At 45.1% G+C, this 115,343-nt stretch carries 109 protein-coding genes, 4 tRNA genes and 1 pseudogene; 55 read left to right on the forward strand and 59 right to left on the reverse strand.

Translation table 11 applies throughout. The features are described from left to right. Positions 1-12 precede the first annotated feature (12 nt). Positions 13-89: transfer RNA gene (locus BUR09_RS11280), tRNA-Arg, on the forward strand. A 214-nt stretch (positions 90-303) separates the two neighbouring features. On the opposite strand, the gene BUR09_RS11285 is transcribed toward BUR09_RS11280, so the two are convergent. Next, complete coding sequence (locus tag BUR09_RS11285) at positions 304-756, reverse strand: type III secretion system chaperone (RefSeq protein ID WP_074217060.1); 453 nt, start codon at positions 754-756, stop codon at positions 304-306. 34 nt (positions 757-790) lie between these two features. Next, positions 791-2,539 (reverse strand): hypothetical protein, encoded by a 1,749-nt coding sequence (locus tag BUR09_RS11290; RefSeq protein ID WP_074217061.1) that lies wholly within the window; start codon positions 2,537-2,539, stop codon positions 791-793. 324 nt (positions 2,540-2,863) lie between these two features. On the opposite strand from BUR09_RS11290, the gene BUR09_RS11295 reads away from it, so the two are divergent. Together BUR09_RS11295 and BUR09_RS11300 are read left to right on the forward strand one after the other, a co-directional pair. Continuing rightward, positions 2,864-2,940, forward strand: a tRNA-Arg gene (locus BUR09_RS11295). 605 nt (positions 2,941-3,545) lie between these two features. Then, positions 3,546-3,622: transfer RNA gene (locus BUR09_RS11300), tRNA-Arg, on the forward strand. A gap of 188 nt (positions 3,623-3,810) precedes the next feature. On the opposite strand, the gene BUR09_RS11305 is transcribed toward BUR09_RS11300, so the two are convergent. From BUR09_RS11305 to rsmD, 8 genes are all read right to left on the reverse strand, one after another. Then, positions 3,811-4,701: a DMT family transporter gene (locus BUR09_RS11305; protein ID WP_074217062.1), complete on the reverse strand. Its 891-nt coding sequence runs from the start codon at positions 4,699-4,701 to the stop codon at positions 3,811-3,813. A 107-nt stretch (positions 4,702-4,808) separates the two neighbouring features. Next, complete coding sequence (glpX, locus tag BUR09_RS11310) at positions 4,809-5,780, reverse strand: class II fructose-bisphosphatase (protein ID WP_074217063.1); 972 nt, start codon at positions 5,778-5,780, stop codon at positions 4,809-4,811. 277 nt (positions 5,781-6,057) lie between these two features. Continuing rightward, entirely contained in the window at positions 6,058-6,729 is a 672-nt protein-coding gene (locus tag BUR09_RS11315; RefSeq protein WP_074217064.1) for an OmpH family outer membrane protein, read from the reverse strand. Between the two features lie 174 nt (positions 6,730-6,903). Continuing rightward, positions 6,904-7,899: a hypothetical protein gene (locus BUR09_RS11320; RefSeq protein WP_074217065.1), complete on the reverse strand. Its 996-nt coding sequence runs from the start codon at positions 7,897-7,899 to the stop codon at positions 6,904-6,906. Between the two features lie 44 nt (positions 7,900-7,943). Next, a complete protein-coding gene (locus BUR09_RS11325) occupies positions 7,944-8,867 on the reverse strand; it encodes a hypothetical protein (protein WP_074217066.1) in 924 nt (307 codons plus the stop codon). 256 nt (positions 8,868-9,123) lie between these two features. Then, on the reverse strand, positions 9,124-10,044 hold the full coding sequence (miaA, locus tag BUR09_RS11330; RefSeq protein ID WP_074217067.1) for a tRNA (adenosine(37)-N6)-dimethylallyltransferase MiaA: 921 nt from the start codon (positions 10,042-10,044) through the stop codon (positions 9,124-9,126). Positions 10,045-10,048: 4 nt separating this feature from the next. Further along, a complete protein-coding gene (gene coaD, locus BUR09_RS11335; RefSeq protein WP_074217068.1) occupies positions 10,049-10,558 on the reverse strand; it encodes a pantetheine-phosphate adenylyltransferase in 510 nt (169 codons plus the stop codon). Further along, on the reverse strand, positions 10,534-11,106 hold the full coding sequence (gene rsmD, locus BUR09_RS11340; RefSeq protein ID WP_074217069.1) for a 16S rRNA (guanine(966)-N(2))-methyltransferase RsmD: 573 nt from the start codon (positions 11,104-11,106) through the stop codon (positions 10,534-10,536). Before rsmD ends, coaD begins: the two co-directional genes overlap by 25 nt. Before the next feature lie 195 nt (positions 11,107-11,301). Here rsmD and BUR09_RS11345 point away from each other — a divergent pair, with 195 nt between their 5' ends. The 4 genes from BUR09_RS11345 (at position 11,302) to BUR09_RS11360 (ending at position 14,030) form a co-directional block, all read left to right on the forward strand. Further along, complete coding sequence (locus BUR09_RS11345) at positions 11,302-11,961, forward strand: LOG family protein (RefSeq protein ID WP_074217070.1); 660 nt, start codon at positions 11,302-11,304, stop codon at positions 11,959-11,961. 9 nt (positions 11,962-11,970) lie between these two features. Next, on the forward strand, positions 11,971-12,531 hold the full coding sequence (gene tadA / locus BUR09_RS11350; protein WP_084539455.1) for a tRNA adenosine(34) deaminase TadA: 561 nt from the start codon (positions 11,971-11,973) through the stop codon (positions 12,529-12,531). A gap of 63 nt (positions 12,532-12,594) precedes the next feature. Continuing rightward, positions 12,595-12,689 (forward strand) — tRNA-Ser (locus tag BUR09_RS11355). A 423-nt stretch (positions 12,690-13,112) separates the two neighbouring features. Next, complete coding sequence (locus BUR09_RS11360) at positions 13,113-14,030, forward strand: DMT family transporter (protein ID WP_217694183.1); 918 nt, start codon at positions 13,113-13,115, stop codon at positions 14,028-14,030. A gap of 218 nt (positions 14,031-14,248) precedes the next feature. On the opposite strand, the gene BUR09_RS11365 is transcribed toward BUR09_RS11360, so the two are convergent. From BUR09_RS11365 to BUR09_RS11375, 3 genes are all read right to left on the reverse strand, one after another. Continuing rightward, on the reverse strand, positions 14,249-15,262 hold the full coding sequence (locus BUR09_RS11365; protein ID WP_074217071.1) for a hypothetical protein: 1,014 nt from the start codon (positions 15,260-15,262) through the stop codon (positions 14,249-14,251). Positions 15,263-15,401: 139 nt separating this feature from the next. Continuing rightward, the gene (locus BUR09_RS11370) at positions 15,402-15,584 is read right to left on the reverse strand and encodes a hypothetical protein (RefSeq protein WP_074217072.1); all 183 of its coding nucleotides are present in this window, start codon (positions 15,582-15,584) and stop codon (positions 15,402-15,404) included. Between the two features lie 370 nt (positions 15,585-15,954). Beyond that, entirely contained in the window at positions 15,955-16,536 is a 582-nt protein-coding gene (locus BUR09_RS11375) for a hypothetical protein (RefSeq protein WP_074217073.1), read from the reverse strand. Between the two features lie 114 nt (positions 16,537-16,650). On the opposite strand from BUR09_RS11375, the gene BUR09_RS11380 reads away from it, so the two are divergent. Then, a complete protein-coding gene (locus BUR09_RS11380) occupies positions 16,651-17,373 on the forward strand; it encodes a hypothetical protein (protein ID WP_074217074.1) in 723 nt (240 codons plus the stop codon). Positions 17,374-17,673: 300 nt separating this feature from the next. Beyond that, complete coding sequence (locus tag BUR09_RS11385; RefSeq protein WP_074217075.1) at positions 17,674-17,892, forward strand: hypothetical protein; 219 nt, start codon at positions 17,674-17,676, stop codon at positions 17,890-17,892. A 268-nt stretch (positions 17,893-18,160) separates the two neighbouring features. Here the strand turns inward: BUR09_RS11385 and BUR09_RS17140 are convergent, their stop codons facing one another. Both BUR09_RS17140 and BUR09_RS16880 read right to left on the reverse strand, forming a co-directional pair. Continuing rightward, the gene (locus BUR09_RS17140; protein WP_281248146.1) at positions 18,161-18,283 is read right to left on the reverse strand and encodes a hypothetical protein; all 123 of its coding nucleotides are present in this window, start codon (positions 18,281-18,283) and stop codon (positions 18,161-18,163) included. Positions 18,284-19,029: 746 nt separating this feature from the next. Beyond that, positions 19,030-19,185 (reverse strand): hypothetical protein, encoded by a 156-nt coding sequence (locus BUR09_RS16880; protein ID WP_175566026.1) that lies wholly within the window; start codon positions 19,183-19,185, stop codon positions 19,030-19,032. 473 nt (positions 19,186-19,658) lie between these two features. Between BUR09_RS16880 and BUR09_RS11390 the strand changes: the two genes are divergently transcribed. Further along, positions 19,659-20,003, forward strand: a complete 345-nt coding sequence (locus BUR09_RS11390) for a hypothetical protein (protein ID WP_074217076.1) — start codon at positions 19,659-19,661, stop codon at positions 20,001-20,003. Between the two features lie 52 nt (positions 20,004-20,055). On the opposite strand, the pseudogene BUR09_RS16885 reads toward BUR09_RS11390, so the two are convergent. Next, a pseudogene (locus BUR09_RS16885) lies at positions 20,056-20,232 on the reverse strand (transposase); the annotation flags it as partial. Between the two features lie 254 nt (positions 20,233-20,486). Between BUR09_RS16885 and BUR09_RS11400 the strand changes: the two are divergent. The 5 genes from BUR09_RS11400 to BUR09_RS11420 all read left to right on the forward strand — a co-directional run bounded on the left by BUR09_RS11400 (position 20,487) and on the right by BUR09_RS11420 (position 26,776). Next, positions 20,487-22,304: a methyl-accepting chemotaxis protein gene (locus BUR09_RS11400; protein ID WP_074217078.1), complete on the forward strand. Its 1,818-nt coding sequence runs from the start codon at positions 20,487-20,489 to the stop codon at positions 22,302-22,304. A 466-nt stretch (positions 22,305-22,770) separates the two neighbouring features. Then, positions 22,771-23,931: a double-cubane-cluster-containing anaerobic reductase gene (locus tag BUR09_RS11405; RefSeq protein ID WP_074217079.1), complete on the forward strand. Its 1,161-nt coding sequence runs from the start codon at positions 22,771-22,773 to the stop codon at positions 23,929-23,931. A 22-nt stretch (positions 23,932-23,953) separates the two neighbouring features. Next, complete coding sequence (locus BUR09_RS11410) at positions 23,954-25,099, forward strand: CmpA/NrtA family ABC transporter substrate-binding protein (protein WP_074217080.1); 1,146 nt, start codon at positions 23,954-23,956, stop codon at positions 25,097-25,099. A 68-nt stretch (positions 25,100-25,167) separates the two neighbouring features. Further along, entirely contained in the window at positions 25,168-26,013 is an 846-nt protein-coding gene (locus tag BUR09_RS11415) for an ABC transporter permease (protein WP_074217081.1), read from the forward strand. Between the two features lies 1 nt (position 26,014). Beyond that, positions 26,015-26,776 (forward strand): ABC transporter ATP-binding protein, encoded by a 762-nt coding sequence (locus tag BUR09_RS11420; RefSeq protein WP_074217082.1) that lies wholly within the window; start codon positions 26,015-26,017, stop codon positions 26,774-26,776. A 1,395-nt stretch (positions 26,777-28,171) separates the two neighbouring features. Here the strand turns inward: BUR09_RS11420 and BUR09_RS11425 are convergent. Then, positions 28,172-28,531 (reverse strand): hypothetical protein, encoded by a 360-nt coding sequence (locus tag BUR09_RS11425; protein WP_074217083.1) that lies wholly within the window; start codon positions 28,529-28,531, stop codon positions 28,172-28,174. A 532-nt stretch (positions 28,532-29,063) separates the two neighbouring features. Between BUR09_RS11425 and BUR09_RS11430 the strand changes: the two genes are divergently transcribed. Next, complete coding sequence (locus BUR09_RS11430) at positions 29,064-29,966, forward strand: hypothetical protein (protein ID WP_074217084.1); 903 nt, start codon at positions 29,064-29,066, stop codon at positions 29,964-29,966. A gap of 386 nt (positions 29,967-30,352) precedes the next feature. Here BUR09_RS11430 and BUR09_RS11435 read toward each other — a convergent pair whose 3' ends face one another. The 3 genes from BUR09_RS11435 to BUR09_RS11445 form a co-directional block, all read right to left on the reverse strand. Continuing rightward, positions 30,353-30,805, reverse strand: coding sequence for a hypothetical protein (locus BUR09_RS11435; protein ID WP_139296834.1), 453 nt, complete (start codon positions 30,803-30,805; stop codon positions 30,353-30,355). Positions 30,806-31,026: 221 nt separating this feature from the next. Continuing rightward, positions 31,027-31,932 (reverse strand): hypothetical protein, encoded by a 906-nt coding sequence (locus tag BUR09_RS11440; protein ID WP_074217086.1) that lies wholly within the window; start codon positions 31,930-31,932, stop codon positions 31,027-31,029. Positions 31,933-32,419: 487 nt separating this feature from the next. After that, positions 32,420-32,617 carry a hypothetical protein gene (locus tag BUR09_RS11445; RefSeq protein WP_074217087.1) on the reverse strand — a complete coding sequence of 66 codons (198 nt, stop codon included), beginning with the start codon at positions 32,615-32,617 and terminating at the stop codon, positions 32,420-32,422. A gap of 431 nt (positions 32,618-33,048) precedes the next feature. Between BUR09_RS11445 and BUR09_RS11450 the strand changes: the two genes are divergently transcribed. The 4 genes from BUR09_RS11450 (at position 33,049) to BUR09_RS11470 (ending at position 39,763) form a co-directional block, all read left to right on the forward strand. After that, positions 33,049-34,191: a cobalamin B12-binding domain-containing protein gene (locus BUR09_RS11450; protein ID WP_074217088.1), complete on the forward strand. Its 1,143-nt coding sequence runs from the start codon at positions 33,049-33,051 to the stop codon at positions 34,189-34,191. A gap of 9 nt (positions 34,192-34,200) precedes the next feature. Then, on the forward strand, positions 34,201-35,214 hold the full coding sequence (locus BUR09_RS11455; RefSeq protein WP_074217089.1) for a GGDEF domain-containing protein: 1,014 nt from the start codon (positions 34,201-34,203) through the stop codon (positions 35,212-35,214). 1,592 nt (positions 35,215-36,806) lie between these two features. Beyond that, positions 36,807-38,504: a hypothetical protein gene (locus tag BUR09_RS11465; protein WP_074217091.1), complete on the forward strand. Its 1,698-nt coding sequence runs from the start codon at positions 36,807-36,809 to the stop codon at positions 38,502-38,504. 329 nt (positions 38,505-38,833) lie between these two features. Further along, positions 38,834-39,763: a sensor domain-containing diguanylate cyclase gene (locus BUR09_RS11470; protein ID WP_074217092.1), complete on the forward strand. Its 930-nt coding sequence runs from the start codon at positions 38,834-38,836 to the stop codon at positions 39,761-39,763. Positions 39,764-39,975: 212 nt separating this feature from the next. Here the strand turns inward: BUR09_RS11470 and BUR09_RS11475 are convergent, their stop codons facing one another. After that, positions 39,976-40,200 (reverse strand): hypothetical protein, encoded by a 225-nt coding sequence (locus BUR09_RS11475; protein WP_074217093.1) that lies wholly within the window; start codon positions 40,198-40,200, stop codon positions 39,976-39,978. A 611-nt stretch (positions 40,201-40,811) separates the two neighbouring features. Between BUR09_RS11475 and BUR09_RS11480 the strand changes: the two genes are divergently transcribed. Together BUR09_RS11480 and BUR09_RS11485 are read left to right on the forward strand one after the other, a co-directional pair. Beyond that, positions 40,812-41,468, forward strand: a complete 657-nt coding sequence (locus tag BUR09_RS11480; protein WP_074217094.1) for a DUF2959 domain-containing protein — start codon at positions 40,812-40,814, stop codon at positions 41,466-41,468. Between the two features lie 323 nt (positions 41,469-41,791). After that, on the forward strand, positions 41,792-42,187 hold the full coding sequence (locus tag BUR09_RS11485) for a hypothetical protein (RefSeq protein WP_074217095.1): 396 nt from the start codon (positions 41,792-41,794) through the stop codon (positions 42,185-42,187). An 83-nt stretch (positions 42,188-42,270) separates the two neighbouring features. Here the strand turns inward: BUR09_RS11485 and BUR09_RS11490 are convergent, their stop codons facing one another. Continuing rightward, positions 42,271-43,158 carry a hypothetical protein gene (locus BUR09_RS11490; RefSeq protein WP_074217096.1) on the reverse strand — a complete coding sequence of 296 codons (888 nt, stop codon included), beginning with the start codon at positions 43,156-43,158 and terminating at the stop codon, positions 42,271-42,273. 567 nt (positions 43,159-43,725) lie between these two features. On the opposite strand from BUR09_RS11490, the gene BUR09_RS11495 reads away from it, so the two are divergent. Together BUR09_RS11495 and BUR09_RS16890 are read left to right on the forward strand one after the other, a co-directional pair. Next, positions 43,726-44,370, forward strand: a complete 645-nt coding sequence (locus BUR09_RS11495) for a trimeric intracellular cation channel family protein (protein ID WP_074217097.1) — start codon at positions 43,726-43,728, stop codon at positions 44,368-44,370. Between the two features lie 789 nt (positions 44,371-45,159). Next, the gene (locus BUR09_RS16890; protein WP_084539456.1) at positions 45,160-45,624 is read left to right on the forward strand and encodes a hypothetical protein; all 465 of its coding nucleotides are present in this window, start codon (positions 45,160-45,162) and stop codon (positions 45,622-45,624) included. 1,374 nt (positions 45,625-46,998) lie between these two features. Here the strand turns inward: BUR09_RS16890 and BUR09_RS11500 are convergent. Both BUR09_RS11500 and BUR09_RS11505 read right to left on the reverse strand, forming a co-directional pair. Next, the gene (locus BUR09_RS11500; RefSeq protein ID WP_217694184.1) at positions 46,999-47,340 is read right to left on the reverse strand and encodes a hypothetical protein; all 342 of its coding nucleotides are present in this window, start codon (positions 47,338-47,340) and stop codon (positions 46,999-47,001) included. A 136-nt stretch (positions 47,341-47,476) separates the two neighbouring features. After that, entirely contained in the window at positions 47,477-47,701 is a 225-nt protein-coding gene (locus BUR09_RS11505) for a hypothetical protein (RefSeq protein WP_074217099.1), read from the reverse strand. Positions 47,702-48,160: 459 nt separating this feature from the next. Between BUR09_RS11505 and BUR09_RS11510 the strand changes: the two genes are divergently transcribed. After that, a complete protein-coding gene (locus BUR09_RS11510; protein ID WP_074217100.1) occupies positions 48,161-48,610 on the forward strand; it encodes a hypothetical protein in 450 nt (149 codons plus the stop codon). Between the two features lie 440 nt (positions 48,611-49,050). Here BUR09_RS11510 and BUR09_RS11515 read toward each other — a convergent pair whose 3' ends face one another. Together BUR09_RS11515 and BUR09_RS11520 are read right to left on the reverse strand one after the other, a co-directional pair. Then, entirely contained in the window at positions 49,051-49,623 is a 573-nt protein-coding gene (locus tag BUR09_RS11515) for a DNA-3-methyladenine glycosylase I (RefSeq protein WP_074217101.1), read from the reverse strand. Positions 49,624-49,774: 151 nt separating this feature from the next. After that, positions 49,775-50,524 carry a tetratricopeptide repeat protein gene (locus BUR09_RS11520; RefSeq protein ID WP_245796739.1) on the reverse strand — a complete coding sequence of 250 codons (750 nt, stop codon included), beginning with the start codon at positions 50,522-50,524 and terminating at the stop codon, positions 49,775-49,777. A 291-nt stretch (positions 50,525-50,815) separates the two neighbouring features. Here BUR09_RS11520 and BUR09_RS11525 point away from each other — a divergent pair, with 291 nt between their 5' ends. Then, on the forward strand, positions 50,816-51,298 hold the full coding sequence (locus BUR09_RS11525) for a C-GCAxxG-C-C family protein (protein ID WP_074217103.1): 483 nt from the start codon (positions 50,816-50,818) through the stop codon (positions 51,296-51,298). 236 nt (positions 51,299-51,534) lie between these two features. Continuing rightward, positions 51,535-52,122: a hypothetical protein gene (locus BUR09_RS11530; protein ID WP_074217104.1), complete on the forward strand. Its 588-nt coding sequence runs from the start codon at positions 51,535-51,537 to the stop codon at positions 52,120-52,122. A gap of 131 nt (positions 52,123-52,253) precedes the next feature. Here the strand turns inward: BUR09_RS11530 and BUR09_RS11535 are convergent, their stop codons facing one another. The 19 genes from BUR09_RS11535 to BUR09_RS11625 all read right to left on the reverse strand — a co-directional run bounded on the left by BUR09_RS11535 (position 52,254) and on the right by BUR09_RS11625 (position 66,396). Beyond that, positions 52,254-53,237 carry a contractile injection system protein, VgrG/Pvc8 family gene (locus BUR09_RS11535; protein ID WP_074217105.1) on the reverse strand — a complete coding sequence of 328 codons (984 nt, stop codon included), beginning with the start codon at positions 53,235-53,237 and terminating at the stop codon, positions 52,254-52,256. Beyond that, positions 53,231-53,437: a tail protein X gene (locus BUR09_RS11540; RefSeq protein ID WP_074217106.1), complete on the reverse strand. Its 207-nt coding sequence runs from the start codon at positions 53,435-53,437 to the stop codon at positions 53,231-53,233. Before BUR09_RS11540 ends, BUR09_RS11535 begins: the two co-directional genes overlap by 7 nt. After that, positions 53,434-53,853: a phage tail protein gene (locus BUR09_RS11545; RefSeq protein WP_084539458.1), complete on the reverse strand. Its 420-nt coding sequence runs from the start codon at positions 53,851-53,853 to the stop codon at positions 53,434-53,436. Before BUR09_RS11545 ends, BUR09_RS11540 begins: the two co-directional genes overlap by 4 nt. After that, positions 53,846-55,879, reverse strand: coding sequence for a hypothetical protein (locus BUR09_RS11550; protein ID WP_074217107.1), 2,034 nt, complete (start codon positions 55,877-55,879; stop codon positions 53,846-53,848). Before BUR09_RS11550 ends, BUR09_RS11545 begins: the two co-directional genes overlap by 8 nt. A 123-nt stretch (positions 55,880-56,002) precedes the next feature. After that, complete coding sequence (locus BUR09_RS11555; RefSeq protein WP_074217108.1) at positions 56,003-56,245, reverse strand: phage tail assembly protein; 243 nt, start codon at positions 56,243-56,245, stop codon at positions 56,003-56,005. A gap of 177 nt (positions 56,246-56,422) precedes the next feature. Further along, on the reverse strand, positions 56,423-56,932 hold the full coding sequence (locus tag BUR09_RS11560) for a phage major tail tube protein (protein WP_084539459.1): 510 nt from the start codon (positions 56,930-56,932) through the stop codon (positions 56,423-56,425). Continuing rightward, positions 56,932-58,134, reverse strand: a complete 1,203-nt coding sequence (locus BUR09_RS11565) for a phage tail sheath subtilisin-like domain-containing protein (RefSeq protein ID WP_074217109.1) — start codon at positions 58,132-58,134, stop codon at positions 56,932-56,934. Before BUR09_RS11565 ends, BUR09_RS11560 begins: the two co-directional genes overlap by 1 nt. Before the next feature lie 88 nt (positions 58,135-58,222). Continuing rightward, positions 58,223-58,564, reverse strand: coding sequence for a hypothetical protein (locus BUR09_RS11570; protein WP_074217110.1), 342 nt, complete (start codon positions 58,562-58,564; stop codon positions 58,223-58,225). Then, positions 58,564-58,950, reverse strand: coding sequence for a hypothetical protein (locus BUR09_RS11575; protein WP_074217111.1), 387 nt, complete (start codon positions 58,948-58,950; stop codon positions 58,564-58,566). Before BUR09_RS11575 ends, BUR09_RS11570 begins: the two co-directional genes overlap by 1 nt. A gap of 1 nt (position 58,951) precedes the next feature. Next, a complete protein-coding gene (locus BUR09_RS11580) occupies positions 58,952-60,478 on the reverse strand; it encodes a phage tail protein (RefSeq protein WP_074217112.1) in 1,527 nt (508 codons plus the stop codon). A 10-nt stretch (positions 60,479-60,488) separates the two neighbouring features. Beyond that, the gene (locus tag BUR09_RS11585; RefSeq protein WP_074217113.1) at positions 60,489-60,929 is read right to left on the reverse strand and encodes a hypothetical protein; all 441 of its coding nucleotides are present in this window, start codon (positions 60,927-60,929) and stop codon (positions 60,489-60,491) included. 8 nt (positions 60,930-60,937) lie between these two features. Beyond that, positions 60,938-61,951, reverse strand: coding sequence for a phage tail-collar fiber domain-containing protein (locus BUR09_RS11590; RefSeq protein ID WP_074217114.1), 1,014 nt, complete (start codon positions 61,949-61,951; stop codon positions 60,938-60,940). 8 nt (positions 61,952-61,959) lie between these two features. Further along, a complete protein-coding gene (locus tag BUR09_RS11595) occupies positions 61,960-62,559 on the reverse strand; it encodes a phage tail protein I (RefSeq protein ID WP_074217115.1) in 600 nt (199 codons plus the stop codon). Next, positions 62,556-63,443 (reverse strand): baseplate assembly protein, encoded by an 888-nt coding sequence (locus tag BUR09_RS11600; protein WP_074217116.1) that lies wholly within the window; start codon positions 63,441-63,443, stop codon positions 62,556-62,558. The genes BUR09_RS11595 and BUR09_RS11600 overlap by 4 nt, the downstream gene beginning before the upstream one ends. Continuing rightward, a complete protein-coding gene (locus tag BUR09_RS11605) occupies positions 63,440-63,778 on the reverse strand; it encodes a GPW/gp25 family protein (RefSeq protein WP_074217117.1) in 339 nt (112 codons plus the stop codon). The genes BUR09_RS11600 and BUR09_RS11605 overlap by 4 nt, the downstream gene beginning before the upstream one ends. Positions 63,779-64,088: 310 nt before the next feature. Continuing rightward, positions 64,089-64,769, reverse strand: a complete 681-nt coding sequence (locus tag BUR09_RS11610; protein WP_074217118.1) for a phage baseplate assembly protein V — start codon at positions 64,767-64,769, stop codon at positions 64,089-64,091. Beyond that, on the reverse strand, positions 64,766-65,350 hold the full coding sequence (locus BUR09_RS11615; RefSeq protein ID WP_074217119.1) for a hypothetical protein: 585 nt from the start codon (positions 65,348-65,350) through the stop codon (positions 64,766-64,768). The genes BUR09_RS11610 and BUR09_RS11615 overlap by 4 nt, the downstream gene beginning before the upstream one ends. A gap of 173 nt (positions 65,351-65,523) precedes the next feature. Then, positions 65,524-65,946 (reverse strand): Mor transcription activator family protein, encoded by a 423-nt coding sequence (locus tag BUR09_RS11620; RefSeq protein WP_074217120.1) that lies wholly within the window; start codon positions 65,944-65,946, stop codon positions 65,524-65,526. 240 nt (positions 65,947-66,186) lie between these two features. After that, positions 66,187-66,396 carry a hypothetical protein gene (locus BUR09_RS11625; RefSeq protein WP_074217121.1) on the reverse strand — a complete coding sequence of 70 codons (210 nt, stop codon included), beginning with the start codon at positions 66,394-66,396 and terminating at the stop codon, positions 66,187-66,189. Positions 66,397-66,967: 571 nt separating this feature from the next. On the opposite strand from BUR09_RS11625, the gene BUR09_RS11630 reads away from it, so the two are divergent. After that, on the forward strand, positions 66,968-67,345 hold the full coding sequence (locus BUR09_RS11630) for a PH domain-containing protein (protein ID WP_074217122.1): 378 nt from the start codon (positions 66,968-66,970) through the stop codon (positions 67,343-67,345). Positions 67,346-67,452: 107 nt separating this feature from the next. Here the strand turns inward: BUR09_RS11630 and BUR09_RS11635 are convergent, their stop codons facing one another. Continuing rightward, the gene (locus BUR09_RS11635) at positions 67,453-68,088 is read right to left on the reverse strand and encodes an HNH endonuclease family protein (protein ID WP_074217123.1); all 636 of its coding nucleotides are present in this window, start codon (positions 68,086-68,088) and stop codon (positions 67,453-67,455) included. Next, positions 68,085-69,437, reverse strand: a complete 1,353-nt coding sequence (locus BUR09_RS11640; protein WP_074217124.1) for an AAA family ATPase — start codon at positions 69,435-69,437, stop codon at positions 68,085-68,087. Before BUR09_RS11640 ends, BUR09_RS11635 begins: the two co-directional genes overlap by 4 nt. Before the next feature lie 362 nt (positions 69,438-69,799). On the opposite strand from BUR09_RS11640, the gene BUR09_RS11645 reads away from it, so the two are divergent. Together BUR09_RS11645 and BUR09_RS11650 are read left to right on the forward strand one after the other, a co-directional pair. Continuing rightward, positions 69,800-70,204, forward strand: coding sequence for a hypothetical protein (locus tag BUR09_RS11645; RefSeq protein WP_074217125.1), 405 nt, complete (start codon positions 69,800-69,802; stop codon positions 70,202-70,204). 114 nt (positions 70,205-70,318) lie between these two features. Then, positions 70,319-70,513: a hypothetical protein gene (locus BUR09_RS11650; RefSeq protein ID WP_074217126.1), complete on the forward strand. Its 195-nt coding sequence runs from the start codon at positions 70,319-70,321 to the stop codon at positions 70,511-70,513. 85 nt (positions 70,514-70,598) lie between these two features. Here the strand turns inward: BUR09_RS11650 and BUR09_RS11655 are convergent, their stop codons facing one another. The 3 genes from BUR09_RS11655 to BUR09_RS11665 are packed head-to-tail and all read right to left on the reverse strand — an operon-like array spanning position 70,599 to position 72,961. Then, on the reverse strand, positions 70,599-71,141 hold the full coding sequence (locus BUR09_RS11655) for a hypothetical protein (RefSeq protein WP_074217127.1): 543 nt from the start codon (positions 71,139-71,141) through the stop codon (positions 70,599-70,601). Next, positions 71,134-71,781, reverse strand: a complete 648-nt coding sequence (locus tag BUR09_RS11660) for a DUF6475 domain-containing protein (protein ID WP_074217128.1) — start codon at positions 71,779-71,781, stop codon at positions 71,134-71,136. The genes BUR09_RS11655 and BUR09_RS11660 overlap by 8 nt, the downstream gene beginning before the upstream one ends. After that, positions 71,768-72,961: a hypothetical protein gene (locus BUR09_RS11665; RefSeq protein ID WP_074217129.1), complete on the reverse strand. Its 1,194-nt coding sequence runs from the start codon at positions 72,959-72,961 to the stop codon at positions 71,768-71,770. The genes BUR09_RS11660 and BUR09_RS11665 overlap by 14 nt, the downstream gene beginning before the upstream one ends. A gap of 587 nt (positions 72,962-73,548) precedes the next feature. Here BUR09_RS11665 and BUR09_RS11670 point away from each other — a divergent pair. Then, positions 73,549-74,469 carry a hypothetical protein gene (locus tag BUR09_RS11670; protein WP_074217130.1) on the forward strand — a complete coding sequence of 307 codons (921 nt, stop codon included), beginning with the start codon at positions 73,549-73,551 and terminating at the stop codon, positions 74,467-74,469. A gap of 980 nt (positions 74,470-75,449) precedes the next feature. Next, positions 75,450-75,722: an RNA recognition motif domain-containing protein gene (locus tag BUR09_RS11675; protein ID WP_074217574.1), complete on the forward strand. Its 273-nt coding sequence runs from the start codon at positions 75,450-75,452 to the stop codon at positions 75,720-75,722. A gap of 757 nt (positions 75,723-76,479) precedes the next feature. On the opposite strand, the gene BUR09_RS11680 is transcribed toward BUR09_RS11675, so the two are convergent. Then, positions 76,480-79,101 (reverse strand): cation-translocating P-type ATPase, encoded by a 2,622-nt coding sequence (locus BUR09_RS11680; RefSeq protein WP_074217131.1) that lies wholly within the window; start codon positions 79,099-79,101, stop codon positions 76,480-76,482. A 340-nt stretch (positions 79,102-79,441) separates the two neighbouring features. Between BUR09_RS11680 and BUR09_RS11685 the strand changes: the two genes are divergently transcribed. After that, complete coding sequence (locus BUR09_RS11685; RefSeq protein WP_074217132.1) at positions 79,442-80,557, forward strand: phosphatase PAP2 family protein; 1,116 nt, start codon at positions 79,442-79,444, stop codon at positions 80,555-80,557. 917 nt (positions 80,558-81,474) lie between these two features. Continuing rightward, positions 81,475-81,795, forward strand: a complete 321-nt coding sequence (locus tag BUR09_RS11690) for a hypothetical protein (RefSeq protein WP_074217133.1) — start codon at positions 81,475-81,477, stop codon at positions 81,793-81,795. 73 nt (positions 81,796-81,868) lie between these two features. Here BUR09_RS11690 and BUR09_RS11695 read toward each other — a convergent pair whose 3' ends face one another. Next, positions 81,869-82,339: a hypothetical protein gene (locus BUR09_RS11695; protein WP_074217134.1), complete on the reverse strand. Its 471-nt coding sequence runs from the start codon at positions 82,337-82,339 to the stop codon at positions 81,869-81,871. A gap of 194 nt (positions 82,340-82,533) precedes the next feature. Between BUR09_RS11695 and BUR09_RS11700 the strand changes: the two genes are divergently transcribed. Beyond that, on the forward strand, positions 82,534-82,803 hold the full coding sequence (locus tag BUR09_RS11700) for a hypothetical protein (RefSeq protein WP_074217135.1): 270 nt from the start codon (positions 82,534-82,536) through the stop codon (positions 82,801-82,803). Positions 82,804-83,269: 466 nt separating this feature from the next. On the opposite strand, the gene BUR09_RS11705 is transcribed toward BUR09_RS11700, so the two are convergent. From BUR09_RS11705 to BUR09_RS11715, 3 genes are all read right to left on the reverse strand, one after another. Then, entirely contained in the window at positions 83,270-84,346 is a 1,077-nt protein-coding gene (locus BUR09_RS11705) for a hypothetical protein (protein WP_139296836.1), read from the reverse strand. A gap of 495 nt (positions 84,347-84,841) precedes the next feature. Then, positions 84,842-85,069, reverse strand: coding sequence for a hypothetical protein (locus BUR09_RS11710; RefSeq protein ID WP_074217137.1), 228 nt, complete (start codon positions 85,067-85,069; stop codon positions 84,842-84,844). Between the two features lie 152 nt (positions 85,070-85,221). Then, positions 85,222-85,419 (reverse strand): hypothetical protein, encoded by a 198-nt coding sequence (locus BUR09_RS11715; RefSeq protein ID WP_074217138.1) that lies wholly within the window; start codon positions 85,417-85,419, stop codon positions 85,222-85,224. Positions 85,420-85,963: 544 nt separating this feature from the next. Between BUR09_RS11715 and BUR09_RS11720 the strand changes: the two genes are divergently transcribed. The 4 genes from BUR09_RS11720 (at position 85,964) to BUR09_RS11735 (ending at position 89,830) form a co-directional block, all read left to right on the forward strand. Continuing rightward, positions 85,964-86,494 (forward strand): helix-turn-helix domain-containing protein, encoded by a 531-nt coding sequence (locus BUR09_RS11720; protein WP_074217139.1) that lies wholly within the window; start codon positions 85,964-85,966, stop codon positions 86,492-86,494. Between the two features lie 281 nt (positions 86,495-86,775). Further along, positions 86,776-87,219: a hypothetical protein gene (locus tag BUR09_RS11725; protein WP_074217140.1), complete on the forward strand. Its 444-nt coding sequence runs from the start codon at positions 86,776-86,778 to the stop codon at positions 87,217-87,219. Positions 87,220-87,314: 95 nt separating this feature from the next. After that, positions 87,315-87,893 (forward strand): class I SAM-dependent methyltransferase, encoded by a 579-nt coding sequence (locus BUR09_RS11730; RefSeq protein ID WP_074217141.1) that lies wholly within the window; start codon positions 87,315-87,317, stop codon positions 87,891-87,893. Between the two features lie 665 nt (positions 87,894-88,558). Then, positions 88,559-89,830, forward strand: coding sequence for an outer membrane homotrimeric porin (locus BUR09_RS11735; RefSeq protein WP_074217142.1), 1,272 nt, complete (start codon positions 88,559-88,561; stop codon positions 89,828-89,830). Positions 89,831-90,015: 185 nt separating this feature from the next. On the opposite strand, the gene msrB is transcribed toward BUR09_RS11735, so the two are convergent. After that, a complete protein-coding gene (gene msrB, locus BUR09_RS11740; RefSeq protein WP_084539461.1) occupies positions 90,016-90,483 on the reverse strand; it encodes a peptide-methionine (R)-S-oxide reductase MsrB in 468 nt (155 codons plus the stop codon). A 379-nt stretch (positions 90,484-90,862) separates the two neighbouring features. Between msrB and BUR09_RS11745 the strand changes: the two genes are divergently transcribed. From BUR09_RS11745 to BUR09_RS11760, 4 genes are all read left to right on the forward strand, one after another. After that, positions 90,863-92,290, forward strand: coding sequence for a COG3014 family protein (locus BUR09_RS11745; protein ID WP_074217144.1), 1,428 nt, complete (start codon positions 90,863-90,865; stop codon positions 92,288-92,290). Between the two features lie 44 nt (positions 92,291-92,334). Continuing rightward, entirely contained in the window at positions 92,335-92,949 is a 615-nt protein-coding gene (gene lpoB / locus BUR09_RS11750) for a penicillin-binding protein activator LpoB (protein WP_074217145.1), read from the forward strand. A 67-nt stretch (positions 92,950-93,016) separates the two neighbouring features. Further along, positions 93,017-94,450: a DUF6844 domain-containing protein gene (locus BUR09_RS11755; protein WP_074217146.1), complete on the forward strand. Its 1,434-nt coding sequence runs from the start codon at positions 93,017-93,019 to the stop codon at positions 94,448-94,450. Then, complete coding sequence (locus BUR09_RS11760; RefSeq protein WP_074217147.1) at positions 94,434-95,711, forward strand: CsgG/HfaB family protein; 1,278 nt, start codon at positions 94,434-94,436, stop codon at positions 95,709-95,711. Before BUR09_RS11755 ends, BUR09_RS11760 begins: the two co-directional genes overlap by 17 nt. A 259-nt stretch (positions 95,712-95,970) precedes the next feature. Here BUR09_RS11760 and BUR09_RS11765 read toward each other — a convergent pair whose 3' ends face one another. Continuing rightward, positions 95,971-96,705 (reverse strand): DUF169 domain-containing protein, encoded by a 735-nt coding sequence (locus tag BUR09_RS11765; RefSeq protein ID WP_074217148.1) that lies wholly within the window; start codon positions 96,703-96,705, stop codon positions 95,971-95,973. A gap of 195 nt (positions 96,706-96,900) precedes the next feature. On the opposite strand from BUR09_RS11765, the gene BUR09_RS11770 reads away from it, so the two are divergent. Further along, a complete protein-coding gene (locus BUR09_RS11770; protein WP_074217149.1) occupies positions 96,901-98,361 on the forward strand; it encodes a DUF438 domain-containing protein in 1,461 nt (486 codons plus the stop codon). Positions 98,362-98,794: 433 nt separating this feature from the next. Here BUR09_RS11770 and BUR09_RS11775 read toward each other — a convergent pair whose 3' ends face one another. Then, positions 98,795-99,073, reverse strand: a complete 279-nt coding sequence (locus BUR09_RS11775) for a hypothetical protein (RefSeq protein WP_139296837.1) — start codon at positions 99,071-99,073, stop codon at positions 98,795-98,797. A gap of 349 nt (positions 99,074-99,422) precedes the next feature. On the opposite strand from BUR09_RS11775, the gene BUR09_RS11780 reads away from it, so the two are divergent. Further along, on the forward strand, positions 99,423-99,698 hold the full coding sequence (locus BUR09_RS11780) for a hypothetical protein (RefSeq protein WP_074217151.1): 276 nt from the start codon (positions 99,423-99,425) through the stop codon (positions 99,696-99,698). A 371-nt stretch (positions 99,699-100,069) separates the two neighbouring features. On the opposite strand, the gene BUR09_RS11785 is transcribed toward BUR09_RS11780, so the two are convergent. Further along, positions 100,070-100,633, reverse strand: coding sequence for a rhodanese-like domain-containing protein (locus BUR09_RS11785; protein WP_084539463.1), 564 nt, complete (start codon positions 100,631-100,633; stop codon positions 100,070-100,072). A 248-nt stretch (positions 100,634-100,881) separates the two neighbouring features. Here BUR09_RS11785 and BUR09_RS11790 point away from each other — a divergent pair, with 248 nt between their 5' ends. The 10 genes from BUR09_RS11790 to BUR09_RS11835 all read left to right on the forward strand — a co-directional run bounded on the left by BUR09_RS11790 (position 100,882) and on the right by BUR09_RS11835 (position 115,289). After that, the gene (locus tag BUR09_RS11790) at positions 100,882-101,967 is read left to right on the forward strand and encodes an RtcB family protein (protein WP_074217152.1); all 1,086 of its coding nucleotides are present in this window, start codon (positions 100,882-100,884) and stop codon (positions 101,965-101,967) included. A 434-nt stretch (positions 101,968-102,401) separates the two neighbouring features. Next, complete coding sequence (gene ychF, locus BUR09_RS11795) at positions 102,402-103,502, forward strand: redox-regulated ATPase YchF (protein ID WP_074217153.1); 1,101 nt, start codon at positions 102,402-102,404, stop codon at positions 103,500-103,502. Between the two features lie 64 nt (positions 103,503-103,566). Next, positions 103,567-104,457, forward strand: a complete 891-nt coding sequence (locus BUR09_RS11800) for a transporter substrate-binding domain-containing protein (protein WP_074217154.1) — start codon at positions 103,567-103,569, stop codon at positions 104,455-104,457. After that, a complete protein-coding gene (locus BUR09_RS11805; RefSeq protein WP_074217155.1) occupies positions 104,457-107,981 on the forward strand; it encodes a PAS domain-containing hybrid sensor histidine kinase/response regulator in 3,525 nt (1,174 codons plus the stop codon). The genes BUR09_RS11800 and BUR09_RS11805 overlap by 1 nt, the downstream gene beginning before the upstream one ends. 386 nt (positions 107,982-108,367) lie before the next feature. Next, entirely contained in the window at positions 108,368-110,014 is a 1,647-nt protein-coding gene (pgm, locus tag BUR09_RS11810) for a phosphoglucomutase (alpha-D-glucose-1,6-bisphosphate-dependent) (RefSeq protein ID WP_074217156.1), read from the forward strand. 147 nt (positions 110,015-110,161) lie between these two features. After that, positions 110,162-110,566 carry a response regulator gene (locus BUR09_RS11815; RefSeq protein WP_074217157.1) on the forward strand — a complete coding sequence of 135 codons (405 nt, stop codon included), beginning with the start codon at positions 110,162-110,164 and terminating at the stop codon, positions 110,564-110,566. Positions 110,567-110,754: 188 nt separating this feature from the next. Then, positions 110,755-111,138 (forward strand): glycine cleavage system protein GcvH, encoded by a 384-nt coding sequence (gene gcvH, locus BUR09_RS11820; protein WP_074217158.1) that lies wholly within the window; start codon positions 110,755-110,757, stop codon positions 111,136-111,138. A 17-nt stretch (positions 111,139-111,155) separates the two neighbouring features. Further along, a complete protein-coding gene (gene gcvPA / locus BUR09_RS11825) occupies positions 111,156-112,490 on the forward strand; it encodes an aminomethyl-transferring glycine dehydrogenase subunit GcvPA (protein WP_074217159.1) in 1,335 nt (444 codons plus the stop codon). Next, positions 112,490-113,938: an aminomethyl-transferring glycine dehydrogenase subunit GcvPB gene (gene gcvPB / locus BUR09_RS11830; protein WP_074217160.1), complete on the forward strand. Its 1,449-nt coding sequence runs from the start codon at positions 112,490-112,492 to the stop codon at positions 113,936-113,938. Before gcvPA ends, gcvPB begins: the two co-directional genes overlap by 1 nt. Next, positions 113,928-115,289 carry a dihydrolipoyl dehydrogenase family protein gene (locus tag BUR09_RS11835; RefSeq protein WP_074217161.1) on the forward strand — a complete coding sequence of 454 codons (1,362 nt, stop codon included), beginning with the start codon at positions 113,928-113,930 and terminating at the stop codon, positions 115,287-115,289. Before gcvPB ends, BUR09_RS11835 begins: the two co-directional genes overlap by 11 nt. Positions 115,290-115,343: the final 54 nt, after the last annotated feature.

Genomic DNA, 115,343 nt, shown 5'->3' on the forward strand with positions numbered 1-115,343 from the left:
CATGATCGACGCGGGGATGTAGCTCAGTTGGATAGAGTACCTGGCTACGAACCAGTTGGTCGGGAGTTCGAATCTTCCCATCCCCGCCATTGTCTATAAAGGCTGCTAGTTTTTTTAACTAGCAGCCTTTTTTTATTCCCTCTTCTTCATCCCCGTTCTTTCCTTTACACTTTCTGATCTATCTATCATCCCCTGCATTGCGCAATGTACCACCCAATTTATCAGTCCCCCCTCGCACACATCACATACAAAAAAAGACCTGACAATTGCCAGGTCCTTTTAAAAACATAAAAAACGGTGTGCTTAAATTCGAATATTGTGGGCACCTAAATGCATCGTTTGATCCGCCATCCCAAGGGATTGATCATCACTATCCAGTTGCTTTTTCCAATATTCCGCCGCACCCAAAATATCTGAAAGTGCCTCTTCAATGTCGGCAATTTCTTCAAAAGGTAACTCGAATACTCTATGCAAACAGAGCTGCAACGTAGACTCATCAATAGACAGCGTTGCCCCGCCTGTATATGCCCACATGTAATTAGCCTTCAACACTTGAAAAAAAAGATCAGTATCGTCTTCAGAAACGCAACCAAGATAACAAGCGACTACGAGCAATTTTTCTTCTTCTAGTAAAGAAAACGCGACATGAATGTCTTGAATAACACAACCTGCCTGCAAAGTATCATCAAGGGTAAGGTCTGCCTGTATAATATCACCGACAGAATTCAATACGTCTTGTGTATGTTCTACGATCATAAAAAACTCCCAACGTTAACTGATCTACGACAACCTAAGCCGACTCTCTATTTAAACGCTCAGAAACATTCACTAGATCACGAATAATCAGTACAGAATCTAAATTAGAATTTGGAGCAGTTCGTTCAAGAACGTCCAAAATATTAAGCCCGACTCCATCAGCCAACGTGCTGATTCCCCCAAGTAACTCCATACACACACCAGCCTCAGCATCAGTCTTCGCCATTGTTAAAGTATCCCCGACCGTTTTACTGAACTCGAGCATCTGCGGTGTTTGCAGCAGATCAACTATGTCCTTTCGTTGTTCATCGCTAAGAGTTTGTAGTTCTTTGCTAAGAGACTGCGCAAGCGGTCCCTCGCTATCATCTTCAACTTCCTGATCGTCCGGCAAGACATTAGTTAAACGAGTAAGCAACACAGCAAATTTCTGAACAAAATTAGCGGTAGGAGTGGCACCCTGCGGAAGAGAAAGGCTATGCTTGCAAAGTGCGCGAGTTAACCCCTCAATTGAAGTCGAACGACTCTCATCCACATTTGTAAGCTCTGCATTAGTAAAAACAATTTCATCACCTACACGAAGCGAAATATTATCATAACGAAGCTTCATAGTATCGCTGAACTGCTGAAGTTGTTCCTTACAGTCACTCACTATCTGCGAATCCAGCCCCAGTCTCTGGGCAATGCGAGAAAGAGCCGCCTGCGCATTTTGGCAATTACGCATCATACGAGCCACACCAAGGCCGGAGTTACTGCCAGCAGGATTGCCTTCATTCAAGATATTTGCGAATTCTGGATCTACCTTTTTAAAATCGGCAATCAAATTGGTAAAACCCTTTTTAATATCGGTACTTACTCGTTCCTTTCTTGAGCCGCCTTCCTTCGGTCTGAAAATTGTCGTTTTAATATGACGAAGGAAATGTCCGATATCAGCCCATTTAAACCTTCTGCTTGCTGCTTCCACACCAGAATTTCTTCCGAACAGCTTTGACAACGCAGCACCATGCGGTTCCATTTTTAAGAACACCCTGTCTTTTCCATCAGGCGTATCCGCAGGCATAGCCCCATATAACAACGTGCCTTTAGCAAAAGGTAACTCCATGTCTATTCCACGGTGCGTATTACCAGCCGCTTGATACTCTTTTATATGTGTTGAAGCGCGGATATACCCTTCAGGATTTCTATCCAAAAAATTTTTCAGTCGACCACCCTGATCTTCGAGAACAAAAGCTCCTTCTGAAAATGTAACAGACTTCTGCTGTGCACGTACTGACAAAAAAGTCATCAGATCACGAACTGCATCCTTATCTGAAGTAACCTGCTCTCCACTCATAATGGATTGATACAACTGTGCGCCATTGTTAATGCGAGGTTGAAGCGTATCCGCAAGGGCATTGTGCATTATAATTCTACCGTCAGCAGGATCATGGAACCTTTCATTACCCAACATTTTTTTGATCACACGCGTGAGGCTGTGTATCTCTTTTGAGGTCAGGGTACTTGCGCTCACCACAGCAGAACTGTTATCCGGTGGCACACTCACCGCAAGATGCATTGGCTTATACTGAGAAAGTTTTTCTTTCAGCGGAGACTGTTTTTGAGCACGCAACTTCGACAAATCTGCCCGAGGAACTTCCTGACGTCCTGCAGCACGAACTACGTCTGGACGCACAGCGCTTACGCCGCTCCCGGATTGTTGAACATCTTGCGCATTCGAGACATTAATTGTGTCATTCCTTACGGGCCGCGAAACTAAGTTAGCTCCAATATTTCCTACAGGTGGCATTACGTACGCTCCTTACTTCTAAAAAAATTACTGCATACAACTTCCAGATGCACACAATGTACCAAAAAAAAACGCTTTATTTTCAAGAACGAAAAGCCTCCACAAATCCTTCAATACGAACTTTGTTGGCAAATTGACAAAAAAATTAGCACCAACAATCCGCAAATACCATCAGAGCAACGCTTATCATAAACCACCCATCTCAAACTGACGTAGAAAGCTATCCTCAACCCCCTGCCTTGCATATTTTTTTCTAAAACTTCTTGACGAACCCCCTTCACAGGCATATACATCTTTCCGCGCTGAGAAATCAGACAACACTGCGGGGATGTAGCTCAGTTGGATAGAGTACCTGGCTACGAACCAGTTGGTCGGGAGTTCGAATCTTCCCATCCCCGCCATTGCTAATACAGGCTGCTAGTTTTTTACTGGCAGCCTTTTTTTATGCCTGCTAAATACTCAGCGCCCCTCTCCAACCTCCCAAGCCTAACTTTTTCTCATAAAGCTACTTTCCACACCATTCCATACGTTCGATTTAAGGGAATAAAAAAAATAAATCGACTTACACCCTACATAGAAGCACTTTTTTTGCCATACGCCGCATTATCGCCTTTAAATTAAAAATCAAAAATTTTGAGATACTAAATGAACTTTTTACGTTCTTATTTCTGTTCTCATCACATTCCTCCTTCCAGCTCGGGTGCTAATGTCATGAGTGCTCCCCCCTGCTCAACCTAAAAAGCTCACTTTTGAAAAGCAGGTCCAATTCATGACAGGAAAGAATTACACAGCGAATCGCTCACATCATTATCGCTGGCAGGTAATCATTACGTTAAGAAGGACTCCACGGCATACTGAACGCGAAATGCATATCACCTTGAGGGCAGCAACACGCCACTGCTCCAGAATTTAAAAAACTTACCTAGTTTTTTTCATAAAGTTCTTGACGATCACGGCGTACAGACATATACCTCTTTTCGCGCTGAGGGAATCAGCACGACACTGCGGGGATGTAGCTCAGTTGGATAGAGTACCTGGCTACGAACCAGTTGGTCGGGAGTTCGAATCTTCCCATCCCCGCCATTGCTAATACAGGCTGCTAGTTTTACTGGCAGCCTTTTTTTATGGAATTTTGATTTTTTCCACAGAACATTACTTGCCTCATCCCCCCCTTCAACATTCTATCGACCCCATACCCAACTGAAACTACATACAAAAAGCCCCTTGCGGAAAACTCCACAAGGGGCTCATCTTTTCTAATTAGCTGATACCTACCGTTGCTCAGTATAACTCATGACCTGCAACAGCACAGTTGCCACAGCAGAAATCAGAATGCCGAACATGATTGAATACGACAACGCATTGCCGTTCACTACATAATCGAGAATAGCAACACATGCCGGACTCAAGTAGATGTAGGCAGTAACATTGTTTGGAGTCAGCGTGATTGATGCTTTCTGAAACAGATACGAAGTAACAAGTGTTGTGCCGATGGCAAGGTACAACATGCTTGCGTAATCACCAGCAGTCAGCAGATTCCACTGCAACGGAATACCAAACACCAGTGCTGCAATCGCCATCCAGATTGTTCCGCCCAGCAGTGTACAACATGTAAGCACAGCGACACTGTCCTGCCTGTACAGAAGCTTAAGTGTAATCGTATACCCGCACATGGAAAAGACACCCAACATGAAAAGCATGTCACCGGAGTTGAGGGAAAGACTTTGGAGCGCATCCAAGCTCCCTTTAAAAACAACCCATACGGTGCCTAACACTCCTAACAAATAGACCAAGGTACGCTTCAAACCCACCCGTTGTTTCAAAAACACTGCACTCAGCAATGCGGTAATAAACGGAGTAAGTGTAGAGATAGTGCCCGTGTTCAGCACGGTTGTTGTCAGCAGCGCTCCGAACAAACAAACAAAATAGGTACAGTAAAAGAAACTGATAATGAATGACCGTGGAAATACCGAAGGAATTTGCCTGCGATAGCGCGGAGTCAACAACACTGCCGGCACTAAACAGGCACTTGCTATGACAAAGCGGAGCAGGTTCAGCGAGACGGGGTGCACCTGCCCTGTCACATTTTCAGATGCGATGAATGATCCTGCAATCAAAAAAGTTGCAAACAGAATCAGGCCATGAGCCTTAAGGATTTCCATAGATTGATTCCTTCGATTTGTGTTGTGACAGCACATAGTGAGTTCTGTTTTTTGTGCACAAAAAAAGGCTACTCAAAAGAGCAGCCTTTTTACAAACAAATCTGAGACTATAAGCCTTCAGGGCGAACGCGATCCCAGTTGTGGATGCTTTCGAGGTAACGGATAGAACCACTGTGACCTTTAATAACCATGGAGTGGGTCACTGCGCCGGTACCGGTGTACTGTACGCCGCGAAGGAAGGTGCCACCGGAAATACCGGTTGCTGCGAAGTATACTTCGTCGCTGCGAACGAGAGTATTAACAGTGTGGATTTCGCGAAGGTCGATACCTGCTTCGAGGATCGCTTCTTTTTCCACGTAAGACTGAGGGTCAAGACGAGCGAAGATCTGGCCGCCTACACCTTTGATTGCGCAAGCTGCGATTACGCCTTCAGGTGTACCGCCGGTACCCATCATTACGTCTACTTCACTGCGCGGATCAACTGCCATCAGTGCGCCTGCAACGTCACCGTCTGTGTGCAGCTGAATACGTGCGCCTGCTTCACGAATCTTAGCAATAAGATGTTCGTGACGTGGCTTATCCAAAACAAATACTACGAGGTCGTCAACGTCTTTGCCGAGAGCTTTCGCAATGTTGTTCAGGTTTTCTTTAACTGGAGCATCGATGTCTACAACATCTTTTGCTGCTGGTGGAACAACAAGCTTCTGCATGTAGTAGCTTGGACCAGGGTTGTACATGGTACCTGCTGGAGCAGTACCTACAACAGAAATAGCGTTAGGACGACCGTATGCAAGAAGGTTGGTGCCTTCAACAGGGTCCACCGCAACGTCAACCTGCGGTCCTTTACCTCTGCCGAGTTTTTCACCATTGAAGAGCATAGGCGCTTCATCTTTTTCACCCTCGCCAATAATAACCTGACCGCTGAGGTACAAGTTATTGAAGGCATAACGCATTGCATCAACGGCTGCACCGTCGCCCTCGTTCTTCTGTCCCTTGCCGAGCCAGCGGCCGGATGCCAATGCTGCTGCCTCTGTAACGCGAACAAGGTCTAAAGCAAGGTTTCTGTGGGCGGCTTCCATCGGGTCTCCTCCAAAATATAAGTTGCTGATACACATAAAAATATGTGTGGCAGATTATTAGCAAAGCCTGTGAAACATCACAGAGCTTCTGAACTGCAAAAAATAAAAACCAACGCAGCGTGCCTGCGGTCAACGGTCTGCCAGCGGTTTGTTTACCCTAGGTAGCACGCACCTTCAAGCTTAAACCGCGGAATAAAAAAAGGGAGACCACTTCAATGTGGTCTCCCGGTTCTATACTATTAACCAACCCTAAATGCCAGTAGGGTTTTTGTGAATATTACTGCTTTTTTGTGTCTTTTGCGTCAGGGGTGTCAACAAGCTTATCAGCTGGCGCTTCATCTTTCTTTTCTTCTACCTGCTTTGCAACGTCGCCTTCCTGCTCTTCAACCTTTTTTTCCGCCTCAATAGCTTCATCAGCCACTTTTTCTGCTTCTGACTCTACGTTCTTTTCCTCATCTGAAGCTAACGCAGGGGATTCAAAAGTTACTTTCTCTTTGTTCATAATAGCAACAATTTCATCAGTTGCGTCTACAGACTTATCGTAGCTCAATGCCTGCTCGATAGGGATAACAAGCGATACATTGTTTTCTTTGCGGTACTGTTCAAGCACTTTCTGGAATAAATCGTTTAGCTTGGAAACAACCATCTGCTGCTCAGCAGAAACACGCTCCTGAATTTTAGCAACTTCCGCCTGAAGCTCGCTCACCACATTAGGATTCTGACCTTTTGTTTCCGCAGCTTCTTTTTGCAAATCTTTAAACTGCTGCTGAACTTCAGCACTTACTTTTTCCAAATAGGCCATGCCGTCTTTACCCGGCTGACAATCCTGAAAAACCTTTGCAGGGTCTACTACAGCAACTTTTGGAGAGGCATCACCCTTCATTTCCTGCTGACAGCCAACAAGAGCTAAACAACATACAGCAACACACAACAATACTAACTTTTTCATCGATATCTCCAAGTGTTATTGAAGCCTCATATTCTTTCGTGATCAACACAATCAGGCACCAGTTTCAGAAGGTGCTAAGAAAATAAAGCAAATTACGGTTTTTCCCAAGGATTAATTACAATATTGCGGCTGGTTATCGAAAAAATAACAGCCTATAATAGGTAAGGACATTTTTTACTCTGAAAAGATATATGCCTCTAGTTTCTTCAAATACTCTTCTACAGTATATTTACGGATTCTCTTAAGTTCCTGCCCCTTAACATCGCATCGAACAAGAGACCGTTTGAAGGTCTTCAGCAGATACAAATGCGGTACCGAGTCAGCTTTCTTTAACTTCTTACCATCCATTGAGATGGTGTAATGCAAATCAAAATCAGCTGTAATTCTGTTCTGCCCCTCTTCCTGCGTAACGGTAACAATCTGCTTATCACCCCAGTAGACACCGTCTTCTGCCACACGCAATGCAGTGCGCTTTGCAGGAAGCTGTTGTCGCAGCATCTGTTCAATGTACTTTTTATCAAGAGTAGTCACGACTTCTGCATGGAACGGTTCAACTCGTTTGAACTTTACTGACCAGTTATTGAAGTACCGGTACTCCTTGGTAAAGAGCGAAAGCATTTCTCTGTCCTGTTCCTCAACAGATGGCGGCCACATGCATTCCTTGCGATATCTGTTAAGCACACGCTTTGGTGTTTCACTTCCAGATTCCGTAACCATGTCGTTTGCAGAACAGCGTACTTCATACACACCCTTGGTTGCATCATGTATATATTGGAGTGTGAAAAAATATGTTGTTCGTGTATAATCAACAGCAACACCGTTTTTATACAACCATTGAATAAGCGTAACCGCAGCGTTTGTGTCACCAGCCCAGCTTACGTTTAATTCTTTAAAGATAGCGTATTCGTTATACCGATGTACCATACCACTGCGTAGAGCTTTCCAGTCCATCATGGAAACAAAAGCGTCTTGAAGGTGCTTTTTTGTTACAGGCGTTTTATCTTTATAGGCATCCAAAGAAAGCAAAGTGGTTACACGCGGTTCTGCAAAAAGCTCTCTATACATTACTGGCTTCTGTATAGCTGAATCTGTCTGAGCCACAGAGTCTGTGGCATTCACGCTGCAAAGAAAAAGAACTAAAAAAAACAGGCTGAGTATATTCTTCATCATATATAGTCCTATGATCTACTTATGTAAAAGAGAACGACACACGTTTACTGCGCTTTAACAAACTCTTTGGTCAAAGCGAGTATCACCCATTCATCAAGAGCTAGTCTGTGACGAATCTCTTTCAGCCCTACTTCTTCTGGTAATTTTACATTACTCAAAAAGGTTACGCCTTCGATCGTATCTATCAGCTGAACTAACAACTTGCCGTCAAAAAAGACTCCCCGCGGAGTAACAATAGCGCTTTCCCGCTCATCTGCCATGTATCGCATAAAATCAACGCGAATTTTTTCCGGATCACCGGAAACCGCTTCGCTGAACGAAACCGTGTTCATCTTCTGGTAGAAAACGACATTCTCGTTTTCATCCATAATATCCTGCATGGTGTTTCCCAGTGCCATCCGCACAGCGATGTCGTGTTTCCCCCACGGAGACGGGACAATATTTGTAAGATTGCACTTTGACGGCACATAGACGTCATCAGGAACATACTTGTAGTATCCGGCTGATGCAGTCTCCGTAACAATGCTGTTAGAGGTAAGACGCACTTCATAGTCTTTCTTTTCTGCGTCATGGTTCATCTCTACAGAGGCAGTATACGTACGCAACAGCCATTCAAGTTCTTCACCATTTTTACGCAGTGACTTTTTCACCTGAATTTGAAGTGTAGATACATCATGCCAACGCACACTAGGGTGAGTAAACGTATACAAGTCATCTTCTTCAGCCACTCTACTCATACTATTAAGTTTAACTTCCAAAACTCTTATAAGTGAATCTTGTATGTGCTGCTCAGTCACTGAAGTGTTGTCACAGAACACATCTGCTATACGTACTACATATATTTTTGATGCTTCATCAGAAATACGTGTAGTTACAGGAAGTGATGTTGTTGTTTTTTGATGTACTGCGCTACACCCTGTCCACAAGAACATGAGCATAACAAAAAGGAGAATATTACATTTGCGCATACATTCCTCTATGAAACAATAAGCTAAGGTTATAAGAACTGGTTCAACATCATAAAAAAAAACGAGCGTCAATATATTTGCAATAAGCACTTACCCTTATGACACTCAAAACAGTACGTACGACATAAAAAAAGGGCGAAGTTATACACTTCACCCTTTTATAAACTTATATTGTACACTGCTAGGAATTCCCCCGAATACCAAACAGTACCTTGCGGCTACGAAGAAGAGCCTGCCCGCTGAAGGCAAAACAGCTCTACTCAGCTAAAAATCGCTCAACCTCGCGGTTCATGGTTTCAAAATCTTTCGGCTTAACCCAGATGATTTCTTTATCCTTTCTGAACCAAGTAAGCTGACGTTTAGCGTAAGCGCGGGTGTTTTTCAACCAAAGCGCTTTGCAGTCATCCAGAGACAGCTCGCCCTTAATATACTGGTACAGCTCTGCGCAACCTATACCTGACCACCCGAAGGAAGTCGGATCACCGTTATACTTGAGTGCTTCGCGTGCTTCTTCAATGGCTCCTGCTTCGATCATAAGATCAATGCGCTTGCCAAGCAACGGAGTCAGCTCATCCAGCGTTACGTCGATACCAAGACGAATTCCGCGAAACGGAGTCGGCGTCATTGGCTGAGCGTGCCACCATGTGAATGTTTTGCCTGTGGCTCTGTATACAGCGAGTGCACGGCAGATACGCTGACGATCATTCGCATGAATTTTTGCAGCGTAATCCGGATCAATCTTGGTGAGATCTTCATGCAACGGTGCGGAGCCGCGTTCTGCCATTTCCGCTTCCACCTCGTCTGTGTATGACTGGTCGATTCGCGGAATCTGCGCCAGACCATCCAGCAAGGCTTTCAGGTAGAATCCTGTTCCCCCAACAAGCACCGGCAGCAATCCTTCAGCACGGGTTTGATGAATGGCTTCTGTTGCCATATCCATAAACTTACCGGCATCAATCTTGTCTTCGGTCTTCAAAAAGCCGTAGAGCTTGTGCGGGCACATCTGCTGTTCTTCTGCTGTCGGCTGTGCAGTAATGATGGGAAAATCGCGGTACACCTGACGGGAATCCAAATTAACCACGCCGCCGTTAAAAGTGCGACATAGGTTAAAGGATGCAGCAGTCTTACCTGCTCCCGTAGGGCCTACCAGACAGACAATAGGAATTTTTTTAGACATATATTTAGTTCAGCGGGTACGGGTACCCGTATTTTTCGCGAAGCTTACGGTAAACGTTATCCGGAACAAGCCCTTTGATATCGCCGCCGAGCTTACCTGCTGCTTTAATGATGGTTGAGCTGATGTACAGCCACTGGTAATCCGTCATTAAAAAGACAGTCTGGATATGCTTTTTGAGCTTACGGTTCATCAATGCAAGCTGGAACTCGTATTCAAAGTCAGAAACAGCTCGCAGACCGCGTAGGATAACGTGCGCACCGCGGCGTTCTGCATATTCCACAAGCAAACCGGAGAATGGTTCTACCGTCACCTGCGGAGTGTCCTTAAAGACTTCTTCCGCCATTGCCACGCGCTCTGTAATTGAAAACAGTGGTGACTTCGGGGTGTCGTTAGCCACCGCAACAATTACACGGTCAAAAATCTCGCAGCCGCGTTTGATAAGACTCACATGCCCCATGGTCATAGGGTCAAATGTGCCGGGGTAAACGGCTACTCGCTCTCCTCTGTTGTCCATAGCAGAATCCTTGTCTGGCCATATGCTTTGTTGGCAATGAGTTCGAGTTCTGGATGATCAGCTTCCGGTGGCAGATCCAGCTTCGCTTCTACCTCGGCACAAATAATGCCGCCTTCTGCAAGCCAACCATTTTTCAACACCGCTTTCATGGCAGGAGTCAAAAAGTTTTTGCCGTACGGCGGATCAATAAAAATTACATCAAACGGCTCTGCTGCGCGACGGGAGATGATCTTGAATAAGTCTTCCGCCATCACTCTGTAACGGTTGGATGGAATACCGATTTTCTGCGCGTTTTCGTTAATCAGTTTAGCAGCGGTTTTGTTCATTTCAACAAACCATGCTTCTTCTGCACCGCGGCTTAAGGCTTCAAATGCAAGAGAGCCACTGCCTGCAAAAAGATCAAGAATTCGGCACTCCGGCCAGTATACGCCACGTGCTTCCAGCATAGAAAAAACAGCCTGACGCACTTTAGACGTTGCCGGGCGATACCCCGGTGCACTTGTAGTTTTGAGTACCCTACCGCGATACTCACCTGCGATAATGCGCATAACTATATAATATCCTTACACTACCCTAAAATTTAACCAGAAGGGTGTATTTACTTTTCATTTCATACCATATTATAAACAACAATTGCGTACCGATACTGAACCGGTTGCGCGTATTCACGTAGACTACACGTTGCTAAAACAATTTCCAAGTCTGACGAATGCCTATTCCCCAGACCTACTACGGAGCTACTAATGAACACAGCAAAGCAATATGTAATCGATTCTCTCTCTATGAAAGAGTCATGGAGACTCTTCCGCATCATGTCTGAGATTGTTGATGGAATCGAAAACTTAAGCGAGTTGACAAACTGCGTATCCATTTTCGGATCATCACGCACCCCGTCAGACCACCCTATGTATCAGGAAGCCGAAGAAATTGCACGACTCCTTTCTGAGTCAGGATTCGGCGTTATCACTGGTGGCGGCCCCGGCATTATGGAAGCGGGAAACAAAGGTGCGCAGGAAGCAGACGGCACCTCTGTCGGTCTGTGCATCCATCTTCCTATGGAGCAGGGCTCCAATCCATTTATAGATATTGAATGCAATTTCAAGTACTTTTTTGTGCGCAAACTTATGTTCATCAAATACTCCATGGCATACGTAGTAATGCCAGGTGGGTTCGGCACCTTGGATGAACTTTCCGAAGCATTTGTTCTGCGTCAGACAAACAAGATCAAGCCGTTCCCTATTGTTCTGTACAAGAGCGAATTCTGGGACGGTCTGCTGGACTGGACACGCAAGCAGATGGTTTCTTCCGGCTACATTACAGAGGAAGAAGTAGACGCTATGGTTGTGCTTGATACCCCGCAGGAAGTGGTAGACTACATCATAAAATATGCACCGGACGTCTAAGGAAATCGAATGACGACCAGACGCGAATTAGAGCATTGTTACGACGCCCTGACCGCCCTGCCCCAAGGCTGGGAGAGCTGGGACGACTTAATGCGCATAGCCATGGAAGAAGCACAGAAAGCCGAAGCCATTGGTGAAGTACCTGTAGGCGCTGTTCTTGTGGCACCGGATGGAACCATTGTGGCCAAAGACTACAATAAAACCATTACCAGCAACGACCCCACAGCGCATGCAGAGATTCTGGCCATGCGTAAGGCAGGCGAGCAGCTACAGAACTACCGTATAGAAGACTTGGTACTAGTAGTAACACTGGAACCCTGCCTCATGTGCAGTGGTGCTATGGTTCACGCCCGCATCAGAGGCGTAGTATACGGCGCACCGGACCTTAAAACCGGCGCACTGGATTCACAGCTCAACAGCTTTGATCTGCCATTACACAACCATGCAATCTGGCATAAATCCGGAGTGTTGCAAGAAGAATGCAGCACCATGCTTTCCGCTTTCTTCAAAAAACGCAGAAAAGAGATAAAAGCTGCTAAGAAAAGCCAGAAAACACAGAGCACATCGTAACAATTTGCTTTTCTACCGCTAACAACTTGCAATGCCGTATAAAATTGCATAAAAAAATTCAACGGAGAGGTAGCGAAGTCCGGCCGTAACGCACACGACTCGAAATCGTGCTTGGGCTTAACCGTCCAACGAGGGTTCGAATCCCTCTCTCTCCGCCATAACACACCATGAATAAAGGGTTTCATCCAATCGGATGAAGCCCTTATTTTATATGCGGCGGTAACGAAATGCGAAAATATATGCGCTCCCACTTTGATACTTCAAAAAAAAGCAAGGAAGCGGGAGCGGAGAAGTAATTTTCATTCTGAAGCTGAGTCTTTTTGAACGGTTAAAATGGGCTATAAGATCCTCCTTATAATTCTCAAATAAGCCCCCTGCCTAGGCGCAAGCCATTTGGCTGAATGTTGCCTTTTGATTTTATCTTACAAAAAGCCCCAGAACATGTTGTTCATGGGGCTTATCTATTTTCTACAACGCATGATCAAAAAGGATAAAATGGTTGACCGTACCTGCATTTCATAGTTCAACGGCGCGACCTCAATGTTGTATACGATTGAGGAATTTTTTACGGGAGAGAGCCGTTGATTGAGAGAGTATTACAGCGAATTGCGCCAAACCTGACAGATAATCAAAAAGGCGTGTGCTTAGCGCTTGTTTCTACGGCAGTGATTTTGTGTGTTGCCATCGTGGTACGCATTGTCAGTGATCGTATCCATGTGTTTCAGATTGTATTTTTCAGACAGATTGTTCTTATTGCGTTATTGCTTCCGGCAATATGTCGCAATGCGAAGACGTTGCGGCAGTCAAAGAATCTAGTTCAGCATGCTTTTCGTGTTATCGGAGCATTTAGTGGGCACTGCTTAGCATTCCTTACGGTAAGCCACCTTCCTTTAGCAGAAGCAACTGCACTGAGCTTTACAAACATTTTGTTTGTGGCTGTGCTTTCGACTGTAATGCTAGGTGAGCACGTCGGCTGGAGCAGGCGATTGACTATCGCCATAGGATTCACAGGCGTTGTACTTGTTGTACAACCTTCATTTGACAATCTAACGCTGACCTACACGCTAACAGGACTTGCCGGTGCCTTTGGCGCCGCGGTTGCTGCCGTATGTATCAAATGGATTTCACGTACAGAACCAGTATTGTCATTGATGGCGTATCAAGCTGTGTTTGTAGGGCTGCTCGCCTTTATACCGACCTTGTTTGTGTGGCAGTGGCCTACAATGGAAGAGCTGCTCTTGCTGCTTCTTATTGGCGGGTTAGCATCTCTGGGACAATGGATTTCTATGACTGCCTTTAGTCTTGGTGAAGCTAATATTGTTACCAACGTGCAGTACATAAAAATTGTGTACTCTATGGTCTTGGGCTATCTGATCTTTTCTGAAATACCTAACAACTTAGCCATACTGGGCGCTACGGTTATTCTTTGCAGCGGCATAATCCCTGTTGTCCGAAACAGAATGAAAAAACAGCGCGCTCAGCAGGCTGCTTCCTTGTAATTGAATAGAAGATAATCAAAAAAATATTTCTCCCCAAAAAAGCCCCAGAACATGTTGTTCATGGGGCTTCTTCTTTTTTGCGGCACCTGACTTAATGGCTTGACCAAGGCAGGGGGCTTCATATTTGCTATCTACTTTCTATTCTTTAATCCGTTCGCAATTGCAAAAAAGCTCGAAGGCGGGAGTGGAGGAGTGTTTTTTATGCTGGGGTGGAGTTTTTATGCTGCTTCTGCACTTTTCTTTTCATCTTCTGACTCAGCTGATGCTTTTGCTTTCTGCTGTGTATTTCTCACCAAAATTGTATACCAAAAACCAACAAGCCACTCTAATAAAGCCACACGTAATTCTTCACCAACGTCTTCGCCATATTCCTCTGCGGTTATTTTTACTAAATATTCAAGCCCGCCATTGAGCAACTCAGTTGGTCCAAATTCTTGTTGTAGCCCATTCAAATGTTTGTACACTACTTTATTGTCGAGACGTTCTAAAAATGCACGAATAGACGATGGGCGAGGGTCTAATTTCATTCTTTCAAAAACCCTCTTCACCCCCTCAGCTTTTGCAATTAACTCATCAGTTCTCTCGATATCAATTTCGACACCTTTTTTAAGCTTTTTTAATTCCTTATTTAATTTTACTGCAACTGCCTTAAACTCTTTTGAATTAGAAAGTACAATCTCAATACAATCTTTTACAGAGAGCATAATCTCATTTCGTAATTGAACCTTCTTCACTGGCGGTGCGGAATTAGCCTCATCAATCAACTCGTTAATTCCTTCCATATGAACTCGCATATTCCCTAAACTATCCTCTACAAGAATCAGTTCTGTTAATAAGCCAGTCATTCCTTCAATCGCTGCTAGTTCTGAGACATCCGTTTGCTGCCGTCCATTAAGTAAAGAAAATTTCGAAAAAGTAACACAATCAGTACCTACCCATTTTTCGATTGAAAGGCAGAATACATTAACTGTCGTGCTAAACTGAGCTCCAAGACGATACGTTGAAGCTAATAAAGTGCTTTTAGCTTTCTCTTCAGCTTCTCGCTTTCGTTGATACCATAAGACTCCAAAACCTGAAGCAAGAGTTGCGATCACAGGTAAGTTTTCTCCTAAGTCCTTTAAAATGGAAAACTCAGCCAAAATCCCCTTTATCTCTGAGTAGTGCTCCACACAAAGAATGCTAAATACGGCACCAACGACGAGAAACAGTGTTTTTGGGTTTGATTTATCCATAAAATCTCCAAGTGATTTTTCTTGTTATTTCCAGACATTACTCTCCTGAAAAATCTGAGTCAAACTACAACGTCCTAGAACTACAAATGAAGCCCCCTACCAAGACAGGGGGCTTCTTATTTCCATTCAAGTTATCTTTCTATCCTGTAATCCGTTCTTCCATTCCGTCAAAGTAGGCTGCGGCATCGTCTACGGCGTTTTCCATACTGTTTAGAATAAAGACCAGTTCCAGATACTTTCCGACGAATTCTTCATGCATGAGGTTAAGAGAGCGGGCAATGTTGTGGAGATTCTTTACGTGATCTGTTTGTTCTACAGGCATGACTCATGCTGCCACCCTCCGCTCTACCCCACTATCTATGTGGTCCGCGAGTTGAATGAGCTTGTCTGTAATGTAGTCCAGAGCAACGCTGCTTTCTGTTGTAGAAGTGTCTTTGCGGATCTATTGGAGCGTTGCAGCTGCGTCGCGCAGCTCGTCCATGCTTGGAAGCATTCCTTGGGATAGTTCGTGATTTGGCATTAGTAAGTAAAGATGCATCCAAGCGCAAAATGCACCTATCCTATGGACAAAGGATCTTGGTCATTGGACACAAAAAACACTTCTTACGGGAGCGGAATGGCCGCCTGTGTGAACAAAAAAGGTAGGTTTTGAGAGCGTCTAGGGGAAAAATGGATATGAGTTTGGTGGGTTGTCAACTGGGGGAAGGTAAAGACTCATTAAATTTTGATATCAATTCAAGCTTATTAAAAGCATCATCTCTAACTTCGTTAATCAGACGGTAATACTCTGCCTCTAAATCAAGATCGCGTTTATAGTCTTTACCTTTCGCTGAAAGCACGCTCTCTCTTAAAACCTGCTGACGAACTTTTTCAAGGAAAAACAAAAGATTACGATGCGAACCATTTTCATTATCTAATAAACAAACTAGTTGATAGTGAGAACGTCTCAATTTTTGTTTAGCACTGTCTACATCTTTTGACGCATTTAATATTTCTGGCTGGTTGTATCCATCTTTAGAAACAATCACCTTAATTCTTATATTTGCATCACGAAATAGATCAAGAGCTGCAAGATACTCTGCAATACTCTTCTGAAACTCCAACTGCCACCACTTATAATACTCAACAGCAACAGTTTGCTGTTCAATCTTCTGCTCTGCCTCATACTTCTCTTTTAAGCTCGCATTTGATGAATAAACAATAAATGCTGAAAGCAAGACTGAAATCATACTGACAACAGTCGCACCGTTTTCTTTAAACCACCCTTCCCTCATCTTACTATCCTCCTAAAAAATAAGCCTCTTCTTATGACAGAAGAGGCTTTGAGGCAATCTTGAAACCTTGAGCGTTACCCTGTAGTCTCCCGAAATACAAAGGAGAATGAACGGATGCTTTTACGGTTCATTAAGAAATATTTAGGCACCACAATCATTACAATACTTTTTATTGCAGTTGGCTGCATACTCTTTCGTTTAGCTGATAACATCGACCAATTTCTCAGCATGGCAAATGCAACTGCAACCTCCATTCTGTCATTAATAGCCGTTTTTGGGATCAATAGTTGGAAAAATGAATACAAAAACAAACAGCGCATTGAGACAGCAATAAATTTCGCCGACGAAGCTTATAAGGCGCTTGCTGTTATTAAAGACTCAACTCAACAACTACAGCAATGCGAAACACCTTCAACTTCAAGTTTGGGGCACGCAGAAAAGGTAAGTGTTAATCTTAAGAACAGGTTAGCAAATAATATTGAGTTCATTGACAACATTTCATTCAAACGGTTTCGTTATAAAATACATCTCGACACCGATGCTTATAATATCTGCTGTGAAATCCCAATACTTGTTAGAAACATTAAATATTATGCCAATGAATATGTTCATTATACTAACGAGCTAATTAATCTTCCAAAAAATGAAGATGTAGAAGGTACTTTTATCAATGGTAAATCGTGGCTTGACGAAGTTGAACAACAACGAAATGAATACAGAAAAGAAATAGAAAAATGCTGGCAATGGATGAGCCTCAGGCGTAACTCTATTGTCAAAACTAAGATTGAGACCCTTCAAGAACGAATAGATAAAATCCTCGAAGCAAATTCTTTATAAGACAACCTAACGCCTTTCCGGTTTTTGCCTACACTACAACTTAAGTTCAACTCTCAATAATTAATTATTATCTATCAAATCATATCTTTACAACTAGGAAAAACTAACCTAAAAGCTTTTTCTATTCGCAAAAAGCGAAGCCATAATTTGGGAAAACCCCAGGGCTCAAAGAGTTCAAAAAGGTAATTACACACATCGGTAATTGCCTTTTTTTTCCTAAAATTATCTTACTAAGGTTACGGCAAAAGCATCTATTTGCTCCTCAACCGTTGAAGAACAACCCTTACCTTTGGAGAGAATATGTCTGACACCACCAACACTGAAATGTCTGGTACACAAAAGTTTATCTTGGAGCTTGCTAACCTCTTGTTAGAGAAAGGGTTAAAGGCAGGCTTCGCTTATGGCTCATATCTCCTGTTAAATAAAATGCTAGACCAAGGGCGATCTGTCTCCGCAGAGGCCTCTAACTCGTCTTGCAAGCTATCTTGCGGCACACCAACAATTCAACCAACTGCATAAAGTAATAAAAAAAGCCAAGCCCTAAGCTTGGCTTTTTCTTTATCCTACCCCCTAATCCCATCAACTCTTCCTCTACATTCCCCACCCTCTCCCCCATGCCCTGCTATCGTTCCGCTTTGATGCGGTGCACTTTTGGCAGATCCGGAGACTGGATGTGTATAGTTTGAAAGCACTATTAAAGCGTCGCGTACTTCCTTCCAGACAGTCAGCATTTCATCCAATAGAGAGACACCGCCACTGCCGCTGCTACCAGAGGTTGAGCCTATTTTTATCTTGGTACGGAGATTGTGAACAGGGTGCCTGCGGTGTGGGTTGTGGTGGATTTTGAGGTTGCGGTTAGCGAGCCTTCTACGGTCTGGGTTGCGTTGCCGTTAATCTGCTGAGTGGCCATTGCCGCCGACTGTGTTCTTGTGTGAACCTTTAATGTTGGCTGTACGGCTGCCCTTCACTTGTTTTGATGGTCTTTGCCCACGGCTTCGCACTTATTGTCTGCCACTACACAGCGCAGATCACGCGCGGTGATCATTTTTAGACTATCCACGGCTGCTATATTTGCGCGCCCGCCTGCTATACACAACCATGCCGGACTCCATGCCCACACCTACCGGAACAGGCAACGGCACAGCCTCGTAAACAGGGAATACGTTGTCCCGCTCCCTTCCGGTGTAAGAATCTCCACCTCTACAGCATACCGCGGTCTGAATCGCTCACTTATGCCGCCATTCTCCGGCGCATCGCACACTTTTACCACCCGCGCATACCAGTCTAAATGCAGCCCCGCTGCCAGCTCTTGAAAGGTTCGGAGAATTATTCTCTTTATAAGCTCGCTCAATGCTTATTCCATTTGTAGTAATATCTTAAAGAAGTTGATATATTCATCACATACTCCATTTTACAACCTCCTTTAAGAAAGAGGGCTTAAAGATTCTCCCCAGAATTCTTTAAGTCCTTTTTTCCTTTTATCCCCCTTCTTAACCAAACCTTACCCCTTACCACCGTATAAACCTTACTCGCTTCTTTTGAACAACATAGCGGTTCAAAAGAAAATGAGGGTGGAGAGCTGAACTCCCTACTATCCCCTATCCACATCCAGCTCTCCCCCCTTCTTAATCAACTCACCACCATCTCATGACCACATTACTGCAAGCTGATTACACGCTGCACGTTATGCAGCGCACAGCGCAGAAATTGCTGGAAGCACCTTTGTTCCTGCTCGAACGGCGTTTCAAACGAACGCCAGCCGTCATTAGGGTCTTGATAACAATCTGCTACATTCCCATGCAACATTCGCATAAGAGCTGAAATCTCCTACAAATCAGTTACGATATCAGCCTTAGACTGGCATGCTTGAGCCTGAATCATAAGAAATCTCCTTCTCCTAGTTCTTCGAATTAGGCTTTACCAAATAAAAAAGTCGGGAGCTTCGAAAGTGCGATCAAGTGCGCCCTGCGAAATTGCGACCGAGACAGTTCACACTTCTACAAAGCAAGCTCCTGTGCGCACATATTAGAGCCAAACATATTTTACGCTGCCTAATTTCAGGACCGAACCTGTTTTCTTTAATCAAATACAGACGATTGAAGTTAAAACATGGAAGGAGTTAAAGGAAAATTCTGAATTGTCCCTTGAATGGCAGAAATAAAATGTTTAGACATTAGAAATCGCGCGCGGACCAGTCCTCTGCGCGATTTCTGCACAACTTACAAAAAAGGCACAAGCTGCACACTGGTGCCTATTACGTTTCACTGCTAATTAATGAGGGTACTATGAAGAAGTTATTCTTTTTATTTATTCTTTTTCTTTGCTTTTCCGTAACGCTCCCGAGCGTTCCAACAGACTCGCATAACACAGCAATTTTTTCCATGGTCCAACAAGCCTACGCTGAAGAAAAGAGTACCTGGGAGAATTTGGGGAAATCAATGCGCAACATGATGGATGAAGGCACGGAAGCAGCGAAAGATGCTGGAGAAGCCATTAAGTCCGGACTGAACAAGGCTAAAAAAGATGTCAAAGAAGGTGTCAGAGACTTTAAAAAGGGGTGGAATGAGCAAGCTGGCGAAGGTCAAGAGTCCGCTCAGCCACCTTCCACTTACGAGTCACATACACTATAGTTTGAACCAACAAGATGATCCTGCGCACAACATTGTGGCAGGATCATTTTTTTAGTTCATGTTCCATATATTCCATCCGTCTCAAATCTGAAGATTGCATACCTCCATACTTCGATTTCCACTTGTAGTAGGTCGCACCTGATATTCCATGGAAACAGCAATTGTCTTTGCCTTTGCTGCTTGCTTCGCCTTCCATCAAAATCACACTAATCTTAGTTTCAGTGTAGATGTATCCTGACTGCGTTATGCCAAAAAACTCTATTTTTGATGTGTGTCTTTTTAAGGGAAGCTTACAATTTCTGATGAACAAGAAAACATAAGCCATTTAGCAAATTCACTAAACATAACAAGTGGTTATACACTCAAACAGCACGACAACATGCTGTTTTTCTTACATTTTTTCAGAAAAAAATTAATACTGCACCACTCTTGCCGATAAGCATTTTAGACCAAACTCGTAGACTTATCACTCAAGGGGGTTACATGTTTAGAAAAATAACGATTAGAGTTCGTGTATTTCTACTATTAACAGTTTTCTTACTTTTCATTTTAGGAATTCTCCTTTTCAATGCACGCTCAACAATGCAGTCAAATGACGATGCAGTTCTCCACTTACAAGCAATCATGCTCAATGGAGAAAAAGAAACACTCAAAGTCGCAACCCACTCCTTAGCACTCGCCATAAGCTCTCAGCTTACTGGAATCAAAGACAAAGAAACCCAGTACCGTATTATTCAAAACTCGGTCGAAAAAGCTCGTTTCAAAAAAGATAGATCAGGATATTTCTTTGCCTATGAAGGCACCAGAAACGTTGCTCTTCCAACTAAAAAAAGTCTTATTGGCAAAGAGTTAGGGCAGACTAAAGACAAAAATGGTGTCTACTACGTTCGTGACTTACAAGATGCCGCAGCTTCCGGTGGCGCATTTGTACAATACGTTTTTAATAAACCCGGACAAGGTGATCAGCCTAAACTTGCCTACGCAGAAATGATTCCAGGAACACAATGCTGGGTAGGAACAGGCGTTTACATCGATAATATTGAAAGAGACGGACAGGCGCTTAGAGCGGAGTTAGATAGCAGCATGAAAGAACACATGCTGATACAGCTTTCCATCATCGGTGTAGTTCTCCTCTTCGGACTTGCGCCATTCTGTCTTTTCCTTGTTCGTTCTATCGTTACCCCTGTTCAACAGGCGAACAAGGTCGCACAACAAATCGCAGACGGAAATCTTAATGTTACGATTGAGGTTGAAGGAAACGATGAAATCGCAGCCCTTCAAGCATCCCTTTCTGTCATGGCTGAAACATTACGAGAAAATGTTGAAGACATGGAAGCGAAAGAAAAAGAAGCACAACACCAAGCAGCCATTGCCCGTGAGGCAGCAGCAAGAGCAGAAGAAGCAATGCAGCAGGCCGCGGTTGCAACCAGCGAAGGCATCAACACTGCGGCAGAACGCCTTACTGGACTGGTAACCAGTATTAATGCCAGCTCATCCGATTTAGCATCAACAAGCCGCCAGCTGGAAAAAGGCTCTGAAATCCAGCTCACTCGCATCAGCGAAACAGCAACTGCCATGGAAGAAATGAACGCAACCGTGCTAGAAGTTGCTCGCAACGCAAGTGATGCTGCGGAGCGTACTGAGCGTTCTCGACGTCAGGCTGCTGAAGGTCAGACTGTTGTAATCGACACCATCAACTCCATTAATGAGTTACGCAGCATTACAACTATCCTGCAAGAAAACATGAACCTGCTTGGAAGAGAGTCTGACGCAATCGGCCAAGTAATGACCATAATCAACGATATTGCAGACCAGACTAACCTGCTCGCTCTGAACGCGGCAATCGAAGCAGCACGCGCTGGTGATGCAGGACGCGGCTTTGCCGTAGTAGCAGATGAGGTTCGCAAACTTGCAGAAAAAACCATGGGCGCCACAAGCGAAGTAGGCAACAGCATCAGCACAATTCAACAGCTTGCACAAAAAAACATTAAGGGCATGGAAGAATCTGCTGAAGCAATGCAATCCACAGCACAGCGCTCACAAGTTTCAGGCGAAATGCTTGAGTCCATTGTTGAGATGGCTGATGCCGCCGCAGCGCAGGTACAATCCATTGCAACGGCTGCAGAAGAACAGTCTGCAGCGTCCGAAGAGATCACCAAATCAATTGAAGAAATAAACGCCATTGCTAATGAATCCCGCTCCATGGCTGGCAATGCCGAGCAAAGCGTATCCGCACTGCACGACGAAGCACGAAATCTTCAAGAGATTATCTACGAACTCAAAGAAGAAGCTGCTCGATAACTGCTATCGTATGTTTCTGGGGGCACCTGCCTCCGGCGTTCAGCTAACCTCCCTTACCTAAAATAAGCTTGGGCTGTTCTACCTATGTAGGACAGCCCTTTTTTTGTTATTAAGCAAGTTAGGCATAAACCATGTGAGGACACAAGGATAAGGCCTTCCCCTTCTGTCATGCAATAGGCGGGAAGGAAATACCGTCAGGTAATGCCACCGTCTTCCTGCTGTAGATGCGCATAGATAGCCCATTCCCGTTACAAGAGAGGCTTCGTCACATGCATATACTGAACGCTCACATGCCCAACACCGTCTAAATCACCTTACATTACAAATAACTATGGATAGAAATGCGTAATACGATTCAGCATCTTCTATTGAATCTATGTATTTGATTTATCCCATTGTATATGTTCAATAATTTTTCAATTTATCATGTCCCCAAATCTTATCAGCAAAAGCAAAAAGAAGAAGAATGTCTACAACTGAAAAATTATTAACATGTATAGAGCATTTTAAATCTATCCCCGAACACAGCATTGTCGAGCTGGATAATTTTCGGGAGCGTGGCGGACTGGTTGTTGGAGTATACTGCATTTATGCGCCAAGCGAACTTATTCGCGCCACAGGTGCTGTGCCAGTAGGACTCTGCGGCAAACGACACGATCCTATACAGGCAGCAGAAAATGACCTGCCTTCCAGCCTCTGCCCTCTCATCAAGTCCAGCTATGGATACGCAATCACAGACAAATGTCCCTTTTTCAGCCTCTCTGATGTTCTCGCCGCCGAGTCCACCTGCGACGGGAAAAAAAAGATGTACGAGCTCATGGGGAGATTGAAGCCCCTGCACGTAATGCAGCTGCCTCACACGCAGAAAGGAGAAGCGGTACACCGTTATTGGGTTGACTCCCTGCATGATCTGGAAGCTTTTCTGGTTACGCATGGGGCACAGCCCATCAAAAGCAAGGAACTTCAACGTCAAATCAAACTGCACAACCAGATGCGAACCAAGCTGGCTAGTGTGATGCATCTGGCCGCAGATGAGCGTTCACCTCTTCGGGGAAGTGACCTTTTAGCCGTACAGGAAAGTAAAGGCTTTGTGGTGGATATTGAGGGATATCTAGACCAACTGGATAACCTTGAGCAGGAGTTGCGCGCTTATCTAGCGCAACCCAACTTAAAACCACAGTCCGGTCCCCGCTTGATGCTCACAGGTGTTCCTGTTGGCAAAGGCTCAGAAAAGGTCATTCGCATTGCCGAAGAACTGGGTGCCCGTGTCGTATGTATGGAAAATTGCACCGGTGTTAAAGGTCTCGAGCTGCTCGCAGACGAAGAAGCTACACCATATGAAGCCTTGGCTGAACGCTATCTTCGCATCCCTTGTTCATGCATGTCCCCTAATTCGGGCCGAAAGAAAAGTCTTGGCGAACTGGGAAAAGAGTTCGGAGTTCATGGCGTGATAGATCTCACATGGCTCGGATGCCATACATACAATACCGAGGCCTATTCTGTTCAGAAGTGGGTGGAGGAAGCTCTAGGCGTTCCATCGTTACATTTAGAGACAGATTATTCAGATTCGGATGTGGAGCAATTGCGCACTCGTATTGAAGCTTACTTGGAATTAATCGACCTATAACTCTAACATTCGGAGAAAGATCATGCTTGGCAAAAAATTTTTAAAACGTGGAAAAAAGCTTGTTCTGTTAGCGACGGTGCTTTGCTTATCTGTTGTTTTCTGTGCTAGCGGCGCAATCGCGGCGAACAAGAAAACACCTCGCCTCTACATGGGCTACATATTCACTACTCACCATACCCCTTTGATGGTAGCAGCCATGAAAGGAGAAGCCTTCAAAGAATCCGGCGCTTACTTTAAGGAAATGGTTTCGAAACAAAAATACGAACTGCTTTCCAAGGACGGAAAATCTCTTGCCGTTATCAACTTGATCGTCTCCAAAAGCGGTTCCGAAACAACCACCCTCTTTGCTCAGGAGCGTCTTGATCTTGGACTCGCTTCAAGTACTGCTTTCATGAGCGGCATCGATAAGGGCACTAAGATGAAGATTCTTTGCCCATTGCATGTCGACGGCATGAGCATGGTATTTCCACAGGGCAGCACCATCCAAGGCTGGAGCGATGTAAAAGCACTCATTGAAAAATCAAATAAGCCTCTTAAAATCGGCTACCATTCACCTACAAGTGCTCCACGTATCGCTTTTGAAGGAGCTCTTCACAATGTAGGTTACAAAATCTCCCAAAACGCCAACGACGCAGACGCAGACATTCTTCTTGTTGACCTGAAATCTACTTCAAACCTCATTCCTGCTCTTGTAAGCAAACAGGTTGACTGTTGGGTGGGACCTGCTCCACACCCTGTAGTGGCAGAGCACAAACACGTCGGCCATATTGGTCTGAATTCCCGAGAACTTCCTCCAGCAGGTCAATGGGAAGATTTCCCGTGTTGTGTTATGGGAGCCAGCAACAAGGTTATTGCTTCTAATCCTGAAGCAGTACAGGGCATCACTGACTTGTTAGCATTTGCCTGCAAATGGGCAAATGAAAACAAAACCGAAACTGCGAAGATTTCCGGCAACTGGATTGGCGTTCCTGTAAAAGCCGTTGAGAAATCAACGATTGTTTACACTACCACTCCTACAGAAAAGTGGCTTAAAGGCGAAGGAATGTTCCTGAACATGCTGCAAAGCATGAACAAGCTCAAAGGGTCTCTTAAAACCGCAGACCTGAAGGCCGCCACCCCAACACTGTTTGACTTCACATTCATCAAAAAGACTCAGAACGAGAGTTAATTGCCTGCTAACATAATAAGCGGCGGCACCTTCGGGAGTCGCCGCTTGTCTTTGAAGGAGACAGCACCATGCAACGGAGCACGTTACGCGTCATGCCCCAAGCAATACCGCTCATCACACCGGCATTGTTTGTCGCACTTTGGATGATGGTGGCGGCACAAGTAAGCAATCAGGTAATATTACCAACGGTTGAACAAGTTCTTGAACTGCTAACTCAACCTCTGGCAGACATCATCAGCATGGGCTCATTAGCCAGTAACGTTCTGGTTAGTCTTGTCCGAGTGATCATAGGCTATTTTGTCGCGGCAGCAATCGCCATTCCTATGGGTGTGGTCATGGGCTATTATGGGCTGGCTTTCAAGCTCTTCAATAATTTCCTCAATCTGTTTCGCCCCATTCCCCCTCTGGCATGGGTTCCACTGGTGATGGCATGGTTTGGTGTTTCCAGCTTTGCAACAGTGTTGGGTGTCGAGACAGGCCAAGCGTACATCTACCTGAACAACATAAAATTTTCGATGGTCTTTATTATCTTCATCGGAGCCTTTTACCCAATCCTTACCGCCACACTGCACGGTGTGACTGGCGTGAACAAGACTCTGATCGATTCTGCCCGCGTGCTTGGTGCCAGCGAAAGACAGGTATTCGCCAAAGTACTCATCCCTGCCGCCATGCCATCCATCATCACCGGTATGCGCATCGGTCTGGGTATCGCCTGGATGTGCCTTGTTTCCGCGGAAATGCTGCCGGGGTCGCTTTCAGGCGTAGGCTATCTCATTACCCACGCCTACACACTGGCTTCCACTGACATTGTCATTGCAGGTATGATTTCAATCGGCGTTGTCGGCGCCCTCATGGATCTCATGTTCAGAGAATTTGAGAGGAAAAAATATTCATGGCGCAGGCAGGTTAAGTAGCATGCAAGAAACAAACGACAACATTCTCCATGTCGAAAGGCTGAGCAAAGAGTTCACAACAGAGCGAGGCGAACAGCTCATAGCCGTGGATAACGTTAACTTGAACGTTTCAAGCAATGAATTTGTCTGCATTGTGGGACCTTCCGGGTGCGGTAAGTCCACCATGTTACGAATCATCGCAGGTCTTGAAGAGGCAAGCGCCGGTAACGTGCGCTACAGGGGAACGCCTGTAACCAAACCCGGCAAACGGATTGGCATGGTCTTTCAGGAATACTCACTCTTCCCTTGGCTGTCCGTTTTGGACAATACTGCAGCAGGACTGGAATTCGCAGGTATTCCACGAGAGAGAAGACGGGAACAGGCAAAAGAATACCTTAAGATCGTCGGTATGTCGGAGTTTGCAGAAGCATACCCGCACGAACTTTCGGGGGGCATGCGCCAGCGCGTGGCCATTGCGCGCGCCCTTGCCAATGACCCTGATGTTCTTCTCATGGATGAGCCTTTCGGAGCTCTTGATGCCCATACCCGCATTCTTCTACAGCGTGAGCTCCTACGTATATGGGAGATGACACACAAAACAATCCTTTTCGTCACCCATAGCGTTGATGAGGCCGTCTATCTGGCTGACAGAATCATCATCATGTCCCATCGTCCGGGAAAAATCCGTGACGTGCTGACAGTGGATATGGATCGTCCGCGCAGTCGCGCCATGCCTGAATTCGGAAAACTCACCGACTCAATTCTGACTGCGCTTGAATATTAGCTCGACAACTCTCCGCTATAATGCGGTACGCATGTAACAGCGTTGAAAAGTTAACAGCTCTATTTTCTTTATAAGTTCTCGCACTATTTACTCCATTCATAGCAGTATATTAAGACTTCTGATATATTACTCGCATACTCCATTTTGCATTCTCCTTTAAGAAAGAGGGCGTAAAGAATTTTCTCCACAAATTCTTACGCCCTCTTTTTTGATTCACAAACAGCCATAGACAGTACCGCTCTTAAAAAAGAAACTGCCACCATTTAATATAATTATCATAACAATTTATAAACACTATGTAATCTTCCCGTAACATTAATGTCACCTTAACGTAACGTTACACAGCCCCATATTGTATACACACATTACACGCTTCGATACGTTGGGGGTGGGAAGAGGGCCGTCAAGGATGCTCTGCACCTCATAAACTCTCATTACGCCCTCTTCCCCCTACTCTAGCCTCACCACCATCTCATGCCCGCATAGGTGTAAGCAGGTTACGCGCATACCGATCAAGATGCAGTCCCGCTGTTCGTTCCGAAAAGATTCGTGAAATTATTCTCTTTATAAGTTCACGCACTATCTATTACGTCCATCGTAATAGATTAAAATTCATCACATGAGAGTAACGCTCTCAATATTATATTCTCCTTAAAAGAGAACCTTAAAGACTTCTTCTTTAACGTTCCTCTTTGTGTCACTTGCCCACCTCAGTCCTCAATATCGATAACAAAAAACGTATAGCTCTTTTTTAACAAGCAACAACACTCTAACAACCTATTCACACTACCTTATTTATTAGCTCCTCCATAAATAGAAAGCTTTGAACCCTGTTCAAAAAAATAATGATATCTTGACTTAGTAAGAAGTTACTTACTAAAAGCAACTCGCCCTGCTAGCAGGGTATACCCAGAATCTGGGGGGAAGGTTCTGGAGCATTTTTTTACGCCTAAAAATCTCTGATGCCGCCCCCCTTTCTCTCTCTTCCAATGCAGCAACACTGTCTACACAATACAGCCTTATATAATTGTTACAGAATGTTATATAACATTGTAACATCCATTTGACCGTAATGTTGCTTTTGCAACAGACTAAGCGCCAACCATTTAGTATTAGACTCAACTCACGCCACGTACTACCTTTGACGATGCAATCAATCATCCACGCATCGCTCTTCACAGCATCAATATTGAAAATCGCATCTTAGTTTTTTACAAAATTGTCATAAAATATTGACCAGCCACTCATTCTGATTTATCAGTCAGCCTCCCTAATTGGTAGGGAAATACCCAGAATCGGGAGGAGTGTTCTTGAGTTTTTTGCAATTGTTTTAAAAAACCGATGCATCCTCCTCCCACTCAGCTAGCTCACCACATTATTTTTGCGTTACTACCGCTAAAACATGACACAACTTATTGTAACAAAAATAAAACACACCTCACTCGCTACCACCATCTCATAACTCCATAGCTGCAAGCTATTCACGCGCTGTCCGTTAAGCAGCATCTCGCCGCAACGCAGGAATTGCCAGAAGTTCCGCTTTGGTCCTTGTGCCTGTAAGCCCGTAAAAGGCTTTCCCTCAACCTCCATCAGTCGCGTTGCTCCACGCCTGTAATTCCACGAACCGCCAAAGACAAAGTCATCAATTTGTGGTCGCCTACAAATAATCCTCACTACCGGATACCGCGTCGCGCTGTTCCGTACCGTGATAGCCTCTGCCCAACGTATGAAAATGTGGAATTCTACGGTCTGCATACGGGTTACTCCTGCAGAAAAGGCTAAGTCTGTTTCATCTATGCAGACGCGGCGAACATCACGCAAGGTGGAGACGTAAGCTTCCCCTCAAGCTGACTGTCCAAAATTAGCGCCCGTTAGAATTAAATGTGATTTAGATTAAACATAAAGAAAAACTCCACAGAACTTGTTTTGGTTCTATGGAGCTTTTTTTAGCGTGTAATGAGCAAAAGCAAAAAGTGTCTACGAAACTAAGGAGAATTCAGTCCCCCACTTGTCATCAACAATTCGTTGTTTTGTAAACGAGAAGCAACGAGTGCGCCGCATTGGTTCATTACAAAGTAAGGGTTGGAAAATAAAGGAGTATGAGACAACGGTATCATATTGTACAATTTTCTATTCACGAAAATTGCTGGAGCATTTATTTGTACGCTCTTTCTGAACGTATATGGGAAGTATCACGGCGTGATGAATCACAAAAGCTGTTTATAAAGGGATTGAGACAGTCCGAATAACAAACAGCAACTAGCAGTCATTACTTGTAGGAGTTACTATGAGCCGCTTAGAACCTGCGTCGAACCTGTTTGATCTGCTACACCATTTTTGGGAAAATCCAAAAACGGAACGCTTTGTTGCCCAGTTATTAATAGTCATTTTCTTACTTGGACTTTTGGGGATAGAGCTTAACCGTCAAGGTTTGTTGCCGGAACACCTCGCAGCAATGACACCAGTTAATCACTTTTATGCGGTTAACCTTGCTTTTTCTATGCTCTTGGTTCTGGAAGTTCTGAGTCTCATTTTTGTATTATCTTCCTCAGTATCTAAGTCTCTGGGTAAGCAGCTAGAGATTATGACACTTATCTTGCTCAGGAACTCCTTTAAAGAATTCTCGCTCATGCATGAACCAATATCTGTTACGTTAGACTCAGAGGCTCTCTTGCATGTGGCTGCTTCCGGCCTGGCAGCACTCGCTATTTTTATAATTTTGGGAATGTATTATCGAGTGCAGCGTTATCAAGGTTATTTAAGAGACCCTATCGAACGTATGCGCTACGTGATGACCAAAAAAATTATTGCATTAGTGTTGTTTATTGCCTTTATAACCATAGGTGCTTATGACGCACTAGATTTTCTTGTATATGGCAGAAGGCATGACTTCTTTATTACGCTCTACACTGTTCTTATTTTTGCCGACATTCTGCTGGTACTTGTAACGCAACGGTTTATGCCTAGCTTTCATGCCGTATTCAGAAACTCCGGCTATGTAATTGCTACACTGTTTATGCGTATCGCTCTGGCTGCTCCCGCCTACTATGCTGCTGGCATCGGGGTGGCTGCGGCGCTATTTGCACTTGCGGTAGCGTATGCAACCAGCGTTTTTTGTCATGGCTCACTTTCTACTGTTAATTTGAGTTCGCGAAAAAAGAGTGAAAGAAAATCTTGCTCCGATAATTAATCTTCAGGGCGAGTAATTCTTCAGTTAGATAAGGTGATTACCTTTTATTTTCTGGAAGTCGGGATCATCCAATGGGGTTCTCCACTTTCTCCGCTATATCATAATTCAAAAGGGTCTCTGAAGAGCACAAATTCTTCAAAAACCCTTTTGTTTTTTTCAGCAATTGAAACTTCTTAAACGTTCCCTGCAACCACATGGCAACCAACACAAACTCGGGACACATATGTACCAAGTCAATAAAACCCGATACTGGTACAGGTTGGCTCCCCGATCTCTTTTACAGTTGCCGAAAGACGGCACAAAAGCTCGAAAAGCGGGAACGAAAGAATAATTTTTATTCTGGATGCTGTTTATTCTACACGCCCCAGTCATGACGAAAAATATTTCTATTCTTCTTCGCAGGCATACAAAATTTCTTCTATTATCTCAGAAACTAAAGCTGTCACCTCTTCAGGATCTACTTCATACTCAGCAGCTTCAGCCTTTACTGCAGCTTCTAAAATAGCCTTAGCCACATCCTCAGGCTTTTTCTCTGCATTTACCGCTGCAGTTTTTGCGTTATCTTTCGCCAGCTCTACTGCCGCTTCCTTTTCTGCTTCAACTTCTTCCTCAATAATCGTTTCTTCATACGCATTGATCAAAGAAGACAACACAGCTTCAGCGGATCGACTGGTTTCAACAAGCCAACCATCAACTTTAACATTATATGCATCTTTTTTTTCATCAGGAGAAATGCTGATTGAATGCTCTTCAAACGTACCTTCAAGCGTTTTCTCGGAACGCATAAAGGAATTCATTCTCTCAATCCAAACCCGATAACTTGGGGTATAATCGTACATTGTAATATCCTTAAACTAGTTGATGAAGGCCGCATTGGCTAAGGTGGACCACCTACCACGTAAGACAATGCATAACAACAAAGAATAGCCCCTCACGATTCAAAGCACAAAAAAAGCCCCCCAACCTAGGCAGAGGGTTTTATATTTCTATTAAGCTTGTCTTTCTATTCTTTACTCCGTTCTCCATTCCACTGGAGTGGGCAGCGCATCCTTCTATCCCCTTACTTCTCACTCTTAGCTTTCTCTCTAAGTAGATCATTTATCTTAGAACGGTATGAACTGAATAATTCTAATGCATTCCGAATACCTGGATCTGACAAAAATTCTTGCTGGCTGACTTCTTCCAGATATTGAAAACTGTCATTAAATGCTTCATTACCTTCAAATTTAAGAACGTTAACTGCTTCAGCCAAACACATCTCACAAGTAAGATGTAAATATACCTTTCCAGCCTCTTGGATAATCTGTGAAATTTCCTCTCGGGAAATGTTTACCGTAGACGCAACAGCCACGTGCTCTGTCATACGTAACCCCAACCACAGGGATAGCATTGCCTTATCCCTCGGGCTTGACCATTCTACAAGACAATTCTTCAGCTCATTTTTGTAATCCCTTCCCCTCTCTCTTGGTTTATCAAACGAATTGTCGAGCAAGTTTTCCATTGTGGTGTAAAACCTATCATCAACGTATGCATGGAATAGTTCTTCCACCATCATCACACCTGAATCTAAAAACTTATCTGGCCAACTAGCGTTTGATAAGTATTGCATACTATCATTTAACGCCTCGTCGCCTGTATATTTCAAAGCCTTATACGTTTCATCCAAACACAGATCACCGGCAAGTCGTAAATATACCTTGGCAGCTTCTTCAGTAACCTTTGAAAACTCTTCTCGTGAGATGGATACCATATGCGCAACCGCCGTGTGCTGAGTCATAAGTAACCCTGCCCACAACGCCAACATTGCATTATCCTTTGGAGTTGCTGATCTTACGAGGCATTTCTTCAACTTTTGATCATAATATAGGGCGTAAATAATCGCACGTACGACCATGAAGGCTAATACCGCTAAAATCACCAGCACCACCATCAGTATCAGCGCAGTCTCCACCTGCCATGATTCCATAACCATTCTCCAGTTATCTTTGCACTGACCTTTTATTCTCCTACTCCCATCGCCTGTCTGGTTCAGAATAAAGACTTAGCCTAATGCCCGTAAGTATACAGTCGCTTACATGTGGCACTTAATAATAAACTGGCTCATCCCACTGATTACTTTAAGAATCATATAGCAACTATTCTTCGTCCCTTTTTCTTCTTCAAAGTAATACATTGTCATTTTAGTACATTACACATTTCTGCCTTCTCAAAACCACACACTGTTACAAACCAAAAAAGCCCCCTACCATCTGGCAGGGGGCATCTTATTATCAGTCTATTTCTATTCGATTATCCGTTCTTCCGTTCGATCGCAGTAGACGGCGTATTCTTCTACTACCTTTTTCATAGGTTGGAGGATGAAAAAATATTACGACGCTTGTCGTTGAATTCTTCATGCATAAAGCGAAAAGAACGAACACTGTTGCAGAAATACATTACGTGATATATTTACTCTAATGATTAACGTTTGCTACCATCCTCCGCTCTACTGTATTGGCAAGTTGAATGAGTTTGTCTGCAATGTCGTCCAGTGCAAGGCTGTTTTCTACAGTGGAAGTGTCTCTGCGAATTTTTTGAAGCATTGCGGCTGCGTCACGCAGTTCGTCCATGTTTGGAAGCATACCAGTTGGAATTTTCTGTGTCTGTTTCACGAAGCCCCCCTCTGTTTATGAGACAAAGAATCGATTCACCATTCTTATCGTACATTTTATTATATCCTTTAGAGCTTGCACTACATATTTTTGAGCATTCACTATGAACCCGCTAATATCAACTTTGTAAGTAACACATTCAAAGAACGCTAACATGCTAGGATTGTTATAACTAGAAATCAGTTCTCATCAAAAAAAAGCCCCCTACCATCTGGCAGAGGGCTTTTTATTTCCATTCTACTTTCTACTCTTTAACCCGCTCTTTCATCCCATCAAAATAGATAAAAACTCTTCTATATAGCTAAAAACAAAAGAATTTATTCAAAAGAACGACCTCTTTTGTTTTTCTCATTACCTGCTTTCACGGCATAACGTATATTAGTCGTGAATCAAAGTTTTAGAAGGCACATTAATTTCATTCAGAGGACCAAATGTCACGTGAATCTTTAATCAAATCAGCTGACAACATCATTCAGTCTTCGCCATTAATTGCACAGTCTCTCGAAGGACTGGCAGAGGTTATGGCGAACGACTTGAACTCGCGCATGATTAATAAAACTAATCTTGAAGAGCTGATAGGAAAGAACAATATTCCTCTAATGGTGACCAATCATGACAAATTTTTCGCCTACTTCAACTCACTCATATCGCTCTATGATCCTGTTACATTTATCGAAACCATCATCTGGGCGTTAAGGAGTTACATCAGTAAGGGATTTGTTCCAGCCTATTGGCAAACGATGATTCCGGAAGCTGTCAAAGTTGTGCAAAAACACCTCCCTGAAGACCAGTTCAGGCAAGTTAGAAACATTTACGACTGGTTTCAAAATAACATATTGGAGCTTGTCAGAGTGAGTAAGAATACTCCCTCGTTTTATGAAGAAGTAGGAACGCTGAATGGAATTCTTGAAGATAAAAATCCCCCCTCAGGCACGAGACTCTTAGCCCACAACTACCTGACATTACTTCTGGAAGGCCAACGAAAAGAAGCCATTACAACCATCTTGGAGCACGTTAAATCAGGACTTCCGCTGAAGGAAGTCTATTTAGATGTATTGCAACCAGCAATGTATGAGGTTGGACGACTATGGCAAACCGGCAAGATTGATATTGCTACCGGGCACTACATTACAGCTTCCACCCAACTGGCAATGGCTCATTTATTTCCACACGCAATAACTGAAAAAAGGGGTGGGAAGGTGATGCTTGGTAGCAGCTTGGGAAGCGAACTCCATGAATTAGGTCTGCGTATGGTGTGCGACTTTTTTGAATACGAAGGCTGGAACACTTACTTCATGGGCGCAACAAGCTCAGACAAAAGTTTCATCAAGGCGATCAAAGAAAAACGACCTGATATTGTTTGTCTATCAGTAACGATGCAGGTAGGCGTTCCACATGCTAGAGATCTCATAAAAACATTACGTGCCCAACTGGCTAGTGATTGCCCCAACATCATCGTCGGCGGGCTTCCGTTTTCGATTAATCCTAAACTCGCTCAGATTGTCGGCGCCGACGCAGTAGGAACAAATGCACAGGAAACAATAGAACAGGCTACCATTCTTGTTACATCTTAGGAGATTTTTATGCCTCTAAGCGACAAGACAATTCGTTTTACATGTAACAATGACGGAGAAATAAAGGCCATCATTTCTGATGGTGTGAACTTCTTCAATGCGGAGTCTGGACTTCCAGCCATTGAGTCGATAATGCCCTCATCTTCAATTAGCCGCTATGAAGCTTTCATCGAAGAAGTTAAATCCGCTGGAGTCAGTTTTTGTGAATCACTTCCATTAATAACCCCGAATAAGACCTACATATTCTCTCTTTTCGGCGCTCTAAAGGATGACTCGATATTTGTCGTTGCCCTTGTAAGCAAAGAATTTTTTTTATTCGAAGTGTATCAAGACCTTATGAAGGTAATTAACGAGCAAGACTCCATGCTTCGGCAAGCCCAAAAAAGAGCTTCGATGAAAAAAGCCCTCATTGAAATGGAAAAAGAAGATTTGCTCAACGAGTATATGGAAGTCAACAGTGAACTGGCTAAGATGCAAAGGGAATTGCTGAAACAACATGCCGAGTTAAACGACACGTTTCATCTTGTCGAAAAGCTTAGTCAAACCGACGTGCTCACTGGGGTTGCTAATCGTAGGCACATATTAGAAAAGCTGACTGAAGAAATAGAACGAAGTAACAGCTATGACCTTCCGTTATCTATTCTTTCACTGGATATCGATCATTTTAAAAAAATCAACGATCGATACGGTCACAGTGCCGGAGATCAAGCTCTCATCACCTTTTCACAGACTTGCCAATCCCAACTCAGAGACAGTGACTTGTTTGGCAGAATGGGTGGTGAAGAATTTATTGCCATCCTTCCTCATACATACAGTAAAGATGCATTGGTTACTGCTAAACGCATATGTGGTAAAATAAAATCTACTTCAACATTCTACGAGAACAAGCAAATCTCATTTACAGTCAGCGTGGGGGTTGCATGTTACAAGGTCAATGAAGACCTTGAAGCTTTTTTAAACAGAGCAGATCAAGCCCTGTACCGTGCTAAGAACGAAGGACGAAATAGAGTAGTTACGTTCTAACATGCTTCTTCGGCTTTAGGGATTCGACTCCTTCTACTCGCACCAATGCTTTCGAACGAATAGACAAAACCGCAAATTAAAACTCCCCCAACATCATCGCCGCCCCCTTCAGTCACTATGCTTTGGTGCGCGACACTGGTGACAACTCTTAGAACCATCTGCGCGAACCAATTCCAAGTGCCCCCTTGCTGCCAGCTCCCAACCGCCTCGCAACAAAGCACTCTCTATCAGCTTGCACATAAAGCAAGCCATCTATAACTATTCAAATAACACCCTCTTCTCTCAAAAACAAGCAAATGCTTATTATTAACCAGCAACCTTATTTGATAGCTATACCCTGAAAATGGGAGGACGGAGGGACAAAGAGGCTTTAGGCGTCCCTAAAAAGACCCTTACAATTCTCTCGTTACAAGAACTCACAATCCCATGCACCACCTGATTGCACCTAAATGTCAAAACATCTTTTTTCTAACAGGTTATCCAATACGTATTCCACCTGTCATATAATCGTAACATTGATGTAACACGACAGTCACACCTCTAATCAGTTATCGAGTACTCAACTTCCTGTTCATCGACCCTTTTCCTTGAAGGGGAGTGCGGGAATGTTAATACGCCTCAACACCCCCTTGAGTCACTCTCCTTCATTTTTTTATTAGTTCACCCGAGATACTCATCTCGAAACACAAATCTTCTTTAAGCCACAGACCACACACATTAACACGCCGTTTCTTGTGGCTCATCACGTTTCCAAAGGGAAAGGGAGAGAGTTAGGATAGCCATATCCCCCCCCGAGCCTATTCTGCTCTCTCCTTTTCCAATTAACTCACCGCCATTTTATGCCCACATAACTACATACATTGCAGCGCCGCTATCCCTATCGAAACAAACCACAATACATAATAACAGTGGGTTACTATTAACTTTTTTTAAAAAGCATTGACTCTTTTAACAGGTACTGGTCAACATCACGCTCCAAGTTTAACGAAGTGGCTTCATACGCCATCATCACTTCCCAACCAATACTTGGCTCCCTGTGCCTACTGAAGCACACCCAATAGAAAGGGAGGAAGCTGGAATGATTTTCTATGCCTTAAAAAAATCAATTCCAGTTTCCTCCCTTTTTGTATTCACCGGCCAATATCAAAGCGGTGTCACTTCAAAACAAAGCAGCATCGCTATTTAATATAATAATGCCAACATGTTGAAGTTCAAAATGTAATGTTTTCGTAACGTTAATGTAACATTAATTTTCACCATATTAGTACACCCTCAACATACGCTTCTATCTGTTGAGGGCGGGAGGAGACTACCAGAGGTTCTAGCACCTCAAACAAACTCTCATTATGTTCTCCTCCCTCCTTACAACTATCCCACTACAATCTACGCAAACCTGCCCGCGCATAAAAAACGCCACCTGTTTTGAGGTGGCACCAAGTAACACATAAAAAAATATCTCGTTAGTGAACGACAAAAAACAACCTCATCATGATGTTGGGGGAATTTTTAATACAAGTTTACGTTTATTGACGTTTCAGCACGTTCCATTTAATCTCACTCGTCAAATTTCAAATAATATCAGGTGATCACATATGCGACGTTGTTTTCTCATACTTCTAGTATTCTTTGTTCTCTCCACCTCATTTGCATTTGCGAATAATGGAGCACAACAAATTAAAATCCAGCAACCGTCACAGCCACCAATCATTATCTCTATTGGTAGTCCCCCTGCTCAAGCTTCTTCCGTCACCTCCTCTAAAAACGAAGAGTCTACCTACCACCAACAACGGACAAACGATTTTAAAGCAGAGCAGTTACGCAAACTCAAAGCTCGCTTTGAACGCCTTGAAAAAGATATTGAAAACAACAACAAGCTACAAAGGTTGAATAAAAAAAGTTTTGACCAACTAATTTCATTAGTAACATTTGTTATTACGCTATTCGCTGCCGGTGCTGCTTTTGCCTTTTTCAATTTATTTGAAAAAGCAAAGGTTGAATCTGAAAAAATGAAAATATTTTATGCTGACGAAATGAATTCAGTTCATGAACAATTCTCAAAACAGGCTCAAGAGCAGGCTGAAAAAATCGAACAAGCGAATACGAGTGCATTAGAAGAGTTCGAAAATAAAGTTAACTCTGAATATGAACGCTTATTTGATGAATTCGAACACAAGTATCAAACAACGCTTCACGAGATTGAAGAACGAGGAAAAAACACTCTCATACAACTCGAAAAAAGAGGCGAGTTAGAATTCATTACTCTACAAGAAAAAATGAGAACTTCACTTAAAGCAAGTGAAGAGTTTCTTGCAAAATACGCTGACGAAGTTGCTGAAACTAAGGAAATGCTTTCTGAGCTCCAGAATAATAAAGGCCAATTCACACCTGAACAACTCAAAATACTTGATGAAATATCGCACTCAGAAACTCTTCCAGCTAACCTTAGAACGCAATCACAACTTATAAGAGCCTTTAAAAACAGCGACTGGAAAGAAGCATTAGAAATTGCTGAACAATTACTTGAGGCTGCACCGACACCGAGTATTCATTATTATGCCGCCGCTAGCGCTTTTAATATAGGCGTTAACTTACATAATCCTCAAAACAGGATTCCTTATTTTGAAAAATCAATCGCATTCTGTAAATCAGCATTAGCAAGGTACGGCACGTTATCTTGGGAAATTTACCTTAACTGGGCAAACGTATATAGAGCACAAGCTGAATTAGTAATTAAATCTAACGAACAAAAGGAATTAATACTAAAAGAGGCGCTAAAACTCCTAGCGACAGCAATCGAACAACAAGGTTCAAATATTTTTATAGGGATAGAACAAGCTCGTATTCTTGAATCTCTTGGAAAATTACCTACTGACAATGCAAAAGATTTTATAACCAAATCAGACAACTTATTTGAACAGCTCATATCAGAAAATCCAGACTCATATATCCCATTAGCTCGATATGGCAATAGCTTACTAATAAGAACAAAGATTAAGGACTGTGAGACAGAAGAATATCAAAAAAACATTAACAAAGCTTGTGAGGTATTGTTAAACGCAGAGAATCTTGAGGAAGGAAGCGGGTCTTATGATCTTGCTTGTATTGCATCCAGAAACAATGATATGGATGAATGCAAAAAGTGGCTTGAAACCTATTTTGCCAACAAGTTCTTTGAGTTACCAGCAGACTACATTATTAATGACACAGATTTAGCCAACGTTCATCAAGAACCGTGGTTTAACGAGCTCATTGAACTAGCCTTTAAGAATAAAGAACAAAACGCTGCATAACCGAGATATACATCTCTCTTTACTTTACACCCTACTCGACTTCACATCACGTACAAAGTGCCACCACTAGCAATTCATCAAACGGCCCCTCCCCCAACCTCATCAGAGATCGGGGGAGGTCTATTTATCTAGCCACCCACTCTAAGCCTGCCCCACTCCCCCACCATATTCAATCTCTGAAGACACACAGAGAACAAATTCCCTGCTGGAACTCCCCTTTCAGTTAAACACCACAATAACAGTTGATTATATTACAAAGATGTAATTGCTTTAAAAACAAAGAAGCATGCTAAAATACGGCGAAAACTTCACGACTGGGAGTAAACTTGATGGAACCCCCGTATGTTAAAGATATTTTGTTTTCGCTTGTTGATGGAATATATGCCGTAGATACAACACGTAGAATATTGTTTTGGAACGACGGAGCAGAAAAGCTTACAGGCTATAGTTCCGCTGAAGTACTAGGTCGACGATGTGCTGAAAATGTGCTGTGCCACATTAGCTCAGAGGGACAGGTATTGTGCAACAACGGCTGTCCTCTAAAAGCGGCAATTCACGATGGCTCTGTCGGAGAGGCAGTTGTTTTTTTACATCACAAACAAGGTCACCGCTTGCCTGTGTCGCTTAAAGCTTCTCCTTTAAGAGATGAGAATGGCAATATCATTGGAGCAGTTGAGACGTTTTCTTTAGCTTCTTCTCGGGAAAATGTTTTGAAACGATTTGAAAAAATGCACAAAGCCGCCTTCCTAGATAAGCTGACAGGCATTGGCAACAGACGTTTTGGAGAAGCAACGCTGGAGAATTTATCTCTGCAGCTGCCCTCCACCTCCTATGCTGTGTTATTTGTTGATATTGACCATTTTAAAGATGTTAACGACACATGGGGACATGCAGCAGGCGATGACGTTCTCCGTATGGTTGCCAACTCTCTTACCTCAGGCATACGGAAAGATGATTCTGCTTTTCGCTGGGGCGGAGAAGAATTCTTAATAGTTCTTCCCAACTGCGCCCCCAAAGAATTAGCAAATGTAGGAGAAAGGCTACGAATGCTGGTTGAAAACAGTTGGCTGGAACACGACGGAACTATTCTCAAGGTAACTGCATCATTTGGTGGGACAATTGCCAACAAGGATGAAGACACCAACTCCGTATTGCAGCGAGCTGACGAACAACTGTACCTTAGCAAAGGAAATGGTAGAAACAGGGTAAGCATTGCCATCGAACAGTCGCAAGAAGAGCCAAACTCTAAAGCAAGGTAACCTTCCATTCTCCATAAAATTATACAAAAAACCTCCCCCGACCTCATTACGAGATCGGGGGAGGTTTTTTATCTAGTCCGGCATTCAAAATAGAATACTTCTTCGCGTTGTTGGCGCACGATATTTTTTCCCAGAAAAAAAGTCCCTCCCAGAGTATATGGGAAACATAGCGGAAGGTTGCGTTGGGAAAGACTTAAAGCACCCAAGGAGGATTAGCGCCGGCGTGGCTGCATTACTACATCTTCAACAACAACATGAAGGCACTCGACAACAACACCGGGGCACCCAAACATTTTTTGGAATGACTCTAAAACCATTTTCCGAGCTTCTGCCTCATCATGTGCCTCTACTCCCTGATAGTTAACGCCCAGTTCACTAAAAATTGAAAGCTCCTCAGTTACTACCGCAGGCTTAACACACAGATCATACTGAATCATTCGACCTCCACGATACTTCTGCAACAAACTTCAGCCCCTCAACCAAGAGCCTCTACCCTACCATGCAACTAAAAAAGACAACAGGGCATTACTAAAAAAAAAGACACCTCTTGCGATGTGCTCCCTTCTATTTAATCTTCCCTTGTACCATAAGAAGCATGCGCAACTTGCAAAAAAACCTCCCCCGACCTCATTATGAGATCGGGGGAGATTTTTTTTACTCTTTTATTCATCCAAAAAATCCAGCACGGATATGCATTTCTTCTTTAGGACAAAAAGCGCATATCCCATCCTCATTTTTCATTTTTTCTGCACTTCCATAAAAAAAGTAAAAGCAATCCGAACAAGTGCGCTAAAGAAATGTCCTCATCAGCTATGGTAACTCTGCAAACGGAGCGGCTTTTCAAGGCTTTTCACAACAGATAAAGTACGCTAAAAAATCGCCATTCCTCTATGAGTTCGGAACATGGAGGAGTCATCACGTTGTCAGGCTCTACACATATTTTTTGGTTAAATGGGGCTCAGTTAACCTCCCTCTGGAGCCACTACCACAAACGTAGCTGCGACCTCACATCGAACCTGCGTCATCTACTTGAAAGGAGTGCCATTACATGCATGCAAAGACAATCCGTACTGCAGCAATACTGCTGATGCTGGCCGGAGCAACGATACTAACCGGATGCCAGAGTGCGTACTATTCCGCTATGGAGTCCGTGGGCGTTCATAAACGCGATTTGATGGTGGACCGAGTTGAAAATGCTCGTGACACCCAGACTGAAGCCAAAGAACAATTCAGTTCTGCGCTGGAGCAGTTCCAAGTGGTACTTGGCAAAGACGGCGGCGAGTTACAGGACATTTACGAGCAGTTGAATGACGAATACGAAGAATGCAAAGCTCTCGCTGATGAAGTGAAGGACCGTATTGATTCCGTTGAAGACGTGTCAGAGGCTCTGTTCGATGAATGGGAACAGGAAATTTCTGAATATTCCAGTAAGAAACTGGCATCAAAAAGCCGCAGAAAGCTGATTCAGACCAAAGCACAGTACAAGACCATGATCTCAGCCATGCGCCGTGCAGAAAAGTCCATGAAGCCTGTACTGACCACCTTGCACGATCAGGTGCTGTACCTGAAGCATAACCTCAACGCTCAGGCAATCTCCTCCCTGAAGGAAGAGCTCGGCGACATTAAGGTGGACGTAGCTTCTCTTGTTAAACGCATGGAACACTCCATTAACGAAGCCAACCAGTTCATCAGCACCATGAAATAACGGTGTACTCATATATAGCGTTCCGACAGGCCGCTTAGGACAATACAAGCTCATAACTTTTCGCAAGTTATGAGCTTTTTCTTTTGTGTTACGTAGCCTTTTGTTTTGCGCACCTCAGCAGCATAATGCAAAGGTGAAGTTTTTCCGCAGGTTGATAGCCGCAACTCCTGATTACATCACGCTTTGCTCCAGTCGCTTGCCAAAAATATCATTACATAATCTCAGAACACTAATACGATGAAGGCGTGCAAACAAATTGGCTAAGGCGGTTGTTAAATTTCAACCTATTTTCGACATAACACTCTAAAATAAGGAAGAAAAAAATGGCAACGACCACTAAAGTACGCCCTAAGGTAGACAAAGTTATTATCGGCAAAAAAATGCCACTGAATAATGAAGATATCCATCTCATTGAAGAATCCAGAAAAGAAAAAGAAGCGCTACCAGAAAACGAAAGACTAGCACGCTTCGACAACATAATTCATAGATCAGGATGGTGTGGATTCGCCAATGGCGGCCAAGTTGACTACATTTTGAACACCAACCCACGAAAAACCTACAATGTTACTGTTAACATCGATTGGCGTCGCGGAATTGAAAACGGCTTTTTCACCGAAACACACGTAGTGCCTGCTGGTGGTAAAGTGATGCTTGGTTGCACACAAACTAACAATATTCCTGTTACCAAGTACCATCGTCGGGTTGTAGGCGAAGTATAGAAGAAAGTACTATGAGTAACTCCCAAAAAAAAGCCCCCTGCCAAATGGCGGGGGGCTAACTCTTGCAGGCTACTTTCTATTCTCTAATTTCTTCCTTGGTATCTCTCAAAATACTGTTTCAATAAATCAAATAACGTTTCCGAGGTGCATGTATGGAATAACGTTAGTGCTTTCTGAATGCCTGAATCTGAATCAATCCCCGGCTTACTAACTTCTTCCAACCACGCAAAACTATTACCTAACGTATTGTCGCCTCCATGTTTCAGAGCATTGAAGGTCTCATTCAAGCACATCTCACAAGTAAGGCGTAAATATACGTCTCCAGCTGCTTCGGTAATCCTTAAAAACTCTTTTTCTGAAACGATTCCCATAGAAGCAACAGCCGTGTGCTGCGTCATAATCAGCCCCGACCACAACGCTAATATTACCGTATCCTTTGGGGTTGCCGATTGCAGGAGACATTTCTTCAACTCATATTCATAATTTATTTTCTCATCTATGGGCTTATCAACTGGACTTCCGATCAAATTCAGCAAGGTGCCATACAGCTCGTCCTCGGTGTATGCGTTGAATAAGGCTATTGCCTTCCGAGTACCTGCATCTGAATAATTCTCTGCTGAACGAACTGACACTAAGTAATCCAAACCATTATTTAATGCGTTAGGACCTACGTGTTTCAAAGCATTGAATGTTTCATCCAGACACATTACACCACCAAGACGTACATATACGTCTCCAGCCTCTTTGGTAATCTTTAAAAATTCCTTTTCTGAAATGTTTACCAGTGGAGCTACAGCTGTGTGCTGTGTCATAGCCAGCCCTGACCAAAGCGCTAATATTACCGCATCTTTTGGACTTGCCGATTGTACAAGGCAGTCTCTTAACTCTTTGTCATAATCTCTGGCTTCAGCAGCCAAGCTTCCAATCAAAAAAGCTAAGCACACCATACCAAGTACAAACAATTTTTTCATCGCAATTCCCCGTTTCCTCTTCGCGCCGGCTTTTACTCTCTCATTTCCATCTCCTGCATGATTCAGAATAAATGCTTAGCGAAGCGCCCGTAAGTATACAGTAGCTGATTGGCTCTTTTAATAATAAACGAACTCATCCCACTGATTACTAAGAGAATAATATCGTTATTTCCCATTCCTCTCTTCTACATTCTCCCACCGCATACGGGGTTCTGGACATTGCGCCTCATCTTTTCTCACTCCACAGTCACACCTCCGCCCTTTCACACATAAAAAAAGCCCCTAGTCAGGCTAGGGGACTCCATCTTCTCTTCATCAAAAAAAAAGTTTCTCACATCATAAAAACACTTGCGACAACAAGGCCTAGTCTGTTAACCGAGCGAACCTTTTCAAACAAGCTAATGCCCCCACCTTTTCAAGAGGTACAAAAGGGCAAGATTTTATATTTGCACACTGAAGGATACGACAAAAACAAAAAACCATAAACAGGCTTACCTCGGGAGCATAAATGCCCCCACTGCTCGTATCCAATTTAAATATGATGGCACATTACTAAGGAAAAACAGAATGGAGATATTCAGCTACTCACTCGCAATGCTAGGAACCGTTGCATTCGCTGTCACTGCCGTACTTGCGTCTTCCAAGCAGGGCATTGCCCTCTTCGGAGCATGTGTGCTCGGCATCATCACAGCAATTGGTGGTGGCACAATCAGAGACCTGACCCTTGATGTACCTGTTTTTTGGGCAACAGACCTCAACTACATCTGGGTCGGACTTGCCGCAAGCATCGCAACTTTTGTAGCGACGCCTTTTTTCAAAAGAAAACTTATCCATTCGCTCATGTTGTACATTGACGGACTTGGTGCATCTCTTTTTGCAATACAAGCAATGGATAAGGTGTCCGAATTACAATTCGCAATGCCAGTGGGTCCTATCTTATTAGGCGTTATTACTGCCATTGGAGGAGGGGTAACTCGTGATGTTCTTGCTGGTCGCAAAACACTTATAATGACAAGAGAACTCTATGCAACGCCTGTACTTCTGGGTTGCATACTCTTTTCCGCGCTATCGCATATTTTCCCTGAACACAGGGCTACATGGGCAACTATCTGCATAGCCTTCATTTTCGGAATACGTTCTGCAGCGATTTATTGGAAACTCTCTGTTCCGGATTGGCTGATGACAAAAACTGCAGAGGATGAAGATCACTAACGTACGACTCGACTCCGATTCAAAAATCGAGCTTAAGCCTCAAAGCTCAACGGGCACTGCTCCCCACTCTCCACTATATATAATGCTAACGGGTTTCTGAAGAACGCAAAGTCTTCGGAAGCCCTTTTTGTTTTCAAAGTTGAAACAGGTAAATGTTTCCGACACACACAAAACAATCACTACAAGCTCCATAGTTCAAATCAATACAAAGCATTAGTAACAGCCTAACTTAATAATCCCCTTACTCACTAACAACCAACTGCCCCAAATGTAGCTCTGCACCTAAAATTTTGAGGGAATCATGAGCCTTTCTTACATCTTTAAGGCTCTTATCCGCCCTCCTTCCTTTCCCAATTTCTCTCTTCTACTTTCTCCAAACGCATGCGGGGTTCAAGACATCATGTCTTATCTATGCCCCACTCGTTTACACAGACAAAAGAAGCCCTCTACGTAGGCAGAGGGCTTCTTGTATCTATTTCACTTCTTATTCCTTAGTCCGCGTCTTCATTCCGTCAAAGTGAGTAATGCATACTTCTCTACCGTCTATTTATTACCTCCAGTCCACTAATCCTCTACGTTTCACTAACGTCAGTATCTGCTGAAGACAAAGACCATAAAGAACGACAAGACGTTATGGCTTAACTTGATTATTTCCCAAAGCGAACGGAACTATCTGTATTAACAGATAGAAACATCATATACTCAAAACGAATATTCACTCAAAAACTAAGATCATCACAATACGGTGATGCCTTAGATCTCGTAAAAAAACAAAAAAGGAAGGATGCTATGCGTCGTTACCGAGTACTACTAGTTACAGCTTTGTGCTGTCTGTTTACCCTTAGTGTATCTTCTGCCGTTTTAGCTGAAGAGCAACAAACTTCTCTGTTTGCCAACCCCACACAGGCTTCAAAAGCAGAAAGACTGGTTGAGATGTCAGAAGTTCCCACTTCTATTCAGGACATTGCCGACATGCGTGATCAAGGCATGGGCTGGGGTGACATTGCTCACAGACTCGGTGTCCACCCTAGTACATTGGGGCAAGGCTTTGTTGAAAACGACCCTAATATCAAGGAACGTACAATTGGGATAAAAAGTAGAAGCAAATCAAATAATAGAAGTGGTTACGGAAGAGGAGGTAAAGGCAACAAAGGTGGCAGAGGAGGCAGAGGTGGAAAAGGCGGCGGTAACGGTGGTGGCAAAGGCGGCGGTGGCGGCAAAGGTGGTGGCGGTGGCGGTGGCGGCAAAAAATAATGTAGCTTGCCACTCGAAATAACCTCAAACGTCTATCTTTCCCTACTACGATTCTTGAGGGCTTCTGAAGAACGCCAAATCTTCGGAAGCCCTTTTTGTTTTCAGAGTTGGAACAGTTAAATATTTCCGACACGCCAAAACAGTCACATAAGCTTCAACGTTCTAACCATACAAAACCTAAATAAAAAATTAATTTAGTAAACCCCTTACTCACTAACAACCAATTGCAACCAATGTAGACCTGCACTCAAAAAATGAGGGTATATTCTCGAGTCTTTTTTTACATCTCAAAAATCTTTATCCGCCCTCCTTTCTTTCTCCTCTCCCTCCATATGTAGCAGCACCGCAAATAAAACACGCCCTGCTCTTTTAATAAAAAGTTTCGAATGTTACACCTTGCCTGTAACGTTAATGTAACATCAATGTAACACCTGCGGCACATCCAAAAACGAATAGTGAGTATTCACTCAAAACACAACATCCCATTCCTTTCGGGGAGGCAGTCAGAGGATTAAATGCACCTCGAACAATCCCTCACGACGGCCTCCTCGCTCTACATCAACTCCCAGATAGATTAGGCTGCGATTAACTATCGCACTGCCTCCTCCCAGCCAGCTCATCGGAAACAACCCTTCTCCTTACGCAAAAAAACATAACAATTCCTTGACTGACTACTCAAACACCTATTATGAACTCCGCTCCCTAATTGGTAGGGAATATACCCAGAATTGGGAGGGGTGTTATTGAATTTTATCTCAAAAAAAAGTTCAATAACACCTCCCTCTCACTCACTATCCCACCACATCATCTCTCCATTGCTAATCAGCAAGTTTGCTCCAAGTGTTTCTTTTATGCCTCAACAGATATTAACACTGTTTACACAAAACTAATATTTTCAATTGGTTATTTACATTAAATGAAAAAGTGTTACAGTACCAAAAATGAGACACATCCCTATTCTCGAAAGGGAGGAGCAACACAATCATCTCGCCTAACATATACACAAAAAAGACTCCTCCCTTTCCACTAATAAGCACCACACTTGTGAAGTTCAGTGCTTCACAGACAAGGGAAGAGAGTAGAACACCAATTACCCCCGCCTACGTTCTGCTATCCCCCTTTCTAATCACCTCAGCACAATAGCTGCAAACAGTTGACATACAGCTCATCAAACAACACCTCCTACCTGCGTAGCAATCCCTGTCATAAACAGTACCCTGCTTTGATGCGATTCAGGCTCTTCCAGATTTGCATCAACTGCATCAGAATCCGAAACGCAAAAATGTAGGCATGCTCCTGCTCATCCAATAGACACAACAAATCCCCCCAGCCTCATCAAGAGATCGGGGGGAACTTCTTATCTTGTCAGACAACCTAACGGTGATCTGCTTCTTGGAAATCTTCAATTTGCGGTGGTCTCAGAGCAAACCAGTCAAAGTGAAAAACTTCTTCGCGCCTCTGGGGCATGTTACTTTTAGTCACAGTAAACAGTTCATGACTGGGCATGCCAGTTTCCTGATTAACAACAAGCAGGGTTAACGGTGGCAACTTGTATTTATAACAATAATGCACAATTGGCCCTAGCATCTGGGTTATTCCCCCAGCGCCTTCAAAGCCCAGCATGTCTGCAATGCCGCCATAGGTGTAGGTTTTACGTTCCTTCGCAGCACAAATAAGGATGCTCCAAATCTGGAGCGCACGTTGATACTTCGTCACAATGCCCCCTAATTTAAACTTCTCTTTATTTCTGGAATGGCAAATAAAACCTGTTAATTACATATGCACCAATACATTTACCTAGTATCAAAAACCCTGCCAGAAATTGGAAGGGGTTAAGAGCACCTAAGAATAATTACAGGCTGCATGGCTGTAATTCCACCCCTTCATCAAAAACATGAAGACACACCACAACAACACCAGGGCACCCAAAAATATTTTTAAATGACTCTAAAGCATATTTGCGGGCTTCTTCCTCGGTGCCTGCCTCTACTCCCTGATAATTAACACCCATACTACTAAGAACTAACTGATCCTCTGTTGCTACTGCAGGCTTAACGCACAGATTGTATTTTTTCATAATACCTCCCCATCACTACAGCGTAAGTTTCAATCGATTCTACAAGTAGTCTTAGCTTACCATGTAATTCAAAAAAATATAACAGAACATTGCAGCTAAATTGAAAAAACTTATTGAGACATTGCCACTTCAATTCAACTTTTTTCTGTGCTCATGGGGATAAAAGGAATATCATCCTCATAAAATTTTACACATTATTTTAATTTGTTACCCCAATCACCGAAGATCACTCTTAATGCGATAGAGGCAGTTATCAAAATCCATTCTGTAGCAGTGCAGCTCATGCCCCATGTCATCGGGGCTGCCCTCTAGCATTCAAAGCCTAAATTTGACAATGAACTGACAACTCAATAGCTAGGGAATGTTATTACTACTACCCCTTCAATTTTTTGCGTTACCCTTCTTACTCTCGATAGGAACAAGACTTCTACTAACAGTGAATCTTCAAATAGGATTAGCATGACCTCCACCACAATTAAGAAGCGATTAATAGAAGCATTATTATGCATTTTCATAGTGACTAACCTGCTGGGCTGTGCCCAAAAAACAACAGAGCCTCCCACAACACCAACAGATAAAACCTCCGCAAGCGATGTAGCAGCCCTTGGTGTTTTAGCAATCATAGCAGCTCCTGTGGCACTAGTAACTCTTCCCTTCACAGCACTTTCTGCCCTTAGAGGAGAAGATATCGGTCTTTCAGAACTCGGCCTAAAAGAAAAATATGGCCCGCCAACTACCATTTTCACCTGTGCAAACGAGTTCTTCTCACTTTGGCACTACCACCACACTGAAGGTCCGAATAAGAACGTCTACTTTTTCATTTCCAATGCCGGATATGTCGAAGATGTGCAGTTCAAAAACAAGTACGAAGGACTGTGTACACCTTTGGAAAAAGTTGACACCCCATAGCAGCATCCACACACCGACCATAAATAAAGGGTTTCTGAAGAACATAAATTCTTCAGAAACCCTTTTTATTTTCAAGCATTTAAACATCAGAACAACAACTCTAATCTGCTGTGTATTCTGAAAAAAATCGAACACCCATCTCTTCTATGAAGATTACACCGAGTGTCCCCCGCCTCTAATCCAATATAATTTCAGGATGAAGCTTGACTAAATAGACTGTTGTCTATTAGAAAGCAGATATTATATAGCAACGCCTATGCTAACAAATGGGGGGGAGGGGCTAGAGTTCTTTTACGCCAATACTACTCTCACGCCACCCTCCTTTCCAACTCTTCCTTATTTCTCAACCGATACTGTTAATATCACATATAGCATTCCAATCTTGCATGCCATTATTCTACTACGTCAAATTGAAAATTTTATTTATGCAAGGATGTTAGTTATCTCTGCAATTTCTTCACTTCTGAATATCTAAAACAGGAAACCACGTGGTCATTTACCATCCCTACAGCTTGCATATATGCGTAGCAAATTGTAGGGCCGACAAACTTAAACCCGGTCTTCTTAAGACTCTTGCTCATATCTTCAGATTCTGGCGAACTGACAGGAAGATCAGACACAGTCTGCCACGTGTTGTTTATTGACGTACCATCCACAAAAGACCAGATATAACGATCAAAGGTCCCGTATTCTTTTTGAACTTCGAGAAAGCACTTTGCATTTACAATGGCTGCGTTAATCTTGAGCTTATGTCTTACAATGCCTGAGTCCGATAACAACTCTTCTATCTTCTTTTCTGAGTATTGTGCAATTTTCTCAGCATCGAAGTTGTCAAAAGCAGCTCGATAGGCTTCCCGTTTTTTAAGAATAGTACTCCAGCTTAAACCGGCTTGCGCGCCTTCAAGAATCAACATCTCAAAAAGCAGACGATCATCGTGAACGGGAACGCCCCATTCTTCGTCATGATACTTTGTATCTAAAGAGCCTGTATTCGCCCATTCGCATCGATTCATAACGCCCACTCCTTTGCGGCATCATCTACTCCTACAGCACAGATGCTAACCATATAAAACATAGATGTTTTGCACAGAATAAATATGTGCAACTCAAAAAAGAGACAAAAAAACTCCCCCAACCTCATCACGAGATAGGGGAAGAACAATTTTACTTCTGCTGTTCACTAAGTTGCGACAGTAATTTTCTCGCAGGTGGATACCCGCTTTTTGCTGATTTATCTAACAACAACGCTGCGTTAAAATAGTCTTTTTCTACGCCTTGGCCTTTTAGATATCGTACAGCCAACTCATACTGCCCAACGGCGTCACCTATATCTGCACTTCTTTTCAAATACGTAATTGCCATTGCATGGTTAACCTCAGTCCCAATCCCTTTATCATAACAGTAAGCTACGGTCCTCAAGCACCCCGACATTCCCTTTTCTGCAGCCTTGCGTGTAAGTTCAAATCCTTTTTGGGAATCTCTAACAATATTTTGCCCCAAAAGATAATAATTACCAAGAATGGCCATAGCTTTAGGATATTCCTGTTCCGCCGACCGCTTAAGCCACTTTATGGCTTTCTTCTTATCAACAGAAGTTCCTTTTCCCTGATAGTACCCCTCAGCTACATAGAGTTGTGCGATAGGATGACCATTTTCAGCAGCTCTCTTAAACCATGCAAAAGCAACAGTCTTATCTTCATCAACGCCACGACCGCTGGTATACAGGCATCCCAACCAGTACTGTGCCAGCATATCATCTCTTTCTGCCGCCTTGCGGAAAAGCTTTACTGCCTTAGCACCATCTTTATCCTCATCGCCGTACTTCAAATAGTAATCGGCAAGTAACACCATTGCCTCTGTATTCTCTTCTGACAATGGACGCAGAATGTTGAGAGCTATTTCATCTTCTCCCATTTCCAAGGCTTGTTTTGCCTCTTCAACAGTGCCCCCAAGCACTGTACATGGTAACAAGCACACCATCAGCAACATCACAGCAAACGAATCACATAGCCTTCTCATAACCACCTCAAAAATATACAGTCTTTATCACTACTGCCCCTCTACATGATTACCTATCGAATAGAAATGGTAAGCTACGTGTTTAAAAAATGTAGTATTCAACCTGCAATTATTCTTGTAATAACAAGTAATAAGACAACAATACCTTACCCCAAAAGGTATAGCAACGTTCATTCAGGAGGCTTCATGAATTCCGGCATTTCCTATGCTGAACAAGCACGCCACAATGCTCTTAACGGACAAACCTGTTCAGAAGCTGTTATGACAGCATTCTCAACCCTTTCTAACCTTGACGAAGCCACCGCGAGGAAACTGGCAAGCGGTATGGCAGGAGGCATGGGCGGAACAAAGAAAAACTGCGGTGCTGTTACCGCAGCGTATATGATTTTGGGACTGCTACTAGGCCCTGAGTCTGTTGAAGATAAGAATAAACGCGAGAATGTAAGCAAACTTGTTGCAGAATTTTCAAGACGATTCAATGAACAGTTTGGCACAGCAGACTGTGCAATACTTACAAATGGCTACAACTTTACGTCTCCTGCCGATATGAAGCGTCTACGTGCATCCGGAAAACCTGAATCGATCATTACAGGAGCTGCTGGTCTTCTTGAACAGATACTCATAGAGCAAGGGGTTCTTCTTGCCGAAAGGGAAAACTCCACCCCTTAATATAGAGCTTTGTCCTTACCATACCGTACAATTAAAAAACTAAGACGGCACCGCAAATAGCCAGTGCTGAACTGTTGCTGCTTTGTATACCGCCTTGCAACTTACCTTGTATCGTTACCAAAAAACACTTTTTTAACTCTGCACCAAAATTATCGGCGATTTCAAAACTCTTTCTGATACTATGAAGGTATCCCTCAGCTTTCAGAAAACGTTAGCCAAGCCATGCAGGAAACGCCATGCCACAAGATTCCTCAGACCTTATTATCCCGCCAAGCATTCAGGAAATAGCAGGAGACCTTGCACCCGACAGTAAAAGTCTTCGGGTAAAACTCATTTCCACCTCAATTACCCTCATCATCCTGTCGCAGATTACGCCCGCTGCATTTTCCTTACCTGAGAAAACCGACTCTCTGCCGCTCATCATATTTAAATATCTTGTAGAATATGGATTTAGAAATATATCTTTCCTGCTGTTCTTCCTTACCCTTATATTCACGTTACTGTACTTGCTGGAAATTCCGCAAAAATCAGTCCGACTTAAAAGGGCTCAACTTCTTGATCAAAACACAAACGCCGAACAAGTTACGACAATCCTCAACATTGCGGAAAAACTGGCTGACATTTCGAGTAACGATCTTGAAAAAGTGCTGGCTAAAATTCCCATCGAGACTCAAGCTAAAAAACAGCTATCAACCTTAAAAGAATACACTGCCATTGCAAAAAATGAATCTACCCTTAAAAAGCCAAGTAACTTCGTCAACGAAGTATCTCCCCTTGTTTTAGCAATCTGGGGGCTTTCTGCGTGCCTGCTTACATATGTATAGCCTCAAAATAAATCTCTTTTTGTGCCGAAGCACATTTTCACAAAAAAAAGGAAGCTACAATTGTAACTTCCTTTTGTCTTTCAACCTGAAAATAAGCATCCAAGACCTGTGACAGCAGATCACATCGTCTACTAGCTTCTCTCGCCTTCAATACTTGTTACCGCGCCACTACTGCTCATTGTATGGGTTGCTTTTGTAATGCTCCACTCTCCATCAAGACCTGTGCGAAACTGTTCAAGAACAACTCGCGATTCAGCAACTAAGTCCGGATTAAAAGGAAGAGTAAGCGAAAGTGTCCATTTGCCCCGCTCATACATTTTAAGGCGCTTTTTCGCCGCAAGAAGTGCTGCCTCTTTGTTCGCGTACATCCCTTTGATACGGAAAGTCGGCTCTTCCTTTCCGACGACAAGTTCTACGTTCTCTGAGCCACCGATATCGCGATACGTTGCAATCACCTTTTTAAAAGCACCTCGCAACGAGAGCTTGGCAGAACCGCGTGTCACCTGCTGTTTCGTCAGCTTAATGACCGGCATCTTTTTCCCTTGAGTATTCTTACCTTCCCCGCGTTCAACAAACAGTAATTTTCCGCCATTTACTTTTGAAATAGCGTCATGCTCTTTTGCAATGCGCGTAAGCAAATGCATGTCGGATTCATCGATTTGATCAATGTGTTGCAATTCAACCTGAACCAGGCTTGGAGAAACGGCTGGTTCAAGTCCATGTTCACTCGCAATTGAAGAAACAAGAGTGTTAATCGTTCCCGCAGGAAATGACCGGATTTTTTGAGACTGTAACGGAGAAAAGCCCGTTGAGCTTTTTTCAAATGGAGCCGCATTGGCTGAGATTGTCATACTGTTAGGCGGAAAACTTAACGAAACCTCATCTACAACATACTTCCCCATAGCCCATAGGGAGTTCTTTTCCCCCATGTATACTGCTAGCTCTGCGCCAGTCTGTGGAAATGCGATTCCGGGATCATTCAGCTTGATGCTCAGCTTATCAGATTCATTTCCAGCGGCATCTGTAATGGAAATTTCTGCACTATGCTCCTGAAGCAGCTTTGTAATATCCTTGCCATTTGCCGTAATCTGGTAATCAAGAGCATAGCCTACCATAGCCGGACACTCTCTTTACTTTTCGGCTTCGGCAAATCAGGAAGCGTAACCGCAATCCCAGCCGGTAGAACCGCACCGGATGCCGCAAGCCCCCTGTTCGCAATTAAAACCTGTTCAAGCGCTCCTGTCTGCCCTGCATAATGCTTGAATACAATTGCATCCAGCACATCACCCTGCTTTGTCCGGTAGATCACGCTCATAGGTTCTCCCCATAATATTTAAGCTCTAAACTAAACTCTATTTTTTGAGGAATTCCAGCCTGTAAAAAATCACTATTCTTTTCTTTTACACTGGTTATGCACCAATACCCTTTTAGATCTCCCATTCCGCTGATGAGGCATAGAGGCTTTCCAGAACCGGCAAGTTCACGCATAGCATCTACTTGCTTCAACCCTCCACGAAATGTCGGGTAAATCACTCCGGACAAGCTTAATGTTTCAGTCCCTTCGCCTGTGAACTGTAAACACGGAATATTGCCAATACGCGCCTGTTCTGCCCAATTGTATGTGCTCGAACGACTTGCACTTTGAAAAGCTGCGGTCTTCGTAGAGAACACAAAATCTCCCAGCCTCATCATCTCTTCAGGCTGAAGCTTTTTTTCTGAATCCTTAGGCATAGTCAAACATCTCTCCTGAAGTATTCATAAACTCAGCATGTACGCTCTGTGCAACTTCCTTCGAACTTTGCCCTTCCGATGCGTATACGTTGATAGTGACATTCCGGTTATCGTTTAATTGCTTCGTCTCAGTTGATGATGCCATTGGCACCGGCTTTGGAATCAATTCTTTTGAGTTGTATCTTGGAACCTTCTCGCCGCTTATGCTGTAACCAACTGCATCGCTGCCATCTTGAGTTACAAACTCTTTTGAAACCGAATCACCTACTACGCGTCTCGTCTTCGATTTCTTCTCTTTTTCTTCCTCATCATCTCCGCCAAAACCAAAGAAGGTTCCGATGGCTTTAAGAACTCCGCCTTCCATAAAGGCTTTTTTCAAGTCATCCCACATCGTAAATACACGACCGATAGCAAAACCGATAAGACCAATTGCCAAACCAATCGGGTTTGACATAAAAGCTGCGGTAATTGTGCGAAGTCCCGTTAACAGCATTGGAAAGACTGTCGAGCCAATGGAAGCAAGGGTAGAGCCGACTGATGCAAACATAGAACCCAAAAGAGGCAGAGCATTAGAAGCTAAAGGGACAATAGCTTGGCTAATTCCTCCAAGCATAGAACCTAAGTAAGGCAATACTCCTGTCGCCACTGAGCCAATGGATTTACCAACACCGACAAACACGGAGCCAAGATGAGGAAGAACACTAGAAGCTAACGGCGCAACAGCCTGCCCGATATCCCAAATAGTTTTCACCATCTTGTAGCCGGAAAAGGCAAATTTCGCGCTCATGACTCCGCCGACAACCGCCGCAACGGTTCCAAACCCGCCAACGGCATCAATTACTTTTAGTATAACTGACCCAACAGAGGCCAGTACACCTAGAAGGCTAAGAGCAAACTCACCAATCTTTGGTAATGCTTCACCAAGCATTTGACCGAATTTTTTAATATCATCCTTATGCTCGTTAATCAGCGCACCGATCTTAGGTCCAAGCGTTTTAATAGTTTGCTCCAACGCTCCGCCGATTTCCGCCGCAACAGCACCAAAACCACCAAAGGAATCGAAAACGCTACCGATAGCGGAACCTGCCGAAGTCAGTACCCCCACAAGGCTGAATACGACCTCAGCAATCTTAGGTAATGCTGCACCGATCATCTGGCCGAATTTTTTAATATTGCCCCTATGTTCGTTGAACAATTCTCCTATCTTCGGTGCCAGATTTTTTACGTATGGCTCCAACGCCCCGCCCATCAAGCCACAAAACTCTGCTTTGACAGATGACACGACAGTGCTGATAGAACTCATAGCGTTTGAGTACTTTTCCGATCCCTGACGTCCTTCTTCAGTAAGCACACTTAACTTTGCCTGCTCGTTATACAGCGTCTCCAAACTGACTTTAGTTTTCTGAAGCGAGCCTATAAACTGGCTTCCATCGCCACTGAATATCTGCTGGGCAAGAGACTTTGCCTTGTCTTGGTCTCCCATCTCTTTCAAAGCAGAAGTTATCTTCATAAATTTCTGCTCTGGAGACATCGACTCCAGCTCTTTTAATGACAATCCAAGCTCTTTAAACGCTCCTCCAAACGCCTTGTCTTTTCCAGAAATCTTGGCTTTGCCAAATTTTTCATTCATCTCCTTAATCATCTTTCCAGCACTACCTGCTGACAATCCCGCGCTGGATGCAAGTCCTTCCCAGGTTTCGAGTCCCTTTGCTGAAACACCTAATGATCTTGCCAATGTCACCTGCTGGGCAGTCATTGCATTCACCCCAGCAAACTTACTTTCTATCTTTAGAAGACCACCAATTTTACCATATAACCACTTAGCACTGTTTGCTGTTTTTCCAACCACCTTGTTGAGACGTTCCATCCGCCCAACACCCTTGACCGAGTCCAATCGCTCTGAAGTGGCGTCGGCCTCCTCGCCTAAGGAACGAAACGCCTTCGTAGTCTTACCTACTTCAGCAGAATTAAATAAGGGCGCAATTGCGCCCCCTACTTCAGTTATTGATTCTTTTTTAGCTGTCATTAAGCCTCCCTACCTCATGTACCCACATGACAAGCTCCTCACACGACATATCCATTAATTCGTTGTACCCCCACCCGGTAAACTGGGTGAGGTACAACACATAATTTCGCGCCAATTCTGGCGTTAGGACAAAAAATCCTGATACGCGGTGTGGAACTGGTTGTAGTCTGCAATTTCAAGCTCTTCTAAAACAGCAGTGGAAATTTCGCACAGGTTGGAGAACAGGGTCAGCTCCATTTCTTCCTTGCCAGCCGCTTTCTGTGCAATAATCTGGTCACGCACTTTAGGAGCGCGCATAGTAATTACTTTGTATTCATGACCGTTAACAGTAACCGGATATTTCAATTCAATCTGAGTAGTACGCATGTTGTTACCTTTACTTTTTTAATTCATACGATTCATGACATAAGGTGCATGAAAAAAGTCAGGTCCAAAGCATAGTACTGCTACGCAAGCACCTGACTTTTCCCAATCCCCTGTTCAACCGCAGTCTCGCGCTACGGAAGCAGGGTTACACCAAAGAAGGAATTATCTATGACCGACTTATAACCCAAGGTTAGTACGGTGCTGAGCAAGCTGGTCAGTACCGTTAATTTTGCGCTTCATGTTCAGCACATCAATTTCATGCACAACAATACCGTCCTGAGTGTATTTGTAGTAGCTCAGATTCACTGTGTATGTGTTTGAAGACTCTCCACCGGCAGACCACGCTGTAGGTGCAATTTTAGTAATCTTACCAAACATATTCACAACAACCGGAGTAACTACGCCTTCGTAACTTTCAAGGCTGGCTTTTACAGTAAGCGGCACACCGCCAGTTTTGCTTACACCAAACAGACCAAGAGTTTCATGACACTGTTTAGTAGTAGTGAAGGTAGCAACCATTTCTTCCATACCCTTATCAACAGAGATAGGAGCATCCATACCGCCTGCGCGGAACTGTTCAAGCTTCAAGCTCAGATCAGGCAGTTTCACTTCTTTAAGGTTTCCAGCAAAACCATGACCATCAACAAACAGGTTCGCACCTTTTAAAACATTTTCTGCTACCATCATTACTTAACTACCTCCTTAACGTAGCCATTTGTCATACAGCTACGGAATGTCACACGTTCTGCAGTATAGGCTGGAGTAAAATCAAAATCGAAGTAGGTGTGTCCCTGCTCAATCTCACTTGCGCTGTTAATTTCAGCATCAACCCAGCATTTGCCACCCAAAATTGCACCCTTCTGTTCCAGAGTTCGCAGGAACTGATTTACAGACTCCTGCACAGCTTCGAAGTAGATGCGGCCAACAGGTCTATCCACTGCCCACATGTGCGCCTGCTGAATAGATTCGTTGATCATATCTGCAATACGGCGAACTGAAATGAAGGCCCAACGCGCATCACTGGAAGTAGTACGGTTACCCCAAAGTCTGTATCCGTCTTCACAAATAATTGTTGCAATTTTATGTTCGTTCAGCACGTTAGCTTCACTGGCAGTATCACCCATTTCGAACGGAATAGGACGCGCCACACCGGAAATGCCGAGAATCTCTTTGTTAGAAGGAGACCACCAGAAACCTTTTTCCGCGTCAGTTCTTGCGATAACGCCAGCAACACGGGCAGAAGCAGGCTCATCCACAAAAGCGCCTTTTCGGTACACGGTTACAAACGGATCAACGATATAGGTTCGGGCAGAACCAAACAGCTTGGCATCCTGCATTGCAGCTTCTGAGTTGGTGTTACAACCATCTTTAATTGCAATTGCATTAAGCTTTTCTGCAATGGTTTCCAGTTCAGCAGCCACTGGGTTTTTAAGATAAGTTCCTTTGTTATCCGGATCTTCATAGCGCTGATGGGTAAAGCCCGGAGCGATAAGAATCTTCGGTTTAACAGCACACTTGGATTTTGCACCAAGAAACGCATGCACGCCTTTCATACCTTGATTAGTTGTACCACCAACAACATTAGTCATAGTTGCTTTTGCATCTGCACCTTCTGCAACACGTACAACCACAACCAAACCATGATGCTGGTCAAAAATGCCATCAATAGCATTCGGCAGCGTACCTGCACCATTACCTTTCTTGTCCAACTTGGCGGCCTTGCGCGGGCTACCGTAGATTAATACCGGAGTATCAAGCGGGAACTCTGCTTCATCTGCATCAGGCGCGGTACCAACAATACCGATTACAGAAGAGCGCACAACTTTGACAGGACGACCACCCTTATCAATCTCAATAAACTCAACACCATGCAAAAAATCTGAACTCATCATCTTTCCTTATAACTAGAATGTTATCGTAAACGAGGAGGCTTCCCCCCTACCCCAGGGAGTCCGTCCGCACCCGTTTCAAAAATCACTATGTTGTAGGTGCTTGTGAATGGTTGAAATATTCATCACCGGCATAAAACACAGCCAAAAAATATTTAACTGCCAACCATGCCCTGAACGGCAACAGCCACTTGCTTTCTCGAGAGCAAAGAAGAGCCATATTTGCCAAAAAGAACACGTCTGCCTTTTGCTTTTCCTCACCCTCCTGATACATCCAGTCATGGATATTACAGGCTTCAGAAATATCAGTTCCAGCCAGATTGTCCGGAACAAACTTTCCAATAATCCCCTCAGGCCCACAGCCGTTGCAGACTCGACCTTTCAGTTCTTCTGACGCCTCTTTATATGTTTGTGGTGCCAACAGTTTCATTACGCCCTCAACTTCGCTAGCTCTGTCCGCAACGCCTGTGCCTGCTTTTCAAGTTCAGCAAGACGCTTATCGTCTTCAGCTGTTGCAGTACCTGCTACTTTTGCACGTAATGGACGTACTGAAGCGAGGTCGTTAACTTTAAGAAGATGTTGAATTTCTATACTACGCTGACTATTTAACTCTTGCTGTAAAAGCTGAGGATAATTTTCAATGATTGATATTTCATTTTTTCCTCGTTTTAAAATATATGACTCGTTTTTTGATAATGCTTTGTTAATTGAATGATGCTCATCAATTGTAATTTTTAAGCAATCATCTGGAATGTTAGATCCATGAACTGAATCAACGTAGCAAGAACTGTTTGAAGGAGAATAATAATACTGCATATTAATATCCTATCGCGATCGTAAGAATTCCATCTGCACCTGATGTGTACGAAGATGAAATCTTAGCCCGTGTTTTTACCGTTGTTGCATTGGTCAAATCTGGTACTGCACCAGCCCTAACACTAAGATCGCTAGCATCTTCCGAACATAAAACGCAAAAACATTTAGTTGGGAATGCAATTGGATAATGCCAATACCCCGCACCTGCCTTCGTACAAGGCCAACCCCATTGCAAGATCAGGCCTCCCTCAAACTTCTGCCACCCAAAATCAGAAAGAAGGTTTGCAAAGCTCGCCTTATCAGCCTTGTTTCCATTAATTGCCGCCACCTGCTTCGCCAATGCCAACATATCTACATGTGCAGCATTAACAGGCACATCAAACGCCTTGATGCATGGCAGGACATAAGATGTTTTCGGACGGTTCTCGTCTGCGGTTGGGACAACGCGAGAAGAATCAAATTTAGCTTTGCCACCATCATTTTGAGAATTTATACTGTGGGACGATGTTTCATCGTAAGGAGTAATATTACTCTCTTCACACACGAATGCACCAGTGTATAAATTTCGATGAGTTGAATTCAATCGAATATCGTCATCTACAGGGAACGTACCCGCAATCTTTCGAATCGCATCCCCATCCCATGAGCCAACTACTTTACCCTCATGTGCCGCTGCAAAATAGCGGGTGTAGCACGGCAGAATAAAGTACTCCCCGCCATCCCAGCAGTACTTGCCGCATGAGCCGTCCTGTGCTGCTGCTTCAGCGTCCCATGCTGCTTCGCTCCTAAGGTACGTTCCGCCCTTCATCCATTCGAAAAGCTGCGGAAATGCGCTACAAAGGACTTTTTGCTTTACGTTGACAGGAATTGTTCCGGGAAGAGCTAAACCATTAGTGGAGAAGCAGAGTTCACCCACGGGAACACCTGCAACGGTTCCCCATGCAATGCCCCCGTCTGCCTGTTTAATTAGAACCTGTCCGGTTTTGCCACCGTCTGGAATAGTTCCATGGGGATCGTTTCTATCCTTAATATGCTGCTGTATTCGAGGATGCGCATCCGGATCGTTATTGTGATCATGCACGTCCTGCTTAGTCGCAATTGCAACTGTTCGATCAATCTGAATATTAATTACGTTCGCATTGCTTAACTGCAAGGTCATCTGCACACGAATCTCGCGACCGGAACCTTCATTAAGACCAGGCTTATAGGTGGCAGGAAAACGGCTAATTGCAATCAAGTCTCCGTCGCTATCGAACACCCCAAGCTCAGTAATATTGAACCCGCCGACCTCAACTGGAATGACAAGCGTCACCTGCACACGATTTGCAACTTTCTTATCAAGAGAAACTTCATCAATAGCAGCACGATAAACCTCGTGCTTCAGCTTAGTCGCTGCAATATCGATAACCGGATTGCTTCCATCACCAACAGCCATGTGTGACAATGTCAGCTTTTTCCCCATTAATGACGCTTTGGTTAGTTTCTCCAAACCAACCTGCGTAATTTGAGGGTAATATTTCTGTGGCATTTGCTCTCCCTTAGTTCGCGCTCAACGCTGCTAATTCAGTCTGTAGCGTCTTCGCCTGCTCATCCAATTCCACAAGTTTCGCTTCATCTTCTGAGGTTGCAGTACCTGCGACCTTTGCTCGCAAAGGATGAAGAGAAGCAAGGCCGTTTGCTGTAAGTTCCTGTTGGATTTCTGCAATTCGTTGCTGGGCTAGTTCAGTTTCAGCTTGAACTGCTGCCTTTGCTTCCAGTCGAACCTTTTCAGCTTTCCATGCGTCTACATATGGTTGCACTTCAAACTCTGAAACAGGAGCGGTATTCACACCACCATCAGATGTTTTAAACTCAATATGCCCGTGCTGCCCATCGAACTGAATAGCGTGAAGATATTCATCAAAACTTAACTCTTGTAGGTTAAATGGAGTTCCACCAACCGAAACCAATTTCTCTGATGCAATAACTGATACGCGCATAATCACTCCTAAAGGCGTTTAATAAGAAACAAGCCTAAGTAGGGCGGACGGTTCTCATGAGACTGCCCACTACCAGTCACTCCTGTTTTTCCTGAAACAGGGTAAGAACCTTGATCCAACGCTCCCGCCCCATCAGGATAGCCCGCTAAAATAAGGCTATGATCGTGCGGTGGAATTTCTGAGACAGACAAAGTAACGTGCTCTGCACCACCAACATTCCTAACTTTATACTTACCCCCAGCAGCAACTATAAACCGATCACGTGCGTTAGGAGTCGAAACCCTGCGCCCATCAGGTGCTTCATATGTACGCCCATCACACACACCAAACGCGAGCATTGGTTTTTTCGTAACGGGATCAAGCGGACGTCCTGAACTATTTATGGCTCCATCGAACCAGACACATCCGCCACGCGGCACGCCTGATACAGCAAGCAACGTATCTACCTGAGCCTGTGTATAATACGCCTCATTATGGTTATGGCGTGATGGCGGGAAGACGTTAGGCTTCTCTACAACTTCACTCCACTTTACTGGGTGCTTCTTGGCTTCGTGCTGCTTTAAACTTTCACCCACAAAGTGCTGAGTCGCTAAAACAGCAGTCGGATCAACTTGCAGTTTAATCACATCGACATTACTCAGTTGCAGCTTCATCCGGACACTAATCTCTCGACCTGTGCCTTCAGCAAGTCTCGGCTTGTATGTGGCAGGAAAACGGCTAACCGCAATCAGCTCTCCGTCACTGTCAAACAGACCAAGCTCGCTAATGTTAAACCCGCCAGCATCAATCGGAATCACAAGAACTGCTAGCACTCTGTCAGCAGCGTTATCATCAAGGCGAATCTCATTGATCGGCGCACGGTAGACTTCGTGCTCCAGCTTAGTTGCATCCAAATTAATTGTAGAACCGCTCCCGTCACCAACAGCCATGTGTGACAGCGTAAGCTTTTTCCCCAATAGGGATGCATTCGTTAACTTTGCCAAACCAACCCGCGTAATCTGCGGGGAATAATTCTGTGGCATGTGCTCTCCTACCCCATGCTTTCGTAGATTGTGTAACTACAGGCCGCGACATAAACACCGCTGGTTTCAATGTCTTCAGGCGTAAGCGGCTCAATGGCTACAGTGTCACCAGCTATCACGCATGCACCTGAATAAAACGTTTCTGAAACAGAGCCTGTCACACGTAACTTCGACATGTGAGAACGCGTGTTTTTGGTTCGGGCTACTACCTTCAGCAGACCATCCACAACATCCTCAGAAACACCCCTTCCATCTGCAGTAATATCCAGCTGATAGGTTGCCGGTTTTCCCTTTGGAGACTGTTCCCACCATTCAATGGCATTAATGTTGTAACCAAGAGCATTAATTGCATCTTCAACAGCCCCGCGTGTGCCCTTCTTTTTGTGCACAGCAATAGCTTGCGCCACGACCTGCCTTTTCTGCTCTTCGCTCCACTCTTCATTCCATTCATCAACCGACCACTCGTACGCCAGCCAAGGCAGCGTCTCTTTGGGGCATTTAAACGGGTTGCGTAATGTATTGATGAGCACCGGCAAGGAAAACGAACGGGCGCACGTTTTTTCTAATGCGCGTTCATATTTCGTTGCGTTGGAGGGAAGTAGCGTCATGCCTTACTCCCCTGCTTTAACGTGATCTTTGAACAAAAAGCGGCTTCATGACCTTTCGTTATGATATCCGCAGCAGGCAGCGTAATCTCGACTCGGGACACACCAGCAATGTGTAATGCTGCATCAATACCGGAACGGGCAATACAGGTTCCTAGCTTGTGGCTATCCGCAACATATTTTTCCAAGTTCTTCCGAGCCTCACTCAAAACACTCTCAGCGGACGGACCCGGTAAAACATGTACTGTTGCCTTAACTTCATACTCGCGTACCACCGCAGGAAGCACTTCGAGAAAATCAGTAAACGGGCGGACATCTTTAGAAAAAGCCTCGGAAACCTTGTCGAGAACTGCCTTTTCAGGCACCCCGTTCCCTTTTTTACCCAGTACATACAGCTGCACATGCACAGGTTTCGGCGAATGCGGGTGAGCATCCTTTACACCCAGCACTGACAAAGCATGGAAGATGTATGCACCATCCGGCCCTGCTGTACTGAACCCTTCCGGAGCCATCACAATACGTTTTCGGAAATCATCGCAGCTTTCGTACACTGGCGGTTTTGGCGGATATGCATCCGGATCTCCAGCATCAATCAGCTTACGCTTCAATGGAATTGCTGCTGCAAGGTGCTCCAAATCCGTACCAGTCGCATATGCTACGAGTACTGCCTGCACTGCCTCGTTAATACGCTGACGCAACAGCAGTTCCCTGTATGCGTTCGCTTCAAAGATCTTATATGCAGGGTCAGAAGGCAGCGGCGCCGTAAAATTCGGGTCCAACTCCTCATGATATGCAATAAGCTCTTGTAAAATTTGCTCTACGCTCAAAGTCTCAATGATCTTTGGAGGCGCGAGACGTGAAAGGTTGATAGCATTGAATGCACTCATCGTACTTCTACTCCCTCAAGCGTAATCCGCTTACCGTCCGGCAGGTATTCACCAGCCAGATTAAGCACAACAACACCGTTTGATGCTGATGCAATACGCACGCTTGTCAGTTTAAAACGCGGCTCCCAGCGATGTAACGCTTCTGCAGTAGCCGAGTAAAATTCAAGGGAAGTTTCAGCATTAACCGGCGCATCAATGAGGGACGGCAACCGCGAACCGTACTCTCGATTCAACACACGAGTACCGATACGGGTTGACAAAACATCGGCAATTGACTGCCGTAAATGCGCTATGCCGGAGAGTCGTTCTCCGGTGTGTCTATTAATACCGTTCATGAGTGCAATCTAGCAATGTGGATACTTTTATTCCAATGCACTTTGTGACTTTTGATACTTTTTTCAAACTTTTTTTATTTATCTACTTTTGAACGATCAATTTCTTACATAGATATAAGACAAAGAAGGCATTGAAAAAGACTTTCTATAAGCCTTTAACAATGCCTTTTCTGTTTATCCAAATCACTTTGTGACAAATTAGATTTCAAACATATTCATAAATCAAACATAACGCATAACTATTGTCTTCCATATCTCATAACACGAAACAATCTTCGACGGACACCGCTACTGAAGAATCAAATCCAAGCTATGCAGGAGATCCGGTATTACCTTCCCTGCAAGTATGATTGTGACTGTTGAGTGACACACGCGCTACGACATCACTATCAGTTGTAATCTTGCCTGTAGTATGAAGTGTGCTGTTAAACGATGCACTACCACCGTTACTTCCGCCACCTTGAGATAGAGAACCGTTGATTGTCGTCTGTCCGTTCAAGGTAATATTCTTTGCGGTAACTGTTACTGATGATCCGGCAGCAATCTCCACAGCCTTGCCAGCAGTTGCAGTAATATCTTTTCCTGCCTCTACCTGCACATTACCAGAGGCGACCACATTCACATCACCTTTGATATCTGCTGTGAGCACATGCGAAGCCCTGTCATACATAACGACAGAGCCATCCTTAAATACAGTCTTCTGAATCTCGGGACTTTGTGCCGGATGCGGATATGCATTCTGATTGAGGACACCGACAATCACCCCCAGCGCCTGCCCCGGAGGAGTAATAACAAAAACCTGCTCACCGACTTCCAACGACTCATATGTTCTGTTGCCCGCCGCCCTTGTTGTAAGCCATGGCAAGTAGTCGGTAATGGCAGCGCCAAATGCAACTCGTGCCATGTTCCGCTCATAATCAACAGAATGGACAGTGCCTATCCGGACAAGGTTATTAACCTGCCGATACAGCTCCGCGAGTTGATAACTCATTCTGCCTCCCTCTCGTACACCAGCTTGTATTTATCCAAATGTTTCAGCCCGATTTCAGGAGAGCTGGAAACATAGACAGCATGCGGCATTATAAATTTTTCTTCACTTGAAGGACCAAGACAAATAGAAACCTGAAACTTGATCAGCCATGGAGAATGGTTAGCCAGCGCTGATAACGATGAATCGGAACCCGACTCCACAAACTTGGCCCCCTTCATCTTTAAGCCAAACTTATTTCCTTCAATAAATAATGCCACCGCAGCAGCGAGTTCACGCGTCTTGCGTTCCTTACCTGCGCCGGCATATGCGCCGATAATTCGCGCTTCAAAATGCAAATCAACTGCCAGCAGTCCTGCGTCTGTATCCTTGCCTCGAACAAATGAAGGCATTGATAAAACAAACGCAGGAACCGGACATGGTGCATTCACTGCCCCTTCGGCCGGCTTCACAGCCAACGAAGTGTAATCTTCTATTGTTTTAAACATTGGAAAGGCTTTTTTCACAGCATCCAGTATGTTCTGGTGCACCGCTGCAACAGCCACTTTACCACCCTGCTTGTCACTTTGTACGTCACTCGCCATATCTACTCCGCTTCAACATAGTAATAACGTTCCTAAAAAATACGGGCACGTATCAACGTGCCCGTAAACTTTGAGCTTTGCTCTTCTAGCAATGCAGATTTACAAAGCTATAACCAAAGCATCCAATGCAGTTTGTGACTACCTCACCAACAGTGCCACAGTATCGAAGAGTATTATGCTGTACCGGAAATCGAAACACCTCCTCCATGATGTTCCCTATGCGCGCTCATCCAACGGCTGTAGACCATTTTCACCGCAGAAACTGTCATCCCCAGATTATCAGCTATATCCTGATACCTGATGCCCTGCTGACGCATTTGAACAATCTTTTTATTCCGCTCCAACTTGATAAAGCTTGAGCATTTCGGAATGGTCAACGGCTCCCCAGCGTACTCCTGCGCAAGTTCCTGCGCTGCTTCTTGCCCAATGGTCTGTACCAACCAGTGGGATTTATTCATACGAGACGGACTGGGAACATACAAACTACGACTCTTAGTTTTCCGTTTACCTTCAACCAGCTTCATAGTCTTCTCAACCCCGATAACATCAGCTAATTCCTGCGCCATTGCCGGCAATTGTGCCTGCTTATCTTGCATATGCACCCCTACTTACATTCAGCTTAGGCAAGTTTTGAGAAATCATAACCGACAAGAAAAACAGGAAAAACTGCATTCCTGTACAGTCAGCAACATCAAAAAAAGGACTGAAAAAAGGCCCCTTTTGCATGCCTGCATAAAAAGGAACCGCCTGCATATACACACGCTCAAACTTCCAGCTCACCTGCAACAAGCTGGAGCAAAAAGAAAAACTAACTGCGCGCTGCCCCTCCCACGTTACTAAGCATGTCCAACCAACCGGTGCGAAGAATTTGCACCCCCGGCACGTCCGGATGCCACGTTAATGCGTTCAGCTTGACGCTGAAAATCTTTAAATCCCGGCACATAGTAGCCTGCAGCAGAAAGCCGCATTGCAGACTCGTATGCTTTGATGCCGACTTTCAGCCCGGCAGAAATAAGTTTAATTGTTTCCTGTGATTGCACACTCATTACACATACCTCTCTACTAAGTGTTCTTGCATCGCCTGCACTTATCCATGCAGTGTTTTCTAAAAAAGGCACATCGGCCTTGAATATACGCTTACATCTATCAAAAACCGTACACTAAATACATAAAATCGATTTGATTCGCTCACTTTGTACAAAAAAACTTTATTATTAATGAGTCACAACAACATCTGATATACAAAAAGAAATATTCGTCATTTTACTACATAACTAAATTCAACCTCATACCAGCATTACAATATAAAATTTCAACAACTAACACAGCATCAATCCTAACAACGTCATAGACTACTAACTATGAACCGTTGGACACAAAAAAAGGCGTGCATTATTCATATGCGCGCCTTATTAACACCGTTAATTTTTTATCGCCACGTGTATACAAGTATATAGGAATAAATATGCCTTCACCCTATGTTTTCTATAACATTACTGCCAACAACATCAGCAGCAGAATGTAAAAACTTGCTTCAAAGATTCTCCCTATTCCCATTCATCCGGATTTTGACTATAAATTTACCTGCTTTTTATTACAGATTTTCAGGAGAACACTATGGGACTTTTTGACGCCCTTTTGGGCAATGCATCAGAAGTTGATGCTAACGAGCTGCACGAAGAATTATCTCCAATCATGTTTGACGGCGAAGTAATTGAGCGCGCTTTCAAAGTAATTCGAGACATGTATGTATTTACAAGCGCCCGACTCATTTTGATCGATAAACAGGGAATGACCGGTAAAAAAGTTGAATACCTTTCTATCCCGTACAAATCTGTAAGCACCTTTGCTGTTGAAACAGCAGGCCATTTTGATATGGATGCTGAGCTTAAAATGTGGGTTTCCGGACGCCATGAGCCAATCGTAAAAGAGCTCAAAAAAGGCAGCGACGTTGTCGGCATCCAGAAGTTGCTGGCAACAAAAGTTTTAGCATAGAGACGACAAAGCCCCGCGAACTACGGGGCTTTTTTCCTTCTAACCACAAAAAAAGACTGTAACTCTCATCACAGTCTTCAAACAAAATACGTCTTCAGTGCAACATGCTACGACTCATCAATAACATATCCCTGCCGCTGGATCTCGTACCAGATAAACGGGGCAAAGCGGGCAATCTGGGCGTTGGTTAAAGCATCCTCGCGGGTTCTGTCTCTATAGCGTGCAAAATATTCGGCGCGCTCGATGTCGTAGACTTCTTTGTCCAGACTCAACGCGTCCAAAATCTGGTAAGCGTGTTCCTCCTGCTCCGGTGTCAGATCTTCGGATACCGCAATCATGCCAGTATCCAACATCAGCTCAAAAGGGTAAAAATCAAGATCGTACGGGCAAATCAACTCTTCCTGCCCACGGGTGGAATTTACGCGCCTGTCTGCAAGAAGATAGTTATTCCACTCGTACGCCATCCATGCATCCTGTGCTTTGGGGATAAAATGCTCCACGCTGCCTTCACGGTTTCCGGAAAGATCAACTGCAGGATCTAGATACATCGCCAGATACGCGCAAATATCGTTGTAGCTCTCATGCAGCATAGGGATAGCACGACTCCAGAACCGCCTCCATGGAAAGTTTGCAGGCGGTGGATCACCTTGTTTCACATGATGACGCTTTAAAAATTGCCTCCCCGGCTTCCGGACTTTTTTATTAAAGTCGGCTGGCTCCGGAGCACGGTCCACAGGGATCATAACTTCCAGCCTCGTTTTTCCGCCCGAGTTCGCCAAAAAGACCAAAACGGATCAGCCTGATGCAACGTCGCCACCAGCTTTTCGTGGACTACTCTTGCTTCCTCCTCACTTACACGATTACGCACAGCAAGCTTGGCTTCCTTAATTGCCTCTTCACGCTGTTCGGAAGAATCAGTCTCCAACCCGAAAACCGGACTTGTCAGCCACGCTGCGGAAGACCCACGCCGTACCCACTCTTCTCTTTTCAACTCAATCTCACAGGTTTCCCTGTTCATATCAAAGGTGTAAAGCGCGTCCTTTTCTTCATCAAAAATAGGATCAAGTGATGCCAGAACCAGCGGAGAATGCGTAGTGCAAATCAACTGCGTGCTAACGTCATAATCTACAAGCAGACTGCCCATAACTGATTCAAGCGACTTTAAAATGCTCCGCTGCCACTGGGGATGCAAGTGCGATTCCACTTCGTCGAGCATAAGAATAATCTTTGAGGCTGGTTTCATCGTATATTTTTCGCACAGCTCAATGTGCTCAGCCCACGCCCAGGTCATGGCGTAAAGTAGTGACAAAATTTTACGGATACCAGCCGAGGCATAAATGAGCGGTGTTTCTTTACCAAGAACTGACCTGATGGAAGGAAACTTACGGCTGTCGTCCGCTTTTACCCTTCGCAAACTGCCGATTGAATATGGCTCGCCTTTAGGAGAAAGATGCTCCACACCTTTCTTTAAACATTCATAGGCAAAGCTGCTCTCTCGTTGCCAGTCGCCCCAGTCTGAAATCAGACCGTTGAATTCCTGCCTGCGCTTTTTCTGTACTCCATTCCACAACTCTGCTTGTGTGTAGATGCGGGTTGTGTGCTGTTTAAAGGCAATGCTTACGTTTTCATAATGGCTTGAATGCTCCTGCATCAACAAACGTGCATACTCATCTGCCTGCGCTTTAACAGGGTCGTACATGGCAACGGTATCGTCACACTTCATATACACGACAATTGAATCACTTGGGGCGTTGCCTGCTATAACGCCCTCCTCACGTCGGGAGTTACAATTCCACACTTGCCCTAAACGCTGAAAGATGTACTGCTGCAGAACATTATGTGCATTAATAGAATCAAACCGGCCAAGGATGACAGGCTCAACTTGCTCACTGTGATTATAGGATGCATTAATGAGTGACTGCGGCATAGCCATTTCGCCAGCCCACTCCTTTGTGAGCATCCACCACGCAACATCCAGAACAAAACTCTTTCCAAGACCATTGTCACCTGTAAAAACCGTGAGCCTGTCCCCGAACTCTATCTCCAAATGCTCAGAAGGCCCCACATGATTTAACTCAAGAGTTTTGATCATTCTTGTCTCCGTAAAAAGATATCCCACACAGAATAGGCTAATACACTCATTTGATATGAACAATATAGCCCACTCAGTTGTTTTGTCTAGAAGCCGTCACTAAAGTATTCTTTCGCACTATGCTATCGATCCAAACGCAACACAAATTTTCCAGCCCCCTACCTACACAACACCATCATAACGTTACCCTGCAATAAGTTTATCTTTACATCATACGGGAAAGATACACTTCAGGCTTTAATTTTTCCGTTTGCACCAGTCTTCTCAATTCTTCGCACAAAAAAGTACCACCCCCATCAAAGGTATTGTATAATCGAGCTCCCGCATATTCCCCAGCCATTGGCACTAATGGAGGACACTATATGCAAGGCATTACTATAGAAGGAATTTTTGATCTGATTACAAAGAACTTTGGTTGCCCTGTGCAATTGACAGAAACAGACCGCAAACTCTGCACAATGCGGATGCAAGAGTTCAAGGCGCTTTCTAAAGAGGAACAGCGATGCAATTGCTTGTGCTTTCTGCGGTACGAGGGATGCTGCGGCATGCACGATACTGGAAAAATCGCATACCTCATCAACCCGGCTCTCGAAACAAAATTTGAGATTACCTTGCGTGTGCATGTTACTGTTGAAAACGACAAAGACACACGCGAAATGCTGCTGACTCTACCGCCAACCACCAAGCTGGGATTAGCCTGCACAAAAGTGTGCAACAAACCGGAAGGTTGCCTGAGTTTTAGCATATTTGATGAAGTAATAGTGTAACTAACGTCGCAGATAACCTACTTCAAGTAGTGTTAGCGCCTTCTTCTAGAACGCGGAATAGGAGCGGAAATAAACACACCACTGCAAGCAACACGTTACGTAAGGGAGTTCACGATGAGTCATCTCTTTATTCTTCTAATTATGTACGCAGGCATTGGATTATTTGTACTTAAGCACGTAATGCAATACAGTAATTATCACGAAGCATTTTTCCCGGGCATTACCCTTGGCATTATTGCAACAATTATCCACGTCGTAATCAGACAAAGCGATCAGAAGAAAGAAAACAAGGAAGACCAAATTATGTAACCAACACAAAGCCCCCGAAGCACAACGCTTCAGGGGCTTTTTTTTACGTTATCCCATCGGACAGAAACATATCCGTCTCGAAATATTACACGCTGAGGCGCTCAATCTGCCTTGGCAGTCCGGCACGGTCACCGCGATTACTGATTACATAAATCGACTTCCCGTAGCGGGCATGCTGCCCGATATCAAAATGAAACCATGACATACCGCCAAAGGCTTCGATGCGCTGCATGAATTCAAACTGCGGGGCATTCGCATCCGCAAGCATATCGTCCCAAATTTCATCCGGCGTTATTTTGCTGAACTTGCAGTCCATAGCACGGAACAACTTATGCTCCGACAACGCCGCGCCTTCGCCGCAATCCACAGGCCGCCAGCCGGAAAAGCGGAACATATTCGGTGCGCCGTCCTTCCATTCGGATTCTGGAAACGTATGCCAGTTGTTCACAACGCACGCACCGTAGCGTTCGCGTAGTCTGTCCAGTGTTACCAAAATACGGTAATCGAACAGGCGGAACAGTGCATTCTTATCCTTACGGTAGGTTTTCTCAAACGGTGTAGGGAACAAAACAGGCGGCGGAACCAGCTCTTCGATGCTGAAGTGTTGCGGAATATATGTATTAGCCATCCAGTGCCTCCACTGCGAGTTTTTTACTAACGTTCCCTGCCAGCATAGCAATCGGGGTTCCCTGCCCTTTACTTCCGGCTGCGAATATTGCCTGCGCTTTCTGCGCGTTGCCTACCAGCGCCACCGGCTCCAGGTACTTATTACAATGTGCATTGTTGGCAATGGCTGCCTGTCCTGCCAATGCGCCTGTAACCCGCACATTCTGCCGTGCAAAGCTGACATACAACCTGCAGAAATCTTTTCGGAACCATTTCTCATCTCTGGCAGTCATATCGCTGCACAGTTTTACCCAGCCACCGAAGCCCTGCTCCACAACCGCCGCCGTAACAGCATCGTCAAAGACTACGGACTTCCACGACCCCACACGCTTTACCGCCTCAACAACCTTGCCAGCTTCCACCTCGGCAATATCTTCAGGACATCCCTGAATCAGCTCCAGCAGTTCCACAGGCTTTGGGAAAAAGCGGCACTGCGTTACGGCCCTGTCTATCCCCCGCACAACTTCCTGCGCAGAAAAACCACTCAGCGCACGGAAATACAACTCTGTCTTGAACTCGTCAGCAGCAACGCCAAACAGTTCGCACAGCCCCAGAAAACGTTTCAGGAACACATCCCGTTCCGCAATATTATTCCAGTCCATGCACCTCTCCCTGCTGCATCATAGATTCATACACAGCACGGTTCGTTGCGTTCACGCAAGACGTCATAGTCCGTTTCTGCGTTTTTTTCTGCTTAGGCAGATAGTTGCCTTCTTCTACCTTGATCACGTTGGCAGGCTTCACAACCCAATCGAAATTTGCCGTCCAGCCTCTATCATTTTCACCCGCCAAAAACGTGCTCTCATGAACCATACAAAAATAGCTTTCCCACCATGCCAGATTTTTCCGTTCTAAACCAGAGCTCCACAACGATTTTAGTATAACTTTACGCTGTGGAGTAACTTCCCTGCACCTCGGTAGTCTGATGCAAATGCGGTTGTACGCTTGCTGAATCTTTTCATACGGACATGGAACTCGACCTTCTGCCTGAGCATTATTTTTTATGCCTATGACGTTTTCTTTGCCTGCGGCTCTATTGCCTCCGTCGGGTTTGTCTCCGACGGGCAAGGGACCAGCCCCTTGCATCCCCGCGAGAGGATCGTCCTCTCGACTGCGATTAAGAATATCAGGAGGTTGGAAGGAATTATGATTGTTTTGAGGTGAGGCTTCATTCAGTACAGAGGGGGCGTAATGAGGAGAATCTGCGTTACTTCCGTCATGGCTCACCGTAGAAAAAGAGGCACAGGGTGAAGCGGAACAAAGGCAAGCCGGAGAGTCACCGACTCTCTTTTCTTCCTCCTGTTCCCTGCTCTCTGTTCTCTGATTAGGCAAAGCCCCCGCAAGCTCTTCTGCAAAGGTACCCGTAAACGCTTCCTGAAAGCCTTGCGTGAGTGTTGCCACAAGCGCCCTGACTCCAAGCAGGATCTCTGTGCGCAACGGGCTTTCCGGCAATTTGCAGTATCCGTAGTGCCAGCTTTTCACCACATTCGGGCTTTCTGGAAGATTATGCTTCAAGAAGTTAGGAAACCAAAACAGCAGCTTTCCATCGTATTCCACAATGCCTTGCTGCAACACTTGCTCAAAGGCTTTGCCGAAGGCGTCCAGCTCCATCCCCAGTTCACATGCCAACCCCGGAACGGTAGCCCGCAACGCCCCGAGTTGTGTTAAATCCGGATGTGTAAGCATGAAGAACAGCACAAGTTTCGCCTCATGCGACAACGCCAGAAACTTTGCATCGTTCCAGATACACACAGAAATTTTCCGATACCGTTTTTTTCCCATACGCAGCTCTATCTTGTTATGTTGCTTAAACAAAAGCCCTTTCAAGCAACAAGATATACCTCACCGAAAGTCTTTCAGTAAGGTATGCCACGCCATGTCCGTACCATCACATCACCCTCTTTTGAGCATCGGATAAGCAATGAAGCACTAAAAATAGGTAGGAGTAAGGAATCGAACGCCGTTGTCAGCACAAGCGTCAAAAATGGAAGGAAGCAATCATGCCATAGACTGATCTGACAACAAGGGGAAGATGAATAGATTTGATTTAGATGGGGTTACATTGCGATTCAACTGCATAGGATTCAAGGAGGCGTGAGTTTAAATATCGTCACCCCGACCAGACACATCAAAGGCTTAGAGCAAATCGCTCTAAACCCTTTTTTAGTGCGGCTGAACACAGAACTGCTCATAAAAGTAGAAATATTCTATTAACACGCTGAAATACCATGACCTGTTATATTGAATGTGCAGAACTCACAGGTGTTCTACCAGCTATTTCAAACGCAAAAAAACAAGGCTTAACATACTGTTCATATTAAACTATAATAAGAATAAGTTATCGTTCACACCTAGGAGAACTTTTTCAAATGGAACAATATACACTTATTGAAACCAAGCCTGACGAACCAATATATGGTGAGATTTTTCTTACCTTTTCTGGAGAGGCTACTATAGATCATGCCCTCGATACACGCTTATATGCTCAGTCTCTATTGGGGTTTCATAAGTCATTTGAAAAAATAAATAAAACACTTCTCAACCTTGACCTATCGATCGAAATTGTTGGTGAAAGTGAAGGCTCCTTCATAGCAAAAATTAAATATGCAGGAAAAGTGGGAACCGTAGTGTTAGGTCTCTGGGCTTCCTCTGTCGGACTCGCCGACCACTATGGGGTCGATATTGACAGTATCGCATCGGCACCATTCGTTTTTTTAAAAGAAGCGATCGAATCGATAAAAGACTCAAAAGGAAACAACGCCGAACTCGAACGACTCATTAACACTTCAAATCTTCCAGATAACATCAATAAAAAATTGCTAAATCTATTACATAATAAAGATTTACGTATTGCCTTTGATGATTTCACTCTAATTCTTGAAACACATGGCATAGATGAGCTTGGTATTTCTTCAAACGGCATGCAGACCACTATTACCAAAAACGAACGTCCTTATTTTAAAGCTCAGCCAGAAGACACACAAGAAGTTGAAACAATCGAAGATACTATCTCTATTGTCTCAATCAGCAAAACTGACACATGGAAATTCAGAGGTACCAAAATAGCTCGAGAGTTTTCTGCAGAGATTATGGATAAAAATTTCTTAGAAACTATCCGCCTTCACCCTGCCAGCAAAATTTTTAAAATGAACTTCTCCGCTTCGATTATTAAGACTTCAGTTACTAAAGCAAATAAACGCAAACCTGACCCACCAACTTATACCATATCAAATTTTCACGAGATTCCACTGCAAGAGTCTATCGCCTTACTTCAAGAACAAGCTAGCTAAACAAATTAGGTCGGGACACATCGTAAAGTGTCTATTCGCATGACTATCCCCCAATCTAACAACCTGAAATAAAAGAACCTCACACAGAAACCAACTGCATGAGGTTCAAGGGGACGTGAGTTTAAATATCGTCATCTCGACCAGATGAAATCAAGGGCTTAGATCTAATTAATCTAAACCCTTCTTCAGTACACCTGCCTATGAGGTCTGCAAGCTGTTTCAGAAGTAAAACGCCCCGTCATTTAAAGAGAACAATTAAATACAGTATGCCCGTACCATCACATCACCCTCTTTTGAGCATCGGATAAGCAATGAAGCACTAAAAATAGGTAGGATAAAAGAGTCGAACGTCATCGCGAGCATTGCAAAACGTTGAAAGCACCATAGCACCTGTTACGCATAACAAAAGAGCTCCATATCAATATGACATGAAGCTCTTTTGCATCCTTTAGAAAAAGTAAATCTGTAACTTAAGGCACCTGTAAAACCAGAGTTAATTAACTCATAATACTATTACATTAACGTAGTAAAGAATTTACTTCAAAGCAAGATACGACTCTTACAATCTTTGTATTATGTTAATACAGTTTTATTACAATTTTAAAAAATTTATTCACATGCTTTTTTATTGTTATATGATGAAATACTATTGAATAATAAAATTCATTAAAATTTTATTACACAAAATTGACATTCTTGTTTGATTTTATAATCCATCAAGTGACCTTTTATGAAAAATAAACAATTATAAAAGACAATTTTATGAATTAATAAAATTGCAGTTGAAGAACAAAAGTAATTTATTAAAATTTTGCTTTGATAAGAAATTAAATTTTTTTTTAAAAATAAACATTGACCACCCACTTCAAACAGCATAGCTTCAGTAATCGATTTGAACGTAGTGCGTTTTTCTTTAGAGACCAATGCACACCTCTTCCCTGCTTATTTTGGGGAATATCTTTTTTTTGGAGTTTTTTATTTTGACTAAAAATATTTATGTCGGCAACCTGTCTTGGGAATGTACTGATCAGGATCTTCGCACCCTTTTTGCTGATTTCGGCGATGTTTCTTCTGCTCGTGTAATTGAAGATCGTGAAACTGGTCGTTCCCGCGGCTTTGGCTTTGTAGAAATGGAAGCCGCAGGTGCCGAACAAGCTATTGAGTCTCTCAATGGTTCAGACTATCAGGGACGTAACCTCAAGGTTAACGAAGCCCAGCCTCGTCAGTCTCGTCCTTCTCGCCCTCGCTACTAAGCGATTGCGATAACGATTAGATAATGTAAGAGCCCGCCTTTTGGCGGGCTTTTTTTTATTAAAAAACAATCTCACCACAAAAAAGTGGAGCTCCAGCTAAGCTACAAACAACAACGCGACTATTTCATATCAAAGTGAACGTTGCTCCATTTTTTTTCAGCTGACTATGAAGCAGAACTCAACCTTCAACCAACCATATTAGAAAAGAAATCGCTGGAAGCCCAACTCAAAGCACTTGCAGACATTGTGAACCGCCCCCAGATTCCCAGACACCCTTTTGCAACAGAACTAGTCACCCTATTACCCATTACGCGCTAATAAAAAGAAGCTCCATAGGTAGTTACCTATGAAGCTTCTCGAAACTTCAAATTATCTTTAAGACCCCATAGTCAAAACTAACTATTGTGACTGTGCCTTTTTCTGTGCAAGACCACGCACCTTTCTCAAAGACATATGCTAACACCTCACCACGTCTTTCTGGCGTAAAATATTTGGCAACAAACACAAGTCACAATGAGGAGCATACATACAGAAAACTCGGGCGTCTTCCTCAACCCCTTGTGCATGAAACGCTTCGAGTTTCACATCAGGAACCACCGCACCACCCTCTTCTGAACATCGGGCGAGCAATGCAGCACTAAAAGTAGGTAGAAGTAAGGAATCAAACGCCGTTGTCAGCACAAGCGTCAAAAATAGAAAGAAGCAATCATGCTATCCCACGCTGGGCTTGCGGCCGATTTCGCCTTTGAGTTACTCACTATTCCCTTCCCTTTTTGCGCAGTATTATTATCGCTTGTCCAACCACCAAAGGGGTCAGGCTGAAGCCCACTATGGCAGACCAGCCCGCGACTGTTGGCGGCGTCAAGTGCAGGGCGTGAGCCAATGGCGGAGTATAGATCGCCAGAAAAAGCATAAAGAAACAGATGGCCAGCGCGCCCCAGACGAACTTGTTGCGGGTTACGCCATTAGATAAAATGTTGCTTTCCGGCGCGCGCATGTTGAAGACGTGCCACTGCCGGGCAAAGGCCAAGGTAAGAAAGGATATGGTAACTGCGGCGTTGCCTGAAAGGCCAAGGCGGATTCTGGCCCACCAGAAGCTGGCGAGCACGGTGGCCGCGATGAGCAGTCCATAGCCGATGACCTGTATCCAACGCTCCCGGTCCAGGATCGGTTCGCTGGAGGGACGGGGAGGCCGCAGCATGACCGACTTGTCTCCCTGCCCCACGCCTAGGGCCAGAGCCGGAAACACATCGCTGAGCATGTTCAGGTAGAGAATCTGCAACGGCAGCAGGGGCAGACCTATGCCCGCAGGGATAGCCGCCCCTACGATGACGATGGCTCCCACATTGCCAGAGAGAAGGTAGACGATGAACTTGCGAATGTTGTCGAAAATTGCCCTGCCCTGCTCCACAGCGGCGATGATGGTGCTGAAGGAGTCGTCACGCAGAACCAAATGCGCAGCGTCGCGAGCAACTTGCGTTCCCCGTTTGCCCATGGCCACGCCAATGTCAGCCTTTTTCAGAGCCGGAGCGTCGTTCACGCCGTCGCCGGTCATTGCGATGACCAGTCCTTCGGCCTGCAGCAGCTTGACAAGCTGCAGTTTTTGCTCCGGAGAAACGCGACAGAAAACCCGAGTATTCAGAATGCGGTCCTTTTCCTCGCGGTTCATAGTTTCTGGGTCCTTAAAGTCCCGACCATGCAAGGCACGGTCTGCAGCGTCTTCAGTGATGCCCAACTCATGGGCCACGTGCAGAGCGGTGGCAGCCTGATCGCCCGTCACCATGACTACCCGTATGCCGGCCTTGTGGCAGGCCTGCACGGCCTCGAGCACGCCCTTGCGCACAGGGTCCCGCAGCGCCAAGAGGCCAACTATGGAAAGATTGTAATAGGGATCGTCGTCCAACGATTTGGCCCGGCCCTGAGCCGCGGCCAGTATGCGCAGCCCCTGACCGGCCAGAGACTCGTTCGTCTTGCGCCACGTCTGGCGTTCTTCTTCAGAGATGTTGCAGACCTCGAACACGGATTCCGGCGCGCCTTTTACCTGCACCAGATAGCCCTCACCATCATCCTTGTGAAAGGTGGCCATCATCTTGGTGTCTGCGGCAAAGGCTTCCTCGCGCTCTTCGGGATAGTGTTCCAGCATATCCGGTCGTTCCATACCCGCGCTGGCCGCGCCTTCCAGCAGAGCTATCTCCAGTGGATCGCCAACGGGGTCGCCGCCTTCCGGATGCAGCTGTGCATTCACACACAGGGCGGCCACGCGCAGCAACTCACGGGCCCGCTCGTCGTCCTTGGCTTGGCCCAAGTCCTCTTCAAAAGGAACGCCGTCGCCTGGCAAGGCGATGCGAGTCAGCCGCATACTATTTTCGGTCAGGGTACCGGTCTTGTCCGTGCAGATAACAGACGCGGCGCCCAGAGTTTCCACTGCGGAAAGTTGTTGCATTACCGCGTTTTCTCTGGCCAACCGGAACATACCCTTGGCCAGAGCAATGTTAGCCACTATGGGCAGCCCTTCTGGAATTGCTGCCACGGCAAGGGCAATGGACGTTTCGATGATAAGAAACAGCTCCATGCCCGAAGAAACGCCAATGGCGACCACCATAGCGGCTAAGACGATTGTCGCCCAAATCAGCTTCTTGCCCATGGCCTCCAGCCGTCTTTCCAGAGGTGTCTGTTCTGACTCCGCCTCTTGTGCCAGCAGGGCTATGCGGCCCAGCTCGGTCTGCATTCCCGTGCCTGTGACCACCGCCGCCCCCGTACCGGCTGTCAGGGCCGTGCCCTTAAAGAGCATAGAGCTACGGTCGCCCAGTACAGCGTGCACATCCACCGGCTCGGTTTGTTTTGCTACAGGCAAGGACTCGCCGGTCAGGGCGGATTCGTCCACCTCCATGTTTGAAACTTCGATGAGCCGCATGTCCGCTGCAGGAACGTCCCCTGCCTCCAGCGGGACCACGTCGCCGGGTACGAGGTTATCCGAAAGAATTGACTGCTGATGCCCGTCACGCAGAACTAGAGATTCGGTTTTGGTAATCTCGACCAAAGCCTCCATGGAGCGGGTGGCCCGCAGCTCAGTGAAAAAGCCTATTGCCACGTTCACCAGCAGGGCCATGCAAACGGCCACCCCTTCCAGAGCCTGACCAAAACCAAAAGAAACCAGCGCAGCTGCAGCCAACATGCCTACAATGAGATTCTTCCACTGCTCCACAAATATGGTCAAAGCCGGCTTGGCCTGCTTTTGCAACGGCCGGTTGGGGCCGTATTCCTGCAGGCGTTTGTCGGCTTCGCTCTGGCTCAAGCCTTGGTCGGAGTCGGTTTGCAGTCGCGAGAGAACATCTTCAGCCTCTGCAGACCAGGGGTGCGGTACGGAACTATCTTTCATAGGTGATTCCGGAGAGGGACGCTCTTAATAAGTGTTCAGTAATCTTTTCTCGGTCCAATCATCATACGAGACCGCAACCAAGCAAATTACTTGGCTACTCTCATAATAATGCAGGATGAACATGAAGAGAGTCAATGACCTGCCTGTTAGGCGGTGCAGGAAATCATGCCACGGCACAGCCAGGGCTCGAGCCGTAGTCCTTCAACTAATGCTATTACTGAATCTTTTTTTCTCTCCATTAAAAAACAGCTATAGCAAGTTCAACAGGTATCAAAATACTGGATAATTATTTGGCAATCATGTTCTGATATCTGCTGGATACTCGCTAAGGAGGCACTAAATGTCTAATGAAAGTATCGAAAACATCACGTCAGAACTTTTATTGCCACATATTAAGAAAGAAATATGCAGTGCCTTACAAATTCACACTTCTATAGTAATAGCGATAGCAATATACCTTACAACTTGTATCGGCACTGTATATCACTACGGAAATATAGATATATTTTTTTCTCAATTATCAATGCATTACTCACATGCAATAACATTGTATTGCGCTTGCCTAGCTATAGCACTGACTTCTCGATGTGCTTATATTATGTTCTTTATACGGCCTCAAAAATTGTTCAGGTATATTAAATCAGACATAACAGACAAGCTGCCTACTATTGACCGTATTATATTTGCTCTCCCCATTATAATATTGTTGCCGCTTTTCTTTTCGACTTTCAGCACCTTCAAGATAATGATCCCATACATTCACCCATTTGATTACGATCATGCTCTTGCAACTATTGATAAAGCACTTCATTTTGGGAAACACCCATGGGAATGGTTACAACCTGTTCTCGGCCACCCTGCCATTACATTTGTTATCGATCAAATATACTTCAAGGGGTGGTTCTTAGTAATGTACCTCTCCCTCACTTTACAGGCTTTTAACAGCTATAACCCACAATTACGAATGAGGTTTTTTTTATCTTGTATTTGCACATGGATTCTTCTCGGCAATATTGCAGCAACTTTTTTATCATCAGCAGGACCATGTTACTATAATGTTGTTACCGGTTCGCAAGATCCATACAGCGCACTGCATAGCTACTTAACAGGTGTAAACGACTCAATATACTTATATGCCATCAACCTTCAAAATCTCCTTTGGAATCTGCATATAAACCATAGCCAGATGCTTGGTAGTGGAATAAGTGCCGCCCCGAGCATGCATGTGGCCATGACGTTTTTGATAACGCTAACCTGTTGGCACATAAACAAGAAGTTATATTTCTTTTCAATACTTTTTCTACTTATAATACTGGCAGGCTCAGTTCATTTAAATTGGCACTATGCAGTTGATGGTTATCTTTCAATAGTAGGTACATGGCTTATTTGGATCCTCATAGGAGCCCTAACAAAAAACATTAAAACTACTACGCAGGATTCACTACTTTCTACTTAGCATTCATAACCAAATCCGCCACCACGCTACAAGCTTAAGACATGTCGCAACAGGCCGACATTAAAAGACTTCATCCATGAACCCAACTACATAGAATTCAAGAAGAGGAGCGTAATTTCAAATCACGTCATCCAGACCAGATAAAATTAAAGGCTTAGATCAAATTGATCTAAGCCTTTTTTCAGTGCGCCTGACCACCTATGTGGTCTGCAAGCAGTTTCAGAAGTAAAGCGCCCCCTCTGATTACAATATGCCCACACCATCCTCCCCTTCTTTTAAGCCTCGGACAAGCTATGTAGTAAAAAAAGTAAGCGGAAAAATAGGGTAAACGTCATCCGAGCAGTACAGACGTCAATAATGAAAGAACGCAATCATCCCGTGGACTGTTCTAACAACAATGGTAAACTAAAAAATCCAGGGAACAGCGTTAAGAGCATCTAACGATCATCGTAACAGATGGTAAGTAAGATGCTCCTCTGAGACCCGCGGTACGACTAGAGAACGCTGCAACCTGTGAGGGAATCAGGCTTTCTTTCAATCAAATATTGAATTTTTGCGCGCAAATCATTACAGTCTGCCGCGAGGTGAACATGCTAAATAGATTTTTATTACTGATCAGCAACTATGTTTTGTCGTTTACTCTTTTCATAACCCTTCTATTTGTCTTAAGTTCTTCCCAATACTTACGGTAGAATAGCCATAGTGTTACCCCGTATAGTGTGTAAATAAGCACCGTTACCACCTGCTCAACAATTTCGGAGCGGTGCTCTATACTTTTGCCTTCGTAAAAAAACCGCCTCTACTCATGTAGAAGCGGATTTTTTGTGCCCTCTGAAAAACAAACAATATAGCTAAGATCCGTTGTCCGCTACAGTAAAAAGGCCGTACAAACCTTTGGTACTGGGGAAGCGCCACGCATGAAATATCTTCTTACCCTTTGTTTTCTGACACTGCTGGTTGCCTGCAAGCCTGCATACACCTTCGAGGATAAAGCTATTCCCATGAACTATGCACTGGCTGCCAAGACACTGGCGGACTTTCAAGTCTGCTACGAGATGATGTCGCAAAACGACAGCATAGGTCTGAACAAAATGCTTGCCGACGGACGTTGTATCCTCGCCACCAACAAACACTTTGTGCCCATAGGCACTCCTTCCCGCGATCAAAATTTTATCTATGGAATCCTCTATCCGGAAGGCGAACACGTCTTCATCAACCAGAACTGGTATAAGTATTAATAGCCTGACTACCAGAACAAATTACGCCCCAAACAGCTCGGGTAAGATCATCAGCCCATCCATGCTTTCACAGCTACTTGTTGAAATGCAACCGAAGCCCACAGACTGTCTCCATCAACTCATCAAGCGGCATAATTTTGTACATTGGCAGCTTCAGATGCGACGCCAGTGTAGTAATATCTATAGACCGTTCTTCTTTGCTGTCCCGTTCCTGCCCTTCCAGATACACGTTGCCGCTTGCATCCTGAACAACAGACTTCAGCGTAAACTTAATATTCTCTGCTTTTTCACGCTTACGGGTGTACTGGAAATCCATTGGAAAGCCCTCATCAGTTGACCACAGAACGTTCACATCCGAATCCCGATCACGGGTATTCGCATATTTTTTACGCTTACGCGCCGCAACGTACACATCTTTCACCGCACCAGACCGTTTTTCTACAATCTCTGCAATTAATTCTTTGTAGTTACGGGCAATACTTCTGCGCCACCAACTGTTAACTGCCAGTGCAACAACTGCAACAATGCCAATAATCCAATACATGTAACACTCCTGTATCATACAAAAAAGCGGCAAAAGAACATTCAACAACAAATTAATTCAGTATAATAGAACGTAACAGCACCCCAACACTACAAGTTATCATTCACTTACTTTTTAATGAGTCTATATATAATACAGCGTCTCAAAAAACGCATGGCTCTGACTATCTAATTTTCAACAATAGGAGAATTACTATGTCAGGACAATGGACACGATTTAGACCATGTACAAGTAGTGAATGCTCCAAGCTTCAGCAAGTACTGGGTATCGGCATACAGTACCAGCCCCTTTCCGTAGCAACACAGAAAGAAAACGGCACAACTTACTGTTTCTACTGCAACGGAACTGTGACCGCACCAGAGAGCCCAGCCAAACCTTACAAAATTTATGCGCATCAGCCCGAAGGCTCTCAAAAATTCGATCCTAAACAAATTCAAATAGAAGAGCTACCTCTACAGCCATAGCATAAATTCTCAGAGAGCCCCGTCGGGGCTCTTTCTGTGAGGAGGATTTTCCTTGAGTGGTTAATGCCTCCGGCAGGTCTCCGACGGGCAAGGGACCAGCCCCTTGCATCCCCGCGAGAGGGACGCCCTCTCGACTGCGAGGTTGTACTCCCCGTTGTATGTTTTCTGGGTGAAGCGAAATATTATGCCGTCTTATGATCATGAGTTTTTCCATAAGAATGGAAAAAGCCTATTCACCACAAAAAAAGCCCTCATATGAGGGCTTTTTTTGTGGCAAATCGTTTTTTACGAAGCTTGTTATCTGAGCACATGAAATTAGTGCCCTTCTTCGTGGTTCACCTACTTTCATTGTTGGTAAACACTTTGAAGTTAACTCCAATAACAATAACTGGGGAATACAGCTTCGCGGTCAAGGGGACGTTCCCCTTGTGGGGTGCAGGGGCAGAGCCCCGCCCGCCGGAGGCTACTACATATTCAACGGCTCAACCCAGATGCGTTTTTGAAGATTGTAGAGACCATATCGCATGGCTTCACCCGATACTTGCTGTCCGACTTTAAGCAGCCCGTCCACATTAAGGGTGAACAGTGTATACTTACAGGGCAAAATAGTATTTCCTGAGAAATCCAGAATGCCTACACCGTGATCATCCGTCACGACATAGCCAAAAGAATCGACGTAGAGACTACAATACTTCGGCGGTACAACCACGGTTCCGTCGGCGAGAAGTACCCCACCCTCTTTTTTGTCATTCCAAACAATGTAGGCATCTTTTACACCGTAGTTGTTGATGCTGTATGCCTTGATATAGGTATCTGTTGCATTACGATGCTTCGGGTTCAGAGTTCGTAACTGGGAATAGAGACGTACGATTTCTTTTACGCCACCGTTGCGCTGCTGGCTCTGGCATCTGCTATGGGCGTTGGCAGATGCGATACCGGCTGTAGCAATCATGTTGGCAGAGTTATGCGACATGTCTGACTCAGCTGAAAGTCCGGAACCAACCGAAGTCGAAGCTTTGAGCGCGGCAACCTGTGATGTTTCAGCCTGTACGCAGGGAAATCTGATAGCTTCAATCTTGCCGGTTGAAGCCGTATTACATGAAAATTTTCTTTGCTCCGACAACGGACAGGAATCACCGGAGACAATGGCTCTGCCGACGATATGCTGACCGGAATTTGCTTCGTACTGATGGTAGACTGCTACGAGCTCCTTGTTTTTGTGATCGTAGTAGATAACACCATCCGGTTCACGAAAAAGAATGTCTTCTGGTGACCGCACAGATGAAACAAGAAAACGCTCCCATTGAACGGCCTCCTCTGAATCAGGAATTACAGCAATTGTAGCAGCACCGTAATCTACTTCGTACAATGAAACACCGGCTGCATCGCTTGTGGCGGTAAGACCGTCAAAGCAAAGCCCTGTGCTGTGGCTGGCTAAAGGAATAACAGTGCTGCCCAGGGGTAACTTAATGTCAAAATCTCTGAATGAATGCACTGCTCCCGCAAAGCGCTGAATGCCGAGGTTTGCAACTTTTTGACGCAAGCGGGCAAGATATGCTTTATCGCTTATATGCTGCTTCTGTAAGGAGGAAACAAGTTCCGTGGGAAGACTACACTTAGTATGTGCAGTATCACTTGCATGAGCACACGGCGCTAGCAAAAGTAGCAACAACATGTGCAAAGGAGTTATTCTTAATACAGTAGGTGAAGAAAAAAACACTATTGAACACCTTTTTTGGTCATTATACTACGATGCAAAAGTCCCCCTTCACGCGCTTTGCACATTGACACTATACTTCGCTAGCTAGCTATATATAGTACTGTTATCTTTTATCCCCACATAAAAAAAGTACATACCCACCAACAGAAATATCTGAGGCAAGTCAAGCAAAAAGTATATACAGACGCTATGTTAAGTATCTATCACACTGAAGCTACAAATTTTAGCCTCCTTGCCGAATATTAGTATTCGGGCAACGCTCACGGATCGCATAACCAAAAAAAAAGAGCTGCTCTCAACAGCTCTTTTCAATATTATTTATGCATGTCCCACATACACAACCGATTTAGATGCGGGAGAACCTCCACAACCGGAAGGCTGCGACACCGTTCGAGGAAGCCTGTGCAATTCAATAATGCGGGTTTCAAACTCTTGCAAATTAGGTACAGTATAGCCAGCAGCTTCAATGCGTCGCGCACTTTCGTATGCTTTAATACCTAACCCCAATCCTGCGGCAATGACATCTATTGTGTCCTGAGCTTTCATTAAATTTCCTTTACTGCGATATAGACTATCTTATACAAATAGAATGAATATAAATACAAGCAACACCATTTTTTTGTAGATACCTTGCTATCACAGCATCATACCTAATGCCATGTGCATACAACTGTATCCGCAAAAAAGTGCAGTTATTTTTACGTTTGCAATGCTTCACTCTCTTTCTTCTGCGCAAGGAAGTTAAGCCCCTTACGCATTGAAGAAATATAGACCTCCATTGAAATCTCTTTATGCCCGCATTGCCTGCAGACTCGTTGACGCACTATGCAGTTATCATCTGATACGTTTGAGCGCGGAACATGCGTCTTTGCTCCGCAGACAGGACATAACAACATCCTAACTCTCCTATGTTATAAGGCTCACTGGTTGTGTTTATGGCACGCCTATCCGCATCCTGTCAGCTACTTGAATCAACACCCAGAGTTCATTCGGAAAAAGATGCAGAATTCATCCTCTTACACGCAATTTTTTGTTAGAAAAAACACACATTGCCAATGCAACACGTAAACAGTACAGGCATCAAGACAACGCACAATGTGTTTTTCTATTTTAAGACAATGCATAACAACTTAACAAAGATGTTTCAAATTTCTTTTGCACTGTTAATGAACACTTGCTTTTTACTTTGATGCATTTAAAATATGCACTTTCATGCTTTTTTTACCTTTTTAGGAACTTATTACAGCTATTTTATATTTTATCTTGAATCAAATTTCAAAATATACATGAAAACCTTTTTATCGGTCATTTTGACACTGCTCTTTGCAGTATGATATCTATTTTTTTTATCTATTATTAGTACAAGTCATTCAAAAAACCGCTCAACTACATTGTTCATGCACTAATGATGCGTCAACACAACAAAAAAAGTCAAGCCCTATGCCCAGACAACAGAATAATAACCGCAGAATTTCCAAAACAGTAGTCAAGTACGACCCTGAAAATGCTTATGCATGGGCTGTCATCATGGCAAAAATCACAGCCCTACGAACACAGGGCAAAACTATGCAACAAATTGGCGACCTGTTTGGCGTTGGAAGAGACACAGTCTCCCGCTGGATTAGTAAAGAATTCGGTGGAGAAAAAACAACATTCGGGGATATGCTCCGCTACGCAAAAGCTCTGAACATCCCCTTCGAAGAACTGCTCAACGAAAACAACAAACAGTCGTCAATCTCCAAATACAACCATAGAGTTGGAAGAATTCTTCATGAATTCGCTGAGGATAGCGACATGCACTCGACAGATATCGCCACATCGTCCAATGTCCCCGCAGCAGAAATCGACGCCATCTTTTCCGGACAGTCCGCCGCAACACCGGAGCAGCTATACGGCATATGCACAGCCATAGAAGTCAACGCCTCCATTGTGCTAAAACGCGCCGCAAAAGAGACATATTCAACGCAATAGCTACCACCAGCCAGCTTCAATATTTCATAGAAAAGGAGCACTTCTACTCCCGAAGTGCTCCACAGCTTGCACACCTTTTTCTCACGCATCATTAGCTCCACACCACCATCCACCCCTTGTTGCGCCAGCACAACAAGCTACTTACTTCTTGCCGCTATAAAATTCATAACGCCATCAGCGCATTTCACCTGTACAACTCGCACTATCTTTCCGTACTATCACACTAAGCCTTATTTTTTCGCATTACCCAGTGAACGTTATCACCACACGGAGAAATATATATGCTGACCACATTTCCTTGCTCCAACTGTGACTCTACCGTTTCATTTACCGCTAAAAATATTGAATGCTACGCCGCACACTGCGTGGTCTGCCCACACTGCAAAGCACGTAACAGCAACGCCGTTATAGACGGCCTTGCCAATCAGGTAGGCAATCGCTTCCGTCGCAAATTTCCAAATAGCGACAATAAACACAACATCCTCATTCGCAGCGAACCTGTGGAAGACGTCAACAACGCTCGAGCCTACACCTTCATCTGCTCAACATGCGGCTCAGATGTGTACTTCAGCTACATCAAGATCCAAAGCTGGATAGAACAGGCTGTCATCTGCCCTAAATGCTCCACCCGCAACTGCAACGACTGCGTGAACGAAAAGGGAGAAGCCATGTGCACCAATTTTGTTGTCATCAATACAGCAGGAAAACTCGTACCCCAGACATAGCTGACAAAGAATAATTCCGCCTACAACGGCTATGCAATTTGAGATTAACATAAGTACTTGGAATTTTAATGCAACACACGTCAAGGAGTGATGCTATGGAGTACTATAATAACTATGCCTTGGAGTATTCAGAAAAAACCTTACCTATTGACATGAGTGAGCAGTACGACCGATTCTTACGTACCCTGCCCAAAAACGGTTTTATTCTGGATGCCGGATGTGGTTCCGGACGCGATGCCCTGTATTTTTTGAAAAAAGGCTATCAGGTCGATGCGTTTGACGCGTCCGAAGAAATGGCCAGACTGGCAGGCGAGCTTACTGGACTCACAGTAAAGTGCATGCGCTTTCAGGATTTCAAACCACATCCTATCTATGACGGTATCTGGGCGAGTGCTTCTTTGCTCCATGTCCCTTTCGAAGAACTGCATGACGTACTCACCGTTCTCAGACAATCACTCAAACCCGGCGGAACACTCTACTGTTCCTTTAAATACGGAATCCACGATTCTGTAGATTCACTCGGGCGGCATTTTACCAACAGAACCTGCGAAACGCTGGATAAAGACCTCGTGAATGCAGGCTTTACTGGTCGTCGTTCTATAACAATAGAACACAGCACCACACCGGAAGGCACCTTGCAAGAATGGGTTTCTGCACTGGCTATTGCCCCATAGAAACATCTTACAATCAACCATCTAACAATCCGACCTAACACACAGAGAAAAGCCCCTGCTCGCCACTGCAGGGGCTTTCTCGTATTGAAACGCATAACGCCTATATTCCCACGATTATTCAATATTATTAAACTTTATAATAATGACGTTCTCTAAAAAATTAGTACGCGAGTACATGATATTCAGTATTAGTCTGCCTTTATAATTCAGGCTGTTATAGAAATACGCCGCATTATACCCCTCAAAACGACGTAACAACGCCATACATATTTTCTTCTAGGAACGTACGACATATAACCTGTCCTGCATGCACAATTTCAACGTATAATAATTCCACATTTCGCAGGATGTACTTTCTTCTCTCGTTTTATAAAACACTTTCAACAATGAAACGACGTTCAAAGCAATTCAGTGACTTTTATCTCATTGTATTGTTTAGTTCTGCAAAGATGCTTTCATGCAAGAATATATTACTATTTGTATGTATTGAATTTCATCATTGCGTATATAGAATGCAAAACGTTCTCAAACTCACGTTCTAAAGACTACGATTATGGAATAGCCACCTTTTCGCTTTGGTTCAGTGAGTGTTTTTTGGACAATGCAGTATAATTTTTTGAACGGCTTTTAGTTTTGAGTCTTTGTGAATTCAAGAAGGAATTATCATGAAACGTATTATCACTCTTGCACTTGCAGTGTGCATGGTATTTGGCGCAGCTCTCAACGCTTCTGCTGCTGAAATCAAAGCTTCCGGTAACATGTATGTTGGTTACGACTACCTCAACAAAGATAACGACGGTAAAAAAAGCGACTTTATTCAGCGTTTCCGTACTCAGATCGACATCGTAGCTTCTGAAGCTCTTTCCGGTACTGTTTACTTCGAAATCAGCAACACTTGGGGTAAAACCAACGAAGCAAACGTTGGTGGCGGCCAAGGTGGTGCCCTTGGTGCTGACGGTGTAAACATCAAAACCCGTCGTGCTTACCTCGATTTCATCGTACCTAACACTCCTGTTAAAGTACGTGCTGGTATCCAGGGCTTCGCTCTTCCAGGTGCAGTTGCTGGCAGCGTACTTCTCGACGACGACCTCGGTGCAATCGTTGCTTCTACTAGCTACGACATCGTAGACTTCACCGCTTTCTACGGCCGTCCATACGATCAGGCTGACGAAAACGGCTATGACAAATCCAACACTTCCGTTGACATCTTCGGTGCTGTTGCAGCTATCAACCTCGACAAACTTACCGTATCTCCATACGCAATGTTTGCTTCTACTGGTAAAGAATCCATTCGTGGTCTCGACGACGATGGCAACAAAATCCCTTACAACAACGACACCCAGTGGTACGGTATTGCTCTCGAAGCAACCCCTATTGCTAACCTCGTTCTTTCCTTCGACGGCGTATACGGTAAAGCATCCGACAAAGACGCTGGCTTCCTCGTAGCTGGTAAAGCTGCTTACGCTACACAGTACTGCGTACCTGCTCTCATGGCTTGGTACGGTTCCGGTAACGACAGCGATGGCGAAGGCCTCATGCCAACCCTCGACGACGGTACTGACTTTGCTGCTACCACCCTCGTAGGTGCAGGTGCACAGGGTCCTGACTCTGACGGTATCTTTGGTAACGCACTCGGCAAATGGGGCGTTGGTCTCCAGGTTGCAGAACTTACCTTCATCGAAAAAGTTTCCCACGTTGCACGTGTAACTTACATTCGTGGTACCAACGACGATTCCAACACCAACCTCGACATCGAAAACTGGGGTGAAGACGACAGCGCTGTAGAATTTGACTTCACTACTACTTACAGCATGTACGACAACCTCGATCTCATTGCTGACTTCGCTTACGTAGTAACTGACTTCGACAGCAACAACGCTGCTCACAGCACTGACGACGTATTCAAAGCTGCTATCCTCGCCGCATACAGCTTCTAATTAAATGAACTCATAGACTAAAAGCCTAATAAAGGGGGTTGCTGATTCAGCAACCCCCTTTTTCTATGTCCAATACATTCTAACAACCTGAAACCTGATCACTTCCGCTCTCAGCCCGCCACAACCTTCGACTTGATCTGAACAAAAAAAAAGACTCCGCTCATCGAAGCCTTTTTCACCATGCCCTACTCTGCAAATAAATGCAGGAAATCACCGTACCCTTCTGTTTTCATCTCATCTTTCGGAATAAACCGCAGTGCCGCGGAATTTATACAATAACGCAAGTTCGTTGGCGGAGGCCCGTCATTGAACCTGTCTCCCAGATGCGAATCAGATGTCTTACTGCGCACCTCAAAGACTTCCCCGAAGAACGAAAACTTCTTGTGCAAGATAATATAGTTCGGATCAATCGGTTTGGTGAATGCAGGCCATCCTGAGCCTGAATCATACTGATCAGTCGTGCTGAACAACGGCGCACCGGATAGCAGATCCACAAAGATTCCCTGCTTTGTGTAGTGCTTGAAATACGGATTCTTAAACGGTGCTTCTGTACCGTCTTCCTGTGTGATGTTGTATTGCAGCGGAGTCAGAAGCCTACGCACTTCAGCATCGTCCGGTTTTGTATACGTATCCCACGGTGCTGCATTTGCCATGGAGCCTCCTGATACAAAGCATAGCGTGATACACAACGCTGTTATTAATGATATTGCATTGTTATTATTCACTATCCCTCCGATGCACTCTACAAAGCATGTCGGCTAGTCGCAGACAATACACAATTACGCAACCGTAAATACTCCATCTATTGTACCCTGCTCCAACATCAAACATATAGTATTTATTCTTCTCAGCAGTAGACCATAACCCTTCCTAAACCGTCTTCAGTCTATATTGCAGACGCCACAGCACATAGCTAAACAAGCACTCCACATCTCAAAACCTATATTTCATTTTACCAATACAGATTTATTGAAAACATTAATCTAATTTTGTATGCACATCTTAATTATATAATTGTTAACGGGGTGGGAAATGAATCGACTTTTGTTCTTGTTGCTTGCAACAGTAACTGTACTGTCCGGTTGCGCTACTATGCAGCAGCAGGATCAGCACGCGTTGCTTAATCCGTACTACCTGGGCGACAGCACAACTACTTCCACTATCCTCGACACTGAGTTCGACCATGCACTGCCGTTTTTGCTCGATGCAAGTATGATCCGCTTCAATCAGGGGCGTTTCGAAGATGCGTACACGCTGCTGAACGAATCTGAAGCAGAAGTAAAAGATGATGAGACCGAGGGCGATATATACGCCGCGTCCAAGGTCGTCGGGGAAATTCTCTTCAACAGAGAATTTATGGATTATGAGCCAAGGACAAGTGATACCGTCCTTATCAATATGTACAAAGGCTACTCTCTGCTTGCACTCAACAAGAGTGACAAAGCACGCGTAGAGTTCAACCGAACACTGGACCGTCAGCGTCGTGCGGTAGAAAAGTACAAAGAAGAAATCAAGGAATTACAAGAAGAAGCTAAGGAACAGCGAAGAAAACAAGAAGAGCAAATCGCCTTCCGCAAAAATGACGATGAACCGGTGCTCGACCTGCTGCGTATTCAGGATACTGCAAAAAAAACTGTATACGAGTCCATGCCGGAAGTCAGCCACTGGACAGGCTACGGAGACTTTGTAAACCCATATGCGACCTATCTTTCCGGTCTGTTCTTCTGCGCAAACGGCGAAATGGAAAGCGACTACAGCAAGTGCAACACTATGTTGAAACGCGTTCAAGGCATGGTTCCAACCAACTCATATCTGAAGCAGGACGCCGCAATGTCCAACGCCTTCGAACGCGGCACAAAATCAAGCAAATACCGTAGACCTACCGTATGGGTTCTTTTCGAAAACGGTCTTGCGCCCGAAGTGGACGAACTGCGTTTTGACATTCCGCTCTTTCTTGCAGGCGAAAGCACCGGAGTCTCCATGATATCCTTTGCCATGCCGCAACTAAAAACACGCAATGCAGCACTGCCGTTCATTCAGGTCAAATCCGGCTCCCGACAATACACATCCAAAACGCTTTGCAGCTTTGACAGAGTAATGCAGGCGGAATACAAAGCGCATTTAACATCAACAATTACCAAAGCAGTGGCATCAACAGCCACAAAAACCTTCTTACAGTATCTTGCGCAGGCAAAAGGCGGACAGCTGGCAGGCATCGCTTCAGGACTTTTCACTTCTGCTATTACACGGGCAGACACCCGCTCATGGTTGTCTCTGCCTAAAGATGTGCAAATGATACGTGTACCGAAACCGGAAAACAAAACTCTTGTTATTGAAGCACCAAACGGTGCAACACTGGCAACAGTGGAGCTGCCGGACACTAAATACTCTATCGTACATGTCCGTATGCCGCAAAAGAACAGTATACCCTACATAGTGACTGTTCCCCTCGGGAACTAGTTTGCAGCATGCTATACATATTCATCCCTTACTCGGAGCCTATAATGAAAAAACTGTTACTTCTCATGTTAATTGCTTTTATTGGTCTCACCACAGGTTGCGGCAAGCGTAACGCAGCAACCATGATCGATCCGCACAATGACACCAACCCTCGAGTTATGGGTCTCGGCTACAGAGACTTCGAACAGGCAGCAAACACCGCTGTTAACGAAATGCTGGCATCCGGCGCTGTATCCAAGCCGGGCGGCGGTCGCTATGTAATGGTTGTGTCCCGTGTGATTAACGACACCATGCAGAACATCGACACCGACCAACTTGTTAAGAAAATCCGCGTTCAGCTTCTCCGCAGCGGCAAGGTTGTTACCACCACCGCTATCGGCATTGACGGCGCAGAAGACCCAATGGTTGCAGCAGCACGCAAGATGAGAAAATCTCAGGAAGTAAACCAGAAAACTGTAGCCCGTAAAGGCCAGATCATTGCGCCGGACTTAAGCTTGTCCGGCAAAATCATCCAGCGCAACCACCGTATTGATTCTGACACAGATCAGATCGAATACTTCTTCATGCTCACTCTTACCGACATCAACACCGGCCTTGCATTCTGGGAAGGCGAAACTCCAATCATCAAACGCGGTGATTCCGGTACCGTATCCTGGTAAAGACTTGTACTTCAGGGGCTGATTGGGATTTCAGCCCCTTTTTTATTTTCCTGTAGGAGAATCACACATGCAAACACAAACTTCACGCCCATTACAGCGTTGCCTTGCAGCGCTCATCACCCTGCTTATTCTGCCAACGCTCTCCTTTGCCCAAGGTTCACGAAGCCTTGAAGCACCAGCTCCTGCAACACAACAGGAAGCCACTGCCATTGAGGAAGCAGTAGCAGAAGCCTCAGTTCCAACAACAATTGATCCCCGTGCAGAGCTTGACGAAATAATTAACATTTACAACACACACGGGAACGGCGCTGTTTTCATGCGCAGACAGGACAAAGGCCAGCTCTTCTACACTGTAAGCAGAGCCCGCGTAAAAGTTACTGCAGATCATCCGGACTGGGCTAACTTCCGCACTATGGCGTTTGAGGAAGCCTACCTCAAAGCACAGGCGGAATACATGAAGTTTCTTGGCGTCAGCGTTCGTGCGCAGGCACTGCAAAGTATCAAGGAAGACCCTTCCATGCCGGAGTTCACACGTGAAGAGCTCGGCAGCACAAGCAAATTTGAAGAACTTTTGGATAAAGCAGCAGCCGCTGTCGGCAGTAAGCTCGACGTAATGCTGAATGAAAACGGCGTTGACCCGACAAAGTTCAAGATGCTTCCACGCGAGAAGAAAAAAGAACTCCTTCGCAATGCTATTGAAAAGCGCACAGTAACCACTGCAAGCGCAGAGCTTTCCGGCATGATTCCAGTACAGACCTTTGAAGCCAACAACGCCGAAGGCAGACACGAAGTTGCTGTGACAGTTGTTGCGTCTCCAAATTTCAAAAGTTGGGTTAATTCCATCATCGCCACCAAAGGTGACCTGCACCCTAACCCGCGTAAAGCAGGCGGTGAATCCGTCCGCACCATTGTAGGCAACAATCCGGCAGCCCTCTTTCATCAATTCGGCATTCGCCATATCTACAACGAAAAAGGCTACCCTGTGCTCGTATCCTACGGTCAGGCAGGCAACGCCTACACCGGAACCGACTACGATGAACGTGCAGAAGGCCGCGAAATGGCTCTGCGTCATGCCGATGCACAGGCGTACGGAAACTTCGCATTTCTTTTCAAATCCTACGGCATGTTCAATCAAGAAGAAGGTCGCAAGGAAATTGAAAAAACCGTCGGTAAAATCCAGCAGCAGGCAGACGGCAGCACCTTCAGCAGTAAAGAACGTACTAAAGAGTTCATCAGCACACTTAACCAGACCATCAATGCAAAAGGTCACGTCAGCAACCTCCCCGGTGTGCGCAAGCTCACCACATGGGTCTACAACCACCCAGAGTACAATCAGGAAATTGTAGGCGTCGTTTACGTATGGTCACCACAATCCAACAGGTTGTCCAAGCACTTGAAAGGAGCTGACATCCAAAAGACTAAAAAGATCTACAAAGCAAAAAAGAAAGTTTCTGCAAAAGCAGTTATGGGTCAGGAGATGATGGATGTTGACGATTTTTAAGAAACTTCCGCATGAGGCTATTTTTCATTCGCTCGTTACTATCTGTTTAGTGGTGCTCATTTTTTCCGTTGAGAGCCACGCAAAGATAGTGACTGCCAGCGCAACCGGCACAGCTGCATCACGCGATGCAGCCATTGAAGATGCACTCATTCAGGCCGTGCGTCAGATTAAAGGTGTCAGTCTGGAATCTGCCACTGTCGCCGTTCGTTCCGGTAAAACCGAAACTACAAACGGCAAGCGCAACACCAACTACAAGGCCGAAAACGCAACCGTTACCGGCATGAAGAGTTCCGGTGTTATCGCAGGCTACGACATTCTTAATGAAAACAAATCGAACGGATTATGGAATGTAACCCTTGAGGCACAGGTAAACGTGTACGAGACACCAGGGCTCTCACCCAAAACCCGCCGCAAGCTTGGCATTGTTGCTTTTGAGGCATCCACGGCAAACCGCAAGCGCGGTGTACCAAAGATACTTCGCCAAAAGCTGACAGACCGTCTCGTCCAGAGCAGGCGCTTTACCGTGCTCGATCGTGAAAATGAAAAGCTCTACCAGCAGGAAAAAGCGAACTGGAAGAGTGAAGACTTCGCCGTAGAAGAACATGCAAAGCTCGGAATGCGTCTTGGTGCCGACTACATTGTGACAGGCAAAATTCTGTCCTACATCACAACCAGTACCAAGCACGACATCAAGGTGACCGGCGAAAGCTACTACGTAGAGCGCATTGCTGCGCTGATTTCCTACAAGGTGCTTGTTCCGGCAACCATGCAAATTAAATGGTCATCAACCGTCACAATAGATAAGACCTACGAACGCAACTCTGCCACTTCAAGAGGTGCCCTTTCCGCTCGCCTTTCAGAAATGGTAGCGCAAAAAATCAACACAGAGCTGTTGCAGGCAATCTACCCGATCAAGGTAATCAAAATTGCGGGTAACCAAGTCTACCTGAACATGGGCGGCGTAAACCTCAAAAATGGTCAGTACTACGACGTCTACCACCTTGGCGAACGCCTCATCGATCCGTACACCAAGGAATCCCTCGGGCGTACTGAAACCAAGGTTGCGACCATCAAGGTAACCGAAGTAAAAAACAAGTATGCAGTAGCCAGCGTGCAGCATCGCTCAGGAGCCATATCCAAAGGCAACATCTGTCGACCGGCAACACGCATCTACAGAAGCAAAGCCAAGCACCCAGTACAGCGCAAGCAGTCCTCTGTTCAGCACACAGAAGGCGGCGGTGTGAAGTTACCGTTTGATTAGGTATGCCTACAAGTTTTGTTTTGAGTTTGTTTGCCTCCGGCGGGCGGGCTCTGCCCCTGCACCCCGCAAGAGGAACGTCCTCTTGACTGCGGATAGCGAGAAAGATTCATTGTTGAAGGGAGTTCTCGGCTTAAGCGTCGGTCGGGATATGTAATCAAAAAGGGTGGAGTTTTTTTACTCCACCCTTTTTGATTTCAACATTTAGTATTTGATGCCATTGCGTCAAATAAGCAGGCTAAAGCACCCTTTCATAACTCACCTAACAAGGATGCCTACGCTCCTTAGTTTCTACACGGGATTGCTTCAACTTCTTCAAAAAATGTTTCCCTAAGAAACAACGTTCCTTATCCAATGAGAGAAAGCGCTTCAGCATTGGAATGGTCACAGTAAAGGCCAGATGATCAGCAGGGATATAGCTTCGCATAGCAATATCAGTTGCACCGATTATGGCTTGCGGTTTGTTCAAGTCTCGGAACAGAGAAAGCATCTGGCCGCATCCGGAGCCGAATGGAGCAATGACAGGTTCAACATCATCCGGATGGGAATGATAGACAGCACCAAGCATCAAGGTGCTTAACTGATCTGGGGTGACAAAAAAGGTCACCGTCTTAAGGTACTCTTCCATTTCCTCATGCACAGGGCCGATAAGAATATTTCCGTGTTGAGGATGATATGGAGGGGTTGCATCCAGCCATGCATTCATGAGTCCTGCAGACTCCCGCATCCCTTCTTTATTGTAGAGGAAATTTACAAAAACCTCGCGGCTGGGAAAGGTTTCTATTCCTGTCATCCAGTAACCGCAGCCGGGACATCCATATTTTGTGCTTGTAACAGAAAGAGTCTGTCCTGCCTGCCACGCCTCGTACGCAGCAAAGATACAACGCTTCGGATCTACCAACGGTGCGAATTGTTCAGCATCCGGAGCATCATAAACACCGACAGGTCTTGTTTCAATGCCTACAACCTTGCACAATTCCAGAATTGTCATTTCCATCATCAGGCTCCTTAAACCAGCTATCCTTTTTATTTTACTCTCTACTTTAATTCATGACCTGTCAACAATCACCCCTCCCATACTTGCATTTCTAATCAACAAACTACCGTAAAAATCTCAAACCTATTCACAGAATAATAAGAGCTCTGTGGTAATGTAGTTGCCTCGTGCAATTGTCATCCATGGAGCAGTATTATGAAGCTTTCAAAAAAATCAAAAATCGGTGCCCTACTTAAAGAATACCCCTTCCTTCTTGACTATCTTGTAGAGAAATCACCGACATTTTCTAAGCTCAAAAGCCCGATCATGCGCAAAACAATCGGCAGTATTGCAACGCTGGAACAAGCTGCAGGCATGGCAACTATTGATCTTAATGAACTACTGTTAGACATTGCTAAACAAATCTACCGCCACACCAGCGACAATGTGACCATCATCAACCCTAACGAAAGTCCTGAGGGTACTGCTGCCTCTAAAGAAGAGCGCATTGCTATGTTGAAAGATATTGTAATGCGCCTGCATAAAGGAGACTCTGTGGATGAAGTGCGCAAAGATTTTTTATCCCTGCTGCACAATGTCTCCCCTGCCGAAATTGGGCAGATGGAACAAAAACTTGTTGCAGACGGCATACCGGAAACGGAAATTAAAAAGTTATGCGATCTGCACGTGGAACTGTTTGAATCCACTGCAGCGCAAAGCACACTGCCGGAACTTCCTGCAGGTCATCCTCTGCACAGTTTTCAGGAAGAAAACAAATATGCAGACGAAAAAGCCAGAGCATTGCTGGAAGCAATCAAAGGCGCCGATGATCCTCTGGAATTCTACGCAGCGCAGCACGGGATCATAGCCGGTGTAGAAGACCTTTCTCATATTATCCGACACTATGAGCGTAAAGAAAACCAACTCTTCCCTATCATGGAACGTCAGGGTCTTACCGCGCCGCCACAGGTTATGTGGGAACTGCACGACGACATCCGCGCACTGCTCAAAAAAGCACGTAAAGAACTCGCGGACGATGACGATTCCCAAAAGACAATAAACACAGTGCAAACATTCGCCATTGCAGTGTGCGACATGATCCATAAAGAAGAAAACATTCTCTTCCCCATGGTCTTTGAAACCTTCACAGACAAAGACTGGGCAGAAGTCCTCATGGGAGAAAGTGAAATCGGTTATGCGTGGATAACTCCGGGAACTGAATGGCAACCATCAGAAGAAACGACAGAACCAACCGAGTCACAGGCTGGAGAAATTTCCCTCGATAGAGGCGAGCTTGAACCGCACGTCATCAACGCAATTCTCAAAACACTTCCTGTTGACCTTTCGTTCGTCGACGCAAACGACAAGGTAGCCTACTTCTCACAGACAGAAGAACGCATCTTCCCACGCAGTGCTGGAATCATCGGACGAGATGTATCCAAATGTCATCCGCCGAAAAGTGTCCATGTTGTGGAAAAGATTCTCGAAGCTTTCAAAGCCGGAGAGCGTGACATGGCTGAATTCTGGCTGGAGCTTAACGGCGTATTCATCCATATCCGTTACTATGCCGTACGTGACACAGACGGAACCTACCTCGGCTGTCTGGAAGTCTCGCAAAACGTAACAGATATTCGCGCTCTCACAGGAGAACAGCGGCTGCTCAGTTGGGAAAAGTAACGTTTTTTTAAGCACCAGAACTCCAAAAATCCTGTACTATGACTGCCCTATTTTTCAACCTTCACGAAATTACTGATAACTACAGGTACGACACAATAAAGCCAAGTTCCCGCATTAATAGTAATGCAGGCACTTGGCTTTTTAATATCATACCATTCTATCGCCAAATAACTATCCAGATTTTGTTAAGAATGCATGATTTTGCAATAAAAAGGTGGAGCTAATGACTCCACCCTTAACGTAACAACTCAAATTATGTAACTTCCCAATTTATGCAGAACGATGTCGAATAAATACTACTCTTCTTCGATTGCATACAGTATCCCTACTATAAAAATGCAATAGCCGTAACAGATAGCGTAACTCTGATAGACAATTGCTTGAAAAAGACATGCCCAACATCATTTCTTTATAGCAAGCACACATCTCTTTGTTATTTTTCGTTCCACTTAAACAGCTTCCAACTGCCTTGTGAACTAAGCGTTCCTTTTCCTGATGCTATTAAAGCGTCATTTACTTTTCTTAGTAACTGAACAGGGGCAAACGAAACACCGCTTTGAGCGTCAATCATAGATACGCCCTTACGGTTTAAAGCAAAGATATGATTCTCTGCATCTACCCAAAAAAGACCACTATCAGCTCTTACAAGTACACCATCAACCAGTTTGTCCTCTGACCATACATCTACTTTATCTTTTTGATTCGGTAACATTATAGAGTATACAAACCTACAATAGTCACCATCCGGTACAGAATTGCCACATCCGACAAGTAGAGCACAACAAAGGCAGCTTAATAATAAGTAGTGAGTCCGAAACATACTCCCTCCAACAGCAAATTATGCGGAAACCTATCACATTATAATCTCCATGCAAAGCCGTACCGACGCTATCCGCTTAGAATTTTAGTGTTTCTCTGCGCAACACAAGAATGGCGGGACTTGCAATATGAACTCACCTATTTTTTATAGCGGAACAATATACTGCCACAAATAATGCTTTATATTATCTCATACGCCCCCAACCGTAGACGCTATTGTCTTTATGGCGTATAGATTCCCCATGGAAAAAGTTCATCAGCAAAAAGCGGCTAAAATGCCGCCATTTACAAAATACACTTACTCTCGTGAAGGCATTGATTGCGTTCTCTTCTTCGACGAAAGAAAAAAATGGCGCATGACCATCAACGGCATCACTTCTGATGCAAAATGTAAGAAACCGGACTCCTGTCTCGAAGAACTCGTGGGCAACGAACTGATGACCGCATGGGGTGTGGATTCTACAGTCCTCGCTCTGGTTCCAATCGAACTCGATCTCTGGGTACGCCACAAGGCATAACAATTTTTCTTTAACTTCACCGCGCGGTGCGGTGTTGTTACGAGCGCAAAAAAGTCCCCCTGACACGTTTATGTCAGGAGGACTTTTTGTTTATTACGCTGTTGCCTTCGGCGGCCCCTGCGGGGCTTGCCTCCGGCGTTTTTTTTGTCTCCGACGGCTTAAGAACCTCGCCCTGCTGTCTTTATCCGTAAAACTCGAAGACTCGTTAACGGCTAAAACTTGCAAGAGGTTCTTAAGAATCTCCAGAAACTTTTAAGGGCGAAGAACGCCCGTTTTTTTATGGCGTTGGTAGCCGCGAGAAGGCTACCCTTCTGTTATTTATTAAGCATGGGGGGAAGTACGTAATCTTATCTTACCCCTTATGCTTTTGCTTACAAGTTCTTAGGAGTCGCACCGCATGAGGCACTGGTGCAAAGCGGAGACTTATTCCACGGCATGAGCAACAGGATACGTGCCATACCACAGCTTCCTGTGACTCCGGCAAAGATCATCGCTGCCCCGAAGAAACCCACAAGAACAATAAATTTTGTCGATACAGTATACATGAGGAACAAGGTAAACAATAATAAGGAGCCAACCGCAATAAGAACCTGACGGTCAAGCGGAATACGCTTTGGTCCTTCATTTACAGGCAGTCCCTTTTCGCTCCATGCTACAATTCCACCATCAAGAACAGCAACATCAACTAAACCTGATACCGCCTCCGCAGCCTGCATAGCTCTGCTGCCCGAACGGCAAACAAAAACAGCCTTTTTATCTTCGCCTACTAACGACTTGATACGCTCAGGCGAAATCAAATCAAACGGAAGCAACACAGAATCAGGAATCTCCCGTTCTAAAATTTCAGTAGGAGTTCGTATATCCAACAGTACAGCTTTATCTTCTTGAATCAGCTTTAAAACGGAAGCTGCATCCATTTGTTCAAATCTAGGCATAGTAGCACTCCTTGTTTGTAAGGAACTTTTATTATTAGGAATAATACCTAATAAGCTGTTTTTGTCAACTACCTTAGAACAAATATCCTACTTTCAGCTCACACCCACTGATATTTTTCTACCTTCCCCTCTCATCTCTTTACATCTGCTTCTCTTCATAATAGCCCGAAAAAATCAATCCCCGGTTTCCACACTCTAAAGTAGAGTATTAGGATTGTATCTACAGTCATCATCAAGGGGGACGTGTCATGGAACTGGACCCACGGCTAAAACTGACATTACCAATCGAAGAAATCGAACCCACCGCACTGGACCAAATTGAGGCAGCGTTAAAGTTTCCATTCTTAAAACTTCTCGCCATCATGCCGGACATCCACACTGGCTATGCACTACCCATTGGCGCAGTAGCCCTGCTAGAAGACCATGTGTGGCCGGCTGCTGTGGGCTATGATATCGGTTGCGGCATGTGTCACGTCACTACAGGGATGAAACGTTCTGAGCTTCCTGATCTGGAAGAACTATTCAAACATCTTTCAGACGTAATTCCCGTGGGATTTCATGAGCTGAAAACTCCAGCAAAAGAGGTAACTCCCTTTTACAGCGCATCCCGCTTTGCAGCGCTGACCGACGCTGTCATGTACCATGCAGTAAGACAACTCGGCACCCTTGGCAGCGGCAACCATTTCATTGAAATCGGGGGAAACAAGGAAGACACCGTAGGAATCACCGTCCATTCAGGCTCCCGCCGTTCCGGTTGGCTTGTTGGTGACTTTTACATGCGCCTTACAAAAGGCCCCGTAGAGCTCAGAAGCAAAATCGGCAAAGCCTACTTGAAAGATATGAAGTGGTGTCTCCAGTACGCCTTAGACAACCGTTTAAAAATGCTGCAAGCCTGCCTGAAGGCTCTAGGACTAAATCCCCCCCCGCAGGAAGATATCATCAACGAGACCCACAACCACGCAATAGTCACCTCAAAAGGAGTCCTCCATCGAAAGGGAGCAACCCCTGCCCAAAAAGGCCAACTCGGTATAATCCCCGCCAACATGAGAGACGGCGTATGGATAACGAGAGGACTCGGCAACAAAGAATTTCTTTGCTCCGCATCGCACGGTGCCGGACGCAGGCTCAGCCGGACAGCAGCAAAACAACTTATCTCAACCAGTAAACTGAAAGAACAAATGAAAGGCATTGTCTACCCGCCCTTCAAGAATACAGCGTTACTCGACGAAGCACCGGACGCCTATAAAAAGATAGACGAAGTGATCGCACGACAGGATGGTATTCTCGTCGATATTATCGATCACTTCGCCCCACTGCTTGTCATGAAAGGCTAAGCTACAAAAACAAGATTGCCTGCGGCGCAAACGCAGCACCGCAGGCAATACATCATCTTTATGCTTTTCCTGCCCAATGCCCACAACCTGAACAACCTTTCCCAAAAAATCACAGAAAGGTAACCCCCTCGCGGCTTCCAACGCCTTAACTAACCAGCGTTCTTCGCTAATAAAAGTTTTTGAAGGGGGTCTGGGGGAAACTTTTTTCAAAAAGTTTCAGCCCAGCCGTCGGAGACTCGCCGAAGGCAAAAAGCGTCATAGGGTCCCCGCACCCCCGCTAATAACCGCCTGCCAATGCAGTATTGGGCAGATTATGCCTAAAAGAGTCCCGTTGAAAATCATGATGGGGAAGAGAAAGAATTTGTGTTTCGGGCTAAAAAGGCTTATAGCCGCGCGGAGCCAAAGATTTAGAAATTATTTTGGAGAAAAAAGTTATGGCACTGAGCATCGGTATCGTTGGGCTTCCCAACGTGGGTAAATCCACCCTTTTTAACGCCCTCACAAAGGCGCAGAACGCAGAATCTGCGAACTATCCTTTTTGCACAATTGAACCCAACAAAGCGACTGTTCCTGTGCCGGACAAGCGCATCGATATTCTTACAGAAATTGCAAATCCACAGCGCACCCTGCATGCGACTGTAGATTTTATTGATATTGCGGGCCTTGTTCGCGGCGCAAGCCAGGGTGAGGGTCTTGGCAACCAGTTCCTTGGTAACATTCGCGAAGCAGCAGCTATTTTGCAGGTTGTTCGCTGTTTTGATGACGAAAACATCACCCACGTTGACGGTTCTGTTGACCCGATTCGTGACATTGAAACTATCGAGACTGAGCTTTTGCTTGCAGACGTACAGTCTGTTGAAAAGCGTCATGAAAAGCTGGTTCGTTCCACCCGTGGCAACAAAGCTATGGTGCCAGTTGTAAACGGCATCAAAGAGCTGCTTGACCACCTGAACGAAGGTAACCCTGCATCCACTTTTGCAAAGCGCGACAGCGACGTTCTGGCAGACCAGCTGAAAGAACTGTCTTTGCTGACTGACAAAAAAATTATCTACTGTGCAAACGTTGATGAAGACGGCCTTGCAGAAGACAACGAGCACGTGAACACACTGCGTGAATTCGCAGAAGGTCGCGGCTGCGAGCTGGTAAAAATCTGCGCTAAAGTTGAAGAAGAACTTCAGGGCCTGGAAGAAGAGGAAGCACTGGAGCTTCTGGAATCTTACGGCATCAGCGAGAGTGGTCTTGTACAGGTTATTCAGACCAGCTACCGTACCCTTGGTCTTATCTGCTACTTCACCGTAGGCGTTAAAGAGGTTCGTGCATGGACCATTGTTGACGGCTACACCGCACCACAGGCAGCAGGCGTTATCCACACCGACTTTGAACGCGGATTTATTCGCGCTGAAGTTATTGCTTACGATGCTTTTGTAGAACACAAAAGCGAAGCAGCCTGCCGCTCAGTCGGAGCTCTGCGCTCCGAGGGTAAAGAATATATCGTTAAAGATGGGGATGTTGTTCACTTCCTCTTTAATGTATAGTACATAGTTCCGAAGTTGACATGGTTACCCTGCTAAAGCGGGGTAACCTGTTTCGGAGGAACTTGTGAACAAACGACATGCAGAACTTACCACCTCTATACTCTGCTTCTTATTCATCTTTCTTTTCTATTCTACCGGCTACAGCGTCACACTTGCAGACATACGCGCCCGCGGAGAACTACATCACTTAGGCGTTCCCTACGCCCGCTTCGCAAATAACAACGCTGACGGCCTCGACTGCGCTCTGATGCGCAGATTCGCACAACACCTTGGTGTCCGTTATGCGTTTATCCCCACCACGTGGGAAAAGGCCATTCCTGACCTTACCGGCAGGCACCTTGCCTCGTTAAACTCTGAACAAGCTACGACTCCTGTCCATGGAGACATTCTCGCCAGCGGTATCAGCATTATTCCGAAACGCCAACGGCGCGTTCTGTTCTCAAAACCTACATTCACCGCACAAGTCTGGCTAATTGCAAAACCAGAAGTCAACATCACACCCATCCAACCAACCGGAACTGTTGAAAAAGACATTGCCATAACACTGGCACAAACAGCGGGAAAAACAGTTTACGGCATTAAAGACGTCTGTCTTGATGTTAGACGCTTCCCAAGCTTGCTTTCCACAGCCTCCTCCGCCATCAATGTTTCGCCTCAACAAATTAACGAACCTATTTCTTTTTTAAAATCTGAATATTCCATATTTCTCATGGAATCTCCCAGTGCTTTGATGGCATTAGGGATCTGGCCGTATTCTTTTAAAATAATCGGCCCAGTAGCTAAACAACAAAAAATGGGAGCTGCTTTTGCACCCGAGTCTGTTGAGTTGCGAGACGAATTTAACCGCTTTTTTACTGCATTCTGGGAAAGCGGCGAATACCAAAAACTAGTACACCGTTACTACCCCAGCTCCTACCTGTACTTTAATAAATTCTTCATGAAGAGCTCGCCATAATGAACAAGCCGTTTGAGCAACTTTTTTCAGGCAAGAAGTCCTTCAATCTCATACTGATACTCTGTGTGATCATCGTATGTGCTTTTTTAGCACTGGGCATCTTGCTGCACCGCTCCCAATTCTCGTTGCAACAGACGAAGCAAAAACAATTTATTAACGACTCCCAAAAAGTTGCCAGCGCTTTCAAAGGATACTTTGCTGAACGAAACAGAAACCTGCGCACCCTCGCTTCCACGCAGACATTCTCCAGCTATTTTCATAACAAAGCATTGGGCATATCTCTCGATTACGGTATGCTCGCCATTCTTTCCGACATAGAACAGGAACTGCAACGGTTTATCATGGAATACAAGGTGCAGGGAGAGCACATATTTTCTGAAGTAAGTTTTGTAGACTACAAGTACCACACACACATCACTGCTACCGTCAACACAGGAAACGGCGCTCCCGTTTCTATTACATCATCAACAATAAACCTTCCTGTTTCCCCCAATGCACCACTGCAACTACATCAGGACCCGGACCAAAGCAGGCTGCGCATCGCCATTCCCTACATCATAATGGGAAAACATGTGGGCGATCTCTCTGCAACTCTGTCCTCCCGTGCCATAAAAAAATATCTGCTTCTGCTTCAAAATTCAGAAAAATTTAATCTGATCCTGCTGTATAACGATATTCCATTCACTAAAATCATCACCGACCCCAACATTACGTTCAGCATAGACAAGCTCACTTCTATTCCGCCAAATACCATGTTCCAACTAAGTGATGCAGCTCGCATAGGCAACTTGCCAGTGCCAATGAAAGTGCAGCTTATACCGGTGCTGAGCAACAAAATTACGGCGGTCTCGTTTATTGAAGTAAACAAAATAACGCGTGGACAATTCTCGAACGGTATTCTGCTTATCTTTTATGGAGTATTTCTTGCTGCAGCCTCAAGCATTACCGTTGCCGCCTACGTGATTTCCAAAAACAATTGGCTCGCACGCAGTCTAAAAGAAGCAGCAGACAGCAAAAAAGCTACAGCAGAACACCTCAGCAAGCTACAAACAGAAATCGTTATCCGTCGTAATGCAGAAATTCGGGCACTCACAGCACGGCAAAAGGCAGAACAGCTTACACACGTGGTTCCAAGCGCCGTATTTACCATTAACATGGAAAAAAAGATCGATAGTTGGAACAAACGCGCTGAAGAACTTACAGGCTTCAAAGCATCTGAAATGATAGGCCGCAGCTGCTCGTCAATATTTCTGGATACATGTATGGACGAATGTGCTTTGTACTCGCACGCTCAACACGCCACCTGCGGCAACCAACACTCATTGCGCAAAAAAAACGGCGAGTTGCGCACCATCATCAAAAATACAGAACCAATGCTCGACGGTTTCGGACAAGTTATCGGGCTCATTGAATGCTTTGAGGACATCACAGACCAACAAAAAACACTGGCTGCCCTTGCTAAAACCGAGGCCAACTATCGCGACATCATCCAAAACGCACAGGACGGTATTTTCCAGTCCACCCTTTCGGGTGAAATCCTCAACGCAAATCCTGCGTTCCTAAATATTTTCGAATTCTCCTCAGTTGAAGAAATGCGCACCGCCTTTCGGGGATTTGAAAATCACTTCTATGTAAGCAAAACCAGACGCTCAGAGTTTGTTAACACGATGCTCAAAAACCGTTTCGTGTCCAACTTTGAATCAGAAATTCGTACAAAAACCGGTCGAAAAATCTGGATCTTGGAGAGCGCCCGTCTGCGCACCTCGCCGGACGGTTCTATTCGTTTTGAAGGGTTTGTGCGTGACATCACTTTACAAAAAGAAGCTGAACAAAACCTTATTGCCGCCAAAGAAGCCGCAGAAAGCGCTAACATTGCCAAGAACAACTTCCTTGCCAACATCAGTCACGAACTGCGTACACCTATGAACGCCATCATCGGCATTGCCGAGCTGGGGCTACGGACAATCACAGACCCTGATCGCAGACGAAACATAGAAGTTCTCTACAAGGCATCCAGCTCACTGCTTACACTGCTCAACGATCTGCTCGACTTCTCTGCTATCGAATCCAATGCCCTTTCGCTCAAGTGTGCGTCTTTTTCTGTAAAAGATATGATGCGAACCATCGGTGGTCTCATGCAGGGGGAAGCAAACAAAAAGAATCTAGACTTCACTGTCACCATAGACAAATCCGTCCCGCCAATGCTCACTGGAGACAACGGGCGCATTAAACAGATTCTTGTAAACCTGATTTGGAACGCCCTCAAATTCACTAACGAAGGAAATGTAACCGTCACATGTTCTGCACGCCCTGTAACTAATTCGGAACTGCCAACCGACGCTGATAACAACACTCAAGGGAACAGCGTAACACCTGAGAGCGCTCTTGATTCGCTTGAAGCCCATCCCCCGCAGGATACGGTTATGCTCATCTGTTCTGTGTTCGATACAGGCATCGGCATTCCTGACGAGAATATGGAAGAAATTTTTGAAAGCTTTGCGCAGGTGCAAAATTTTAATGTAGCACCACATGGCGGTGTCGGGCTCGGGCTTGCCATTTCCCAGCGCCTTGCAGTGCGCATGGGAGGCACCATCAACGTAGAAAGCACGGTCGGCAAAGGCTCTACTTTTACTCTGGAAATACCTTGTCAAGTCTCAGCCGAAAGTGAAGATGCTTCCAATCTCCTGCTACCTGACTCAGAAGAAGTACCACCGATGCCGTTACTTAACGTACTCGTCGCGGAAGATAACGAATTCAGCCAGGAAGTACTGATGCAGATGCTCAAGGAAGACGGGCACAACGTCTACCTTGCAGAAAACGGCGAGCAGGTGCTCGAAATGCTTTCCCGCATCACTGTGGACATAATTCTTATGGACGTACAAATGCCCGTACTTGATGGTCTGGAAACCATTAAACGCATTCGTGCCGGAGCCGTGCCGAACCTTGATGTTACCATCCCGATTGTCACCATCAGTGCGCACGACTCCATTACCTCCAAAGATAACTTCCATGATGGCGAAGTAACAGAATGGCTGCAAAAACCAATCTCGCTCTATGCACTGCAGCAAGTACTGCGCTCCATCTTCAACAACAGCCATACTGTGAGCAATGCAGACGCCGAAAACTGTTCTGCATTGCCAAAGCAAACAGATTCTACTACTCCAAGGGTCATAAATTTTGAAACTCTCTATGAAATGGTCAACGGCAAGCAGAACATTATTAACAAAGTCCTGCGCACCTACCTTACATCGCTTCCAGAATCACTGGAACTGATCAAAACAGCATTTCATGAAAATGATACTGAGGAAGTGGCGCGACTCACGCATATGCTGAAAGCAACCATGGGTTCCGTAGGTGCGACGACGCTTTCGCAAACTGCACAGCAAATGGAACAACTTGCTCGCAAGCAGGAGCTGCACAGGGCGCAACATTTGCTCGACCTGTTCATCGCTCACGCGGAACAGTCTCTCGATGAAGTTGCTGAGTATCTGAATCAGCACGAGCCGGAACAGCAGGTGTCGTAGGCAAAATTACAACCTGCTGTGCTTTTTTGCCTCCGGCGGTCTATCGGGGCTTATTATTTTTGCCTCCGGCGGCCAAAGAACCTGTTGCACTGTCGCTTTCTGTAATCCCTCGTTCCTCGAGAACAGCTACCGCTCTTGTAGGAAGGTTCTCTGGACTCTCCAAAAACTTTCAGGGGCGAAGGGCATCCGTTTTTTTAGTCGCTGGCAGCCGCGAGGGAGTTACCTTTCTGTAATGGAGAGCTTCATCCGGCCGTCCCAAACTCACCGAAAGCAAAAATTGCATACACACTAAGGTAGTTATCCTTCAGCGGCAACGCGAGCCGTGGTAGGATTTCGCCTGCCTACTAGTTAAATAATTTGAGCAAACCACTACGAGGAAGCAAACGATGGCAATCAGTGAAAAAGCCGGAAAAAAGGCACTTCCATCCGATCTTATAAATATCCAGAAACTTATCACCGCATACTACACAGTGACTCCTGACCCTGATAACGCACAGCATCGTGTGGCCTTTGGTACATCCGGTCACCGTGGCTCTTCATTTGCGGGCAGCTTTAACGAGCAGCACATTGCCGCTGTAACGCAGGCTATTTGCGAATACCGAGCAAAGGAAGGAATCACTGGTCCTCTGTTCATGGGCAAGGACACACATGCCCTTTCCGAACCGGCACATCAGACCGCCTTAGAGGTACTCACTGGCAACGGTGTGACGGTGCACATTGAGAAGGAAGACGGCTATGTTCCCACTCCGGTTATTTCTCATGCTATCCTCACTTATAACCGCGACCACGATGATATTGCAGACGGCATTGTTGTAACCCCTTCTCACAACCCACCACAGGATGGCGGCTTTAAGTACAACCCGCCTCAGGGTGGCCCTGCTGATAAAGAAACAACAAACTGGGTGGAAAACCGCGCTAACGAACTTATTCGCGAAGGAAATAAAGACGTAAAACGTGTGCCGCTTGCTGATGCACTGGCTGCACCGACTACTGTACGCTACGACTTCCGCACCCCTTATGTGAACGACCTTGAGAATATTATCGATATTGAAGCGATTAAGAAGGCTGGCCTGCACATTGGCGTAGACCCTCTGGGCGGCGCTGGTGAATCCTACTGGGAACCGATTGCTGAACGATACGGACTGAACATTGAAGTGGTAAACAACGTTATCGATCCTACTTTCCGCTTCATGCCGATGGACAGAGACGGTGTTATCCGCATGGACTGCTCTTCCCCATGGGCCATGACAGATCTGATCAAGTTGCAGCCGCATTTTGACATTGCCTTCGGTAACGACCCTGACGCCGACAGACACGGCATTGTGTGCAGCAAAGGACTGATGAACCCGAACCACTACCTTGCTACGGCTATTGCATACCTGTTTGCGCATCGTCCACAGTGGAACAAAGACGCGGTTGTAGGCAAGACCCTTGTTTCCAGCCAGATGATCGACCTTGTTGTTGAATCGCTGGGCAAAAAAGTTGCTGAAGTGCCTGTGGGCTTCAAATGGTTTGTAGAAGGTCTTCTTGACGGCAGCTATGGATTCGGCGGTGAAGAAAGCGCAGGTGCAAGCTTCCTGCGTAAAGACGGCACAGTGTGGTCAACCGACAAAGACGGCATCATCATGAACCTGCTCGCAGCAGAGATTCTGGCTGTAACGGGCAAAGACCCGCAGCAAAATTATGATGAAATGACTGAAAAGTTCGGCACGCCTATCTACGAGCGTTTAGAAGCTCCGGCTTCTCCTGAGCAGAAAACCGTACTGAAACAGCTTTCCCCTGAAATGGTAAAGTCAGACACGCTTGCTGGCGAGCCGATTCTTTCAAAGCTGACACATGCACCTGCTAACGGCGCATCCATTGAAGGCTTAAAAGTTGTAACAAAATCCGGCTGGTTTGCTGCTCGTCCTTCCGGAACAGAAAATATTTATAAAATTTATACAGAAAGTTTTAAAGGCAAAGAACACCTCACACTCTTACAAAAAGAAGCGCAGGCCATGGTTTCTGAAGCATTCAAAGCGGCAGGTGTATAGCCACTCCAGCACCTTTTGGCCACTTTCGGCACCTTGCTTTATGTTCCTGTAGCTGTAACTATGCATTTTGTCTCAGGTTATAATCTGAGACACTATGCAAAAAGAGGGTGTAATGGTATAGCGTTAGCCAATATGGAGGTAGCCCAAATGAAGTTCCTTATCGTTGATGACGATTTCGATAGCCGCAGACTCGTACAAAAAATCCTTCATCCATATGGGTATTCTGACCTTGCAGCAGACGGTGAAGAAGGCGTTGAAGCCTTCCGTCAGGCGTTGCAGGCTGGTGAACCGTATGATGTTGTTACCCTCGATATTATGATGCCGAATATCGACGGGCAGGATGCCCTGCGCGAAATACGCGATCTAGAGAAAGAACATGGGATTCCTCCGGAGAATGGTGCAAAAGTGATCATGATATCCGGACTTGATGACAGTCAGGAAGTGCATGACGCGTTTTTCCTAGGCAACGCAACGAGTTTCATTGTAAAACCAATCCGCAAAAAAACGCTTCTTGAAGAAATCCAAAACCTCGGCGTCAAGCTGGAATCCTGATAGAGCGCACAATCGATCAATTTTCGACAAAAAAATGGCCAGATCCTACATTTTATGGAGTCTGGCCATTGTTTTTCCTTCAAATTAGACTTATGACGCTAGTATCTGTTAGACAAAAAACTAAACTGTCATAACGATAAAACAAACCATATCTACACAACAACACAAACCTTTTCAGGAGGAATCCAATGGCATACCCAGAAAACCTTCTCTACAACAAGAGTCACGAATGGGCGAAAATTGAGGGTGAAGAAGCCACCATCGGTATCACCAGTTTTGCACAGGAACAGCTTGGCGACATCACTTTTGTTGAGCTTCCTGAAGTTGGCGACACTCTTGAATTCGGTGATGAGCTGGGTTCCATCGAGTCTGTTAAAGCTGCAAGTGAGCTTTACATGCCTGTAAGCGGTGAAGTTATCGCTGTTAACGAAGAACTTGAAGATGCTCCGGAAAAAGTTAACGAAGCACCTTTTGAAGGCGGCTGGCTTATCAAAGTTAAGCTTACTGACGAGCCAAAGGACCTCCTTTCTGCAACTGAATACGCAGAACTGGTAGCTAGCGAAGCACACTAGTAAAAAAAGGAGGCGTCATGCCGTATACTCCGCATACAGCTGAAGAAACTCAAGCAATGCTTGATGTTATCGGTGTTAAGACCATTGAGGACCTGTTTGCAGATATCCCTGCGGACATGCGTCCTAAAAGCTTTGACCTGCCTCAGGGTCTGAGCGAAATGGAAGCCTGTGCGTACTTTGAAAAGCTTGCCGGTAAAAATAAAACCGATCTCGTAAGCTTCCTTGGCGCCGGTTTCTACAACCACTATATTCCTAAAGCCATCGACAACCTCGTTGGTCGTGGTGAATTTTACACTGCATACACCCCGTACCAGCCTGAATCCTCTCAGGGTACCCTTCAGGCTATTTTTGAATTCCAGACTGCTGTCTGCAACCTCCTTGAAATGGATGCTGCAAACGCTTCTGTTTATGATGGCGGAACCGCTATTTTTGAAGCAATCATGATGGCAGTACGCGCCGGCCGCAAACGCAAGAAAATCGTTATCGACGAAAGCGTCAATCCGATTTACCGCGAAATGGTGGACACCTACACAAGCAATATTGATATTGATATCGTTGTAGTGCCACATACCGAAGGCTTATCCAATGTTGAAGCTCTTAAAGCTGCCATTGATAAAGATTGCGCCGCCGTTGTAGTTCAAAACCCTAACTTCTTCGGTAACGTTCAGGACTTCACTGAACTGTTCGAACACGCCCACGCTAACAAAGCACTGGGCATCATCTCCGTATACCCTGTTATGCAGTCTGTTATGAAAACTCCTGGTGAAATGGGAGCAGACATCGCAGTTGCAGAAGCCCAGAGCCTTGGTCAGCCTCTCTCATTCGGCGGCCCGTACCTCGGCGTTATGTCCTGTACTAAAAAACTGATCCGCCAGATTCCTGGTCGTATCGTTGGTCGTACAGAAGACGTAGACGGCAAAACAGGCTACGTACTCACCTTGCAGGCTCGTGAACAGCACATCCGCCGTGCAAAAGCTACCTCCAACATTTGTTCCAACCAGGCACTGTGTGCGCTGCGCGCACTTATCCACATGTCCCTGCTTGGTCCTGAAGGTCTTATCCGCACAGCAGAATTGAGCATGGAACGTGCACACTATCTTGCAGACCGCCTCACCATGATTGAAGGCGTTGAGCTGCTTAATGATGCACCGTTCGGTAACGAATTCGCTATCCGTCTGCCTATCAATGCTGAAGAAGCTATTGAAGCGCTCATGGAAAAAGGCTTTGTTACCGGCTACCCTGCCGGCCGTTCCTACGAAGGTATGGACAACGTTCTTCTCGTTGCTTGTACTGAGCTGCATTCATTCGAACAGATTGGTGTATTCACCGAACTGTTGGGAGGTATTCTCTAATGGAAACCATCTTTTCCCAATCCGTTCCGGGTCGTACCGCTTGCCTGCCTCCAAAGCCGGAAGAACGCGCAGAGCGTTTTCTCCCGAAAGAGTTGATGCGTGCTAAGCGTCCTAAACTGCCGGAAGTTAGTGAACTTGATGTAGTTCGCCACTTCACCAAATTAAGTACTTTTAACTACGGTGTAGATTCCAACTTCTACCCGCTTGGCTCCTGCACAATGAAATATAATCCGAAATTTACGGAATACGTTGCTGCACTGCCTGGCTACACTACACCACACCCTGCGCTCGCGCAGCTGCCTCAGGGCGCCCAATACACTCAGGGCTCCCTGCAGACCATGTTCGAAGCAGAGGAAATGCTCTGTGAACTGACCGGAATGGAAGCCTTTACCTCCCAGCCAATGGCTGGTGCTAACGGCGAACTTACCGGCGCACTCCTTATTGCTGCGTACCATCAGGACAAAGGCAATAAGAAAACCAAGATCATCTGCCCAGATGCAGCACACGGCACCAACCCTGCTTCTGCTGTGCTCGCTGGCTACGAAGTTGTTAACATCGAGTCTAAAGACGGTATCGTAGACCCTGAAGCTCTTGAAGCCGCTCTCGACGACGAAGTTGCAGCAGTTATGATGACTTGTCCGAACACCCTTGGTCTGTTCGAAAGTCATCTGCCTACAATCGTAGAAAAACTGCGCCGCGTTGATGCACTCCTCTACTACGATGGTGCTAACTTCAACGCTATTATGGGTAAAATGCGTATTGGTGACGTAGGTTTTGACGTAGTTCACCTGAACGTACACAAAACCCTTGGCACCCCGCACGGCGGCGGTGGCCCTGGTGCCGGTCCGGTTGGCGTAAGCGAACGTCTTATTCCGTTCCTGCCGAACCATCGTCCTGCTAAAGCAGAAGACGGCACCTACTACCTCGATACCGACAACCCTAAATCCATCGGTCACGTTTCACCATTCTACGGCAGCTTTGCTGTAATGCTCAAAGCATTCGCCTACATGGTTCGCCTCGGTGGTGAAGGCCTTACCAGAGCAACCGAACTTGCAGTTCTTAACGCTAACTACATGCGTAAGCGTTTGGAAAACCATCTCCACATTCCTTACAACCGCATCTGCATGCACGAGTTTGTTGCATCAGCAAGCAAGTTGCAGGACGAATGTGGCGTGCGTGCACTCGATCTTGCGAAGGGTCTGTTAGAAAAAGGGCACCATGCTCCTACTATCTACTTCCCGCTCATCGTAAAAGAGTGCCTCATGTTCGAGCCAACTGAAACTGAAAGTAAAGAAACCCTCGACGGTTTCCTTGATGATCTTATTGACCTCATCGAAACGGCTAAAAAAGATCCTGAATCTCTTTTCTCTGCACCTCACAACACTCCTGTTCGCCGACTCGACGAAACTAAAGCTGCTCGTGAAATGGTGTTGATCGATGAAGTATAACATTGTCGTACTCGGTTCCGGTCCCGGTGGACTTAAAGCAGCCACCCGTGCTGCGTCTTCCGGACTGAAAACCGCTCTGGTTGAAAAAGCCGACATTGGTGGAACCTGCCTCAACTGGGGCTGCATTCCTACCAAAATGTACCTTGGTGCAACCGCTGCCAATCCGCTGCTGCATACACAAGCAAAAGCGAAAACTGCCGCAGGAAGCATTGATTTCAATCTGCCGACTATCATGCAGAAGAAAGACCGCTTCCTGAAAGGCACTCGCTCCGCTGCAGAAAAGCAACTGGCCAGCTTAGGTGTAGACATACTCAAAGGCACTGCATCTTTCAGCAGCCCGACAGCCCTCACCGTTACCAACGATGAAGGCACCACCGAGGTTGAATTTGACAAGGTGATCATTGCCACAGGTTCCATGCCGACCGCATTTCCGGGGCTGGAGCCAGACGGGGACTGCGTCCTCAACTCTTCCCATGTACTCACGCTTACAGAGGCTCCAGAGTCTCTCATCATCGTGGGCGCAGGCGCAATCGGCCTCGAAATGGGTGATTTCTTCAGCCGTCTTGGCACAAAAATCACCATTGTAGAAGCATTGCCAAACCTTGCACCTACAGAGGATCCAGACGTAGGAGACACCTTCCGTAAAATCCTCAAACGTGAAAAATGGGGAATCCGTACCGGCGAAAAAGTACAGAGCCTCAAAACCGTTGACGGCAAAGCTGTTCTCACTTTCGAATCCGGCGAAACACTCACTGCGGATAAAGCGCTTATGGCCGCTGGTAGAAAACCTGCCTCCGAATCACTCGCCCCTGCAGCAGCAGGTATTGAATGCGTAGGTGCAGGCTGGATTACCACAGACGACCATCTGCTTGCAGCAGAGAACATTTACGCCATTGGTGACGTAAATGGTCGCACCCTGCTCGCACACGCCGCAGACCATCAGGCTTGCTACGCCGTAAACCACGCTACTGGTAAAACTACCGCAGCGTACGAATCCGGCCCAATGCCAGCCTGTATCTACGGTCATACCGAAGTAATGCGCGTCGGCCCTAATACAGCCGAACTGCAAAAAGCCGGTTACACCGTAGAAACATCCACGTCCATGCTTGTAGCAAACCCAATCGCGCAGTCCTACGGGTCTACGCAAGGGTTCGTAAAAGTTCTGTGGGTGGATAACAAAGTGCACGGCATCGTCGCAATCGGTCACGGGGTATCTCACCTCGTTTCCGCAGCAACCATCATTGTTAAACAACAATGGGCTCCAGAAGATGTTCATTCCATCATCTGGGCGCACCCAACGCTCGATGAAGCGCTGGAAATGGCTCTGCTCGCACCGCGTAAGCCTGCATAGCGACCAAACACACTATGAAAGACCGCCTTCCCAGAGGCGGTCTTTTTTTTATGC

It is taken from the genome of Halodesulfovibrio marinisediminis DSM 17456, from assembly GCF_900129975.1.
Lineage (GTDB): Bacteria > Desulfobacterota > Desulfovibrionia > Desulfovibrionales > Desulfovibrionaceae > Halodesulfovibrio > Halodesulfovibrio marinisediminis.

Excerpts from the sequence above, each read along its gene's own strand:
- BUR09_RS11590 (WP_074217114.1), bottom strand. The coding sequence starts at position 61,951 with ATGCCACAGAATTATTCCCCGCAGATTACGCGGGTTGGTTTGGCAAAG.
- gcvH (WP_074217158.1), top strand. The coding sequence starts at position 110,755 with ATGGCATACCCAGAAAACCTTCTCTACAACAAGAGTCACGAATGGGCG.
- BUR09_RS11370 (WP_074217072.1), bottom strand. The coding sequence starts at position 15,584 with ATGCCTGTAGAACAAACAGATCACGTAAAGAATCTCCACAACATTGCC.
- gcvPA (WP_074217159.1), top strand. The coding sequence starts at position 111,156 with ATGCCGTATACTCCGCATACAGCTGAAGAAACTCAAGCAATGCTTGAT.
- BUR09_RS11435 (WP_139296834.1), bottom strand. The coding sequence starts at position 30,805 with ATGTACGATTATACCCCAAGTTATCGGGTTTGGATTGAGAGAATGAAT.
- BUR09_RS17140 (WP_281248146.1), bottom strand. The coding sequence starts at position 18,283 with ATGGCCACTCAGCAGATTAACGGCAACGCAACCCAGACCGTAGAAGGC.
- BUR09_RS11325 (WP_074217066.1), bottom strand. The coding sequence starts at position 8,867 with ATGCGCAAATGTAATATTCTCCTTTTTGTTATGCTCATGTTCTTGTGG.
- BUR09_RS11555 (WP_074217108.1), bottom strand. The coding sequence starts at position 56,245 with ATGCGTACTACTCAGATTGAATTGAAATATCCGGTTACTGTTAACGGT.
- BUR09_RS11680 (WP_074217131.1), bottom strand. The coding sequence starts at position 79,101 with ATGAAAGATAGTTCCGTACCGCACCCCTGGTCTGCAGAGGCTGAAGAT.
- BUR09_RS11815 (WP_074217157.1), top strand. The coding sequence starts at position 110,162 with ATGAAGTTCCTTATCGTTGATGACGATTTCGATAGCCGCAGACTCGTA.
- BUR09_RS11375 (WP_074217073.1), bottom strand. The coding sequence starts at position 16,536 with ATGAGGGAAGGGTGGTTTAAAGAAAACGGTGCGACTGTTGTCAGTATG.
- BUR09_RS11630 (WP_074217122.1), top strand. The coding sequence starts at position 66,968 with ATGGGACTTTTTGACGCCCTTTTGGGCAATGCATCAGAAGTTGATGCT.
- BUR09_RS11345 (WP_074217070.1), top strand. The coding sequence starts at position 11,302 with ATGAACACAGCAAAGCAATATGTAATCGATTCTCTCTCTATGAAAGAG.
- BUR09_RS11640 (WP_074217124.1), bottom strand. The coding sequence starts at position 69,437 with ATGATCAAAACTCTTGAGTTAAATCATGTGGGGCCTTCTGAGCATTTG.
- BUR09_RS11520 (WP_245796739.1), bottom strand. The coding sequence starts at position 50,524 with ATGGGAGAAGATGAAATAGCTCTCAACATTCTGCGTCCATTGTCAGAA.
- BUR09_RS11305 (WP_074217062.1), bottom strand. The coding sequence starts at position 4,701 with ATGGAAATCCTTAAGGCTCATGGCCTGATTCTGTTTGCAACTTTTTTG.
- BUR09_RS11655 (WP_074217127.1), bottom strand. The coding sequence starts at position 71,141 with ATGGCTAATACATATATTCCGCAACACTTCAGCATCGAAGAGCTGGTT.
- BUR09_RS11685 (WP_074217132.1), top strand. The coding sequence starts at position 79,442 with ATGTCTAATGAAAGTATCGAAAACATCACGTCAGAACTTTTATTGCCA.
- BUR09_RS11715 (WP_074217138.1), bottom strand. The coding sequence starts at position 85,419 with ATGTTGTTATGTCCTGTCTGCGGAGCAAAGACGCATGTTCCGCGCTCA.
- BUR09_RS11515 (WP_074217101.1), bottom strand. The coding sequence starts at position 49,623 with ATGAATCGATGCGAATGGGCGAATACAGGCTCTTTAGATACAAAGTAT.
- BUR09_RS11475 (WP_074217093.1), bottom strand. The coding sequence starts at position 40,200 with ATGATTCAGTATGATCTGTGTGTTAAGCCTGCGGTAGTAACTGAGGAG.
- BUR09_RS11755 (WP_074217146.1), top strand. The coding sequence starts at position 93,017 with ATGCAAACACAAACTTCACGCCCATTACAGCGTTGCCTTGCAGCGCTC.
- BUR09_RS11645 (WP_074217125.1), top strand. The coding sequence starts at position 69,800 with ATGCAAGGCATTACTATAGAAGGAATTTTTGATCTGATTACAAAGAAC.
- BUR09_RS11735 (WP_074217142.1), top strand. The coding sequence starts at position 88,559 with ATGAAACGTATTATCACTCTTGCACTTGCAGTGTGCATGGTATTTGGC.
- BUR09_RS11540 (WP_074217106.1), bottom strand. The coding sequence starts at position 53,437 with ATGAGCGTGATCTACCGGACAAAGCAGGGTGATGTGCTGGATGCAATT.
- BUR09_RS11580 (WP_074217112.1), bottom strand. The coding sequence starts at position 60,478 with ATGCCACAGAAATATTACCCTCAAATTACGCAGGTTGGTTTGGAGAAA.
- glpX (WP_074217063.1), bottom strand. The coding sequence starts at position 5,780 with ATGGAAGCCGCCCACAGAAACCTTGCTTTAGACCTTGTTCGCGTTACA.
- BUR09_RS11455 (WP_074217089.1), top strand. The coding sequence starts at position 34,201 with ATGCCTCTAAGCGACAAGACAATTCGTTTTACATGTAACAATGACGGA.
- BUR09_RS11635 (WP_074217123.1), bottom strand. The coding sequence starts at position 68,088 with ATGATCCCTGTGGACCGTGCTCCGGAGCCAGCCGACTTTAATAAAAAA.
- BUR09_RS11390 (WP_074217076.1), top strand. The coding sequence starts at position 19,659 with ATGAAGAAGTTATTCTTTTTATTTATTCTTTTTCTTTGCTTTTCCGTA.
- BUR09_RS11485 (WP_074217095.1), top strand. The coding sequence starts at position 41,792 with ATGGCAACGACCACTAAAGTACGCCCTAAGGTAGACAAAGTTATTATC.
- BUR09_RS11725 (WP_074217140.1), top strand. The coding sequence starts at position 86,776 with ATGCTGACCACATTTCCTTGCTCCAACTGTGACTCTACCGTTTCATTT.
- BUR09_RS11420 (WP_074217082.1), top strand. The coding sequence starts at position 26,015 with ATGCAAGAAACAAACGACAACATTCTCCATGTCGAAAGGCTGAGCAAA.
- BUR09_RS11490 (WP_074217096.1), bottom strand. The coding sequence starts at position 43,158 with ATGAAAAAATTGTTTGTACTTGGTATGGTGTGCTTAGCTTTTTTGATT.
- BUR09_RS16890 (WP_084539456.1), top strand. The coding sequence starts at position 45,160 with ATGCGTCGTTACCGAGTACTACTAGTTACAGCTTTGTGCTGTCTGTTT.
- BUR09_RS11415 (WP_074217081.1), top strand. The coding sequence starts at position 25,168 with ATGCAACGGAGCACGTTACGCGTCATGCCCCAAGCAATACCGCTCATC.
- BUR09_RS11560 (WP_084539459.1), bottom strand. The coding sequence starts at position 56,932 with ATGATGGTAGCAGAAAATGTTTTAAAAGGTGCGAACCTGTTTGTTGAT.
- BUR09_RS11545 (WP_084539458.1), bottom strand. The coding sequence starts at position 53,853 with ATGCCTAAGGATTCAGAAAAAAAGCTTCAGCCTGAAGAGATGATGAGG.
- BUR09_RS11780 (WP_074217151.1), top strand. The coding sequence starts at position 99,423 with ATGGAAAAAGTTCATCAGCAAAAAGCGGCTAAAATGCCGCCATTTACA.
- tadA (WP_084539455.1), top strand. The coding sequence starts at position 11,971 with ATGACGACCAGACGCGAATTAGAGCATTGTTACGACGCCCTGACCGCC.
- ychF (WP_074217153.1), top strand. The coding sequence starts at position 102,402 with ATGGCACTGAGCATCGGTATCGTTGGGCTTCCCAACGTGGGTAAATCC.
- BUR09_RS11785 (WP_084539463.1), bottom strand. The coding sequence starts at position 100,633 with ATGCCTAGATTTGAACAAATGGATGCAGCTTCCGTTTTAAAGCTGATT.
- BUR09_RS11605 (WP_074217117.1), bottom strand. The coding sequence starts at position 63,778 with ATGAACGGTATTAATAGACACACCGGAGAACGACTCTCCGGCATAGCG.
- BUR09_RS11665 (WP_074217129.1), bottom strand. The coding sequence starts at position 72,961 with ATGGGAAAAAAACGGTATCGGAAAATTTCTGTGTGTATCTGGAACGAT.
- BUR09_RS11510 (WP_074217100.1), top strand. The coding sequence starts at position 48,161 with ATGACCTCCACCACAATTAAGAAGCGATTAATAGAAGCATTATTATGC.
- BUR09_RS11535 (WP_074217105.1), bottom strand. The coding sequence starts at position 53,237 with ATGGTAGGCTATGCTCTTGATTACCAGATTACGGCAAATGGCAAGGAT.
- BUR09_RS11385 (WP_074217075.1), top strand. The coding sequence starts at position 17,674 with ATGTCTGACACCACCAACACTGAAATGTCTGGTACACAAAAGTTTATC.
- BUR09_RS11790 (WP_074217152.1), top strand. The coding sequence starts at position 100,882 with ATGGAACTGGACCCACGGCTAAAACTGACATTACCAATCGAAGAAATC.
- BUR09_RS11620 (WP_074217120.1), bottom strand. The coding sequence starts at position 65,946 with ATGCAAGATAAGCAGGCACAATTGCCGGCAATGGCGCAGGAATTAGCT.
- pgm (WP_074217156.1), top strand. The coding sequence starts at position 108,368 with ATGGCAATCAGTGAAAAAGCCGGAAAAAAGGCACTTCCATCCGATCTT.
- coaD (WP_074217068.1), bottom strand. The coding sequence starts at position 10,558 with ATGGACAACAGAGGAGAGCGAGTAGCCGTTTACCCCGGCACATTTGAC.
- gcvPB (WP_074217160.1), top strand. The coding sequence starts at position 112,490 with ATGGAAACCATCTTTTCCCAATCCGTTCCGGGTCGTACCGCTTGCCTG.
- BUR09_RS11615 (WP_074217119.1), bottom strand. The coding sequence starts at position 65,350 with ATGGCGAGTGACGTACAAAGTGACAAGCAGGGTGGTAAAGTGGCTGTT.
- BUR09_RS11595 (WP_074217115.1), bottom strand. The coding sequence starts at position 62,559 with ATGACGCTACTTCCCTCCAACGCAACGAAATATGAACGCGCATTAGAA.
- BUR09_RS11575 (WP_074217111.1), bottom strand. The coding sequence starts at position 58,950 with ATGCAGTATTATTATTCTCCTTCAAACAGTTCTTGCTACGTTGATTCA.
- BUR09_RS11695 (WP_074217134.1), bottom strand. The coding sequence starts at position 82,339 with ATGTATTGGATTATTGGCATTGTTGCAGTTGTTGCACTGGCAGTTAAC.
- BUR09_RS11730 (WP_074217141.1), top strand. The coding sequence starts at position 87,315 with ATGGAGTACTATAATAACTATGCCTTGGAGTATTCAGAAAAAACCTTA.
- BUR09_RS11775 (WP_139296837.1), bottom strand. The coding sequence starts at position 99,073 with ATGTTACCGAATCAAAAAGATAAAGTAGATGTATGGTCAGAGGACAAA.
- BUR09_RS11525 (WP_074217103.1), top strand. The coding sequence starts at position 50,816 with ATGAATTCCGGCATTTCCTATGCTGAACAAGCACGCCACAATGCTCTT.
- BUR09_RS11760 (WP_074217147.1), top strand. The coding sequence starts at position 94,434 with ATGTTGACGATTTTTAAGAAACTTCCGCATGAGGCTATTTTTCATTCG.
- BUR09_RS11465 (WP_074217091.1), top strand. The coding sequence starts at position 36,807 with ATGCGACGTTGTTTTCTCATACTTCTAGTATTCTTTGTTCTCTCCACC.
- BUR09_RS11600 (WP_074217116.1), bottom strand. The coding sequence starts at position 63,443 with ATGAGTGCATTCAATGCTATCAACCTTTCACGTCTCGCGCCTCCAAAG.
- BUR09_RS11285 (WP_074217060.1), bottom strand. The coding sequence starts at position 756 with ATGATCGTAGAACATACACAAGACGTATTGAATTCTGTCGGTGATATT.
- BUR09_RS11690 (WP_074217133.1), top strand. The coding sequence starts at position 81,475 with ATGAAATATCTTCTTACCCTTTGTTTTCTGACACTGCTGGTTGCCTGC.
- BUR09_RS11495 (WP_074217097.1), top strand. The coding sequence starts at position 43,726 with ATGGAGATATTCAGCTACTCACTCGCAATGCTAGGAACCGTTGCATTC.
- BUR09_RS11400 (WP_074217078.1), top strand. The coding sequence starts at position 20,487 with ATGTTTAGAAAAATAACGATTAGAGTTCGTGTATTTCTACTATTAACA.
- BUR09_RS11530 (WP_074217104.1), top strand. The coding sequence starts at position 51,535 with ATGCCACAAGATTCCTCAGACCTTATTATCCCGCCAAGCATTCAGGAA.
- BUR09_RS11765 (WP_074217148.1), bottom strand. The coding sequence starts at position 96,705 with ATGGAAATGACAATTCTGGAATTGTGCAAGGTTGTAGGCATTGAAACA.
- rsmD (WP_074217069.1), bottom strand. The coding sequence starts at position 11,106 with ATGCGCATTATCGCAGGTGAGTATCGCGGTAGGGTACTCAAAACTACA.
- BUR09_RS11315 (WP_074217064.1), bottom strand. The coding sequence starts at position 6,729 with ATGAAAAAGTTAGTATTGTTGTGTGTTGCTGTATGTTGTTTAGCTCTT.
- BUR09_RS11660 (WP_074217128.1), bottom strand. The coding sequence starts at position 71,781 with ATGGACTGGAATAATATTGCGGAACGGGATGTGTTCCTGAAACGTTTT.
- BUR09_RS11505 (WP_074217099.1), bottom strand. The coding sequence starts at position 47,701 with ATGAAAAAATACAATCTGTGCGTTAAGCCTGCAGTAGCAACAGAGGAT.
- BUR09_RS11745 (WP_074217144.1), top strand. The coding sequence starts at position 90,863 with ATGAATCGACTTTTGTTCTTGTTGCTTGCAACAGTAACTGTACTGTCC.
- BUR09_RS11700 (WP_074217135.1), top strand. The coding sequence starts at position 82,534 with ATGTCAGGACAATGGACACGATTTAGACCATGTACAAGTAGTGAATGC.
- BUR09_RS11470 (WP_074217092.1), top strand. The coding sequence starts at position 38,834 with ATGGAACCCCCGTATGTTAAAGATATTTTGTTTTCGCTTGTTGATGGA.
- msrB (WP_084539461.1), bottom strand. The coding sequence starts at position 90,483 with ATGGCAAATGCAGCACCGTGGGATACGTATACAAAACCGGACGATGCT.
- BUR09_RS11565 (WP_074217109.1), bottom strand. The coding sequence starts at position 58,134 with ATGAGTTCAGATTTTTTGCATGGTGTTGAGTTTATTGAGATTGATAAG.
- BUR09_RS11380 (WP_074217074.1), top strand. The coding sequence starts at position 16,651 with ATGCTTTTACGGTTCATTAAGAAATATTTAGGCACCACAATCATTACA.
- BUR09_RS11430 (WP_074217084.1), top strand. The coding sequence starts at position 29,064 with ATGAGCCGCTTAGAACCTGCGTCGAACCTGTTTGATCTGCTACACCAT.
- BUR09_RS11405 (WP_074217079.1), top strand. The coding sequence starts at position 22,771 with ATGTCTACAACTGAAAAATTATTAACATGTATAGAGCATTTTAAATCT.
- BUR09_RS11365 (WP_074217071.1), bottom strand. The coding sequence starts at position 15,262 with ATGGATAAATCAAACCCAAAAACACTGTTTCTCGTCGTTGGTGCCGTA.
- BUR09_RS11450 (WP_074217088.1), top strand. The coding sequence starts at position 33,049 with ATGTCACGTGAATCTTTAATCAAATCAGCTGACAACATCATTCAGTCT.
- BUR09_RS11610 (WP_074217118.1), bottom strand. The coding sequence starts at position 64,769 with ATGAGTTATCAACTCGCGGAGCTGTATCGGCAGGTTAATAACCTTGTC.
- miaA (WP_074217067.1), bottom strand. The coding sequence starts at position 10,044 with ATGTCTAAAAAAATTCCTATTGTCTGTCTGGTAGGCCCTACGGGAGCA.
- BUR09_RS11570 (WP_074217110.1), bottom strand. The coding sequence starts at position 58,564 with ATGAAACTGTTGGCACCACAAACATATAAAGAGGCGTCAGAAGAACTG.
- BUR09_RS11835 (WP_074217161.1), top strand. The coding sequence starts at position 113,928 with ATGAAGTATAACATTGTCGTACTCGGTTCCGGTCCCGGTGGACTTAAA.
- BUR09_RS11670 (WP_074217130.1), top strand. The coding sequence starts at position 73,549 with ATGGAACAATATACACTTATTGAAACCAAGCCTGACGAACCAATATAT.
- BUR09_RS11320 (WP_074217065.1), bottom strand. The coding sequence starts at position 7,899 with ATGATGAAGAATATACTCAGCCTGTTTTTTTTAGTTCTTTTTCTTTGC.
- BUR09_RS11425 (WP_074217083.1), bottom strand. The coding sequence starts at position 28,531 with ATGCAGACCGTAGAATTCCACATTTTCATACGTTGGGCAGAGGCTATC.
- BUR09_RS11290 (WP_074217061.1), bottom strand. The coding sequence starts at position 2,539 with ATGCCACCTGTAGGAAATATTGGAGCTAACTTAGTTTCGCGGCCCGTA.
- BUR09_RS11585 (WP_074217113.1), bottom strand. The coding sequence starts at position 60,929 with ATGCGCGTATCAGTTATTGCATCAGAGAAATTGGTTTCGGTTGGTGGA.
- BUR09_RS11770 (WP_074217149.1), top strand. The coding sequence starts at position 96,901 with ATGAAGCTTTCAAAAAAATCAAAAATCGGTGCCCTACTTAAAGAATAC.
- BUR09_RS11805 (WP_074217155.1), top strand. The coding sequence starts at position 104,457 with ATGAACAAGCCGTTTGAGCAACTTTTTTCAGGCAAGAAGTCCTTCAAT.
- lpoB (WP_074217145.1), top strand. The coding sequence starts at position 92,335 with ATGAAAAAACTGTTACTTCTCATGTTAATTGCTTTTATTGGTCTCACC.
- BUR09_RS11710 (WP_074217137.1), bottom strand. The coding sequence starts at position 85,069 with ATGAAAGCTCAGGACACAATAGATGTCATTGCCGCAGGATTGGGGTTA.
- BUR09_RS11720 (WP_074217139.1), top strand. The coding sequence starts at position 85,964 with ATGCCCAGACAACAGAATAATAACCGCAGAATTTCCAAAACAGTAGTC.
- BUR09_RS11625 (WP_074217121.1), bottom strand. The coding sequence starts at position 66,396 with ATGAGTGTGCAATCACAGGAAACAATTAAACTTATTTCTGCCGGGCTG.
- BUR09_RS11480 (WP_074217094.1), top strand. The coding sequence starts at position 40,812 with ATGCATGCAAAGACAATCCGTACTGCAGCAATACTGCTGATGCTGGCC.
- BUR09_RS11650 (WP_074217126.1), top strand. The coding sequence starts at position 70,319 with ATGAGTCATCTCTTTATTCTTCTAATTATGTACGCAGGCATTGGATTA.
- BUR09_RS16880 (WP_175566026.1), bottom strand. The coding sequence starts at position 19,185 with ATGCGAATGTTGCATGGGAATGTAGCAGATTGTTATCAAGACCCTAAT.
- BUR09_RS11440 (WP_074217086.1), bottom strand. The coding sequence starts at position 31,932 with ATGGAATCATGGCAGGTGGAGACTGCGCTGATACTGATGGTGGTGCTG.
- BUR09_RS11550 (WP_074217107.1), bottom strand. The coding sequence starts at position 55,879 with ATGACAGCTAAAAAAGAATCAATAACTGAAGTAGGGGGCGCAATTGCG.
- BUR09_RS11410 (WP_074217080.1), top strand. The coding sequence starts at position 23,954 with ATGCTTGGCAAAAAATTTTTAAAACGTGGAAAAAAGCTTGTTCTGTTA.